General features: G+C 66.9%; 97 protein-coding genes (1 of these 97 only partly in view). 44 read left to right on the forward strand and 53 right to left on the reverse strand.

What is annotated here, in order from left to right:
* Window positions 1-452 (forward strand): hypothetical protein (locus tag N7640_RS00005; protein ID WP_279906166.1); only part of this gene is annotated, 452 nt, incomplete at its 5' end.
* A gap of 4 nt (window positions 453-456) precedes the next feature.
* On the opposite strand, the gene N7640_RS00010 is transcribed toward N7640_RS00005, so the two are convergent.
* Together N7640_RS00010 and N7640_RS00015 are read right to left on the reverse strand one after the other, a co-directional pair.
* Complete coding sequence (locus N7640_RS00010) at window positions 457-858, reverse strand: DUF559 domain-containing protein (RefSeq protein WP_279905648.1); 402 nt, start codon at window positions 856-858, stop codon at window positions 457-459.
* Between the two features lie 79 nt (window positions 859-937).
* Complete coding sequence (locus tag N7640_RS00015; protein ID WP_279905649.1) at window positions 938-1351, reverse strand: MerR family DNA-binding protein; 414 nt, start codon at window positions 1349-1351, stop codon at window positions 938-940.
* Window positions 1352-1412: 61 nt separating this feature from the next.
* On the opposite strand from N7640_RS00015, the gene N7640_RS00020 reads away from it, so the two are divergent.
* Together N7640_RS00020 and N7640_RS00025 are read left to right on the forward strand one after the other, a co-directional pair.
* The gene (locus N7640_RS00020) at window positions 1413-2045 is read left to right on the forward strand and encodes a cation transporter (RefSeq protein WP_279905650.1); all 633 of its coding nucleotides are present in this window, start codon (window positions 1413-1415) and stop codon (window positions 2043-2045) included.
* On the forward strand, window positions 2035-2370 hold the full coding sequence (locus N7640_RS00025) for a DUF3703 domain-containing protein (protein WP_279905651.1): 336 nt from the start codon (window positions 2035-2037) through the stop codon (window positions 2368-2370). The genes N7640_RS00020 and N7640_RS00025 overlap by 11 nt, the downstream gene beginning before the upstream one ends.
* 50 nt (window positions 2371-2420) lie before the next feature.
* Here the strand turns inward: N7640_RS00025 and N7640_RS00030 are convergent, their stop codons facing one another.
* The 4 genes from N7640_RS00030 to N7640_RS00045 all read right to left on the reverse strand — a co-directional run bounded on the left by N7640_RS00030 (window position 2421) and on the right by N7640_RS00045 (window position 6290).
* A complete protein-coding gene (locus tag N7640_RS00030) occupies window positions 2421-2543 on the reverse strand; it encodes a DUF2474 domain-containing protein (RefSeq protein WP_220814591.1) in 123 nt (40 codons plus the stop codon).
* The gene (gene cydB, locus N7640_RS00035) at window positions 2543-3547 is read right to left on the reverse strand and encodes a cytochrome d ubiquinol oxidase subunit II (RefSeq protein ID WP_279905652.1); all 1005 of its coding nucleotides are present in this window, start codon (window positions 3545-3547) and stop codon (window positions 2543-2545) included. The genes N7640_RS00030 and cydB overlap by 1 nt, the downstream gene beginning before the upstream one ends.
* Window positions 3544-4977 carry a cytochrome ubiquinol oxidase subunit I gene (locus N7640_RS00040; RefSeq protein ID WP_279905653.1) on the reverse strand — a complete coding sequence of 478 codons (1434 nt, stop codon included), beginning with the start codon at window positions 4975-4977 and terminating at the stop codon, window positions 3544-3546. The genes cydB and N7640_RS00040 overlap by 4 nt, the downstream gene beginning before the upstream one ends.
* Window positions 4978-5165: 188 nt before the next feature.
* Window positions 5166-6290, reverse strand: coding sequence for a class I SAM-dependent methyltransferase (locus N7640_RS00045; protein WP_279905654.1), 1125 nt, complete (start codon window positions 6288-6290; stop codon window positions 5166-5168).
* Between the two features lie 293 nt (window positions 6291-6583).
* On the opposite strand from N7640_RS00045, the gene N7640_RS00050 reads away from it, so the two are divergent.
* From N7640_RS00050 to N7640_RS00060, 3 genes are all read left to right on the forward strand, one after another.
* Window positions 6584-7567 (forward strand): DctP family TRAP transporter solute-binding subunit, encoded by a 984-nt coding sequence (locus N7640_RS00050; protein ID WP_279905655.1) that lies wholly within the window; start codon window positions 6584-6586, stop codon window positions 7565-7567.
* A 73-nt stretch (window positions 7568-7640) separates the two neighbouring features.
* Window positions 7641-8417: a ferredoxin--NADP reductase gene (locus N7640_RS00055; protein WP_279905656.1), complete on the forward strand. Its 777-nt coding sequence runs from the start codon at window positions 7641-7643 to the stop codon at window positions 8415-8417.
* 228 nt (window positions 8418-8645) lie between these two features.
* Window positions 8646-10202, forward strand: a complete 1557-nt coding sequence (locus N7640_RS00060) for a TerC family protein (protein WP_279905657.1) — start codon at window positions 8646-8648, stop codon at window positions 10200-10202.
* A gap of 32 nt (window positions 10203-10234) precedes the next feature.
* Here the strand turns inward: N7640_RS00060 and mscL are convergent, their stop codons facing one another.
* Together mscL and N7640_RS00070 are read right to left on the reverse strand one after the other, a co-directional pair.
* Window positions 10235-10645 (reverse strand): large-conductance mechanosensitive channel protein MscL, encoded by a 411-nt coding sequence (mscL, locus tag N7640_RS00065; protein WP_220814584.1) that lies wholly within the window; start codon window positions 10643-10645, stop codon window positions 10235-10237.
* A gap of 74 nt (window positions 10646-10719) precedes the next feature.
* On the reverse strand, window positions 10720-10968 hold the full coding sequence (locus N7640_RS00070) for a YdcH family protein (RefSeq protein WP_220814583.1): 249 nt from the start codon (window positions 10966-10968) through the stop codon (window positions 10720-10722).
* Window positions 10969-11105: 137 nt separating this feature from the next.
* Here N7640_RS00070 and N7640_RS00075 point away from each other — a divergent pair, with 137 nt between their 5' ends.
* Window positions 11106-11384: a DUF465 domain-containing protein gene (locus N7640_RS00075; RefSeq protein WP_279905658.1), complete on the forward strand. Its 279-nt coding sequence runs from the start codon at window positions 11106-11108 to the stop codon at window positions 11382-11384.
* Here the strand turns inward: N7640_RS00075 and N7640_RS00080 are convergent.
* Complete coding sequence (locus N7640_RS00080) at window positions 11381-11872, reverse strand: GNAT family N-acetyltransferase (protein ID WP_279905659.1); 492 nt, start codon at window positions 11870-11872, stop codon at window positions 11381-11383. The two genes, N7640_RS00075 and N7640_RS00080, sit on opposite strands and share 4 nt — an antisense overlap.
* 64 nt (window positions 11873-11936) lie before the next feature.
* Here N7640_RS00080 and radA point away from each other — a divergent pair, with 64 nt between their 5' ends.
* Window positions 11937-13304, forward strand: a complete 1368-nt coding sequence (gene radA, locus N7640_RS00085; protein WP_279905661.1) for a DNA repair protein RadA — start codon at window positions 11937-11939, stop codon at window positions 13302-13304.
* Between the two features lie 113 nt (window positions 13305-13417).
* Window positions 13418-13570 carry a hypothetical protein gene (locus tag N7640_RS00090; RefSeq protein ID WP_279905662.1) on the forward strand — a complete coding sequence of 51 codons (153 nt, stop codon included), beginning with the start codon at window positions 13418-13420 and terminating at the stop codon, window positions 13568-13570.
* Window positions 13571-13743: 173 nt separating this feature from the next.
* Here N7640_RS00090 and N7640_RS00095 read toward each other — a convergent pair whose 3' ends face one another.
* From N7640_RS00095 to N7640_RS00105, 3 genes are read right to left on the reverse strand one after another with little or no spacing between them, the layout of a single operon-like run.
* Window positions 13744-14115 carry a PilZ domain-containing protein gene (locus N7640_RS00095; protein ID WP_279905663.1) on the reverse strand — a complete coding sequence of 124 codons (372 nt, stop codon included), beginning with the start codon at window positions 14113-14115 and terminating at the stop codon, window positions 13744-13746.
* Window positions 14108-16294, reverse strand: a complete 2187-nt coding sequence (locus tag N7640_RS00100) for a hypothetical protein (protein ID WP_279905664.1) — start codon at window positions 16292-16294, stop codon at window positions 14108-14110. The genes N7640_RS00095 and N7640_RS00100 overlap by 8 nt, the downstream gene beginning before the upstream one ends.
* Complete coding sequence (locus N7640_RS00105; protein WP_279905665.1) at window positions 16281-17462, reverse strand: DUF3142 domain-containing protein; 1182 nt, start codon at window positions 17460-17462, stop codon at window positions 16281-16283. The genes N7640_RS00100 and N7640_RS00105 overlap by 14 nt, the downstream gene beginning before the upstream one ends.
* 219 nt (window positions 17463-17681) lie before the next feature.
* Here N7640_RS00105 and N7640_RS00110 point away from each other — a divergent pair, with 219 nt between their 5' ends.
* The 3 genes from N7640_RS00110 (at window position 17682) to yjiA (ending at window position 21049) form a co-directional block, all read left to right on the forward strand.
* Window positions 17682-19748 (forward strand): carbon starvation CstA family protein, encoded by a 2067-nt coding sequence (locus N7640_RS00110; RefSeq protein ID WP_279905666.1) that lies wholly within the window; start codon window positions 17682-17684, stop codon window positions 19746-19748.
* A gap of 10 nt (window positions 19749-19758) precedes the next feature.
* On the forward strand, window positions 19759-19962 hold the full coding sequence (locus N7640_RS00115) for a YbdD/YjiX family protein (protein ID WP_220814574.1): 204 nt from the start codon (window positions 19759-19761) through the stop codon (window positions 19960-19962).
* Window positions 19963-20068: 106 nt separating this feature from the next.
* Window positions 20069-21049, forward strand: a complete 981-nt coding sequence (gene yjiA, locus N7640_RS00120; RefSeq protein ID WP_279905667.1) for a GTPase — start codon at window positions 20069-20071, stop codon at window positions 21047-21049.
* Window positions 21050-21330: 281 nt separating this feature from the next.
* On the opposite strand, the gene glyA is transcribed toward yjiA, so the two are convergent.
* Both glyA and N7640_RS00130 read right to left on the reverse strand, forming a co-directional pair.
* Window positions 21331-22584, reverse strand: a complete 1254-nt coding sequence (glyA, locus tag N7640_RS00125) for a serine hydroxymethyltransferase (protein WP_279905668.1) — start codon at window positions 22582-22584, stop codon at window positions 21331-21333.
* A gap of 249 nt (window positions 22585-22833) precedes the next feature.
* Window positions 22834-26919, reverse strand: coding sequence for an EAL domain-containing protein (locus tag N7640_RS00130; protein ID WP_279903351.1), 4086 nt, complete (start codon window positions 26917-26919; stop codon window positions 22834-22836).
* 366 nt (window positions 26920-27285) lie between these two features.
* On the opposite strand from N7640_RS00130, the gene ettA reads away from it, so the two are divergent.
* Complete coding sequence (gene ettA / locus N7640_RS00135; RefSeq protein ID WP_279903343.1) at window positions 27286-28953, forward strand: energy-dependent translational throttle protein EttA; 1668 nt, start codon at window positions 27286-27288, stop codon at window positions 28951-28953.
* Between the two features lie 199 nt (window positions 28954-29152).
* Complete coding sequence (gene gdhA / locus N7640_RS00140) at window positions 29153-30490, forward strand: NADP-specific glutamate dehydrogenase (RefSeq protein ID WP_220814570.1); 1338 nt, start codon at window positions 29153-29155, stop codon at window positions 30488-30490.
* 193 nt (window positions 30491-30683) lie between these two features.
* Here gdhA and rtcA read toward each other — a convergent pair whose 3' ends face one another.
* The 4 genes from rtcA to N7640_RS00160 form a co-directional block, all read right to left on the reverse strand.
* Window positions 30684-31706, reverse strand: coding sequence for an RNA 3'-terminal phosphate cyclase (gene rtcA / locus N7640_RS00145; protein WP_279903341.1), 1023 nt, complete (start codon window positions 31704-31706; stop codon window positions 30684-30686).
* Window positions 31707-31839: 133 nt separating this feature from the next.
* Window positions 31840-33192: a PBS lyase gene (locus N7640_RS00150; protein WP_279903339.1), complete on the reverse strand. Its 1353-nt coding sequence runs from the start codon at window positions 33190-33192 to the stop codon at window positions 31840-31842.
* 4 nt (window positions 33193-33196) lie between these two features.
* Complete coding sequence (locus N7640_RS00155) at window positions 33197-34423, reverse strand: RtcB family protein (RefSeq protein WP_279903350.1); 1227 nt, start codon at window positions 34421-34423, stop codon at window positions 33197-33199.
* Window positions 34424-35103: 680 nt separating this feature from the next.
* Complete coding sequence (locus N7640_RS00160; protein ID WP_279903338.1) at window positions 35104-36654, reverse strand: TROVE domain-containing protein; 1551 nt, start codon at window positions 36652-36654, stop codon at window positions 35104-35106.
* A 238-nt stretch (window positions 36655-36892) separates the two neighbouring features.
* Here N7640_RS00160 and rtcR point away from each other — a divergent pair, with 238 nt between their 5' ends.
* From rtcR to N7640_RS00185, 5 genes are all read left to right on the forward strand, one after another.
* Complete coding sequence (gene rtcR / locus N7640_RS00165; protein ID WP_279903337.1) at window positions 36893-38506, forward strand: RNA repair transcriptional activator RtcR; 1614 nt, start codon at window positions 36893-36895, stop codon at window positions 38504-38506.
* 130 nt (window positions 38507-38636) lie between these two features.
* Entirely contained in the window at window positions 38637-41087 is a 2451-nt protein-coding gene (locus tag N7640_RS00170; protein ID WP_279903335.1) for an AAA family ATPase, read from the forward strand.
* 189 nt (window positions 41088-41276) lie between these two features.
* Window positions 41277-41618 (forward strand): hypothetical protein, encoded by a 342-nt coding sequence (locus N7640_RS00175; RefSeq protein ID WP_279903334.1) that lies wholly within the window; start codon window positions 41277-41279, stop codon window positions 41616-41618.
* A 180-nt stretch (window positions 41619-41798) separates the two neighbouring features.
* Window positions 41799-42290 carry a TIGR00645 family protein gene (locus tag N7640_RS00180; RefSeq protein WP_279903333.1) on the forward strand — a complete coding sequence of 164 codons (492 nt, stop codon included), beginning with the start codon at window positions 41799-41801 and terminating at the stop codon, window positions 42288-42290.
* A 112-nt stretch (window positions 42291-42402) separates the two neighbouring features.
* On the forward strand, window positions 42403-43032 hold the full coding sequence (locus N7640_RS00185; protein WP_220814565.1) for an FKBP-type peptidyl-prolyl cis-trans isomerase: 630 nt from the start codon (window positions 42403-42405) through the stop codon (window positions 43030-43032).
* A gap of 135 nt (window positions 43033-43167) precedes the next feature.
* Here N7640_RS00185 and N7640_RS00190 read toward each other — a convergent pair whose 3' ends face one another.
* Together N7640_RS00190 and N7640_RS00195 are read right to left on the reverse strand one after the other, a co-directional pair.
* Entirely contained in the window at window positions 43168-43410 is a 243-nt protein-coding gene (locus N7640_RS00190) for a hypothetical protein (RefSeq protein WP_220814564.1), read from the reverse strand.
* Window positions 43411-43662: 252 nt separating this feature from the next.
* Entirely contained in the window at window positions 43663-44631 is a 969-nt protein-coding gene (locus tag N7640_RS00195) for a polyprenyl synthetase family protein (protein WP_279903331.1), read from the reverse strand.
* A 304-nt stretch (window positions 44632-44935) separates the two neighbouring features.
* Here N7640_RS00195 and rplU point away from each other — a divergent pair, with 304 nt between their 5' ends.
* The 5 genes from rplU to N7640_RS00220 all read left to right on the forward strand — a co-directional run bounded on the left by rplU (window position 44936) and on the right by N7640_RS00220 (window position 48658).
* A complete protein-coding gene (rplU, locus tag N7640_RS00200) occupies window positions 44936-45247 on the forward strand; it encodes a 50S ribosomal protein L21 (protein WP_043308929.1) in 312 nt (103 codons plus the stop codon).
* A gap of 24 nt (window positions 45248-45271) precedes the next feature.
* Window positions 45272-45529 carry a 50S ribosomal protein L27 gene (rpmA, locus tag N7640_RS00205; RefSeq protein WP_043308927.1) on the forward strand — a complete coding sequence of 86 codons (258 nt, stop codon included), beginning with the start codon at window positions 45272-45274 and terminating at the stop codon, window positions 45527-45529.
* 107 nt (window positions 45530-45636) lie between these two features.
* The gene (gene cgtA / locus N7640_RS00210) at window positions 45637-46860 is read left to right on the forward strand and encodes an Obg family GTPase CgtA (protein ID WP_279903330.1); all 1224 of its coding nucleotides are present in this window, start codon (window positions 45637-45639) and stop codon (window positions 46858-46860) included.
* Between the two features lie 67 nt (window positions 46861-46927).
* Window positions 46928-48046 carry a glutamate 5-kinase gene (gene proB / locus N7640_RS00215; protein WP_279903326.1) on the forward strand — a complete coding sequence of 373 codons (1119 nt, stop codon included), beginning with the start codon at window positions 46928-46930 and terminating at the stop codon, window positions 48044-48046.
* Between the two features lie 150 nt (window positions 48047-48196).
* Window positions 48197-48658: a CreA family protein gene (locus N7640_RS00220; RefSeq protein ID WP_279903324.1), complete on the forward strand. Its 462-nt coding sequence runs from the start codon at window positions 48197-48199 to the stop codon at window positions 48656-48658.
* 102 nt (window positions 48659-48760) lie between these two features.
* Here the strand turns inward: N7640_RS00220 and rpsT are convergent, their stop codons facing one another.
* Window positions 48761-49033 (reverse strand): 30S ribosomal protein S20, encoded by a 273-nt coding sequence (gene rpsT, locus N7640_RS00225; protein WP_192318572.1) that lies wholly within the window; start codon window positions 49031-49033, stop codon window positions 48761-48763.
* A gap of 182 nt (window positions 49034-49215) precedes the next feature.
* Here rpsT and murJ point away from each other — a divergent pair, with 182 nt between their 5' ends.
* The 5 genes from murJ (at window position 49216) to fkpB (ending at window position 55562) form a co-directional block, all read left to right on the forward strand.
* Window positions 49216-50760: a murein biosynthesis integral membrane protein MurJ gene (gene murJ, locus N7640_RS00230; protein WP_279903323.1), complete on the forward strand. Its 1545-nt coding sequence runs from the start codon at window positions 49216-49218 to the stop codon at window positions 50758-50760.
* A gap of 82 nt (window positions 50761-50842) precedes the next feature.
* Window positions 50843-51781: a bifunctional riboflavin kinase/FAD synthetase gene (gene ribF, locus N7640_RS00235; RefSeq protein ID WP_279903322.1), complete on the forward strand. Its 939-nt coding sequence runs from the start codon at window positions 50843-50845 to the stop codon at window positions 51779-51781.
* A 14-nt stretch (window positions 51782-51795) separates the two neighbouring features.
* Window positions 51796-54630 carry an isoleucine--tRNA ligase gene (gene ileS, locus N7640_RS00240; protein ID WP_279903321.1) on the forward strand — a complete coding sequence of 945 codons (2835 nt, stop codon included), beginning with the start codon at window positions 51796-51798 and terminating at the stop codon, window positions 54628-54630.
* Entirely contained in the window at window positions 54623-55132 is a 510-nt protein-coding gene (lspA, locus tag N7640_RS00245) for a signal peptidase II (RefSeq protein WP_279903320.1), read from the forward strand. The genes ileS and lspA overlap by 8 nt, the downstream gene beginning before the upstream one ends.
* On the forward strand, window positions 55125-55562 hold the full coding sequence (fkpB, locus tag N7640_RS00250) for an FKBP-type peptidyl-prolyl cis-trans isomerase (protein WP_220814555.1): 438 nt from the start codon (window positions 55125-55127) through the stop codon (window positions 55560-55562). Before lspA ends, fkpB begins: the two co-directional genes overlap by 8 nt.
* Before the next feature lie 108 nt (window positions 55563-55670).
* Here the strand turns inward: fkpB and N7640_RS00255 are convergent, their stop codons facing one another.
* The 7 genes from N7640_RS00255 to N7640_RS00285 all read right to left on the reverse strand — a co-directional run bounded on the left by N7640_RS00255 (window position 55671) and on the right by N7640_RS00285 (window position 63094).
* Entirely contained in the window at window positions 55671-56102 is a 432-nt protein-coding gene (locus N7640_RS00255) for a type IV pilin protein (RefSeq protein ID WP_279903317.1), read from the reverse strand.
* Window positions 56099-59884: a PilC/PilY family type IV pilus protein gene (locus tag N7640_RS00260; RefSeq protein WP_279903315.1), complete on the reverse strand. Its 3786-nt coding sequence runs from the start codon at window positions 59882-59884 to the stop codon at window positions 56099-56101. Before N7640_RS00260 ends, N7640_RS00255 begins: the two co-directional genes overlap by 4 nt.
* A gap of 11 nt (window positions 59885-59895) precedes the next feature.
* Entirely contained in the window at window positions 59896-60558 is a 663-nt protein-coding gene (locus tag N7640_RS00265; protein WP_279903314.1) for a PilX N-terminal domain-containing pilus assembly protein, read from the reverse strand.
* The gene (locus N7640_RS00270) at window positions 60555-61391 is read right to left on the reverse strand and encodes a prepilin-type N-terminal cleavage/methylation domain-containing protein (protein ID WP_220814551.1); all 837 of its coding nucleotides are present in this window, start codon (window positions 61389-61391) and stop codon (window positions 60555-60557) included. Before N7640_RS00270 ends, N7640_RS00265 begins: the two co-directional genes overlap by 4 nt.
* A complete protein-coding gene (pilV, locus tag N7640_RS00275) occupies window positions 61388-61948 on the reverse strand; it encodes a type IV pilus modification protein PilV (RefSeq protein ID WP_279903313.1) in 561 nt (186 codons plus the stop codon). The genes N7640_RS00270 and pilV overlap by 4 nt, the downstream gene beginning before the upstream one ends.
* A gap of 9 nt (window positions 61949-61957) precedes the next feature.
* A complete protein-coding gene (locus tag N7640_RS00280) occupies window positions 61958-62476 on the reverse strand; it encodes a GspH/FimT family pseudopilin (protein ID WP_279903311.1) in 519 nt (172 codons plus the stop codon).
* Between the two features lie 114 nt (window positions 62477-62590).
* Complete coding sequence (locus N7640_RS00285) at window positions 62591-63094, reverse strand: GspH/FimT family pseudopilin (RefSeq protein WP_279903309.1); 504 nt, start codon at window positions 63092-63094, stop codon at window positions 62591-62593.
* 80 nt (window positions 63095-63174) lie between these two features.
* Between N7640_RS00285 and thiO the strand changes: the two genes are divergently transcribed.
* On the forward strand, window positions 63175-64287 hold the full coding sequence (gene thiO / locus N7640_RS00290) for a glycine oxidase ThiO (protein ID WP_279903307.1): 1113 nt from the start codon (window positions 63175-63177) through the stop codon (window positions 64285-64287).
* Window positions 64288-64302: 15 nt separating this feature from the next.
* On the opposite strand, the gene ispH is transcribed toward thiO, so the two are convergent.
* From ispH to N7640_RS00315, 5 genes are all read right to left on the reverse strand, one after another.
* On the reverse strand, window positions 64303-65250 hold the full coding sequence (ispH, locus tag N7640_RS00295) for a 4-hydroxy-3-methylbut-2-enyl diphosphate reductase (RefSeq protein ID WP_279903305.1): 948 nt from the start codon (window positions 65248-65250) through the stop codon (window positions 64303-64305).
* A gap of 118 nt (window positions 65251-65368) precedes the next feature.
* Window positions 65369-66709, reverse strand: coding sequence for a sigma-54 dependent transcriptional regulator (locus N7640_RS00300; protein ID WP_220815557.1), 1341 nt, complete (start codon window positions 66707-66709; stop codon window positions 65369-65371).
* 3 nt (window positions 66710-66712) lie between these two features.
* Complete coding sequence (locus tag N7640_RS00305; protein ID WP_279903302.1) at window positions 66713-68305, reverse strand: ATP-binding protein; 1593 nt, start codon at window positions 68303-68305, stop codon at window positions 66713-66715.
* Window positions 68302-68529, reverse strand: a complete 228-nt coding sequence (locus N7640_RS00310; RefSeq protein WP_220815555.1) for a PP0621 family protein — start codon at window positions 68527-68529, stop codon at window positions 68302-68304. Before N7640_RS00310 ends, N7640_RS00305 begins: the two co-directional genes overlap by 4 nt.
* A gap of 127 nt (window positions 68530-68656) precedes the next feature.
* Window positions 68657-69679: an outer membrane protein assembly factor BamD gene (locus N7640_RS00315; protein WP_279903300.1), complete on the reverse strand. Its 1023-nt coding sequence runs from the start codon at window positions 69677-69679 to the stop codon at window positions 68657-68659.
* A gap of 147 nt (window positions 69680-69826) precedes the next feature.
* Here N7640_RS00315 and rluD point away from each other — a divergent pair, with 147 nt between their 5' ends.
* The 3 genes from rluD (at window position 69827) to clpB (ending at window position 74345) form a co-directional block, all read left to right on the forward strand.
* On the forward strand, window positions 69827-70798 hold the full coding sequence (gene rluD, locus N7640_RS00320; protein WP_279903298.1) for a 23S rRNA pseudouridine(1911/1915/1917) synthase RluD: 972 nt from the start codon (window positions 69827-69829) through the stop codon (window positions 70796-70798).
* A complete protein-coding gene (gene pgeF, locus N7640_RS00325) occupies window positions 70782-71516 on the forward strand; it encodes a peptidoglycan editing factor PgeF (RefSeq protein WP_279903296.1) in 735 nt (244 codons plus the stop codon). The genes rluD and pgeF overlap by 17 nt, the downstream gene beginning before the upstream one ends.
* A 264-nt stretch (window positions 71517-71780) precedes the next feature.
* The gene (clpB, locus tag N7640_RS00330) at window positions 71781-74345 is read left to right on the forward strand and encodes an ATP-dependent chaperone ClpB (RefSeq protein WP_220815551.1); all 2565 of its coding nucleotides are present in this window, start codon (window positions 71781-71783) and stop codon (window positions 74343-74345) included.
* A 375-nt stretch (window positions 74346-74720) separates the two neighbouring features.
* Here the strand turns inward: clpB and N7640_RS00335 are convergent, their stop codons facing one another.
* The 3 genes from N7640_RS00335 to N7640_RS00345 all read right to left on the reverse strand — a co-directional run bounded on the left by N7640_RS00335 (window position 74721) and on the right by N7640_RS00345 (window position 78917).
* Window positions 74721-76394 carry an arylsulfatase gene (locus N7640_RS00335; protein ID WP_279903293.1) on the reverse strand — a complete coding sequence of 558 codons (1674 nt, stop codon included), beginning with the start codon at window positions 76392-76394 and terminating at the stop codon, window positions 74721-74723.
* Between the two features lie 109 nt (window positions 76395-76503).
* Window positions 76504-77352 carry an ABC transporter ATP-binding protein gene (locus N7640_RS00340; RefSeq protein ID WP_220815549.1) on the reverse strand — a complete coding sequence of 283 codons (849 nt, stop codon included), beginning with the start codon at window positions 77350-77352 and terminating at the stop codon, window positions 76504-76506.
* Complete coding sequence (locus N7640_RS00345; protein ID WP_279903291.1) at window positions 77349-78917, reverse strand: ABC transporter permease subunit; 1569 nt, start codon at window positions 78915-78917, stop codon at window positions 77349-77351. Before N7640_RS00345 ends, N7640_RS00340 begins: the two co-directional genes overlap by 4 nt.
* Window positions 78918-79228: 311 nt before the next feature.
* Here N7640_RS00345 and N7640_RS00350 point away from each other — a divergent pair, with 311 nt between their 5' ends.
* Window positions 79229-80281 carry an ABC transporter substrate-binding protein gene (locus tag N7640_RS00350; RefSeq protein WP_220815547.1) on the forward strand — a complete coding sequence of 351 codons (1053 nt, stop codon included), beginning with the start codon at window positions 79229-79231 and terminating at the stop codon, window positions 80279-80281.
* Here N7640_RS00350 and zapE read toward each other — a convergent pair.
* From zapE to N7640_RS00365, 3 genes are all read right to left on the reverse strand, one after another.
* On the reverse strand, window positions 80275-81375 hold the full coding sequence (gene zapE, locus N7640_RS00355; protein ID WP_279903288.1) for a cell division protein ZapE: 1101 nt from the start codon (window positions 81373-81375) through the stop codon (window positions 80275-80277). The two genes, N7640_RS00350 and zapE, sit on opposite strands and share 7 nt — an antisense overlap.
* Window positions 81376-82068: 693 nt before the next feature.
* Window positions 82069-84177 carry a TonB-dependent receptor gene (locus tag N7640_RS00360; protein WP_279903286.1) on the reverse strand — a complete coding sequence of 703 codons (2109 nt, stop codon included), beginning with the start codon at window positions 84175-84177 and terminating at the stop codon, window positions 82069-82071.
* Between the two features lie 124 nt (window positions 84178-84301).
* Complete coding sequence (locus N7640_RS00365) at window positions 84302-84568, reverse strand: type B 50S ribosomal protein L31 (RefSeq protein ID WP_279903284.1); 267 nt, start codon at window positions 84566-84568, stop codon at window positions 84302-84304.
* 350 nt (window positions 84569-84918) lie between these two features.
* Between N7640_RS00365 and N7640_RS00370 the strand changes: the two genes are divergently transcribed.
* From N7640_RS00370 to N7640_RS00385, 4 genes are read left to right on the forward strand one after another with little or no spacing between them, the layout of a single operon-like run.
* Window positions 84919-85314, forward strand: a complete 396-nt coding sequence (locus N7640_RS00370) for a DUF2946 domain-containing protein (RefSeq protein WP_279903282.1) — start codon at window positions 84919-84921, stop codon at window positions 85312-85314.
* Between the two features lie 55 nt (window positions 85315-85369).
* Window positions 85370-87517 (forward strand): TonB-dependent receptor, encoded by a 2148-nt coding sequence (locus N7640_RS00375; protein WP_279903281.1) that lies wholly within the window; start codon window positions 85370-85372, stop codon window positions 87515-87517.
* Window positions 87518-87526: 9 nt separating this feature from the next.
* Window positions 87527-89035, forward strand: coding sequence for a PepSY domain-containing protein (locus N7640_RS00380; RefSeq protein WP_279903280.1), 1509 nt, complete (start codon window positions 87527-87529; stop codon window positions 89033-89035).
* Complete coding sequence (locus tag N7640_RS00385; RefSeq protein ID WP_279903278.1) at window positions 89032-89514, forward strand: copper chaperone PCu(A)C; 483 nt, start codon at window positions 89032-89034, stop codon at window positions 89512-89514. The genes N7640_RS00380 and N7640_RS00385 overlap by 4 nt, the downstream gene beginning before the upstream one ends.
* Window positions 89515-89568: 54 nt before the next feature.
* On the opposite strand, the gene N7640_RS00390 is transcribed toward N7640_RS00385, so the two are convergent.
* The 10 genes from N7640_RS00390 to N7640_RS00435 form a co-directional block, all read right to left on the reverse strand.
* Window positions 89569-89856: a HigA family addiction module antitoxin gene (locus N7640_RS00390; protein WP_279903276.1), complete on the reverse strand. Its 288-nt coding sequence runs from the start codon at window positions 89854-89856 to the stop codon at window positions 89569-89571.
* Window positions 89857-89870: 14 nt separating this feature from the next.
* On the reverse strand, window positions 89871-90149 hold the full coding sequence (locus N7640_RS00395) for a type II toxin-antitoxin system RelE/ParE family toxin (protein ID WP_279903274.1): 279 nt from the start codon (window positions 90147-90149) through the stop codon (window positions 89871-89873).
* Window positions 90150-90225: 76 nt separating this feature from the next.
* The gene (locus N7640_RS00400) at window positions 90226-90651 is read right to left on the reverse strand and encodes an NUDIX hydrolase (protein WP_279903273.1); all 426 of its coding nucleotides are present in this window, start codon (window positions 90649-90651) and stop codon (window positions 90226-90228) included.
* Between the two features lie 24 nt (window positions 90652-90675).
* Complete coding sequence (locus tag N7640_RS00405) at window positions 90676-91212, reverse strand: hypothetical protein (protein ID WP_279903272.1); 537 nt, start codon at window positions 91210-91212, stop codon at window positions 90676-90678.
* 60 nt (window positions 91213-91272) lie between these two features.
* On the reverse strand, window positions 91273-92118 hold the full coding sequence (locus N7640_RS00410; RefSeq protein WP_279903271.1) for an amidohydrolase family protein: 846 nt from the start codon (window positions 92116-92118) through the stop codon (window positions 91273-91275).
* Window positions 92115-93245 (reverse strand): FMNH2-dependent alkanesulfonate monooxygenase, encoded by a 1131-nt coding sequence (gene ssuD / locus N7640_RS00415; protein ID WP_279903349.1) that lies wholly within the window; start codon window positions 93243-93245, stop codon window positions 92115-92117. The genes N7640_RS00410 and ssuD overlap by 4 nt, the downstream gene beginning before the upstream one ends.
* A gap of 194 nt (window positions 93246-93439) precedes the next feature.
* Complete coding sequence (locus tag N7640_RS00420; protein ID WP_279903269.1) at window positions 93440-94540, reverse strand: sigma-54 dependent transcriptional regulator; 1101 nt, start codon at window positions 94538-94540, stop codon at window positions 93440-93442.
* Window positions 94541-94549: 9 nt separating this feature from the next.
* Window positions 94550-95737, reverse strand: a complete 1188-nt coding sequence (locus N7640_RS00425) for an acyl-CoA dehydrogenase family protein (RefSeq protein WP_220815534.1) — start codon at window positions 95735-95737, stop codon at window positions 94550-94552.
* Between the two features lie 22 nt (window positions 95738-95759).
* Complete coding sequence (gene msuE / locus N7640_RS00430) at window positions 95760-96335, reverse strand: FMN reductase (RefSeq protein ID WP_220815533.1); 576 nt, start codon at window positions 96333-96335, stop codon at window positions 95760-95762.
* A 186-nt stretch (window positions 96336-96521) separates the two neighbouring features.
* On the reverse strand, window positions 96522-97445 hold the full coding sequence (locus N7640_RS00435) for a LysR family transcriptional regulator (protein WP_220815532.1): 924 nt from the start codon (window positions 97443-97445) through the stop codon (window positions 96522-96524).
* Between the two features lie 326 nt (window positions 97446-97771).
* Here N7640_RS00435 and N7640_RS00440 point away from each other — a divergent pair, with 326 nt between their 5' ends.
* The 3 genes from N7640_RS00440 (at window position 97772) to N7640_RS00450 (ending at window position 102223) form a co-directional block, all read left to right on the forward strand.
* Window positions 97772-100165, forward strand: a complete 2394-nt coding sequence (locus tag N7640_RS00440; protein WP_279903268.1) for a TonB-dependent receptor — start codon at window positions 97772-97774, stop codon at window positions 100163-100165.
* A 242-nt stretch (window positions 100166-100407) separates the two neighbouring features.
* Window positions 100408-101322 (forward strand): TauD/TfdA family dioxygenase, encoded by a 915-nt coding sequence (locus tag N7640_RS00445; RefSeq protein ID WP_279903267.1) that lies wholly within the window; start codon window positions 100408-100410, stop codon window positions 101320-101322.
* Window positions 101323-101332: 10 nt separating this feature from the next.
* Window positions 101333-102223 carry a TauD/TfdA family dioxygenase gene (locus tag N7640_RS00450; protein ID WP_279903266.1) on the forward strand — a complete coding sequence of 297 codons (891 nt, stop codon included), beginning with the start codon at window positions 101333-101335 and terminating at the stop codon, window positions 102221-102223.
* Window positions 102224-103018: 795 nt separating this feature from the next.
* On the opposite strand, the gene N7640_RS00455 is transcribed toward N7640_RS00450, so the two are convergent.
* Window positions 103019-104098 carry an ABC transporter substrate-binding protein gene (locus N7640_RS00455; RefSeq protein WP_279903265.1) on the reverse strand — a complete coding sequence of 360 codons (1080 nt, stop codon included), beginning with the start codon at window positions 104096-104098 and terminating at the stop codon, window positions 103019-103021.
* Window positions 104099-104147: 49 nt separating this feature from the next.
* The gene (locus tag N7640_RS00460; RefSeq protein WP_279903264.1) at window positions 104148-106400 is read right to left on the reverse strand and encodes a TonB-dependent receptor; all 2253 of its coding nucleotides are present in this window, start codon (window positions 106398-106400) and stop codon (window positions 104148-104150) included.
* 360 nt (window positions 106401-106760) lie between these two features.
* On the opposite strand from N7640_RS00460, the gene N7640_RS00465 reads away from it, so the two are divergent.
* Window positions 106761-107831, forward strand: a complete 1071-nt coding sequence (locus tag N7640_RS00465) for a sigma-54 dependent transcriptional regulator (RefSeq protein WP_220815526.1) — start codon at window positions 106761-106763, stop codon at window positions 107829-107831.
* Between the two features lie 110 nt (window positions 107832-107941).
* Window positions 107942-108685 carry a class I SAM-dependent methyltransferase gene (locus N7640_RS00470; protein ID WP_279903263.1) on the forward strand — a complete coding sequence of 248 codons (744 nt, stop codon included), beginning with the start codon at window positions 107942-107944 and terminating at the stop codon, window positions 108683-108685.
* Window positions 108686-108698: 13 nt separating this feature from the next.
* On the opposite strand, the gene N7640_RS00475 is transcribed toward N7640_RS00470, so the two are convergent.
* Window positions 108699-109877 (reverse strand): MFS transporter, encoded by a 1179-nt coding sequence (locus N7640_RS00475; protein WP_279903261.1) that lies wholly within the window; start codon window positions 109875-109877, stop codon window positions 108699-108701.
* A gap of 134 nt (window positions 109878-110011) precedes the next feature.
* Window positions 110012-111058, reverse strand: a complete 1047-nt coding sequence (locus N7640_RS00480; RefSeq protein ID WP_279903260.1) for a LacI family DNA-binding transcriptional regulator — start codon at window positions 111056-111058, stop codon at window positions 110012-110014.
* Window positions 111059-111389: 331 nt separating this feature from the next.
* Between N7640_RS00480 and N7640_RS00485 the strand changes: the two genes are divergently transcribed.
* A protein-coding gene (locus N7640_RS00485) for a TonB-dependent receptor (protein WP_279903259.1) crosses the window boundary here: on the forward strand, window positions 111390-113121 show its 5' portion. Its footprint extends 482 nt past the window's final position; 1732 of the gene's 2214 nt are visible here — the first part of the coding sequence; the start codon lies at window positions 111390-111392; its stop codon lies beyond the right edge, outside the window.

Consider the following 113121-nt stretch of genomic DNA (forward strand, 5'->3'; position numbering starts at 1 on the left):
TTGCATGTGCATGGCTCCTTGCACTTGCCCTTGCACTGCTGGCCGGCTGCGCCAGCGACGCGCGGCTGCCTTCGGCACACCACCAGCTCGGCATCCACCCGGCACGCACCGCCAGCGCCGATGGCCTGCAGGCGATGACCGACCGCCACAGCGGCGTGCGCCTGTGGGTGGCGCCGCAGCCCGCGCTGACCGAGGCGGACGTGCAGACGGCGGAGCTGGCCGTCACCCCCGATGGCCAGCCAGCGGTGGTGCTGACCCTGACCGACGACGGCCGCGCCGTGCTGGCCGAACTGACCCGCAGCTATCTCGGCCGGCCCCTGGCGATCCTGGTGGATGGCGAAGTGCGCCTGGCGCCCATCGTCGACGAGCCGGTATCGGACGGCCGCGTCGCCCTGACCGGTTTCGATACGCTGGAAGAAGCGGAAGCGCTGGTGCGCGACTGGAGCCGCTAGCTGTTCACCCCTCTCCCTCCGGGAGAGGGGCTGGGGGTGAGGGACATATGGCCTCCATGAAAATTCTTTCCAGCACCGCTGGCAGCTCCGACAACACTTCCCGATTGCTGAAGCGCAGCAGGCGTATGCCTTTGCCAATTAGGTGCTGGGCGCGCTGCCGATCATGCGCCTGTCCCGCATCGTGATAGTGCTGGCTGCCATCCAACTCGATCCCCAGCTTCAATGCCTCGCAGTAGAAGTCCAGAACGTAAGGCTCGATCGGGTGCTGTCGGCGAAACTTGCAGCCAGCCACCTGGCGGCTACGCAAATGGCGCCAGAGCAGGTGTTCTGCGTCGGTGGCGTCACGCCGCAGTTGGTGGGCGAATTCGAGTTGCATGGGGTTGAGCGGCGTCTTGTGATGAGGCATGGCAGGATTCCCTTCCTGAGGTCCTGCATAGCCTAGTAGACCCTCACCCCCAGCCCCTCTCCCGAAGGGAGAGGGGTGACTAATGGTTGCAGCAATCGCGCTCGTCCAGCGCCTCCAGCAGCCGGCAATGCTCGGCGTGGCCGCTGTGGCAGTCGGCCAGTTTGCTCAGTTCGGCGCGCATGTTCTGCAGGTCGCGGATGCGTGCCTCGATGGCGTCCAGATGCTCGCGCGCCATGCGGTCGGCGGCGTCGCAGGGGCTCTCGGGGTGGGCGGCCAGGTCCAGCAGGCTGCGGATTTCCTCCAGGCTGAAGCCCAGTTCGCGGCCGCGGCGGATGAAGCGCAGCCGCCTGACATCCACTTCCTGGTAGTGGCGATAGCCTGAGTCGCTGCGCTGGGGCGGCGGCAGCAGGCCGCTGCGCTCGTAGAAACGGATGGTCTCCAGGTTGACGCCGCTCTCGCGGGCCAGTACGCCGATGGTGATGGGCTTGCCCATGTTGACTCCGTAGTGGCTACAGGGTTTAGCTTAGTCTGCACCTCAATCAAGGAGATGCCAAATGGGTGCTCACTGCTGCAATCACGACTCGCCCGAGGCCGCGCTGCGCTCCAGGCGCTACCGGCGCATTCTGTGGGTGGCGCTGCTGGTCAACCTGGCCATGTTCGTGGTGGAGATCGGGGCGGGCGTCAAGGCCGGCTCGGTGTCGCTGCTGGCCGACTCGCTGGACTTCCTCGGCGACTCCGCCAACTACGGCATCAGCCTCTGGGTACTCGGCATGAGTCTGGCCATTCGCGCCCGCGCCGCCCAGTTCAAGGCGGTCACCATGCTGCTGCTCGGCCTCGGCGTGCTGGGCACGGCGCTCTGGCACTGGTGGCAGGGCGAGGTGCCGAGCGCGCCGACCATGGGCGTGGTGGGCACCCTGGCGCTGCTGGCCAACCTGGGTGTCGCGGTCCTGCTGTACGCCTACCGCGAGGGCGACAGCAACATGCGCAGCGTCTGGCTCTGCACCCGCAACGATGCCCTGGGCAACCTGGCGGTGCTGGGGGCGGCCCTCGGCGTGTTCGGCACGGGCAGCGCCTGGCCGGACCTGATCGTCGCCAGCATCATGGCGCTCTTGGCCATCACCGCTGCCGTGCAGGTGCTGCGCCAGGCCGATGGCGAGCTGAAGGACGGCCACGGCCATGCGCACTGAGTGGGAGGCGGCGCTGCGTCAGGCCTTCGCTGAGGCGGAAGCGGCTCTGGCGCGGAACGAGCCGGGCGCGGCCCTGGGCTGGCTGGAGCGGGCGCATATCCTCGGCCAGCGCCTGGCGTTGCCTCATGCCCGCTCCCACTGGCTGATGCTCAGGGCCGGCTGGCAGCTCGGCGACTGGCGCGAGGTGGCGGGGCAGGTGCCGCGCATCCTGGCCGCATTGCTGTTCTCGCGGCTGTGGGTGCCGCTGGGCAACACCGGGCGGGCGCGGGTCAGCGCGTTCCGCCCGATGCCGATCGATGAGGACCTGAGACGCCTGCTGGGATGAGCGCATGGCTTATGCGTCCGGTGCGCACGGCGCACCCTACGGATGAGCGCTCAGGTCAGGCCCATGCCCCACTTGATGGCGTAGGCGAGGATGCCCACCGCCACCACGCCGCCCAGCCAGAGCAGGACGAACCAGGCCAGGCGCTTGGCCAGCGGCTGCTTGGTGGCGTTCATCAGTGGTAGCCCTCGCCGACCTTCACCTTGCCGCGGAACACGTAGTAGCTGTAGCCGGTGTAGAGGAGGATGACCGGCACCATGATGGCAACCCCGACCAGGGTGAACGCCTGGCTGCTTTCCGGCGCCGATGCCGCCCAAATGCTGATGTCCGGCGGGATGATGTTCGGCCACAGGCTGATCGCCAGCCCGGCGTAAGCCAGGGCGATCAGGGCCAGGGTCAGGACGAACGGCTGCCAGTCGATCTTCAGGTTCACGGCGCGGACGATGCCCAGGGTGGTCACCGCGACCAGGGTCGGCACCGGCATGAAGTAGAACAGGTTGGGCAGGGTGAACCAGCGCTTGGCGATCTCCGGGTGCGCCAGCGGCGTCCACAGGCTGACCGCGGCGATGAACAGCAGCAGCACGCAGGTCAGCGGCAGCATCAGCTTGTACATCTTGTGGCGCAGCTTGCCCTCGGTCTTGAGCAGCAGCCAGGCGCAGCCGAGCATGGCGTAGCCGGCCACCAGCCCGGCGCCGCAGAACAGCGGGAAGGGCGCCAGCCAGTCGAACGGGCCGCCGGCGAAGCTGCGGCCTTCCACGCGGATGCCGTCGATGAACGCGCCCAGCACCACGCCCTGGGAGAAGGTGGCGAGCACCGAGCCCCAGATGAAGGCGGCGTCCCACAGGTGCCGGGTGCGCTTGGCCTTGAAGCGGAACTCGAAGGCCACGCCGCGGAAGATCAGCGCCACCAGCATCACCACCAGGGGGATGTACAGGGCCGTGAGCACCACCGAGTAGGCCAGCGGGAAGGCGGCGAACAGGCCGGCGCCGCCGAGCACCAGCCAGGTCTCGTTACCATCCCAGATCGGCGCCACGGTGTTCATCATGGCGTCGCGCTCGTCCTTGTCGCGGAAGAACGGGTAGAGGATGCCGATGCCGAGGTCGAAGCCGTCCATCACCACGTACATGAAGATGCCGAAGGCGATCACCCCGGCCCAGATCAGCGGCAGATCGATGCTCATTGGCGGTTCTCCTGGTCGGCTTCGTCCTCGACGCCGTCCGCAGCGGCGGACAGCGGCCGCGCCGGCGTGCGGCTGTGGCCGGGACCACCCTCTTCAGCGATCTGGGCGGTGAGCAGGCCCAGCACCGGCCCCTTGCGCATCATCCGCAGCAGGTAGGTGATGCCGACGCCGAAGACCATGAAATAGACCACCACGAAGATCGTCAGCGAGACGCCCATCTGGGTGGCGCTGTGGTTGGACACGGCGTCGCTGGTGCGCAGCAGGCCGTAGATCACCCAGGGCTGGCGGCCGACCTCGGTGGTCACCCAGCCGGCGAGCAGGGCGACGATCCCGCTCGGCCCCATCAGCAGCATCAGCCGGTGGAAGACGCGCGACTCGTAGACCTTGTCGCCGCGCCGCAGCCACAGCCCGACGACCCCGCAGAGGATCATCAGCAGGCCCAGCCCGACCATCACGCGGAAGCTCCAGAACACGATCAGCGAGTTGGGCCGGTCTTCCGGCGCCCATTCCTTGAGGCCCTTGATCTCCGCGTCGAGGTCGTGGGCGAGGATCAGGCTGGCCAGGCGCGGGATGCCCACGGCGTAGTGGGTGGTCTCGGCGGCCATGTCGGGGATGCCGAACAGCAGCAGCGGCACGCCGCGCTCGGTCTCCCAGTGCCCCTCGATGGCGGCGATCTTCGCCGGCTGGTGCTTGAGGGTGTTGAGGCCGTGGAAGTCACCGATCACCGCCTGGATCGGCGCGACGATCAGCGCCATCCACAAGGCCATGGAGAACATCATGCGGGTAGCCGGGTCGCGCTTGCCCTTGAGCAGGTGCCAGGCGGCGGTGCCGCCGACCACGAAGGCGGTGCTGATGAAGGCCGCCACGGCCATGTGCGCGAGGCGATAGGGGAAGGACGGGTTGAACACGATCTCCCACCAGGACGCGGGGGTGAAGATGCCGTCCACCAGGGTGAAGCCCTGCGGGGTGTGCATCCAGCTGTTCGAGGAGAGGATCCAGAAGGTCGAGATCAGGGTGCCGATGGCCACCATCAGGGTGGCGAAGAAGTGCAGGCCGCGACCGACCTTGTTCAGGCCGAACAGCATGATCCCGAGGAAGCCCGCCTCGAGGAAGAAGGCGGTGAGCACCTCGTAGGTCAGCAGCGGGCCCATGATGCTGCCCGCCGCCGCCGACAGCTCGCTCCAGTTGGTGCCGAACTGGTAGCTCATCACCACGCCGGAGACCACGCCCATGCCGAAGGTGACGGCGAAGATCTGCAGCCAGAAGCGGTAGAGGTCGTAGTAGACCTCCTTGTCGGTCTTCAGCCACAACCCTTCGAGCACCGCCAGGTAGCTGGCCAGGCCGATACTGATGGCGGGGAAGATGATGTGGAAGGAAACGGTGAAGGCGAACTGGATTCGGGCCAGTTCCAGTGCATCCAGGCCAAACATGAAAGGCCACTCCTGCAATTGATCTGGATCAATAATCCGTCAACCCGGACTTTGGTCGCAGTTGGCGGATTGTCGCATCGGGCAATTGGTCGCAGTGACTCGGAGCGCGGATGGTGCTGGGTGGTTCACCTTTTATCCGGGGGGCGGGCGGGACCGTCGGCGCCGCGTCCCCCGGCGTCTCCAGAAGCTTAGCGGGTCGCTTTCAGCACGACGAACTTGGGATTGGCCGCCACCTGCTCCACGCCCCGGAACAGGCGCTTGAGCTTGGCGTGGTAGCCCAGGTGGCGGTTGCCCACGATCCACAGCTCGCCGCCGGTGACCAGCGCCGCGCGGGCCTGCTGGAACATGCGCCAGGCGAGGAAGTCGCCGACCACCTGCTGCTGGTGGAAGGGCGGGTTGCACAGCACCAGGTCCAGCGACTCGCCGGGCTGGTCGGCCAGGCCGTCGGCGGCGCGGAAGGTGGCCGGGCGCTCGCCCAGGGCCGTGCGCCAGTTCTCCTCGGCGGACTGCACCGCCATGTAGGACTCGTCCACCAGGGTCAGCTCTGCCTCGGGGTTGGCCAGGGCATAGGCGATGCCCAGCACGCCGTTGCCGCAGCCGAGGTCGGCCACCCGCTGGGGTGTCAGGCGTTTCGGCAGGTGGGGAAGGAAAGCGCGGGTGCCGATGTCCAGGCCTTCGCGGCAGAACACGTTGGCGTGGTTGACCAGCTCCAGGGCCGGGGTGTCCAGGCGGTAGCGGGTCGGGTAGGGCGAGGTCGGCGCCGGCCTGGCCTCGGCCGTGGCCGTCAGCAGGCGGGCCTTCTTCACCGCCAGCGAGGCCTGCAGCGGGCCGATGTAGCGCTCCATCTGCTCGCCGGCGGCGCGCGGCAGGTGCTTGATCATGGCTCCGGCGATCACCCTGGCGCCGGGGGCCAGTCGGCCGTGCAGGCGGATCAGTTGTTCTTCGAGCAGGGCCAGGGTCTTGGGCACCCGCAGCAGGACCAGGTCGAACGGGCCTTCCGCCGTCGCGCTGGCCGGCACGAAGCGCACGCTGTCGGCGGCCAGGCCGTTGCGCTGCAGGTTCTTCTGCAGGGCGAGGAAGCCCAGGTGCGAGTCGCCGCTGCTGGTCACCCGGCAATAGGCCGCCAGCGAGCAGGCGAGGGCGCCGAAGCCGTCGTTGAGCAGCAGCACCCGGCTGTCTGGCGGCAGGCCGAGTTCGTACACGTGGGCGAGCAGGTACTCGTCGGCGGCATCGAAGGCCTGCAGCGGCTCGTTGGCCATTTCGGGCTGGCGGATCAGGTCGAGCTGGGCGAAGGGCGTGGCGAGAGTCGGCATGGGGCTGGGTCGGCGAAGGAAGCGGGCACATTGTCCCGGATGGACAAGGAAATGTCTCGAAGTGAGAAACAGACGGCTTGTGACCCGGTGGTGCGATCCGGAGAATACGCAGTCACTTGCCGCCGTCGAAATTCCGCACCGGGCGGCATGCCCCAACAACAAATCGGATGGCCGCGCGACCTGATGCGCAGGCACTGTCCGAACCCCGGGCCGACGGTCCGACTCCCCAGAAACCAGCCATTCGCCCCGCCACGTTTGCGGGGCGCAGCTATTGCATTGCCTCAAGGAAGTCCATGAAGTACCTGTTCACGCTTTGCCTGTCGTTCGTTCTGCTGCTGTCCGCTCCGGCCCATGCCGAACCCATCCTGATCAAGTTCTCCCACGTGGTCGCCGAAGATACGCCCAAGGGCCGTGGCGCCCTGCTGTTCCAGCGCCTGGTGGCCGAGCGCCTGGGCGGCGCGGTGAAGGTCGAGGTCTACCCCGATTCCAGCCTGTTCGGCGACGCCGACGAGATGGCCGCGCTGCAGCGCGGCGAGGTGCAGATGCTGGCGCCCTCGGTGTCCAAGTTCGAGGCCTACACCAAGCAGCTGCAGGTGTTCGACCTGCCGTTCCTGTTCGACGACCTGGAGGCGGTCAAGCGCTTCCAGCGCCGCGAGAAGAGCCGCCAGCTGCTGCGTTCCATGGCCGGGCAGAACATCTACGGTCTGGCCTTCTGGAACAACGGCATGAAGCAGCTCTCGGCCAACCGCGAGCTGCGCACACCGGCCGACGCCAAGGGCCTGGCGTTCCGCATCCAGCCGTCCAGCGTGCTGGAGAGCCAGTTCGCCGCGCTCGGCGCCGAGGCCAAGCGCATCCCATTCGGTGAGTCGCTCAAGGCGCTGCAGAGCGGTGTGGTGCAGGGCACCGAGAACGTCTGGTCGAACATGACCGCAACGGGCTTCGACCAGGCCCAGCCGTTCGTCACCGAGACCGGCCACGGCTCGCTCAACTACATGCTGATCAGCAGTTCCTCGTTCTGGCAGAGCATTCCCTACGCCACCCGCACCGAGCTGGAGTCGATCGTCGAGGAAGTCACCCTGCAGGTGAACAAGGACGCCGAGCAGCTCAACCGCAAGGGCCGCGAGCAACTGGCCGCCGCCGGCCGCACCCGCCTGGTCGCCCTGAGCCAGGAGGAGCGCAACGCCTGGCGCGCCGCCATGCAGCCGCTGTGGCAGCAGTACGAGGCCGAGATCGGCGCCGACGTGCTGCGCGCCGCGCAGGCGGTCAATCGGCGCTAATCCCTGTGAACTGGTGGTGTTTGTCCGGCCGCCTTTGCGCCAGACTGCGCGGGTACCAGTACAGGGGGAAGCCATGACCGCCAGCGAAGAGAAGTTCACCCGCCAGACCCTCACCGAGGTGCGGGTCTGGTCGCCCAGCCTGTTCAGCCTGCGTTGCACCCGCGACCCCGGCTTCCGCTTCCGCGCCGGCCAGTTCGTCCGCCTGGGCGTGCGCAAGCCCAGCGGCTGCATCGTCTGGCGCGCCTATTCGCTGGTCTCGGCGCCTCATGACGACTACCTGGAATTCTTCTCCATCGTGGTTCCGGGCGGCGAGTTCACCAGCGAACTGAACCGCCTGCAGGCGGGCGACGAGCTGCTGGTGGAAAAGCAGGTCACCGGCTTCCTCACCCTCGACCGCTTCCCCGACGGCCGCGACCTTTGGCTGATCGGCACGGGCACCGGGCTGGCGCCGTTCCTCTCGATCCTGCAGGACCTGGAAGTCTGGCAGCGCTTCGAGCGCATCGTGCTGGTGTACAGCGCCCGCGACCGCGGCGAGCTGGCCTACCAGGAGCTGATCGCCGAGCTGCCGCGGCGCGAATGGCTGGAAGGGGCGGGGCACAAGCTGCAGTACATCCCGGTGGTGACCCGCGAGCAGGTGCCGGGGGCGCTCGGCGCGCGGGTCACCACGCTGATCGAGAACGGCGAGCTGGAGCGCGCCGCCGGCCTGGCGCTGGAGCCCGAGCACTCGCGCATCATGCTCTGCGGCAACCCGCAGATGATCGAGGACACCCGCGCCGTGCTCAAGGCGCGCGGCCTGAACCTGGCGCTGACCCGCCGCCCCGGCCAGGTGGCGGTGGAGAACTACTGGTAAGGATTGGTTACGCTTTGCCGCTTAGGGATCGCCGCGTCCGCCGCTAGGATGGGCGTCCCTTTCCGTTGCAATGGACCCCATGGACAGCGATTGTTGCCAGCCACCCCCGTGTGGCCTTCCTTCCTCAGACGCCCTCGCGCGTCCCTTCTCTACCCTGTCTGATCGATACGCCCAGCGCCGCAGCTCTTGCGCCCGCGCCGCGTCGACGCCTGCCCGCGGGAGACTCGCATGATCTTCGAATGGATGGCCGACCCCACCGCGTGGCTCGGCCTGCTGACCCTGATCGTCCTGGAAATCGTCCTCGGCATCGACAACCTGGTGTTCATCGCCATCCTCGCCGACAAGCTGCCGCCGCACCTGCGCGACCGCGCGCGGATCATCGGCCTGAGCCTGGCGCTGCTGATGCGCCTGGGCTTGCTGGCGAGCATCTCCTGGCTGGTGACCCTGACCGAGCCGCTGATCGAGGTGTTCGGCAAGAGCTTCTCCGGGCGCGACCTTATCATGCTGTTCGGCGGTGTGTTCCTGCTGTTCAAGGCCACCATGGAACTGCACGAGCGTCTCGAGGGGCGTGCCCATCAGCCGACCGGCAACCGCGTGTACGCCGCCTTCTGGCCGGTGGTGGCGCAGATCGTGGTGCTCGACGCGGTGTTCTCCCTGGACGCGGTGATCACCGCCGTCGGCATGGTCGAGCACCTGGAAGTGATGATGATCGCCGTGATCGTCTCCATCGGCCTGATGATCGTCGCCAGCAAGCCGCTGACCGCCTTCGTCAACGCCCACCCGACGGTGATCATGCTGTGCCTGGGCTTCCTGATGATGATCGGCTTCAGCCTCACCGCCGAGGGCCTGGGCTTCCATATCCCGAAAGGCTACCTGTACGCGGCCATCGGCTTCTCCATCCTCATCGAGGTGGCCAACCAGCTGGTGCGCCATAAGCGCAAGCGGCAGATGCAGAACGGCCGCGGCATGCGCGAGCGCACCGCCCACGCCGTGCTGCGCCTGCTCGGCGGCAAGATCGAGGCCGACGAGGTGGGCGAGGAGATCGCCGACATGCTCGAGGGTGGCGCCGGCGAGGCCGCGCTGTTCGACCGCCGCGAGCGGGTGATGATCCGCGGCGTGCTGGGCCTGGCCGAGCAGTCCATCCGCAGCGTGATGACCGAGCGCACCCGGGTCGACCACATCGACCTGGGCCACGACCCCGAGCAGGTGCGCCAGGTGCTGCTGGAGTCGCCCTATTCGCGCCTGGCGGTGGTGCGCGGCGGGCAGATCGACGAGCCGCTGGGCTTCGTGCACAAGAAGGAACTGCTGCGCGAGTTGCTGCGCGGTGACCAGCCGGATATCGAGAGCCTGCTGCGTCAGCCGCTCAACCTGCCGGACAGCTGCACCGTGCTCGGTGCCCTGGAGCAGATGCGCCAGGCCTCGACCCACGTCGCCTTCGTGGTCAACGAGTTCGGCGGCTTCGAGGGCATGCTGACCCTGACCGACATCCTCGAGGCCATCGCCGGCGAACTGCCGGACGCCAGCGAGGTGGACGGGCCGGACATCGAGCGGCTGGACGAGGGCTTCCGCGTCAGCGGCGCGCTCAACCTGGCCCTGCTGCGCGAGCGCATCGGCCTGCAGGCCAGAGCCACCGAGGATTACCAGACCCTGGCCGGGCTGGTGATGAGCCTGCTCGACCGCCTGCCGGCGGTGGGCGACGAGGTGGAGTTCGCCGGCTGGCGCATGCGCGTGGAAGAGGTGCGCGAGCGACGGGTCAACCGCCTGCTGCTGACGCCTGCGGCGTAATGAAGAACGGCGCCCTCGGGCGCCGTTCTCTTTTATGGCTTCTGCTGAGTCTTCAGCAGGTCGCGGATTTCCGTCAGCAGCACTTCCTCGGGGCTCGGGGCCGGCGGCACCGAAGGCTCCTCGGCCTCTTCGCGCTTGAGCTTGTTGATCACCTTGATGCCCATGAAGATGGCGAAGGCGACGATGATGAAGTCGAGGATGGTCTGGATGAACTTGCCGTAGCTGAGCACCACGGCCGGCAGGTCGCCTTCGGCGGCCTTGAGGGTGACGGCCAGGTCGCTGAAGTCGACGCCACCGATCAGCAGGCCGATCGGTGGCATGATCACATCACCGACGAAGGAGCTGACGATCTTGCCGAAGGCCGCGCCGATGATGATACCGACGGCCATGTCGACCACGTTGCCCTTGACCGCGAAGGCCTTGAATTCTTGCAATAAGCTCATGTTTCACTCCCTGGGTTTCTGATTCTGGCTGCAGTTTAAACCAGCTCTCGGGCCGGGCGGGATGGTGGCTGGGCTCAGGCGCCGTTGGCCTTGCGCAGCCGCTCGGCGATCTGGTCCTTGAGCTGGACCCGCTCGCTCTTCAACGCCTGCAGCGCAAGGTCGTCCAGCGCCTCGCGGCCGTCCTCCACCTCGTAGATACGCTTGTCGAGGCTCTCGTAGTGCTGCGCCAACTGGGCGAAATGCGCGTCCTCCGCGTGCAGGGCCTGCAGTTGCTGGCGGTATTCGGGGAATTCGCGGGTCAGCGGATGATGTTCGAGTGGCATGGCGATGATGACTCCTCAGGGTGCGTTCGCGTTCAGCCTAGCTCAGGGGGGAGCGCCGGGGCGGCGGTTTGATCCCGGTCAATGGCCTCCCTCCCGGGGGCGGGTAGGGTTGGACATCTTTTTCCGGAGCTTACGCCATGCATGTCGAACATCATCCGCTGGTCCAGGATTTCCCCGAGCTGCGCGGCGAGCTGCAGCGCCTGCGCCAGGAGGATCAGCACTTCGCCCGCCAGGCCGAGGAATACGAGGCGCTGGACAAGCGCGTCTGCCGGGTCGAGGACGGCATCGAACTGCTGGACGAGACCGCCCTCGGTCGCCTCAAGCAGGAGCGTGTGGCCCTCAAGGACGACCTGGCACGCCAGCTCAAGCGCGCCTCCGGGCAGTGCTGTGGCTGCGGCAACGGCTGCGCCGGCTAGTGCAACGGCGGGTTGATCAGGTAGCTGACTAGCTCCGGGTCGTCGTCCGGCCAGACCTGCCGCGAGCCCAGCGGCAGCTCGGCCTGGATGCTGCGCCAGAACGCCATGGCTGGCTCGTCCTGGGGGTAGAGGCGCACCAGCCAGGTGCCGCCGCGGTTCAGCACCTGCTGGGTCAGCAGCCGGCCGATGCCCTGGCGCCGGTATTTCCTGAGGATGAACAGGTCGGCGAACTCCAGCGCGTCGATGCCGGCCAGTTCGCTGCGCTCGATCAGCAGGAAACCGGCGATGAAGCCGTCCGCCAGGATCAGCTCGGCGCTCCACTCCGGCTCCTGCCAGTAGCGCACCAGGTGCGGCTCGTGCAGGTAGAAACGACCGTCCGGCTCCACCTCTTCCTCCTCCCAGTCCGACGACTCGTAGGCGTAGTACTGGTAGAGGTTGGCGATCAGCGGCAGCTGCTCGACGGTGGTGCGGACAAGTTCGATCTGCATCGCGGGGCGACTCGTGGGTGGCGGGAACGTTATTATCGCCGCTTTTCCAGCGGTGGAGATTCCCATGGCCAAGGCCAAGCGCATGTACGGCTGCACCGAGTGCGGCGCCACCTTTCCCAAGTGGGCCGGGCAGTGCGGCGAGTGCGGGGCCTGGAACACCCTGACCGAGACGGTGATCGAGAGCGGCGGCGCGGCTGCGCCGTCCGGGCGTGGCGGCTGGGCCGGGCAGCAGGCGCAGATCAAGACCCTGGCCGAGGTCAGCGTCGAGGAGGTGCCGCGCTTCTCCACCGCCTCCGGCGAACTGGACCGGGTGCTCGGCGGCGGCCTGGTGGACGGCTCGGTGGTGCTGATCGGCGGCGACCCCGGCATCGGCAAGTCGACCATCCTGCTGCAGACCCTGTGCAACATCGCCCAGCGCCTGCCGGCCCTGTACGTCACCGGCGAGGAATCCCAGCAGCAGGTGGCCATGCGTGCCCGGCGCCTGGAGCTGCCGCAGGACCGGCTCAAGGTCATGACCGAGACCTGCATCGAGTCGATCATCGATGTGGCGCGCCGCGAGCAGCCCAAGGTGATGGTGATCGACTCGATCCAGACCATCTTCACCGAGCAGCTGCAGTCGGCTCCCGGCGGCGTCGCCCAGGTGCGCGAGAGCGCGGCGCTGCTGGTGCGCTACGCCAAGCAGAGCGGCACGGCGATCTTCCTGGTCGGCCACGTGACCAAGGAGGGCGCCCTGGCCGGTCCGCGCGTGCTGGAGCACATGGTGGACACGGTACTGTACTTCGAGGGCGAATCCGACGGCCGTCTGCGCCTGCTGCGGGCGGTGAAGAACCGCTTCGGCGCGGTCAACGAGCTGGGCGTGTTCGGCATGACCGACAAGGGCCTCAAGGAAGTGACCAACCCCTCGGCGATCTTCCTCACCCGCGCCCAGGAGTCGGTGTCGGGCAGCGTGGTGATGGCGACCTGGGAAGGCACCCGGCCGATGCTGGTGGAGGTTCAGGCGCTGGTCGACACCAGCCATATGGCCAATCCCAAGCGCGTCACCCTGGGCCTTGACCAGAACCGCCTGGCCATGCTGCTGGCCGTGCTACACCGCCACGGCGGCATCCCCACCTACGACCAGGACGTGTTCCTCAACGTGGTGGGCGGGGTGAAGGTGCTGGAGACGGCGTCCGACCTGGCGCTGATGGCGGCGGTGATCTCCAGCCTGCGCAACCGCCCGCTGCCCCACGACCTGCTGGTATTCGGCGAGATCGGCCTGTCCGGCGAGATACGCCCGGTGCCGAGCGGCCAGGAGCGCCTCAAGGAGGCGGCCAAGCATGGCTTCAAGCGCGCCATCGTGCCCAAGGGCAACGCGCCCAAGGAGGCGCCGGGCGGCCTGCAGGTGATCGCGGTGACGCGTTTAGAGCAGGCGCTGGACGCCCTGTTCGAGTGACCGCCTGCGGCGCTCTGCCGCTGGGCGTGCGCCGCGGCAGTTGTCGCAGATCAAGTTCTGCCCGCCGGCGGAGGAGGAGCATGGCGCCATGTCCATATAGAGGAGATGGGTCCATGTTCCTGTTCTTCGACTTCTTCGCCAGAACCCTCAACTACGAACCGGGCCGCCCCCGCGACAGCGCCGAGGAGCGCCGCGAGGCGAGCATCGGCACCCGCCGCGTGCAGGCGCGCCGCGAACGGCAGCAGGCCGGCAAGAAAGGCGTTTAACCCGACGACAGGTTCTGTGCGCACCGCTTGGCTTTCTGTAGGAGCGGCCTTGGCTGCGATACGGGCCGGAACGGAGACTTCGCGGCCAAGGCCGCTACTACAGGTCCGTAGCCCGGATGCGATTCGGGGAGAGGCAGTCGGCGTGTAGCCCGGATGCATCCGGGACGGCGGGCTCAGTCAGGCTCGCCCAGGGCCGCCAGTTCGCGTTCCAGCAGGCTCTCGTCGCCCAGGTTGAGTTCGACCAGCCGGCGCAGGTGGCTGATGGACTCCAGGTCGATGTGCCGGCACACGAAGCCGAGCAGGTCGTCGCGGGTGCGGGTCAGCACCACTTCCATCTGCAGCCGGGTGTTGGCGTCCAGGCTGAGGGTGGCGACGAAGGGCTGGTTGGGATCGCCGTTCCAGTCGCGCGGCCGTTCTACCAGCAGGCCCTTGAGCGACACGTCGTGCAGCTGGACCGGCCAGTGCCGCTCGCCCTGGGCGAGTTCGGTGGCGGCGTCGAAGGCGATGCGCTGGAAGCGCCGACGCTCGCTGGGCGTATCACTCATGACGGTTTTCCTCCGCAGTTTTGTCCACTATAGCCAAGGCGCGCCGCCGGCGCTGCCAGTAGATGGCCGTGGCGAGCAGGGCCAGCGTGCCCAGCGGCAGCCAGTACTTGTAGGGGCGCAGCGCCTGGACCGTCGCTTGCCGGCGCTCGTCCCACTGGCGCTGGCGGGCGCCGTCGAAGTCCGGTTCCTGGCAGTCGAAGCCGAAGTTGCCCGCCCACTCCACGTAGGGGCCGTGCTCGACGTAGCGCCGGTAGTAGACCCGGGCGCCTTCCAGGTCGCGGTAGTTGATCCAGCCGCTGGCCTTGCACAGCACGGCGGCGAAGGCCTGGCTGCTGGTGGGCAGCAGGTCGGCCGCGCTGTTGGCCAGGTCGGCGGCGACCCAGCGATAGTGGAAGCGCCGGTTCGGCTGGGCAGCGCTGGCGTTCTGCAGTTGCGCCTCGGCGGCGCTGATCAGGCCGCCGGCCTGCACCGGCTTGGCCGTCTCTCCGCCGAAGTTGCCGCCGGTCCAGGCCTCGTCGGGGCCCAGCTCGTAGCCGAGCAGTTCCATGCCCAGGACGCGGGCCAGCTTGGCGGCCTCGTAGTAGCCCTCGGCGCGGCCGATCGAGGTCCAGGCCTTTTCCGCCTGCACGCGGGCTTCGCCGTACTGGCGCGCGGCCTGTTGCAGTTCGGGGCTGGCGAAGTAGGGCACCGCCTCGGCGTAGCGGCCCTCGCGCAGCAGGCGGCGGCCGAGCAGTTCGCGCAGGGCCAGGGCCGGCGGCCGGTTCCAGTAGCCGTACTGCTTGCTGTCGGCCGGCGCGGTGGTGACCTTGGTGTCGACGTAGCCCTTGAGTTCGCTGCTGCTGAGCACCCGCTCGGCGACTTCGGCGGCGTCCTGCCAGTAGAGTTCGCCGCTGCGGTAGAGCTGGTCGAAGGCTTCCAGGTAGTCGCCGCGCTCCAGCGCCAGGATCGCCATCTCGCCCTCGATGCGGCAGCGTGGCTTGAGTGTCTCGTAGTCCCAGTTCTCGGTGCGCCGCCAGCCCCAGTCCTCCTCGGCGGGGAAGGCCGACGCGGCCTTGGCGTAGGCCTGGACGGCGGCGTCCTTGTCGCCGCTCTGCAGCGCCAGCTTGGCGCGCAGCCACCAGGCCAGGCCGCCGTCGCCCGCCTGTTCGGCGAAGCGGCGGGCCGAGTCGTAGTCACCCTGCTGGTAGCCGAGCGCGGCCAGGCGGTCGGCGATCTGCGGCTGAACCTGCACGGACTGCAGCAGCTGCAACAGGCGCTGGGTCGCCTTGCCATCGGTGTCGTAGGCGTCCAGGCGGCTGAACAGTTGGGCCGTCAGCAACTGCTGGACCTCTGCGACTTCCAGCAGCGGCCGCAGCTGCGCGTCGTCCAGGCGCGTCAACTGGCGGCTCAGTTCCCGCAGTGAGCTGTAGCCGGTCGAGGAGCCCTGCCGGGACTGGCTGGCGTAGAGGCGGATGGCGCTGCTCCAGTCGCCGTCGTCCAGGGCCAGGCGGGCTTCTTCGCCGAGGCTGGCGATGCCCAGCTCCAGCGGGTCGTCGGCGCCGGCCACGGTCATCGCGCGGGCCTGCTGGAAGGCGGCTCTGGCCTGCTGGCGCAGGTCGCGCTGGCGCTGCAGGGCGGCGGCCTCGTCGAGCGGCGTGTCCGGCGCGCTGACTGCGTGCTCGGCCAGGGCGCGGCCGAGGGAATAGGCGGCCCAGGTGCCGCGCAGCGGGCGCTCGGCCTCGGGCAGGGCCAGCACGCGGCGGAAGTAGTCAGCGGCCAGGGCCATGTCGTGGCGGGCGAAGGCCACCGCGCCGGCGCTGTACAGGCGCAGTTCGGCCGGCAGGGCGGCGCCTTCGGCCTCGGCCTGGTGGGCGTCGGTCAGGCCGCGCAGGCGGCTGACCAGGGCGAAGCGCTCGTCGCCGAGCTGCTCCTTTTCCACCACGGTGCGGGCGTCCACGTAGCGCTGGTTGTTCTCGTCCCAGTAGGGCTGCAGGGTGGCGTTGCCGGCCTGGCCGAGGCCCGGGATGGCCGGAGCGATGCGGCCGATCTCGAAGGCGAAGTTGCCTTCCGGCAGTTCGCCCAGGGCGCCGGCGCGGTCGGAGAGCAGGCGATAGGGGAATTCCGGCCCGCAGGCCTGGGCCGCGCCGAGCGGCACCAGGGCGCCGAGCGCCAGGGCCAGCAGGGTTCTAGAACTGTACATGCATGCCTCCTTGATCGATCTGTTCGCAGCGCGCCCAGCCCAGGGCACGGTGTTCGCCGGCATCCAGCCGGCCCTCGCGGCGACGGACGAAGGCCAGGCGGTCTTCGCTGCGCTCCACCCGGTAGTCGCCCACGGCGTCGGCCGCCGAGCAGGCCTGGACCGGCAGCTCGATGCGGCTGGGCAGGCGGCTGGCCAGGGTGCCGTTGTTGAACAATTGCAGATGGCTGAAACCCTGCTTCTGCTGGTGCTGCAGGGCCAGCGCGGGTTCCAGCGGCTGGCCGCGCACCACCGCCAGTAGCGTGGGCATCGGCCAGGCGCGGCGGTCGCCGGCCAGCGGCAGGCGGAACCAGATGATGCCGGCCAGGTGGTCGGGGCGTGTGCGGCGCAGCTTGGTCAGCAATTCTTCCACCTGGCGCGGGTCGGCGCGCAGCTCGTGGCGGGGGCCGCCCTGACGCAGCGGTGTCTCGCTTTCCACCTGGCCGTCGTCGGTGAGGGCCACGCCATAGGCCGGCAGGGCGAGGTGGAACGGCTTGTGGCTGCGCTCGCCATAGCGTTCGGCCCAGTCGAGGGCCTGTTTCGGGTCGAACAGGCCCTGCTGCGGCGCCACCACCGCGTGCACCTGGAGTACCGAGGCGTCCACCGCGGCGAGCACTTCGTCCAGCGCCGGGCTGGCGAGCCAGGCGGGCAGGGCGGTGATGCTCAGCGGCAGCTCGGTCGGCAGTTGCCGGCGCAGTTCGCGCAGCAGCGCGGCGTAGGCGGGCAGGCGCGCGGTGGCGCAGTCGTGGTCGATTTCCAGACCCCGCAGCGGCAGGCCGGCGTCGCGCCAGTCGCGCACCAGGCCGGCGATCTGCTGCTCGATCTCGGCCGGGTCCAGCTGCGGCAGCTGGCCGTCCAGGCGCACCACCGCGAGCAGCGGACGGCCGTCGCGCCTGAGCAGTTCGAGGTTGGGGCGGGCGCGGCTCCAGCCCGCCTGCGGGTGCGCCTGCAGGGCCAGCACGCGCAGGGTGGAGAAGTCGGTGCGGCTCTGCGCCAGCGCCTCGGCATGGGAGGTGCGCCACTGGCGCTGCCAGACATAGACCTGCTGGTCCAGCGGCGGGTGTTCCTCGGCGCAGCCGAGCATGCCGGCGAGCAGCAGGACTAGCAGGGAGCGATAGGGGAAGCGGAACATGCGGCGTGGCATCCTTGGCGTCGCCGGAAAGGGAGCTAGTGTAGCCGTGTGGCGGTGACAGGTGCAGGGCGGGCACGCAGCCTTTTTCGCTGCTGGCAAAGTGCTGCTCCGATGCCCATGGCGTCCCTGTCGTGGCTTAGACCAAGGTCGAGTAATGCATTCGCCATCCAGCGTCTAAGCTTGAGCGGCAGCCTGTCTGTCCATCAGTTAGGAGTAATCATGAACAATAACAATAGCCTGCTGCGCCACCTGCCCTGGGCAGTGCTGGCAGTGGTGGGCGCCTGTGCCTTGGGTGTCGTGGCGCTGCGCCGCGGCGAAGCCATCAACGCCTTGTGGATAGTGGTGGCGGCCGTCGCCCTCTATCTCGTCGCCTACCGCTACTACAGCCTGTTCATCGCCAACAAGGTGATGCAGCTGGACCCGACCCGCGCCACCCCGGCGCTGATCAACAACGATGGTCTGGACTATGTTCCGACCAACAAGCACATCCTCTTCGGCCACCATTTCGCCGCCATCGCCGGCGCCGGCCCGCTGGTCGGCCCGGTGCTCGCCGCGCAGATGGGCTACCTGCCCGGCACGCTGTGGCTGATCGCCGGCGTGGTGCTGGCCGGCGCGGTGCAGGACTTCATGGTCCTGTTCATCTCCACCCGCCGCAACGGCCGCTCCCTCGGCGAGCTGGTGCGCGAGGAGATGGGCCAGATACCGGGCACCATCGCCCTGTTCGGCGCCTTCCTGATCATGATCATCATCCTCGCGGTGCTCTCGCTGATCGTGGTCAAGGCCCTGGCCGAGAGCCCGTGGGGCATGTTCACGGTGATGGCGACCATCCCCATCGCGGTGTTCATGGGCGTGTACATGCGCTATATCCGCCCGGGACGCATCGGCGAGATATCGGTGATCGGCGTGGTCCTGCTGCTCGCCTCGATCTGGGCCGGCGGCCAGGTGGCGGCTGACCCGACCTGGGGCCCGGCCTTCACTTTCACCGGCGTGCAGATCACCTGGATGCTGATCGGCTACGGCTTCGTCGCCGCCGTGCTACCGGTGTGGCTGATCCTGGCGCCGCGCGACTACCTGTCGACCTTCCTCAAGATCGGCACCATCATCGCCCTGGCCATTGGCATTCTGGTGGTCATGCCCGAGCTGAAGATGCCGGCGCTGACCCAGTTCACCGACGGCACCGGCCCGGTGTGGAAGGGCACCCTGTTCCCGTTCCTGTTCATCACCATCGCCTGCGGCGCGGTGTCCGGCTTCCACGCGTTGATCAGCTCGGGCACCACGCCCAAGCTGCTGGCCAACGAGTCGCATGCCCGCTACATCGGCTACGGTGGCATGCTGATGGAGTCGTTCGTCGCCATCATGGCCATGGTCGCCGCCTCGGTGATCGAGCCGGGCGTGTACTTCGCCATGAACAGCCCGGCCGCGGTGGTCGGCTCCGACGCTGCCGCGGTGGCCGCCACCGTCAGCAGCTGGGGCTTCGCCATCACCCCGGATGCGCTGGAGGCGGTGGCACGCGATATCGGCGAGAACACCATCCTGGCCCGCGCCGGCGGCGCTCCGACCCTGGCCGTGGGTATCGCGCAGATCCTCCACAGCGTGCTGCCGGGCGAGAACACCATGGCGTTCTGGTACCACTTCGCCATTCTGTTCGAGGCGCTGTTCATCCTCACCGCGGTGGACGCAGGCACCCGTGCCGGACGCTTCATGCTGCAGGACCTGCTGGGCAACTTCGTGCCGGCCCTGAAGAAGACCGAGTCCTGGGGCGCCAACGTGATCGCCACCGCCGGCTGCGTGGCCATGTGGGGCTGGCTGCTGTACCAGGGCGTGATCGACCCGCTCGGCGGCATCAACACCCTGTGGCCGCTGTTCGGCATCTCCAACCAGATGCTCGCGGGCATCGCCCTGATGCTCGGCAGCGTGGTGCTGATCAAGATGAAGCGTCAGCGCTACGTCTGGGTCACCCTGGTGCCGGCCTGCTGGTTGCTGATCTGCACCACCACCGCCGGCCTGATCAAGCTGCTCGACCCGAACCCGGCGGTCGGCTTCCTGGCCCTGGCCAAGAAGTACAGCGATGCGCTGGACGCCGGCCAGGTGCTGGCCCCGGCCAAGGACATCGGCCAGATGCAGCACGTGATCTTCAACGCCTACACCAACTCGGTGCTGACCGTGCTGTTCCTGTTCGTCGTCCTCAGCGTGCTGTTCTACGCGATCAAGGTCGGCCGCGCCGCCTGGGTCAGGCCCGAGCGGACGGACAGGGAAAGCCCGTACCAGTCGATTGCGGACGCCTGAGGAGGTCGCCATGTTCAACGACCTCAGCCGCATGGGTAAGTACCTCGGCCAGGCCGCCAGGATGCTGGTGGGCATGCCCGACTACGACAACTACGTCGAGCACATGAGCCGCAAGCACCCGGACCTGCCGGTGATGAGCTACGAGGCGTTCTTCCGCGAACGCCAGGAGGCTCGCTACGGCGGTGGCAAGGGGCGGCCCATCCGCTGCTGCTGAACCTGTGGGAGCGGCCTTGGCCGCGAGCTTTTTTCTTTGGGCGCCTGCGGTGCTCTGGTAAAAACTTCGCGGCCAAGGCCGCTCCCACATGTTTTCAAGGAGTTCCATGATCTTTCAGCCCATTCCCGTCACCGTCCTCACCGGCTTCCTCGGCGCCGGCAAGACCACGCTGCTGCGCCACATGCTGGAGGCCGAGCATGGCCTCAAGCTGGCGGTGATCGAGAACGAATTCAGCGAGACGCCCATCGACGGCCAGCTGCTCGGCGACAGGCCGGTGGAGCTGCTGACCCTGGCCAACGGCTGCGTCTGCTGTTCCATCCATGTCGAGCTGGAGAAGGCCCTGTTCCTGCTGCTGGACAAGCTGGACGCCGGCGAACTGGCCTTCGACCGCCTGGTGATCGAGTGCACCGGCCTGGCCGACCCGGCACCGGTGGCGCAGACCTTCTTCGCCGACGAGGAACTGGCTCAGCGCTACATCCTCGACGGCATCGTCACCCTGGTCGACGCGGTGAACGCCGAGCGCCACCTGCGGGAAACCATCGCCCAGGCCCAGGTCGGTTTCGCCGACCGCATCCTGCTGAGCAAGACCGACCTGGCGTCGGCGGAGCAGGTCGAGGCGCTGCGCGAGCGCCTGGCGCGGATCAACCGCCGCGCGCCGGTGGGTGTGGTGGAGCACGGCCGCGTCGACCTGGCCGAGCTGCTCGACATCCGCGGCTTCAATCTCAACGCCGAGGTGGCGGTGACGCCGGCCCTGCGCCCGCTGGCTCCGGTGGGGCAGTCCCCGGACCGCATCCGCACCCTGGTGCTGCAGAGCGACAGCCCGCTGGACATGGAGCGTCTGAGCGCCTTCATGGACGACCTGCTGGAGCGCCATGGCAATGCGCTGCTGCGCTACAAGGGCGTGCTCGAAGTGGCCGGCGACGAGCGCCGCCTGGTGTTCCAGGGCGTGCTGCGCCTGTACGGCTTCGACTGGGACGAGCCCTGGGCCGAGGGCGAGCCGCGCCAGAGCGTGCTGGTGTTCATCGGCGACGACCTGCCGGAAGAGGAAATCCGCGGGGGTTTCGCCCAACTCCAGCAGGGCGGGTAAAACCCGCGCTGCCCCGACGCGGGTTGCACCCGCCCTGCAAACGGGTCGATCGCAGGCGGAGCGATCTTTCTCCCCGGGGTACGACGCCACCAGCCCGTCATACCGGCGCAGGCCGGTATCCAGTTTGCCCGCTCCGAGTCGTCTGTCGGCCTTCTGGACCCCGGCCTGCGCCGGGGTGACGGGGTTGGGAAGTACCGCTCCAGCTGAGAACGGATTCAAGAACGGGTGGCAGAAACGAAAAAGCCCGGCGAGTGCCGGGCTTTTTCATACAGCGCTGAGGCTCAGTTGCCGTAGACCGGGAACTTGGCGCACACGGCCTTGACCTTCTCGCGTACCGCGTCGACCACGGACTCGTCGCCCAGGTTCTGCAGGATGTCGCAGATCCAGCCGGCCAGTTCCTGGCACTCGGCTTCCTTGAAGCCACGGGTGGTGACGGCCGGGGTGCCGATGCGCAGGCCGGAGGTGACGAAGGGCGAGCGTGGGTCGTTCGGCACGCTGTTCTTGTTCACGGTGATGAAGGCGCGACCCAGGGCGGCGTCCGCGTCCTTGCCGGTGATGTCCTGCTTGATCAGGGACAGCAGGAACAGGTGGTTCTGGGTGCCGCCGGAAACCACATCGAAGCCGCGCTCGATGAACACGCCGGCCATGGCCTGGGCGTTCTTCACCACCTGCTGCTGGTAGGCCTTGAACTCGGGCTGCAGGGCTTCCTTGAAGCAGATGGCCTTGGCCGCGATCACGTGCTCCAGCGGGCCGCCCTGGGCGCCCGGGAAGACGGCGGAGTTGAGCTTCTTCTCGATCTCCTCGTTCTTCTTCGCCAGGATCAGGCCGCCGCGCGGGCCGCGCAGGGTCTTGTGGGTGGTGGTGGTGACCACGTCGGCGAACGGCACCGGGTTCGGGTACACGCCGGCGGCGACCAGACCGGCCACGTGGGCCATGTCGACGAACAGGTAGGCGCCTACCTTGTCGGCGATGGCGCGGAAGCGGGCGAAGTCCAGCACCTGGGAGTAGGCGGAGAAGCCGGCGACGATCATCTTCGGCTTGTGCTCGAGGGCCAGGCGCTCGACTTCGTCGTAGTCGATCAGGCCGGCGTCGGTGATGCCGTACTGCACGGCGTTGTACAGCTTGCCGGAGGAGGACACGGAGGCGCCGTGGGTCAGGTGGCCGCCGTGGGCCAGGCTCATGCCGAGGATGGTGTCGCCGGCGCTCAGCAGGGCCAGGTAGACGGCGGCGTTGGCCTGGGAACCGGCGTGCGGCTGGACGTTGGCGTAGTCGGCGCCGAACAGCTCCTTGGCACGGTCGATGGCCAGTTGCTCGACCACGTCGACGTACTCGCAGCCGCCGTAGTAGCGCTTGCCCGGGTAGCCTTCGGCGTACTTGTTGGTCAGCACGCTGCCCTGGGCTTCCATCACCGCCGGGCTGGTGTAGTTCTCGGAGGCGATCAGCTCGATGTGCTCTTCCTGGCGCTGGGCTTCCTGCTCCATGGCGGCGAAGAGTTCTGCATCGTAGCGGGCAATGGTCAAGTCACGGCTGAACATGGCGGTCCTCTTAGGGATCGGGGTGCTGGGGGAAAAGCGCGCATTCTACCCGATGTGCCACAGCCTGGCACATGAAAGGCGGTCAAGTGGCGGACGAGCGGGACTCACGCACCGCCGAACCTGTTCATGCTCTCGCGAAAGCAGGCGATGGGCGGAGTTGTGGGAGCGGCCTTGGCCGCGAACCGGGCCGGAGCGGTAAGGACTTCGCTGCCAAGGCCGCTCCCACGGCGCCTAGCGCGAGGCCGCCGCTCAGGTGAGCATGAACAGGGCGCTGCCGCCGAACTGCGCCTCGAACTGGTCGGCCGCCATCGGCTTGCCGAACAGATAGCCCTGCACCTCGTCGCAGCCGTGCTCGCGGAGGAAGTCCAGCTGGCCCTGGGTCTCCACGCCCTCGGCGATCACCGCCAGGTTCAGGCTGTGGGCCATGGCGATGATGGCGCGGGCGATCTGCGCGTCCTGCTCGCCGCCGGGCACGCCGTCGACGAAGCTGCGGTCGATCTTCAGCACGTCGATGGGGAACTGCTTGAGGTAGTTGAGCGACGAGTAGCCGGTGCCGAAGTCGTCCACCGCGATGGACAGGCTCAGGCGCTTGAGGCTGGCCAGCACCTGCAGGGTCTCGCCGACGTCGCGCATCAGGATCGATTCGGTCAGTTCCAGCTCCAGGCAGGCCGGCGGCAGGCCGCTCTCGCCGAGGACGCGGGAGATGCGCATGCCCAGCTGGCCGTCGGCGAACTGGCGGGCGGACAGGTTGACCGAGACCTTGGGCACCCTGACCTCGGCGTCGTGCCAGGCCTTGAGCTGGCGGCAGGCCTCGGCGATCACCCAGTCGCCGACCTGGACGATCAGGCCCAGCTCCTCTAGCACCGGAATGAACTCGTAGGGCGCCACCAGGCCACGGCGCGGGTGGTTCCAGCGCAGCAGGGCCTCGACGCCGGTCAGGCGCTTGCCGTCGCTGGACAGCTGCGGCTGGTAATAGAGGAGGAACTGGCCCTGCTCCAGGGCGTGGCGCAGGTCGCTCTCCAGCTCCAGGCGCTGCAGGGCGGTGGCGTTCATCTCCGCCTGGTAGAACTGGAAGTTGTTCTTGCCGCGCTCCTTGGCGTGGTACATGGCGGTGTCGGCGTTCTTCATCAGCTGGCTCAGCTCGTCGCCGTCCTGCGGGCTGAGGGCGATGCCGATGGAGGCGGTGACGAAGAACTCGCGGCCCTGCAGGACGAACGGCTGGGCCAGGCTGGCGAGAATCCGCTCGGCCACGTGGATGGCCCGGTTGAGGGCGCCCGCCCGGGTGTTGCGCGGCTGCAGCAGCAGGGTGAATTCGTCGCCGCCCATGCGCGCCACGGTGTCGTCCTCGTCGACGCAGGCAGCCAGGCGCACGGCCACGTCCTTGAGCATGCGATCGCCAGCGGCGTGACCGAGGGAGTCGTTGATCGGCTTGAAGCGGTCGAGGTCGAGGAACATCAGTACCACCCACTCGTCGTGCCGCTCGGCGTGCAGCAGGGCGGTGTGCAGGCGGTCCTGGAACAGGGTGCGGTTGGGCAGCAGGGTCAGGGCGTCGTAGTAGGCCAGGCGGTGGATGCGCTGCTCGCTGGCCTTGCGCTCGCTGATGTCGTTGAAGAAGCACACGTAGCTGACCAGGTCGCCGTCGTCGTCCTGCACCGCGGTGATGCCGACCCAGGCGGGGAACTGCTCGCCGTTGCGACGCTTGAGCCAGACTTCGCCTTCCCAGCTGCCGTGCTTGTTGAGCTGGGCGAGGATGTAGGCGAACTGGGCGGCCTGCTGACGGTCGGCGGTGAGCATGCCGGGCATCTGGTCGAGCACCTCGGCGCCGGCGAAGCCGGTGATGCGCTGGAAGGTCTCGTTGATGCGCACGATGTAGCCGGCCGGGTCGGTGACCAGGATGGCGGCGGTGGAGTGGTCGAATACCGTGGCCGCCATGCGCAGGTCGCGCTCGGCGCGGCGCTGCTGGGTGATGTCGCGGCCGATGCCGAGCACGCCCTCGAAGCGCTCCTGTTCGTCCCACATCAGGGTCAGGCGCATCTCCACGGTGATCTTGCGGCCGTCGGCGCGCACGCCGTCGAAGACGAAGGTGCGCCCGCCCAGGCCCGTCTGCAGTTCGGCCAGCCGCTGTGCATCGCCGAGGGCGCCGCGCACCTGCTCCAGCAGTTGCAGGAGGTCGGCCAGCTGGCGCGGGCTGGTGGCGATGTCGAGCAGGCCGTTCTCCAGCACCCATTCGGGGCTGTAGCCGAAGAAGCCTTCGGCCGACGGACTGACGTAGTTGAGCTTCATCGTGCTGTCGGTGGAGAGGATCACGTCACTGATGCTCTCCGCCAGCAGTCGGTAGCGCCGCTCGCTGTCGAGCAGGCTGGCCTGGGCGTTGATCTCGCCGGTGATGTCTTTGGCCACGCCGATCAGGCGGCTGACCCTGCCGCTGCGGTCGCGGCTGAGCGCGTGCTCGCGGATGTCGAACCAGTGCCAGCTGCCGTCGCGGTGGCGCCAGCGCAGTTGGCAGTGCAGCAGCTGGCCGTCGCCGACTACCTTCTGCAGGTTGCGCACGCGCTGGTACAGCTCGACGTCGTCGGGGTGGAGGATCTTCTCCCACAGCTTGTCGCCGAAGCGACGCATCTCTTCCTTGCTGTAGCCCAGGTCGGGGCCTAGGCGGTTGTTGCTGAACATCACCCGCATGGTGCCCATGTCGTGCACGTACAGGGTGTCCGGCACCGAGCGCAGCACGTCGGACCAGAAGCGCTCGCGCTCGACCAGCGACAGCTCGACGCGCTTGCGGCTGGTGATGTCGTGCACGCTCAGGGTTACTGCGTGCAGTTCCTCGCGGCTCTCCGGGAACTGCAGGTTGAGCCACAGGTAACGCTCGTGGCCCTGCGGCGTGAACATGCGGTTCTCCACCATCATGTCCCGGTCGCCGTCGAGCAGGGCGCTGACCAGGGTGTGGCGCGGACCGCCCGGGCGCAGGGGCGCGGCGGCGATCAGGTGTTCCCAGACCTGCTGCGGGCTGTCGACGCCGAGCAGCTGCAGGGCCACTTTGTTCACCTCGCTGACGCGGATACGCCGCAGCAGCTCCTCGTGGCGCGCCTCGTCTTCGTCCAGCCAGGGCTGCAGCTCGGCGCTGCTGTGCAGGCCCTGGGCCTCGAGGTAGGTGCTCAGCTCGTACAGGTCGAGCACGCAGAGGGCCACGCCGCTGCCCTCGAAGATGTCCTGGTAGCGCCGGCGGGTGTCCTGCAGCACGCGCAGGGCCTGCTGTTCCTCGGTCACGTCGCGCAGCACCCAAGCGCGCCCCGGCTCCGGGTTGTCGGTGTAGAGGGCGTGGCAGGTGACGTCGTACAGGCGGCGCTCGCCGTCCTGCAGCACCTCGATCGGCGCGCTCTGCTCGTAGAAGGCGTTCTCCAGCCAAGGCGCCAGTGCCGGTAGCAGCTCCAGCAGGTGCATCTGGCTGGCGGTGGCCAGGTCCAGGCCGAACATCTGTTCGGCGCGCGGGTTGAGGTAGCTGATATGGCCGTCGGGCTGGGTCACCAGCACCCGTTCGTCGATCGCACCGAGGGCGCCGATGGCGTCCTCCATGGAGCGGCGCGACAGCGCGTGGTAGGCGCGCAGGCGGCTCTGTTCGCGCAGCAGACCGAACAGGGCGAGCAGCGTCAGCGTCCCGCAGAGGATGAACAGCAGCAGCTTGCTGGCCTGGCGCGGCAGCACCTTGGCGCGCAGGGCGGGGGCGTCGAACAGGGCGACCACCTGCCAGTCGCTGCCGGCCAGCGGGGTGCGCTGGATGCTCAGTGCCCGCTCCGCGTCGGTCAGGCGCTCGGCCCGGTCGCCGGCGGGGTGGCGCAGCAGGACCAGGCCGCGAGCCTCTTCATGCAGCAGCCAGGGCAGGTCGGCCGGCTGTTCCGGCAGCCAGTGGCGCAGGGCCTCGGCCGCGAAGCGCAGGCGCCAGCCGCCCGCGTCATCCGGCGACTGCAGGTCGACCTGGATCAGGCCGGGATCGAGGCGGGACAGCGCGAAGTGGTAGGGCTGGTTCCGGTCGAACGGCGCGCCGTCATCGGCGGCCGGGCGGCTATCGCCCAGCACCCGGCCATCGGCGTCGACCCAGGCGAGGCTGTCCAGCGTGGGGTAGTAGCGATGCAGGCGCTCCAGCAGCGCGTCGAGCGGCTCTCCGCTCAGGGGCTGGCGGGCCTGGCTGGCGAGGAAGATACGGCCGGACTCCGCCTTGAGCCGCATGGTCAGGGCCAGATGGCTGGCGAGCTGGCTGGCGTGGTCCAGGTGGCGCTGGCGCTCGCTCTGCTCCAGGTGGCTCGCCTCCTGCTGCAACTGCCACAGCAGCAGGCCCAGCATCAGGGCCACCAGCAGTGCCAGGGCGCCCTTCAGGGAGCCGCGGCTGGGCCGGGCGAGGGGGTCGCCCGAGGAGCGGGAAGAACGGAGGCGGGATAGTGACACGCGTTATGAACCCTGCACGTACGGTTGCCAAGTCGGGGCCTTCCTGGCAATCGGGACCGCGTAGCATGCCCGTAAAAACGGCACAGTGCCATCACAGCCCATCGCCTGGTTTGCCCCGCGCGGTGCATTCCGGTAGCTTTGCCGCACGCGCGGGCGCACGGTTTCCTGATACTGCCCCTCGCTCCCGGAATTACTGCCTCCGGCCGGTGGGCTGGGGGCGCGGTTTCCTTTTCATTTCCAGTTTACGCAGAACCAAGGTCAGCCATGGCTCAGTACGTCTATACCATGCATCGGGTCAGCAAGGTCGTGCCCCCGAAGCGCGAAATCCTCAAGGACATCTCCCTGTCGTTCTTCCCCGGCGCCAAGATCGGCGTGCTCGGCCTGAACGGCGCCGGCAAGTCCACCCTGCTGCGCATCATGGCCGGGGTCGACACCGAGATCGACGGCGAGGCCCGCCCGATGCCGGGCATCAAGGTCGGCTACCTGCCGCAGGAGCCGCAGCTCGACCCGGCCAAGACCGTGCGCGAGATCGTCGAGGAGGCCGTGGGCGAGATCAAGCAGGCCCAGGCCCGTCTGGATGAAGTGTATGCCGCCTACGCCGAACCGGATGCCGACTTCGACGCACTGGCCGCCGAGCAGGCCAAGCTGGAGGCTATCCTCCAGGCCAGCGACGGCCACAACCTGGAGCGCCAGCTGGAAGTCGCCGCCGACGCCCTGCGCCTGCCGCCGTGGGAGGCGAAGATCGAGCACCTGTCCGGTGGCGAGAAGCGCCGCGTGGCGCTGTGCCGCCTGCTGCTGTCGGCCCCCGACATGCTGCTGCTGGACGAACCGACCAACCACCTGGACGCCGACTCCGTCGCTTGGCTGGAACGCTTCCTCCACGACTTCCCGGGCACCGTGGTGGCGATCACCCACGACCGCTACTTCCTCGACAACGTCGCTGGCTGGATTCTCGAACTGGACCGTGGCCACGGCATCCCCTACGAGGGCAATTACTCCGGCTGGCTGGAGTCGAAGTCCAACCGCCTGGCCCAGGAGGCCAAGCAGGAGGCGTCCCACGCCAAGGCGATGAAGGCCGAGCTGGAGTGGGTGCGCCAGGGCGCCAAGGCCCGCCAGTCCAAGTCCAAGGCCCGCCTGCAGCGCTTCGAGGAAATGCAGTCCCAGGAATTCCAGAAGCGCAGCGAGACCAACGAGATCTACATCCCGGCTGGTCCGCGCCTGGGTGACAAGGTCATCGAGCTGAACAACGTCAGCAAGGGCTACGGTGATCGCGTGCTGATCGACAACCTGTCGCTCAGCATCCCCAGGGGCGCCATCGTCGGCGTGATCGGCGGCAACGGCGCGGGCAAGTCGACCCTGTTCCGCATGATCACCGGCAAGGAGCAGCCGGACTCCGGCACCATCGAGATCGGCGACACCGTGCAGATCGCCAGCGTCGACCAGAGCCGCGACAGCCTGGACGGCGGCAAGACCGTGTGGGAGCAGGTCTCCGACGGCCTCGACATGATCAAGGTCGGCAACTACGAGGTGCCGTCGCGTGGCTACGTCGGGCGCTTCAACTTCAAGGGCGCCGACCAGCAGAAGTTCGTCAAGGACCTCTCCGGCGGTGAACGCGGCCGCCTGCACCTGGCGCTGACCCTGAAGCAGGGCGGCAACGTGCTGCTGCTCGACGAACCGTCCAACGACCTCGACGTGGAAACCCTGCGCGCCCTGGAAGAGGCGCTGCTGGACTTCCCCGGCGCCACCATCGTGATCAGCCACGACCGCTGGTTCCTGGACCGTATCGCCACCCACATCCTCTCCTACGAGGACGATGGCCAGGTGTACTTCTTCGAGGGCAACTACACCGAGTTCGAGGCCGACCGCAAGAAACGCCTCGGCGAGGCCGCTGCCCAGCCGCACCGGGTCCGCCACAAGAAGCTGGCGCAGTGATGTGCCCGTCTGGTGCGTATCCGCACCAATGACGTGCATGAAGACGGGGCCGGATGGCCCCGTTTTTTCATGGTTTTTCCAGTTTCTTTTACAGAAATGCACCAAATAGATTCATAAAAGCGCCATTTTGTTCTTTATTGGTGCTCTCGCGATTGCTAGAGTCTCGCCCCCTGAAATATCGAATCAGTGCGGGTGCCTCATGATCCAGTCCGTCGACAGCTTTCTCGCGCGCCTCAAGCAGCGCGATCCCGACCAGCCCGAGTTCCACCAGGCGGTGGAAGAGGTGCTGCGCTCCCTCTGGCCCTTCCTCGAAGCCAACCCTCACTACGTGGAAGCCGGCATCGTCGAGCGCATCGTCGAGCCCGAGCGGGCCATCCTGTTCCGCGTGCCGTGGGTCGACGACAAGGGGCGGGTCCATGTCAACCGCGGCTTCCGCGTGCAGATGAGCAGCGCCATCGGCCCGTACAAGGGCGGCCTGCGCTTCCACCCGTCGGTCAACCTGGGCGTGCTCAAGTTCCTCGCCTTCGAGCAGGTGTTCAAGAACTCGCTGACCTCCCTGCCCATGGGCGGCGGCAAGGGCGGCTCGGACTTCGATCCGAAGGGCCGCAGCGACGGCGAAGTGATGCGCTTCTGCCAGTCCTTCATGAGCGAGCTGTACCGCCACGTCGGTGCTGACCTCGACGTGCCGGCCGGAGACATCGGCGTCGGCGCGCGCGAGATCGGCTACCTGTTCGGCCAGTACAAGCGCCTGGCCAACGAATTCACCTCGGTGCTGACCGGCAAGGGCCTGACCTACGGCGGCAGCCTGATCCGCCCGGAAGCCACCGGCTACGGCTGCGTGTACTTCGCCGAGGAAATGCTCAAGCGGAAGGGCGAGGGTTTCGACGGCAAGCGCGTGACTGTCTCCGGCTCGGGCAACGTCGCCCAGTACGCGGCGCAGAAGGTCATGGAGCTGGGCGGCAAGGTCATCTCCCTGTCCGACTCCGAGGGCACCCTGTTCGCCGAGGAAGGCCTCACCGAAGAACAGTGGCAGTACCTGATGGACCTGAAGAACGTGCGCCGCGGCCGCATCAGCGAGATGGCCGAGCACTTCGGCCTGCGCTTCCTCGCCGGCCAGCGCCCGTGGGGCCTGGCGTGCGACATCGCGCTGCCCTGCGCCACCCAGAACGAGCTGGACGCCGAGGACGCCCGCACGCTGCTGAGCAACGGCTGCATCTGCGTCGCCGAAGGCGCCAACATGCCGTCGACCCTGGAAGCCGTCGACCTGTTCATCGAGGCCGGCATCCTCTACGCCCCGGGCAAGGCCTCCAACGCCGGCGGCGTGGCCACCAGCGGCCTGGAAATGAGCCAGAACGCCATGCGCCTGCACTGGAGCGCCGGCGAAGTGGACCAGCGTCTGCACGGCATCATGCAGAACATCCACCACGCCTGCGTGCACCACGGCGAGGAAAACGGCCGGATCAACTACGTCAAGGGCGCCAACATCGCCGGCTTCGTGAAAGTCGCCGACGCCATGCTGGCCCAGGGCGTGGTCTGATCTCCCCCGCGATGCCCGAAGGCCGCCGTCTGGCGGCCTTTTTCATGGCTTAGTTACGTGCTGGTGGCGCAATCCCGCTTTGTGGGAGCGGCTGGCGGCATCCCGATTGGCCGCGAAATCGCGGATAAATCCGTTCCCACAAGGTGTGCAACAACTAACGTGGACAGAGCCTTTTTCAGGGGCGACGGAAGGTTTAGGCGCTCAGCTCGATGAGCAATGCCCCGCAACGGGGCTCGCTGCAACGGACGACCACGGGCAGGAAGCGCTGCAGTACCTCGAGATTGCTCGCCAGATGCTCCGTCATCCGCGGCGTAGTGAAGCTGCCGCCACCGGCCAGCGCCATGGGCAGCAGCAACTGGTCGGCCAGGTGTTCCGCCACCGCGGTGCCGCTCTGCAGCCACTCGCGTGCCTGGTCGATGGCGCTGTCGGCTACCCGCTCGGCGCGTATGCCGTTCTGGCCGAAGGCGCTGAAGATTTCCGTCACCTGCTCGCAGACGATCTCCAGCAATAGCGCGTTGCCTGGTCCTTCCTCCTGTTCCAGCCAGACGAATCGCAGGTCCCCATCCGGCCACTTGAGGCGTTTCATGACCCGGGCAAGCTCGCGTTCGCCGACATGCCCCGGAATACCGGCGAGCAGGGCGCTGGCCTCCTGCCGCAGTACCGCTCCCGGCTCGAGCAGGTGCAGGGGCGAGAGGAAGGACGGTTCGACTTGGGACGAGATCACCCCGCCTCCGGCCGGTGCGAAACCATGACGGAGCAACTGCATATCGACCTTGGCACCCATACGCCGCAGGAGCGGCAACCAGGCGCGCAGCAGGAAGTCCGCCGGTGGCGCCAGCGGATTGTGAGTGCCGCCGCTGATGTGCAGTGTGCTCGGCGCATCGGCTCGCAACAGGGCGGGCAGCAGTGTCTGCAGCACCAGGGTGCAGCTGCCGGCGCTGCCGATGGCGAACCGATAGTTGCCGCCGCGAATGGCGCCGGGGCTGAAGCTCAGCCGCTGCGATCCCAGTTCCGCGCCCTCGACCTCGGCCGAGCAGACCTGCGCCGCCGCCTGTACGGCGGTCAGGTGCTGACGCAGCAGGCCGGGGCGGCTGCGCCTGGCGCGAATATTGTGGATGGAGAACGGCCTGCCGCTGAGCATCGACAGGCTCAGCGCGCTGCGCAGTACCTGGCCTCCGCCGATGGCGCCGTCCAGTTCGAGGATGTCCTTGTTCATTTCTGTTCCCTGTCTCGGCGGTGAGCCGAGTTTCTTTCGTGCGTATTGCTTGACTATCTGGAGCGGGTAGCCGTCGAGCAGCCTGTTATCCACCTTGGTGCGTGGCAGCGTCAGCCGGGCCTTTCTTCCATGCTCATGACAGGCGGGCCGCGCAACCGTCAGGCAGGGCGCCACTGTTCTCGAGATCGCGAACCCGAACTATCAGCCGTTCTCTGTCGGCTTTCGCGGTGGTCGGGTCGATCACCACGTATTGCCATTGGCACCAGGCGGCTATCAGCTTCAGCCAGCTATCCTGTTCCTCCGGGTTGGCATCCAGTCGGAGCAGCAGGTAGGCCAGTTGTTGCCAGCGGGGACGCAGGTTCATCAGGGCAGCTCGGCGCGCTGCTGGCAGGCTGTGCCAGTCACGATCCAGGCGGTCGTCGAGTTCGGTCTGCAGTACTGTCCAGAGCTGCTTGCCCAGGTGCTCTACGGCTTTCGCGAAGACCTTGTCGGCGGGGTCATCCAGCGCGGCCAGCTGTTCCCTGAGCTGTGTGTCGGCTAGCCCTGCGACGGCGGCCAGCCGCACACTGCTCATCGGCGAGAGCAGGGCGCTGGAACACCAGGGTTCGTCCAGCTCGACAGCCAGCTCGCAGGCCAGGCCAAGTACACCCAGCCATTCGCGCTTTCGCTTTGGCATGGGCTGGCGCAAGCGAGTCTCAAGCACTTCGCGCGGTTCGATCTGCCAGCGCGGGGCCGCCCAGCGGGCCAGGTTGCGCACCGAAGGAGAGGCAGCCAGCAGCGCGTCGCGCAAGACCTCTCGTGGGTCGTCGAGCCGTGTCAGCAGGCTACGAAGCACGCTGACCTGAACACTGGCCCCGGGGTTCTTGAGCGCATCCAGCAGCAACGAGTGAGCTTGTTCGGTCGGCAGGGCCTGGCAGGCTGGCACAGCCATCTGGCGCACGGTCATCTCGCGATGAGCCAGGGCGGTTCTCAGCAGGTTGGCCGGTTCGTCACTCACTTCCAGCAGCAAGTCGAAGAGAAACCTCGCTGCCTGACCATGCCGGGCAACGAACGAGGCCTCTACCCCCTTGCGAACCTCGGGCGCCTGCAGCGCGGCACGTGCCGCCGCCAGCGTAGGGCCGTGGTCGGCGCGCTGGCGCTCGGCCAGGGCCATCAACTGCGGCAGGGCATGCAGCAAGGCGGGAGCCTGCTCGGGGATCAGATAGCGCTGCACGGCCGTGACGGCCAGCTCGCGCACCTGCGGTACCCAGTCGTTGACCCGTTCCAGCAGCGCTGCCAGCGCGGCTGGCGACGACTGTTCACTCAGCTTGCGCACGGCGATCTCGCGAACGAAGCCGTTGCCGTGGGTGCTGAGCGTGAGCCAGTCATTTGTGTCGCCGCAGGCGGCCAGGGCCTCACATGCCTCGTGACGGCGATGGTTTTCCCAGTAGTTACCGGAGGCCGGGCGGCTTTTCAGCCGTTCCAGCCAGTCTTTCAGGTATTTCATCTTTCTATCCTTTCACGCATACCACCTGTCGCAGGGTATGCACGACTTCCACCAGCTCGCGCTGGGCTTCCATGACATGGTCGATGTCCTTGTAGGCCATCGGGATTTCGTCGATCACGTCGGCGTCCTTTCGGCATTCGACATGGGCCGTGGCGCGAATCTGGTCGTCCACGGTGAACAGCTTCTTGGCCTTGGTCCGGCTCATGGTCCGACCGGCACCGTGGCTGCAGGAGCAGAACGCCTCCTCGTTGCCCAGGCCGCGGACGATGAAGCTCTTGGCGCCCATCGAGCCGGGGATGATCCCCAGTTCGCCTTTCTTCGCCGATACCGCGCCTTTTCGGGTCACCAGTACCTCTTCGCCGAAATGCCGTTCCTTCTGCACGTAGTTGTGGTGGCAGTTCACCGCCTCCAGGGCCACGTCGAACGGCTTGGCGATCACCCCGCGTGCGGCGGCGATCACCGCGTGCATCATCAGTGCGCGGTTCTGCTTGGCGAAGTCCTGGGCCCAGCCCACCGCTTCCACGTAGTCGGCGAAGTGCCGGCTGCCTTCCTCGAAGTACGCCAGGTCGCGATCCGGCAGGTTGGCGATGTGCTGGCGCATATCGGCCTGGGCAAGCTCGATGAACAGATTGCCGATGGCGTTACCCACGCCGCGCGAGCCGCTGTGCAGCATGAACCAGACGCGGTTGACCTCGTCCAGGCAGACTTCTATGAAATGGTTGCCGGTGCCCAGGGTTCCCAGGTGCTTGCGGTTGTTGGTGTTGGCGAGCCTCGGGTATTTGTCGGTGATCGCCTTGAAGCGCTCGCTCAGGGCAGACCAGGCCTGGTCGGTCATTTCCGGCACGTTTTCCCAGGCGCCTTTGTCGCGAGCGCCACGACCGGAGGTTCGTCCGTGCGGCACGGCCTTCTCGATGGCGGCGCGCAGCCCTGCCAGGTTATCCGGCAGGTCGTGGGCCATCAGCGAGGTGCGCGCGGCGATCATCCCGCAGCCGATATCCACTCCGACCGCGGCCGGGATGATGGCGCCGACCGTGGGGATCACGCTGCCGATGGTCGAGCCCTTGCCCAGGTGCACGTCCGGCATCACGGCCAGGTGCTTGAAGATGAAGGGCATCTTCGCGGTGTTCATCAGTTGCTGCTTGGCGTCTTCTTCGACCGGAACGCCATGGGTCCACAGCTTGATCGGCTTGCCGTTGGCGACTTCCAGCAGGTTGTAGGTCTTGGTTTGCATCGTCATTCACTCGTATCCGTGCTGGCCGCGCCAGCCTGTTCTCATTGCGGCGACAATTCGTGGCGAAACATGCGCAGTGCTCTATCCGCTGAGCTACAGCCTTGCGGCTGACGGGAGTCGAACCCGCGACCTTTGCGTTCTGTAGTTCCGCCGGCATTCGCCGGGTCGATCAAAAAGGGTGGAGGTGTGGCCTCCGTGCAGCGACGAGGTGACAGGCACATCTGCTCTACCAACTGAGCTACCCGTTGCCGGGGCGGGATTCGAACCCGCGACACAATGTAGTGCCTGTGGCATTCGCTGCCGGCCCGCCGTGGCGGGCCTGAAAAAGATGCGACGACAAGGGTGGTGAAACGTATTTTCGTGTTCTGCCATTGAACTACGGCCCCCCAGTGATGGAACCGACGGGATTCGAACCCGCATCTCGACCGTGGAAGGGTGTAGTTCCACCGGCATTCGTCGCAAAACCGTGAATCAGGTGGCACGACAAAATGAGTGGCTGTTCCGTGTTGCCACGGGCGGGAATCGAACCCACTTAACCGATGTACAGCCACTGGCATTCGTGCCTTCGCTCGTGTTCGACAGGGGAGTGATGAGACGTCTTGGATGTAGTCCCATCGGCATTCGAACACGCTCGAAATCGTTGATCTTTTGCCCCTGACCCCAATTGGTCGGGGGCTTTCTCATATCTCCATCTTCTCGATGGCGTCGACCCAGTGGCCGGCGCCGAAGTTACCCGCGGCGAACTGTGCCGCCACGTCGAACACCGCGTCGCTGAAGCCGCCAACATTCAGGATGTCCGCGCGGTCCGCGGCCTGCGTGGTGCCATGTGGCTGCAGGTCGATGCAGATCAGCCGCGCCTGCGGGTTGATCCGCTTGATCCGCGCCCACTGGCGCAGGGTTTCCGTGGCGCCATGGCGGCGGGCATCGATCCAGGATTCGTTGTCGGAAACCAGGATCAGCGTGTCCACCTTGGCCTTGGCGTCCGCCAGTTGCTTCAGCGGGGCGGAACAGCTGGTCCCGCCGCCGCCGATTGCTGCCAGCTTCTGCGCGTTGCTCATCACGCTGTCACGCGGGTTGAGCGCCACCTTCACCACACTGTTCTCGAACGGCAGTATGCGGGCCTGCGGCTGCTTGCGCAGGATCGCCGCCGCCACCAGCGCAGCCACATCGATGCAGCGCACCGCCGTGGTCGCGCCCTGGCGATAACCCGTGACCGGGCTGTGCATCGAGCCGGACACGTCCGGGCATACCACCACGTTGCCGGTCAGCGCCGGCACGTTGGCCAGCGACAGCTCCAGGGCATCCTGCAGCGCCTCTCGCACCGCCGGCGGTATGCCTTCACCGGTCATCCGGTAGGCGGCCAGCAACTGGTACGGGTAAACCCGCGCCTTGGCCACCGCTTCGGCATCGGCCAGGCGTGCCGCTACCACCTCGGTGCAACCCTCGACCGCGAACGCTCCGTGGCGCGCCAGGGTGTTGAGGTTCATGCGCAGCGCCTGCCAGCCCATCCGGCCTGCCAGCTCGGCCCATTGCACCGGGCTCAGTGTCTCGTTGCCGAGCAGCTGGAACGGCACGTCCGGCAGCTCGCTGCTCGCACCGCTGCGAAACGCCAACAGGGCGCGGGTCAGCGGCGGCAGGGCGGCGGCATCCACCGGCTTGCCGATAAGCCAGGCGAAGAAGGCTTCGCGCCAGGCCTCGGCCGGTTTGGGATGAACCATCTTCACCACGTCCGCCAGGGACGGCTGGTTGCCGATCGCGGCCTGCAGCAGCTGGCGTTCGCTGGCCGTGTTCAGCCACGTCTGCACCAGGCGCTTGGGCTGCGAGCCGAGGGACTTACGCCCGGTCACGCCGCTGCGCAGGATCTGCACGAAGGTGCGCAGCATCTTGCCGTTGTCCACCACCTGACCGAACAGAGCCGGCACCAGGCTCGAACGCTGCGCTGCCAGGGCGGCCAGCAACAGGGCCGGCATGTCTTTCATGTGGCCTTTCTTGCGAGCGTACAGTGCGGCCTTGGTCACGTAGCGGGCGTCCAGCTCGGCGACCAGTTTCAGCACTTCGGCCAGCTGGGTTTCGGCGTCGGCATAGAAGGTCTGGTTCAGGCAGCCGGTTACCGCCATCTGCGCCAGCTTGTGCCTGGGTTTGTAGGCGTAGGCCGGAGCCTGCTGGCTGTTCAGCGCATCGCAGGCAGGCAGCTGGGCGTCTCGGGTGTTGAACAATGTGAAGTTGGCCATCTTGGCATCTCGCTCTGTTGTCCTTGCTTGCCAGGACTATTGCAGTGGCTGTGCCAGGTTTGGCTTTGTGAGTCTTAAAATGTTTCAACTAATTGAATTTAAAAGAATAAATTTATAGATACGGTGGGATTAACGCCTGTGGTTGGAGACAGGTGTCTGGTTTTTTATAGATTTATGGATATTAATTTATCCTTATAGATAAGATTGGTTGCGCCCATTAACGGAAACCGAGAGGCGGATGAACATTTCACGCAAGCGTACCGTCGCCATCGGCTTCCTCGGCTCCACTCTCGATCGCGTGGGCAAGGGTGCCAACCGCTGGGGAAAGTGGCGACCAAGCATCGGCCTGTGCCAGCAGGCGGACCTGCTGATCGACAGGCTGGAGCTGATCCATGGCGTGGATGCCCGCGACGTCAGCCTGGCCGAGCGTATCCGCGCCGATATCGAGCAGGTCTCGCCGGAAACCGAGGTGCGCCTGCAGCCGATGCGGTTGCGCGATCCCTGGGATTTCGAAGAGGTCTATGGCGCGCTGCATGACTTCACCAGCGCCTACGCCTTCGATACTGAGCGTGAGGACTATCTGGTGCACATCACGACCGGCACCCACGTGGCGCAGATCTGTTGGTTCCTGCTCACCGAGGCGCGCTACCTGCCGGCGCGACTGGTGCAGACATCGCCGGCGCGTCGACGCGATGAAGAGGCCCAGGTCACCGGCACTCACGCGCTGATCGACCTCGACCTGTCGCGTTACGACCGCATCGCGACCCGTTTCCAGCACGAGCGCCTGGAAGGGCTGGCCTTCCTCAAGTCCGGCATCGCCACGCGCAATGCGGCCTTCAACCGCTCCATCGAGCAGATCGAGCGGGTGGCGGTGCGCTCGACGGCGCCGATGTTGCTGATCGGCCCGACCGGCGCCGGCAAGTCCTTCCTCGCTCGCCGCGTGTACGAGCTAAAGCGCAGCCGACACCAGCTCGATGGCCGTTTCGTCGAGGTCAACTGCGCGACCTTGCGCGGCGATGGCGCCATGTCGGCGCTGTTCGGCCATATCAAGGGCGCCTTCACCGGTGCGCAGAACGCCCGTGACGGCCTGCTGCGGGCGGCCGATGGCGGCATGCTGTTTCTCGACGAGATAGGCGAGCTGGGGCTCGACGAGCAGGCCATGCTGCTCAAGGCCATCGAGGAGAAGCGCTTCTTCCCGCTTGGTTCGGACAAGGAGGTGGCCAGCGATTTCCTGCTGATCGCCGGCACCCACCGCGACCTGCGGGCGCGCGTCGCCGAGGGGGCGTTCCGCGAGGACCTCTACGCGCGGATTAACCTGTGGACATTCGACCTGCCCGGGCTTGCCGGGCGCCGCGAGGACATCGAGCCGAACATCGACTTCGAACTGGAGCGTCATGCGCGCGAGCAGGGGCGACTGGTCCGCTTCAACCTGGAGGCGCGTCGCCGCTACCTGGCCTTCGCCACCTCCGGCGAGGCGGCGTGGCAGGGCAACTTCCGCGAGCTGTCCGCCTCGATCACCCGCATGGCGACCCTGGCGGACAGCGGGCGGATCGACGAGACCCAGGTCGAGGAAGAGATCGCCCGGCTGCGCCACGCCTGGGGGCTGGAGGTGCGGCCGGATGACTTGCAGGCGTTGCTGGGCGAGCAGATTGCCGACATCGATCTGTTCGACCGTCTGCAGTTGCAGGCGGTGATCGCGGTCTGCCGCGAAAGCGCCAGCCTGTCCGAGGCGGGGCGGCGCCTGTTCGGGGTGTCTCGCCAGGCGAAGGCCAAGGCCAACGATGCCGATCGTCTGCGCAAATACCTGGCGCGCTTCGGCCTGGATTGGGTGCGGGTGCGCGGCAGCGCTTGAGTGGCGGTGGTGCGGCGGAATCGTGTTCGTGGCTGCCGGGATGCGTCCCGACTACTGCCTTGCCAGCGGCGCCGGGGCGGCGCCAGAATGGTCCCATCTTGCGGCTAGCCCGCTTCGACAAGGACTTCCGATGCCCGAATCCTTCGCTGCCAGCCTGCGCCTGGCGCCCGATGCCCTGACCCGTCCCTGCGCCCCCGACCAGTTCAACTTCACCACCACCGATGATCTCGAACCCTTCCGTGGCGTGCTCGGCCAGGAGCGCGCCGTCGAGGCCCTGCAGTTCGGCGTGGCGATGCCGCGCCCCGGCTACAACGTGTACGTGATGGGCGAGCCGGGCACCGGCCGCTTCTCCTTCGTGCAGCGCTACCTCAAGGCCGAGGCCAAGCGCCAGGCCACGCCGGACGACCGGGTCTACGTCAACAACTTCGATGAGCCGCGCGAGCCGCGCGCGCTGGAGCTGCCGCCCGGCACCGCCGCGGAGTTCACCGCCGATGTGGGCCATCTGATCGACAACCTGCTGGCGACCTTCCCCGCAGTGTTCGAGACGCCCACCTACCAGCAGAAGAAGGGTGCCATCGACCGCATCTTCAACCAGCGCTACGACAAGGCGCTGGACCTGATCGAGAAGCTGGCGCTGGAGAAGGATGTCGCCCTTTACCGCGACAGCTCGAACATCGCCTTCACGCCGATGAAGGACGGCAAGGCGCTGGACGAAGCGGAATTCGCCCAGTTGCCGGAAGCCGAGCGCGAGCGCTTCCACGAGGACATCGCCGTGCTGGAAGAGCGCCTCAACGAGGAGCTGGCCAGCCTGCCTCAGTGGAAGCGCGAGAGCAGCAACCAGCTGCGCCAGCTCAATGAGGAAACCATCACCCTGGCCCTGCAGCCGCTGCTCGCGCCGCTCTCGGAGAAGTACGCGGAGAACACCGGCGTCTGCGCCTACCTGCAGGCGGTGCAGGTCAACCTGCTGCGCACGGTGGTCGACCAGTTGCTGGACGACAAGCCCGACGTCCAGCGCCGCGAGATGCTGGAGGAGCAGTACTGCCCCAGTCTGGTAGTCGATCATCACGCCGACGGCGGCGCCCCGGTGGTGTTCGAATCGCACCCGACCTACGACAACCTGTTCGGCCGCATCGAGTACAGCACCGACCAGGGCGCGCTCTACACCAGCTACCGCCAGCTGCGCCCGGGTGCCCTGCACCGCGCCAATGGCGGCTACCTGATCGTGGAGGCGGAAAAGCTGCTCGGCGAGCCCTTCGTCTGGGACGCGCTCAAGCGCGCGCTGCATTCGCGCCAGCTGAAGATGGAGTCGCCGCTCGGCGACATGGGGCGCATCGCCACCGTGACCTTGACGCCCCAGGTCATTCCGCTGCAGCTCAAGGTCATCATCATCGGCTCGCGCCAGCTCTACTACGCGCTGCAGGACCTGGATTCCGACTTCCAGGAGATGTTCCGCGTGCTGGTGGACTTCGACGAGGAGATCCCGGTCGCCGACGACAGCCTCGAACAGTTCGCCCAGCTGCTCAAGACCCGCACCTCGGAAGAGGGCATGGCGCCGCTGAGCGCCGCCGCCGTGGCGCGCCTGGCCACCTACAGCGCGCGCCTGGCCGAGCACCAGGGGCGGTTGTCGGCGCGCATCGGCGACCTGTTCCAGCTGGTCAGCGAGGCCGACTTCGTGCGCCAGCTGGCCGGCGATGCGGTGACCGACGTCGGCCATATCGAGCGGGCGCTGAAGGCCAAGTCCGACCGCACCGGGCGCGTGTCGGCACGGATCATCGACGACATGCTGGCCGGCATCATCCTGATCGATACCGCCGGCGAGGCCATCGGCAAGTGCAACGGGCTGACCGTGCTGGAAGTCGGCGACTCCGCCTTCGGCGTGCCGGCGCGAATTTCCGCCACCGTCTACCCGGGCGGCTCGGGCATCGTCGACATCGAGCGCGAGGTCAGCCTGGGGCAGCCGATCCACTCCAAGGGCGTGATGATCGTCACCGGATTCCTCGGCAGCCGCTACGCCCAGGAATTCCCTCTGGAGATTTCCGCCAGCATCGCGCTGGAGCAGTCCTACGGCTATGTCGACGGCGACAGTGCTTCCCTCGGCGAGGTCTGCACCCTGATCTCGGCCCTGTCGCGCACGCCGCTCAAGCAGTGCTTCGCGATCACCGGCTCGATCAACCAGTTCGGCGAGGTGCAGGCGGTCGGTGGCGTCAACGAGAAGATCGAGGGTTTCTTCCGCCTGTGCGAGGCGCGCGGTCTGACCGGCGAACAGGGGGTGATCATTCCCCATTCCAACGTCAGCAACCTGATGCTCGACGAGCGCGTGCTGCAGGCGGTGCGCAACGGCCAGTTCAACGTCTATGCCGTGCGCCATGTCGACGAGGCCCTGGCCCTGCTGCTGGGTGAGCCGGCGGGCGCGCCGGACGAGAAGGGGCGCTTCCCCAAGGGCAGCGTCAACGCGCGGGTGGTGGAGCGCCTGCGCAGCATCGCCGAGATGGGGATGGAAGAGGACGAGAAGGACAAGGAGCCGAAGATCAAGGAAGTGAAGACCCGGGCCAAGCCGGCGGCGAAAGCGCCCAAGGAATGACGCTCGTGGTCACGCGACAACTGGTCAGTCTCTGCCCATTCCGGCGGCGCCCTCGGCGGGCGTCGCTGCGACGGCTTTTCCCAGGCACCGTCCACAGAGTTATCCACAGTCTGCGGGGATAACTTTCACCTTTCCGAAGCGGTGTGGCGGGGTGTAGGCTGAATGCCAGACCTCGCGAGGATCGCCGCCATGCCGCGCAGCCTCTGCCTCACCCGTCAGTGCCTGGGCCTGACCACCCGTATCGAGTGCGAGATCCGTCCGCTAGCCAGCGGGCGTGGCTTGTGGACGCTTCTGTGCGCGGCCGGCATGTCGGGGGCGCAGCCCTCGGCGATCAAGGCGCAAGGCCCATTCCACGGGCCTTTCGTCGCAGAGAGGGTGCTCGATTCGATTGCCGATTGCTTGGCCGTTCAAGGCTATGAGCCTTGTACGGATGAGCCCATCTGGCGCCTGCATCTGCTGGCGGAGCTGCGCAGGTTGAATGGCGCATGCCCAGGCCCGGCCGGCATCTGTCAGTTTCACCCGGAGAGCTGAGCGCTTTTTGTCCAATCCGTACGGGGCTCCCGCTGCGCCGGGGATGCGGCGATCCTTCCTGCCTCTGCCCACAAGGTTATCCACAGCGGACGGGGATAACCTCTCTACGACGTTGGTGCCTTGCCCGCCGTGCATGGCTGGGTATACTCGCCGCCTGTTTTTCCCACTCGGCGAGTCAACATGGAACGCTTTATCGAAAACGCGATGTACGCCTCGCGCTGGCTGCTGGCGCCTATCTACTTCGGCCTGTCGCTGGGACTGCTGGCGCTGGCGCTGAAGTTCTTCCAAGAAGTCTTCCATATTCTGCCCAGCGTCTTCGCGATGGCCGAGGCCGAACTGATCCTGGTGCTGCTGTCGCTGATCGACATGGCCCTGGTCGGTGGCCTGCTGGTGATGGTGATGATCTCCGGCTACGAGAACTTCGTGTCCCAGCTGGATATCGACGAGTCCAAGGAGAAGCTCAACTGGCTGGGCAAGATGGACTCCAGCTCGCTGAAGATGAAGGTGGCGGCGTCCATCGTGGCGATCTCCTCGATCCACCTGCTGCGGGTGTTCATGGACGCGCGCAATTACGAGATTGATCACCTGAAGTGGTACGTGATCATCCACATGACCTTCGTCGCCTCGGCCTTCGCTATGGGCTACCTGGACAAGCTGACCAAGCACGATTGATCCCGCCTCGTGTTGCAACCGCCCGGCCGTCGCGAGATGCCCGGGCGGTTTCGTTTGCGGGTGGCTGTGCTAGTCTGGCCGACCTTTTTCGACCCCCTAGCGGAGCCCGGCCATGTCCGACCTGAACCTTTCCAGCGAGCTTTCCACCGATGAAGGCCGCGTCAGCTACGGCATCGGCCGCCAACTGGGCGACCAGCTGCGCGACAACCCGCCGCCCGGTGCCAGTCTGGAGGCCATCGTCGCCGGCCTGCGCGACGCCTTCAACGGCCAGCCCAGCCAGGTCTCGCCCGAGGCGCTGAACGCCAGCTTCCGGGTGATCCGCGAAGTCATGCAGGCCGAAGCCGCCGCCAAGGCCGAGGCTGCTGCCGGCGCCGGGCGCGAGTACCTGGTCGAGAACGCCAAGCGTGAGGGCGTGACCGTGCTGGAGTCCGGCCTGCAGTACGAAGTGCTGGTGGCGGGCGAGGGTGCCAAACCGTCGCGCGAGGATCATGTGCGTACCCATTACCACGGCACCCTGATCGACGGCACCGTGTTCGACAGTTCCTATGATCGGGGCCAGCCGGCCGAATTTCCGGTCGGCGGCGTGATCGCCGGCTGGGTCGAGGCCCTGCAACTGATGAACGCCGGCAGCAAGTGGCGCCTGCACGTGCCGAGCGAGCTGGCCTACGGTGGCCAGGCTGTCGGCAGCATCCCGCCGCACAGTGTGCTGGTGTTCGACGTCGAGCTGCTCGACATCCTGTAAAAGGCGATGCCCGGACGGCCTTCCTGACCGATCCGGGCACCTGCGCGGGGCAATCGCTCCGCGCTATCCCGGCACGCTCCCTGTGCCGGGTTGCCGACGAGACTGGCGGGTCTGGCCGCGTCTCGTCAGCGTTGCTCAGTGCGGCTCGCTGTGGGGCCTGAGCGCCCGTGCGTAGCAGAACAGGAACAGGCCGCGCACCAGCTCCTTGAGCACGCCCGGTTCGCACGAGCTGAGGCCGGCGAGATCGAGGTCGCCCTGATCACGCAGCTCGCCTATGGCTTCCTCTTCCAGCACGGCACACACCTCGCCGGTCTCCCTGTTGAGGATGCGCAGATAGGGGTGGGGGCGATCCAGCCAGGCATCGATCAGATAGGTCATGGCTCATCTCCTTTGTCGTCCATTCAATGGATATGAGAATAATTCCTATTATCAAAATAGCAAGCGTCAATCGCGTCTTTTGTCGGACACTCGACCGAACGGTCGCCGTGCGCGCCGAGATCGGCTCACAAAAAATCGCCCGCAGCGATTCCTGACGTCTCTGCGGGTGGTGGCCGAAGAGGGTGGCCGCGAGGATGGCTGGGCACAAAAAAGCCCGTCACAGGGACGGGCTCTTCATCGTGCGGCGCCGTGTCAGTGGGTGCGGGCGACTGCGAAGTGGCTCAGCTCGATCAGGGCGTCGCGGTAGGCGTTGTCCGGAAGGGCCTCCAGGCAGGCGATCGCCTTCTCGGCATGCTCGCGTGCCAGGCGGGCGGTGTAGTCCAGGGAGCCGGAGGCCTGCACGGCGGCGCGGATACTCTCCAGATCCTCGATGCCGCCCTTCTGGATGGCGCTGCGCACCAGGGCGGCCTGTTCGGAGCTGCCCTCGCGCATGGTGTAGATCAGCGGCAGGGTCGGCTTGCCCTCGGCCAGGTCGTCGCCGACGTTCTTGCCCAGGGTAGTGGCGTCGCCCTGGTAGTCGAGCAGATCGTCGACCAGCTGGAAGGCGATGCCGAGGTGATCGCCGAAGTGGCGCAGGGCCTCGCTCTGCGCCTCGTTCGCGCTGGCTAGGGCGGCGGCGCTGTGGGTCGAGGCCTCGAACAGCATGGCGGTCTTGCCGCGGATGACGTCCATGTAGGTCTCTTCGGTGGTGCTGGCGTCGCGCACCTTGGACAGCTGCAGCACCTCGCCTTCGGCGATCACCCGGGTGGCGCGGGAGAGGATGCGCATCACCGGCATGGAGCCGAGCTCGACCATCATCTCGAACGAGCGGGAATAGAGGAAGTCGCCGACCAGCACGCTGGGCGCATTGCCCCACTGGGCGTTGGCGGTGGCGCGGCCGCGGCGCATGCCGGACATGTCGACCACGTCGTCGTGCAACAGGGTGGCGGTATGCAGGAACTCGATGGTGGCGGCCAGCAGGCGCAGGTCGTCGGCCTGGTAGCCGAGCGCCTTGCCGCTGAGCAGCACCAGCAGCGGGCGCAGGCGCTTGCCGCCGGCGGAGATGATGTAGTCGCCGATCTTTTCCACCAGGGGCACATGGGACTTCAGCTGCTGGCGGATGATGCCGTCGACGGCGGTGAAATCGTCCGCGACCACGCTTTGGAAGGCCTGGGGTTGCATCGGTGACGGGAGCTCCTGGAACGGGGCCGGCTGCCTCGCGTGGCGGAGGGCGGCAAAATGGCGGGTCTGCCTGGGCAGACCGGGCTGCGCGGCATGCTAGGGGGCGGGGTAGGGGCTGTCAAGGCAAGGCCTGGCAGGGCTTGCCTCGCCTCCGGGGTTTCCGTACAATCGCGGCCCCAAACTTCTATGGGCACTCCCTGCCTTACGCAATTGCACGGGCGTCAGTTCCGGCCCCATGCAGCCATGCCGGCCAATAACTCTTCCTATAAAGAGTCGGGTGAGCAGGTTCAACGGAGAAAAATCCATGTACGCAGTAATTGTTACCGGTGGCAAGCAGTACAAAGTCGCCGAAGGCGAATTCCTCAAGGTCGAGAAACTGGAAGTCGCCACTGGCGAATCCGTGACTTTCGACCGCGTTCTGCTGGTTGGCAACGGTGACGACGTGAAAATCGGCGCTCCGGTGGTCGATGGTGCCAAGGTTGTCGCCGAGGTGGTCTCCCAAGGCCGTCACGACAAAGTGACCATCATCAAGTTCCGCCGTCGCAAGCACCACATGAAGCGTCAGGGCCACCGTCAGTGGTTCACCGAAATCAAGATCACCGGCATCCAGGCCTGATCCCCTTTTAGGAGGCTATGACTCATGGCACACAAAAAAGCTGGCGGTAGTACTCGTAACGGCCGCGATTCAGAAAGCAAACGCCTTGGCGTGAAGATGTACGGTGGCCAGGTCATCAAGGCCGGCAACATCATCGTGCGTCAGCGCGGCACCCAGTTCCACGCTGGCTACGGCGTTGGCATGGGCAAGGATCACACCCTGTTTGCGAAAGTCGACGGCGTGATCAAGTTCGACGTGAAGGGCGAGTTCAACCGCCGTTACGTGAGCATCGTGACCGCCTGAGGTCGCGCTTGCTGAAAAAGCCCTGTCTCGCGACGGGGCTTTTTTGTTTCTGTGTATCCTGTATTCCTGAGTTCACTGGCCCGCCGCTGCGGTGGGAGGCAACCCTAATGAAATTCGTCGACGAAGTTTCGATATTTGTAAAAGCCGGCGACGGCGGCAACGGCATGATGAGCTTCCGTCGCGAGAAGTTCGTCGAGAAGGGTGGCCCCAACGGCGGCGACGGCGGTGACGGCGGCTCCGTGTTCATGGAGGCTGATCCGAACCTGAATACCCTGGTCGACTACCGCTATACCCGTCGCTTCAATGCGCGTAATGGCGAGAAGGGCGGCAGTACCGAGTGCACGGGCGCCAAGGGTGAGGATCTGGTCCTCCCGGTGCCGGTCGGTACCACGGTGATCGACGCGGCGACCCAGGAGATCATCGGTGACCTGACCAAGCCGGGCCAGCGCCTGATGGTAGCGCAGGGTGGCTGGCATGGCCTGGGCAACACCCGCTTCAAGTCCAGCACCAACCGTGCGCCGCGCCAGACCACGCCGGGCAAGCCGGGCGAGCAGCGCGACCTCAAGCTGGAGCTGAAGGTGCTGGCCGATGTCGGCCTGCTCGGCCTGCCGAATGCGGGCAAGAGCACCTTCATTCGTTCCGTGTCCGCGGCCAAGCCGAAGGTGGCCGACTATCCCTTCACCACCCTGGTGCCGAACCTGGGCGTGGTCAGTGTCGGTCGCTACAAGAGCTTCGTGATCGCCGATATCCCGGGGTTGATCGAGGGGGCCTCCGAAGGCGCCGGCCTGGGTATCCGTTTCCTCAAGCACCTGGCGCGTACCCATCTGTTGCTGCACCTGGTGGACATGGCGCCGTTGGATCAGAGTGATCCCGCTGAGGCCGCCGAAGTCATCATCAGCGAGCTGGAGAAATTCAGCCCGGCGCTGGCCGAGCGCGAGCGCTGGCTGGTGCTGAACAAGTGCGACCAGTTGCTCGATGATGAGCGCGAGGAGCGCATGCGGGCGGTGGTCGAGCGTCTCGACTGGAAAGGGCCGGTGTTCGTCATCTCCGCCCTGGAGAGCGAGGGTACCGAGGCGCTGAGCCAGGCGATCATGCGCTACATGGACGAGCGTGCCGTGCGCATCGCCGAAGAGCCGGCGTTTGCCGAGGAGCTGGCGGAGCTGGATCGCCGCATCGAGGACGAGGCGCGCGCCCGTCTGCAGGCGCTGGACGACAAGCGCGCGCTGCGTAAGGCGGGGCTGAAGAGCATCGACGATGTGGGCGACGACGATGACTGGGATGACTTCGAGGATGACGAAGACGGTCCCGAGATCATTTACGTTCGGGACTGACAATGGGTATCGTGCAGCGCCGCTTTATAGCGGCGTTGTGCCGATTGGCTTGAATGCAGAGGGCATCATGCGGGACAAGGTGACCGGCGCGCAGCGCTGGGTGGTGAAGATAGGAAGTGCGCTGCTGACCGCCGACGGGCGTGGCCTGGATCGCTCTGCCATGGCGGTGTGGGTCGAGCAGATGGTGGCCCTGCGCGAGGCGGGAGTGGAGCTGGTGCTGGTGTCGTCCGGCGCGGTGGCGGCGGGCATGAGCCGCCTCGGCTGGACTGCCCGGCCGAGCGCGATGCATGAGCTGCAGGCGGCGGCAGCCATCGGCCAGATGGTGCTGGTGCAGGCCTGGGAGTCGAGCTTCGCCGAGCATGGCAAGCACACCGCCCAGGTGCTGCTGACCCACGACGACCTGTCCGACCGCAAGCGCTACCTGAATGCCCGCAGCACCCTGCGCACGCTGGTCGACTTGAGCGTGGTTCCGGTGATCAACGAGAACGACACCGTGGTCACCGACGAGATCCGCTTCGGCGACAACGACACCCTGGCGGCGCTGGTGGCCAATCTGGTAGAGGCCGACCTGCTGGTGATCCTCACCGACCGCGACGGCATGTTCGATGCCGACCCGCGGCACAATCCCGATGCCCAGCTGATTTTCGAGGCGCGCGCCGACGATCCGTCGCTGGATGCGGTGGCGGGCGGTACCGGCGGCGCTCTGGGGCGCGGTGGCATGCAGACCAAGCTGCGCGCGGCGCGTCTGGCGGCGCGCTCCGGGGCGCACACGGTGATCGTCGGCGGGCGCATAGAGCGCGTGCTGGATCGCCTCAAGGCGGGCGAGCGCCTGGGGACCCTGCTGGCACCCGAGCGTGGCCTGCTGGCGGCGCGCAAGCAATGGCTGGCGGGTCATTTGCAGACTCGCGGCACCCTGGTGCTGGATGCGGGAGCGGTGAAGGCGCTGACGGCCGACCGCAAGAGCCTGCTGCCGGTCGGGGTGCGTGAGGTGCAGGGCAGTTTCCGTCGTGGCGAGATGGTGGTCTGTGTCGGTCCCGATGGGCGCGAGGTCGCCCGCGGCCTGGCCAACTACAGTGCCCTGGAGGCGCAGAAGATCATCGGTCAGCCTTCCGATGCCATCGAGAGGCTGCTGGGCTATGTCGACGAGCCGGAGCTGGTGCACCGGGACAATCTGATTCTGGTCTGAAAATCGGCTCACAGGCTGCTGCGCGTCGGCCCTGCCGCGTTAAAAGCAGGCTCGGAAAGCTCATTTACGGCTTGTAAACTCCGCTTCCTCGCCTGCTTTTGCCTTGCATGGCTCTAGCTCGCGAGCCTGTGAGCCGATTTTGGAGGTGTTATGCGTATTGCGAAAGGATTGCTGGCGGTATGCCTGGCGTTGCCGCTGATGGCGCAGGCGGAGGAGATCGGTGAGGTCTCCACGGTGTTCAAGTGGGTGGGTCCGAACGACAGGATCGTGGTCGAGGCCTTCGACGATCCCAAGGTGGAGGGCGTGACCTGTTACCTGTCGCGCGCCAAGACGGGTGGGGTCAAGGGTGGTCTGGGATTGGCCGAGGATCGTGCCGAGGCGTCGATTGCCTGTCGTCAGGTCGGCCCCGTCCGCTTCGTTGGCAAGCTGAAGGATGGCGAGGAGGTATTCAAGGAGCGTACCTCGCTGGTGTTCAAGACCATGCAGGTGGTGCGTTTCTTCGACCAGAAGCGCAATACCCTGGTCTATCTGGTGTACAGCGACAGGGTGATCGAGGGCAGTCCGCAGAATGCGGTGACGGCCATCCCGATCCTGCCCTGGGCGGCGCAGTAATCAAGAAGGCCGGAGGATGCTCCGGCTTTTTCTTTTGTTTGAGAAAAATCGCGGGCAATAAAAAACCGGCCCTGAGGCCGGTCTTTTCAAGAACAGAACCAATCAGGCGGCGGTAGCCAGAACCTTGATGTGGCCGTTCAGGCGGCTCTTGTGGCGAGCGGCCTTGTTCTTGTGGATGATGCCCTTGTCGGCCATGCGGTCGATGACCGGAACGGCCAGGGTGTAGGCGGTCTGAGCCTTTTCCAGGTCCTTGGCGTCGATGGCCTTGACCACGTTCTTGATGTAGGTACGGACCATGGAGCGCAGGCTGGCGTTATGGCTACGACGCTTCTCAGCCTGTTTGGCGCGTTTTTTGGCAGAAGGTGTATTGGCCACCGTCAAGCTCCTCGAAAACTAGGGGGATAGCAACAAATAAGGCCGCGAATCATGCCGATGCGCAGCGTGCCTGTCAAGTGGGGAAGTGTCTTCATTGGCTGGTCTGACCAGCGGCGGCTGGTTACACTCCTCGCCTTCATCTGCCGGCCAGCCGCGCCGGCCCTCCGGATCGTCGAGACTCCATGAATCTGCTCAAGTCCCTGGCCGCCGTCAGCTCCCTGACCATGCTCTCCCGCGTGCTGGGCTTCGTCCGCGACACGATCATCGCGCGCACCTTCGGCGCTGGTGTGGCGTCGGACGCCTTCGTCGTCGCCTTCAAGCTGCCCAACCTGCTGCGCCGGATCTTCGCCGAGGGTGCCTTCTCCCAGGCCTTCGTGCCGATCCTGGCCGAGTACAAGACCCAGCAGGGCGAGGAGGCGACCCGCACCTTCCTGGCCTACGTCGCCGGCCTGCTGACCCTGGTGCTGGCGCTGGTGACCTTGCTCGGCATCCTCGCCGCGCCGTGGATCGTCTGGATCACCGCGCCGGGCTTCGCCGACGAGGCCGAGCGGTTCGCGCTGACCACCGATCTGCTGCGGGTGACCTTCCCCTACATATTGCTGATCTCGCTGTCGTCGCTGGTCGGGGCGGTGCTCAACACCTGGAACCGCTTCTCGGTGCCGGCGTTCGTACCGACCCTGCTGAACGTCAGCATGATCGTGTTCTCGGTCTGGTTCGCGCCGTATTTCGATCCGCCGATCATGGCGCTGGGCTGGGCCGTGCTGGTCGGAGGCCTGGCGCAGTTCCTCTGGCAACTGCCGGCGCTGAAGAAGACCGGCATGCTGGTGCTGCCGCGCCTGAGCCTGCGCGACACGGGCGTGTGGCGGGTGCTCAAGCAGATGGGGCCGGCGATCTTCGGCGTGTCGGTGAGCCAGATTTCGCTGATCATCAACACCATCTTCGCCTCCTTCCTGGTGGCCGGTTCCGTGTCTTGGATGTATTACGCGGATCGTCTGATGGAGCTGCCCTCCGGTGTGCTCGGTGTGGCGCTGGGGACCATCCTGTTGCCGGCGCTGGCCAAGACCTACGCCAGCGCCGACCGCGAGGAGTATTCGCGGCTGCTCGACTGGGGCCTGCGCCTCTGCTTCCTGTTGGTGCTGCCCTGCACCCTTGCGCTGGCGATCATCGCCGAGCCGCTGGTCGTCTCGCTGTTCCAGTACGGCAAGTTCACTGCCCATGACTCGGCCATGACCCAGCAGGCCCTGGTTGCCTACGCAGTCGGCCTGCTGGCGCTGATCCTGATCAAGATCCTGGCGCCGGGCTTCTATGCCCAGCAGAACATCAAGACCCCGGTGCGCATCGCCATCGTCAGCCTGCTGGCGACCCAGGCGATGAACGCGCTGTTCGTCTTCGGCCTGGACCTTCGGCACGCCGGGCTGGCACTGGCCATCAGCCTGGCGGCGTGCCTCAACGCGGGGCTGCTCTACTGGCAACTGCGCAGCCGGCGCATGTACCAGCCGCAGCCGGGCTGGACGCCGTTCCTGCTCAAGCTGGTGCTGGCGGTGGTGGTCATGGCGGCGGTGCTGCTGGCGCTGATGCATGTCATGCCGGCTTGGGAGCAGGGCGACATGCTGATGCGGCTGCTGCGCCTGGGTGCGCTGGTGGCAACCGGGGCGGTGACCTATTTCGGCATGCTGCTGCTGCTCGGTTTTCGCCCGAGGGATTTCGCCCGCCGCACCATTCATTGACTTGCCCGGCGGCTGACACACTGCCTGTCGCCGATAGTCGCCTGTGCGTATAATCGGCCACTTTGTAAGCAAGAAGCACGCTATGCAGCTGGTCCGCGGCCTCCACAATCTGCTACCCCTGACCCAGGGATGCGTTGCCACCATCGGCAATTTCGATGGCGTGCACCGTGGTCACCAGGCCATCCTGGCTCGTCTGCGCGAGCGCGCCATCGAGCTGGGCGTGCCGAGTTGCGTGGTGATCTTCGAGCCGCAGCCGCGTGAATTCTTCGCGCCCGATACCGCACCTGCGCGTCTCACCCGACTGCGCGAGAAGCTCGAACTGCTGGCTACCCAGGGCGTCGACCGGGTGTTGTGCCTGGCCTTCAATCGCCGCCTGCGCGAGTTGTCCGCCGACGAGTTCGTGCGCCAGGTGCTGGTGGATGGGCTTCACGTGAAGCATCTGGAGGTTGGTGATGACTTCCGCTTCGGTGCCGGCCGCTCCGGTGACTTCGCCTTCCTGGTCCAGGCCGGCGAGCAGCAGGGCTTCAGCGTCGAGGCGGCGCTGACCGTCGAGCTGGATGGCGAGCGGGTCAGCAGCACCCGGGTGCGCCAGGCTCTGCAGGCCGGCGAGCTGGAGCTGGCCGAACGCCTGCTGGGCCGCCCCTATGCCTTGACCGGCCGTGTGCTGCACGGCCAGAAGCTGGCTCGCCAGCTCGGCACGCCAACCGCCAACGTGCAGCTGAAGCGGCGCAAACCGCCGCTGCGTGGAGTGTTTCTGGTCACCGCGGCGCACGAGGGGCATCGTTTCCCTGGCGTCGCCAATATCGGCCAGCGGCCGACCGTGGCGGGCGATGGCAGCCCGCATCTGGAAGTGCATTTGCTGGAATACGCTGGCGATCTCTATGGCCAGCGTCTGACGGTGGAATTCCACCACAAGCTGCGCGATGAGCAGCGTTTCGCCTCCCTGGAGGCGCTGAAGACGGCGATCGACGCGGATGTCGCCGCCGCCCGGGCCTACTGGCTTGGCCAACCGCTTGATTGATCGAAGAGCCTGAGATGACCGACTACAAAGCCACGCTGAACCTCCCGGATACTGCCTTCCCGATGAAAGCCGGCCTGCCGCAGCGCGAGCCGGAGACCCTGGCACGCTGGGACAGCATTGGCCTGTACCAGAAGCTGCGCCAGCTCGGCGAGACCCGGCCGAAGTTCGTCCTGCACGACGGCCCGCCCTATGCCAACGGCAGCATTCACATCGGTCACGCGCTGAACAAGATTCTCAAGGACATTATCACCCGCTCCAAGACCATGGCCGGCTTCGATGCGCCCTACGTGCCGGGCTGGGACTGCCATGGCCTGCCGATCGAGCACAAGGTGGAAACCACCTTCGGCAAGAACCAGCCCGCCGACCTGACCCGCGAGCGCTGCCGTGCCTACGCCGCAGAGCAGGTGGCAGAGCAGAAGGCCGGCTTCATTCGCCTGGGCGTGCTGGGCGAGTGGGACAACCCCTACCTGACCATGAACTTCGCCAACGAAGCCGGCGAAATCCGCGCGCTGGCGGAAATCGTCAAGAACGGTTTCGTGTTCAAGGGCCTGAAACCGGTCAACTTCTGCTTCGATTGCGGTTCGGCCCTGGCCGAGGCCGAGGTCGAGTATCAGGACAAGAAGTCCGACGCCATCGACGTCGCCTTCCCGATCGAGGATGCCGACAAGCTGGCCGCCGCCTTCGGCCTGGCCAGCCTGGACAAGCCGACCGCCATCGTCATCTGGACCACCACCCCCTGGACCATTCCGGCCAACCAGGCGCTGAACGTGCACCCGGAGTTCACCTACGCGCTGGTGGATGTGGGTGATCGCCTGCTGCTGTTGGCCGAGGAAATGGTCGAGAGCAGCCTGCAGCGCTATGGCCTGCAGGGCGAAGTCATTGCCACTGCCCCGGGCGCTGCGCTGGAACTGATCAATTTCCGCCATCCGTTCTACGATCGCCTGTCGCCGCTGTACCTGGCCGACTACGTCGAACTGGGTGCTGGTACTGGTATCGTCCACTCCGCGCCGGCCTATGGCGAGGACGACTTCTACAGCTGCAAGCGCTACGGGATGAGCAACGACGACATCCTCAACCCGGTGCAGAGCAACGGTGTGTATGTCGACTCGCTGCCATTCTTCGGCGGCCAGTTCATCTGGAAGGCCAACCCGAACATCGTTGCCAAGCTCGAGGAAGTAGGTGCGCTGCTCAAGCATGAGTCGATCAGCCACAGCTACATGCACTGCTGGCGCCACAAGACCCCGCTGATCTACCGCGCTACCGCGCAGTGGTTTGTCGGTATGGACAGCAAGCCAAACGAGGGCGCTACCCTGCGTGAGCGTTCGCTGGCCGCCATCGAACAGACCAAGTTCGTTCCGGCCTGGGGCCAGGCGCGCTTGCACAGCATGATCGCCGGTCGCCCTGACTGGTGCATCTCGCGTCAGCGCAACTGGGGAGTGCCGATCCCGTTCTTCACCCACAAGGAAAGCGGCGAACTGCATCCGCGCACCGTGGAGCTGATGGAGGAAGTCGCCCAGCGTGTCGAGAAGGAGGGCATCGAAGCCTGGTTCAAGCTCGACGCTGCCGAACTGCTCGGTGAAGAAGCCGGCCAGTACGACAAGAGCCGCGACACCCTCGACGTGTGGTTCGACTCGGGCACCACCCACTGGCACGTATTGCGCGGCTCCCATGCCGAACTGGCGCATGTCACCGGCCCGGCGGCCGACCTGTACCTGGAAGGCTCCGACCAGCACCGCGGCTGGTTCCACTCCTCGTTGCTGACGGGCTGCGCCATCGACGGCCACGCACCGTACAAGGAGCTGCTGACCCACGGCTTTACCGTCGACGAGCAGGGTCGCAAGCAGTCCAAGTCCCTCGGTAACGTGGTCGCGCCGCAGAAAGTGATCGACAGCCTGGGCGCCGACATCCTGCGCCTGTGGGTGGCGTCGACCGACTACTCCGGCGAGATGGCGGTTTCCGACCAGATCCTGCAGCGCAGTGCTGACGCCTACCGCCGCATCCGCAACACCATGCGTTTCCTGCTGGCCAACCTGGGCGACTTCGACCCGGCCAAGGACCTGCTGCCGGCCGCGCAGATGCTCGATCTGGATCGCTGGGCCGTGGACGCCACCGCGCGTCTGCAGGCCGAGATCATCGAGGCCTACGGCGAATACCGCTTCTGGAACGTCTACTCCAAGGTGCACAACTTCTGCGTGCAGGAGCTGGGCGGCTTCTATCTGGACGTGATCAAGGACCGCCAGTACACCACCGCCGCCGACAGCGTGGCGCGTCGCTCCTGCCAGAGCGCCCAGTACCACATCGCCGAGGCGCTGGTGCGCTGGATCGCGCCGATCCTGGCCTTCACCGCCGACGAGATCTGGTCGTTCCTGCCGGGCGAGCGCAACGAGTCGGTGATGCTGAACACCTGGTACGAAGGGCTCGATCGCCTGCCGCAAGGCTTCGAACTGGATCGCGCCTACTGGGAGCAGCTCACCGCTGTTCGCACGGCCGTGAACAAGGAGCTGGAGAGCCTGCGCAACAGCAAGGCCATCGGCGGCAACCTGCAGGCCGAGGTCACCCTGTACGGCGACGAATCCCTGCAGCAGTCCCTGGCCAAGCTCGACAACGAGCTGCGCTTCGCCCTGATCACTTCCGCCGCCACCGTCGCGCCGCTGGCCGATGCGCCGGCCGATGCGGTGGACACCGAAGTGCCTGGCCTCAAGCTGAAGATCGTCAAGTCGGCCCATGCCAAGTGCGGTCGCTGCTGGCACTTCCGTGCCGACGTCGGCAGCAATGCCGCCCACCCGGAGCTGTGCGAGCGTTGCGTGAGCAACATCGAGGGCGATGGCGAGGTGCGCAAGCATGTCTGATGCCTCGCGTTTCGGTCGCCTGGCCTGGCTATGGCTGACCCTGGCGGTGTTCCTGCTCGACCAGGGCAGCAAGCAGATCGTGCTGCAGGTGCTGGAGTATGGCCAGCGGGTCACGGTGATCGACGGCTACTTCGACTGGGTCCACGTCTACAACCGCGGTGCAGCCTTCAGCTTCCTGGCCGGCGAGTCCGGCTGGCAACGCTGGTTCTTCGCGGCCATCGCGCTCGGCGTCAGCGCTGTGCTGGTGGTGTGGATGAAACGCCTGAAGCGCGACGAAACCTGGCTGGCCATCGCCCTGGCGCTGGTGCTGGGGGGCGCGCTGGGCAACCTCTACGACCGGGTGGTGCTCGGTCATGTGGTCGACTTCATCCTGGTCCACTGGCAGAACCAGTACCGCTTTCCGGCCTTCAACCTGGCTGACAGCGGCATCACCGTCGGCGCCGTGATGCTGGCGCTAGACATGTTCAAGAGCAAGAAGTCCGGAGAACCCGCCCATGACTGAACAGCGTATCGGCCCGGACAAAGAGGTGACTCTGCACTTCGCCCTCAAGCTGGCCAACGGCGATGTGGTCGACAGCACCTTCGACAAGCAGCCAGCGACCTTCAAGGTCGGCGACGGCAACCTGCTACCGGGCTTCGAAGCTGCGCTCTACGGCTTCAAGGCCGGTGACAAGCGTAGCCTGCAGATCGAGCCGGAAAACGCCTTCGGCCAGCCCAACCCGCAGAATGTACAGGTAATGCCGCGATCCCAGTTCGCCGAGATGGAGCTGTCCGAAGGGCTGCTGATCATCTTCAACGATGCCGCCAATACCGAGCTGCCGGGGGTCGTCAAGGCGTTCGACGAGCAGCAGGTGACTATCGACTTCAATCATCCGTTGGCTGGGAAGACGCTGAGTTTCGATGTGGAGATCATCGAGGTTCGTTCGGTCTGACTGCTGCTTCCAAACGGTAGTCTGGGTGGAGTTCGACGCAGCCCAATAATTGCCTTGGTAAAAACAAAAGGCCCAATCATGGATTGGGCCTTTTGCTTGAGCGCAAGTCTATCGCCAACATTCTTCTCGAGTCTTTTCTGAGCCTGTCCGGTCCCGCTCGCCTAGCGCGTTGAGGGTCAGGGCGCCGCAGGCGCTGTCGTCGAAGGTCGGGGTAGCTGTCAGAGTGTAGCCACCATCATTTGCTGTGGTGCCCACTGACAGCGTGTACCTGCCGGTCCGCGAGGTAGGGGTGGGCGTATTGAACAGCTTACTGAGATTCGCCGCAGTCGTGATGTAAACGAAGTTCTGTGCGTAATAGCGCTCCTGAGCGGCGGCTGCATCGCTGAGAAGAGCCTGCCCTTCGCTGCGATTTCCGCGACTGACGTATTCGCTGTAACTCGGATAGGCGATAGCTGCAATGATCGAGATGACGGTCACGGCGATCATCAGCTCGATCAGAGTAAAGCCCTGTTGAGCTTGGGTTTTAGACTTCATCATCATTCCTCGATTTCATCGACCAAGCGCCAGCTTTGCCGGCCAATGCTGGCCGGATCCGGCCTGATGTCATTGCAGGTGGTTCCGGTGCAGACCTCGAAGTTGCCATCGGGTTTCTGCGAAATGGTCAAGCCGCCTTCGCCTGACTGTTGTTGGCCGGAGGGGAATACGCCACTCTCCAAGGTAGGGGCTGTCAGAATGAGGGCATTATGCCGCAGGCGGCCACCGCTATGAGGGTTGATGGCGTAGGTCCAGTTGCTGGCTCCGTCGGCGCAGGGGTCGTCATTGGGTACCAAGGTCTGCAGGAACAGGCTACGCCCAAGTGTGGCCATGTCGTCTACCAACATTTCTCCATCCAGCGCTTCCGCTCCCTGCTTGAAATCCAGGAGCCAGCCCAGCTTATCCACGCCGCCCTCATTGTTGTACCAGGCGATGTGATTATCGCTCATAGTACGAGCGTCCATACTTTTTCCTGCCCGGTTGGTAGCCGTGGTTGCGGTGTCGATGGTTTGCGTAACCAAGCGGCTGCGATTGATGGTGATCGCACTATTGCTGGCGCTGATGTCTTCGTTGATCAGGCGGGTGTAGCGATCCCAGATGCCATAGAGCGTCTGGGCCATGGACTTGTCACCGTCCTTGTCACCGTCTTCGAAGTACTTGCCTGTGCCGAAAACCACCAGATAACCGTTGCCGCTGGGATGGCGTACCAGAGAGGGAGCGGCAGTGATAGGCTGACGCTTGCTGCTATAGGCGCTATCCGCCACGGCGCTGAACATCGGCTTGCCTCCATAGGCTACGGAGAAGCTGTTGGCGCTGTTGGAATGCAGGTTGAAACGCCACAAGTTACCCTGCAGGTCGCCAGCGTAGGCGAACTCAGTGATGCCGTCGGCGTTGTAGTCCGAAAGTTTCGGCGTGGATAGGCCGTTTGCCAGCCCCTCTGTTCCCTCAACCTCCAGACTTTTCAGCAGGGTACCGTTGACGGCGTCCAGCACGAACAACGCGGCTTTGCCATTGGTGTGGTTTTGTGCCTCGTAGCCATTGCCGAACACCACGGCCCACCTGCCGGTATTGAGTCGTGCAACGGTCGGTTTTGAGAAGCTGTAGCCCATTTTCACAGCATTCGTGCCGGTGATCCTACGGTCGTCGAATTCCCAGAGCAGCCTTATGTTATCTGGGTCGGTGACGTCGAGGGCGAAGATGCTCTTGCCGCCGGCGCGCAGTGTACCGACCAAGATGGTTTTCCAGGTGCCGTTGTCATAAACGTCGGCTGCCACCGGCGAGCCGTCGACATAGAAGTGATGGCTGTAGTTATTGCCGGTCAGCTTGTTCAGGTTGGGGAATACTGCACTCGGGATGAAGGCGAACTCTTCGCGGCCTGTCTGAGAGTTGAAACCATGCAGCATGCCATCATTGCCGCCAACGTAGACCATACCCTTGCGGTTCAAAACTGACTGTGCGAAAGAGGCATAAGCGGTGTTGCCCTCGGTGCGGTTGGCTATATTTACTAGGTAACGAGCTTTGGACACACCAACCGGTGTTGAAGAGTACAGATCGCCTAATATCGAGGAGCGAGTCCGATAGGTGGTGCCTTCGCCAGTGCGTACGCCGCGCAGATAGTTCAGCCGCTCCTCACCCTTCGTTGCGTTATCGAGGCTGCCATTTTCTGGGTTGCGGCGCAGATGGTGGGCCAGGGTGCCTTCGGTGTTGGGATTGCCTGCATTGTTCCAAGTGAATGCTTGCAGCCCATTGGAGTTGCTTGTGGGGATGTAGATTCTTCGCGAGCTTGGGGCGGGCATCTGTTCGCTGGCTCGCCATGCGGTACGCAGGGTGTCCTGGGGAAGTCCCGTCACAGAGTTGAAGCTACGTTCCTTCTCGGTGCGGATCAGGTCTCCGGACCAGTTCTCGATGCTGGCATAGGTGGTGTGGTAGGACACCGTCTTGATGATGCCATTGTTGTTCTCATCCTCCGTCACTTGGCCGGAGTTCATTGCCGGGCGAGAGGCAGTGGATTTGTCGGCAGAGATGCGCGACATGATGTCGGCAAAAGCCTGTATGACACTCTCGGGTGAGTCTGCGCTAAAGAAGTCGCCACGAGAGTTAATCGCTGCATGCCATAAGTCGTAAACGTTGTTGACGCTGTCTGAGGATGCAGCGGGCCATTGCCTTGCTCCTGAGACAAGATTGTTATAGGCCGTGCCGCCAAGAGCGCCGCGTTCGCTGTCCCACTCTAGCCCTGCTTGGTTGAGCGAGCCACTAAGGCCGAGACCGACTGTGAAGTTGACCATGTGTTGCCATGTGGCTGGGTTGTTTCTCGCGTCCCAGTAGTCGGTCGTGCTATTGCCGCTCTTATACAAAATATAGGGTTTCAGATCATTGGCTCCGCCGGCAGATGTATTGGCGCGCAGATCGGTTGCCCAATAATGCATGGCCAAGTCGGCCAGAGTATTTTGGGTGCCATCAACATAAGGTCTCCGATTGGCATAACTTGTACCGTCCGGCAGTGTGAAGTTGCTATGGTCGGCGCGGAGAGTGTTTGTCGGGTTGCCATTGCTGCTATTCCATATGCCGTCAGTCATCAAAATATGGTAGCTGGGGCGGCATGCATATGTGTTGGCGTCTGTATTGCCGCTCTCGTTGGGGTATTTATGCCAGGCGGTGTCGGTCTGGAGGAATTTCCCTGCCCTGTCCAATGCGGCACGCAATGGAGTGTTCCCAGGAAATGTCATGTTCTGCATCCAGCCGAACAGTCTGCCACGCTGTGCAGTCGTATATTCGCGGAAGCGGTTGTTGTTGCAGTTATTGCTATTAAGGGTGGTGCAGTCCGTCAGTCCTTGCCATGTCAGACGGGGGCTGGAAGAGAGGTCGGCAAAGGCCATGCTGGCTGCGCTGACGGTAGCCAAGTTGCGAGAGCGATAAAATGAATACCAAATGGCAAAGTTCTGGCGTTCGTCAGTTCCAGCGATTGGATCTTCGCTTCTCGTCCTTCCAGATGTACTGCTGACATCGATCTTGCGGTAGCAGTTGTCATCGGTCTTGGCCTGTGTGCAGTCTGTCAATGTGTTGTCGTATACATAGTAGTAGGCCGGTACTCCGGTAGTGCGACGGTCAGGAATGCTAAGTTGATAGGTCGTCGACGTCGAACTGGAGCGAGTGCAACTGATTGCGGGGTAATTTTGTGGAGAGACGACCGTGACACTACAACCAGAGCCACTGGAGGCTCGGGTCAGCCTGTAGTCCACACCGTTTCTCGTATAAATTCCCGATGTAGCGCCAGCGGTGAGGTTGACGCCCGATTGGTTGAAGCTCAGATAGAAGTCGGGAGCGGGATTATTACCTTCCGAGCCGTTGGAGCTAGAAGTAACGGTGTAGGTATAGGTCGAACGATAGGAAGTGCTTAGGTTTACCGTTCCGCGAGAGGAGTTGAATCCATTGCGTCGTGCCGCAGTGAACGAAGTTGTAAATGCGGTTGCCTGTGTTCCATCGCTATTGAAAGATGGTGGAATACGGTAGGTCACTGCCGGGTTGTAGTACATCGGATTGTAATCGGCTGAGTTGTAGCGCCGGGTACTTCCTCCCCCTGGAATGCTGTCGGGAACATAGGCCCGATCCATACTGCTGGAGTCATCCAGTGTCAGAATCAGATTTGGCGGTACCCCAATGGTCAGACTCAGAGGGCTTTGCGATACAGCGGCCTGCACATCCAAGGCGGCTAGAAGAATGCCGCTGCTGATGGCCAGACTGCTCAGAAACTTGCCGCTGATTTGAAAACTCTTGCGGGTCATGTGCATCACCCTGTGCATTAGTTGTTGATGCCGACGTAGATGTTGGCCATGGTCGTCTGCAGTGCGAACTGGTCAGCTGCCTGAGCGGTCACCAGATAGAAATATGTGCCCTTGCCCTGCAAGGCGTCACCATACTCGGCGTTGATATCGTCGTTGGGTAGCAGTACGGTGTTCCAGTAGGCCTTGTGCTCAAGAGTGCTGGTGTTTCCAGGGGTAGTGCCACGATAGGGCATCCAAGGCACGAAGGTGTTATTGTCCGCAGTGTCGGTTTCTAGGCCGGTCCAGTTATTGAGGTAGCCACTATCTTTTATGTACTGCAATGGGTTGCGCTGAAAGTCCAAGTGCGCTTCCAAATCTATTACCGACGTGTCAGTGAGTTTGATCAGGCAGGGCTTGTTGTGTGAGAGTCGCTTATATATGTTGCTTTTCTTACAGTTGTCGGGCCTTTCTGTAAGCTTATCTTCGATGTTGGTTGGGCCGTAATAGCGTTTTTCCGCTTCACGTAGTGCCGATTCGCTGGCCAGTCGCAGTTGCTGTACCTCGATGCGGTTGGCGGTCATCCGCCCTTCGAGAGTAACTTCGCGCATGTTGCTGACGGTGAGAACGGTCACCACGGCCAGCAGGACCAGCGCCACCAACAATGTGGCGCCGGTTTGCCGGTTTCTATCGAGACTTTTCATGGCATCACGTTCCTTAGCGCTACGTTACTGCTGGCAATCTGAAATATCTGGCCTTTATCACGGCTCGTGAGCCAGGCTTTTTCCGCAGTAGTGGCGTCCCTGGTCCAAGTGGTCAGGGCAAGGGAGTCGCTGCCATCCGGGCGCTGGTTGTCGCTACTGGCCATCAGGGCGTTGAAGCGAACCTGCATGATGTAGCCGGTGCCGTTGTAGTCCGTCGATTTGACGACGCGGTCGATCTTGCGATCCAGGCCTTCGCCTACACCGAAGGCCATGCGGAAGTCTGCGATGCCGGTAACCAGTTCGGCAGTGGTGTTGCCTGCCTTGCACTCCAGCTTGCCGTTGAGGCCACCATTGTCATCCGGCTTGAAGCGCAGCACCATGACGACGGGATCGCCCTTAAGACTATATGCCTTGTCGCTACCCTCGAAGTTCGGTGTGGCCTTGCCGGTGCAGTCCAATTCACCCTGAACGAGAGGGAAGTAGCGCAGGCATACGCCAACCGTACCGTTATCGGGCTGGGCGCGGGTGATGGAGGACTCTGGCTTGAAGGCCTCGCAGTCGGTGGTGGCATCTAGGCGGCGGAAAGCATACTCGGGCAATTGTGCCGGGGTTCTGCGAAAGCCGACCTTGTTCAGGTAGCTTTCCATCAGGGTGACGAGGAAGCGTTGATTTTCCTGGTTCCCGGCTTGCTGTTGCTGGAAGTTGTAGTTGCGGCGGTTGTCGATGTATATCTGGGTGATACCAAGAATCAGGAAGCAACCAATGGCGAGGGCGACCATCAATTCGACGAGGGAGAGACCTCGCTGGCCGCGGCGTATTCTGAGGCTATTCATAGCTCAATCCGAGTGCGGTAGATGCAGGTAGTGGCATTGGGGGTGCGAATATCCGGACAGGCGTCCTTCTTCACCTGCCAGGCCAGCTGGATTTCGATGGTGGAACCTTGGTTGTTGCAGTCGCCCGCCGTAGAACTGCGGCAGATGTAAGACTGTGACGTCAACAGGGTCGCGCTATCGGGCAGTCTGGCCTTGACCTGCTCGACCCAGCAGTCACGTTGTAGTTGTGCTCCCTCCGGGTCTACACAGGCACTGGCGGAGGGCACTGTGGGGGCTGGAGAGAAGTTACTGCCTTTGTTCTTGAAGAACAGCGAGCTGCTTTTGAGTCCGTCGTTGGCCGGATAGTCCGGGGGGATATCGGTGAACAGCTCGGCGGGATTGGTACGCATCATGTCGATGAGTTGGTTGGACAACTCTACCGCAGAGTTGCGTTGGATCGAGTCCTGAGTGTACTGAATGCTGCGGCTTTGCAAGGCGACCATGCCGAGAATCCCCAGCGTGACCAGCAGCAGAGTGACCAGTACCTCGATGAGGCTGAAGCCTTTACTGTTGTTCAAGGGAAGCTCCTATTCGCAAGAGGCCAGGGTTATAGGGTTGTTGGATGCGTCTACATCCTTCCCGCGCGGGTGCAGTCGCACGCTTCCATTGGGCTGGACGGTAATAAGAAAGCCATTCACGGCGTCTTCGTCGTAGCACACGGTAAAGCGTGCCGCGCCGCTGGCAGTGCCGGAGGGCAGATAGGTGAGTTCGGTGATGGCGGTGCCGCTGGCGTCGGTGGCAACTGCCTTCATCGGGACCTGAGGGAGTTCGATCTTGCGGAGTAGCTGGTCGTTCTTGCTTGGGCGTTTGGCTTGCCAAGTGTCGCTAGCGGCAAGATCGAGATCGATGGTGGTGCGCCAGTTGACCGCCTCAGTACGGGCCATCACCAAGAAGGTTTTCAGCTCCTCGGCTTTGGCCTGCACTTGGTTATTGCGGACTAGTTGGGTGAAGTTGGGCACGGCGATGAAAGCCATGATGGCCAGCAGGCTTATGACAACCATCAGTTCCACCAGGGTGAAGCCCCGATTGTTACGTGCACGGGACATGTGCTGCTCCGGTTGGTTTCGTGATGCGAATAGTCGGCCATGGCCTTTCTCATGTCCTGCATCGCTGGATAACCGGTGAAATGTCCCGGATGACTGGCTTCAACCACGCCAGGGCTACAGGCAGCGGTGGCTCTGCTCTTGGTTTTCCTGGATGCCTGCGCGGCGTATCCTCCCCTGCCGATTGATGACCAATTGCCGTGTGATGGCCTGTTCATCGCAGATGTAGAAACGGCCGTTGCTGGTCGGGCTGGTGCCGTTGCCGTGAAAGCGGATCGCATCGCGGAAGCCCGACCATTGAAGAGGGCGGCTGCCGGAGTAGGGCGTCGAGTGGTAGAGCTTCTTGCCTTGCTCGGTGCTGAGCAGCCAGGGCTGGGACCAGTCCGTGCTGCAGTCGATGCCGTTCAGGCTGGGGCACAGACGCAGCGTTCGTTTGTGCTCGACGGCCCGGCTGCGCGCATGGTGGAGCAGGGTGTTCAGCTCTTCCATGGCGGCCTGGTCTCGCGAGGTTTGCAGCAATTTGGCCAGGGCTGGAGCGGCGAGGGTGGTGAGTATCGCGATTACGGCAAGTGTGATGACCAGCTCCACGAGGGTGAAGCCTGTCGGTCTTGACGGGGTCATGGTGTCTTCCTTGGGGCGTATGTATGTCGTGCGAATTCCTTTCGCATTTTTCGGTATAGATCAGTTCTCGAGAGGTGCAAGTGAGCCGGGTGATTGTGGTGGGCGCGGGAGCCATCGGGCTGTTGAGCGCGCGGATGCTGGCCGAGGCGGGATGGAATGTGTTGCTGCTGGAGCAGGGGCGTGCGGGGGGCGAGGCGTCTTGGGCGGGGGGCGGGATCGTTTCACCACTGTATCCATGGAACTACAGCCCGGCGGTCTCGGCGCTGGCGCACTGGTCGCAGGATTTCTACCCGGCCCTGGCGTCGCAGTTGCTGAATGACTCGGGTATCGACCCCGAGCTGCATGTCACCGGGCTTTACTGGCTCGATCTGCCCGGCGAATCGAAGGCGCTGGACTGGGCCATCAAGCATGGGCGCAGGCTCTGGCAGGTCTCGGCGGCGCAGGTCCGTGAGGCCGTACCCGCATTGGGCGAGGGCTTCGAGCACGCATTGCATATGCCGGGGGTGGCCAATGTGCGCAATCCCCGCCTTCTGCAGGCGCTTCGCGCGGACCTGGCGCGGCGCGCCAATGTCGAGCTGCGCGAACAGTGTCCGGTGCATGGCTTCGTCATCCAGCAAGGACGGGTAGTCGGCGTGGAGACGGCGCAAGGGGCGTTGCGGGCCGATCAGGTTGTCGTGGCTGCAGGTGCCTGGAGCGGTGACCTGCTGCGTGAGGTGGGGCTGGACCTGCCGGTGCAGCCGGTCAAGGGGCAGATGATTCTTTACCGCTGCGACCGTGACTTCCTGCCGTCCATGGTGCTGGCCAAGGGGCGATATGCCATTCCGCGCCGCGATGGGCATGTGCTGGTTGGCAGCACGCTGGAGTATCAGGGCTACGACAAGACGCCGACGGACGAGGCCCTGCAGAGCCTGGAGGCTTCCGCCCGGGCGTTGCTGCCGGCGCTGGCGGAGGCCGAGCGGGTAGGGCACTGGGCCGGGCTGCGGCCGGGCTCTCCATCGGGTGTGCCTTTTATCGGCGAGGTGCCGGAGCTGCCCGGGCTGTGGCTCAACTGCGGGCATTTCCGCAATGGCCTGGTGCTGGCGCCCGCGTCCTGCCGGCTGTTGTGCGACCTCATGCTCGGGCTGGCGCCGATCGTCGAGCCAGAACCCTACCGGCCGGTCGGGCTGGTGAGCTCAGGCTCGCCCCGGCTGTAGCCGGGGCTGGACGAGTCAGCCGATCTCCTTGACCCGCAGTTCCTTCGGCATCGAGAAGGTGATGTTCTCGGGGCGCCCTTCCAGCTCTTCCGCCACGTTGGCGCCCCATTCCTTGAGCTTTTCCACCACGCCTTTCACCAGCACTTCGGGTGCGGATGCGCCCGCGGTGATGCCGACGTTCCAGGCATTGTCGAACCAGGTGCGCTCCAGGTCTTCGGCCCCGTCTATCAGATGGGCCGGAGTGCCCAGCCTTTCCGCCAGTTCGCGCAGGCGGTTCGAGTTGGAGCTGTTCGGGCTGCCGACCACCAGCACCACGTCGCAGGCGATGGCCAGTTGTTTCACGGCGTCCTGGCGGTTCTGGGTGGCGTAGCAGATATCGTCCTTGCGCGGGCCGCCGATGCTGGGGAAGCGGGCGCGCAGGGCGTCGATGACCCGGCTGGTGTCGTCCATGGAGAGCGTGGTCTGGGTGACGAACGCCAGCGACTCCGGGTCGCGGACGTGCAGGCGGGCCACGTCTTCCTCGTCTTCCACCAGATAGATGGCGCCGCCGTTGGTGGTGTCGTACTGCCCCATGGTGCCCTCGACCTCGGGGTGCCCCTCGTGGCCGATCAGGATGCATTCGCGGCCATCCCGGCTGTAGCGCAGGACTTCCATGTGGACCTTGGTCACCAGCGGGCAGGTGGCGTCGAATACCTTGAGGCCGCGGCGTGCGGCTTCGTCGCGCACCGCCTTGGAGACGCCGTGGGCGCTGAAGATGACGATGGTGTCATCCGGCACCTGGTCGAGTTCTTCGACGAACACCGCACCACGGGCCCGGAGGTCTTCGACGACGAACTTGTTGTGCACGACTTCGTGGCGGACGTAGATGGGCGGCTCGAAAACCTCGAGGGCTCGGTTGACGATCTCGATGGCTCGATCGACGCCGGCGCAGAAGCCGCGAGGGTTTGCGAGTTTGATTTGCATGCTGGATCTCGGCGCAGGCTGGTTCAGGCTGCGTAGTTTAGCGGTAAGGCCCGGCGCTGCGGACAGAAAACGTCGTGCCGCCGATGGATAGCGCTTGCCGCCGGTCGACAGCCGGGCATCAATCGATGCCCAGCTTCTTCAGGCGGTAGCGCATGGAGCGGAAGGTCAGGCCCAGGCGCTGGGCCGCCGCGGTGCGGTTCCAGCGGTTTTCCTCGAGGGCCTGCATGATCAGCTTGCGCTCGATTTCCTCCAGGTAGTCTTCCAGGTTGTCGATCTGCGCCAGCGAGGCCGTGTCGCCGTCGGCGACCGGGGCGGCGTCCGCGAGGCGCAGGTCGGCGGCCTGGATCTGGTCGTTCTCGCACAGGGTGTAGGCGCGCTCGAGCATGTTCTCCAGCTCGCGCACGTTGCCGGGGAAGCGGTAGCACTTGAGCTTGTCCAGCGCCTCCGCGCTCAGCCGCGCGGCGGGCAGGCCGCTGCCGTCGGTCAGGCGCTGCAGCATGGTCTCGGCCAGCAGGGGAATGTCCTCGCGGCGCTCGCGCAGCGGCGGAACACGCAGTTCGATGACGTTGAGGCGGTAGAACAGGTCCTGGCGGAAGCGGCCGGCCGCCACTTCGGCGGCCAGGTCCTTGTGCGTCGCGCAGAGGATGCGGACGTCGACCACCAGTTCCTGCTGGCCGCCCACAGCCCGGACGGCCTTTTCCTGGATGGCGCGGAGCAGCTTGACCTGCATGGTCAGCGGCAGGTCGGCGACCTCGTCGAGGAACAGGGTGCCGCCGTTGGCGGCCTGGAACAGGCCCTGCTTGTCTTCGATGGCGCCGGTGAAGCTGCCTTTCTTGTGGCCGAAGAATTCGCTTTCCATCAGCTCGGAGGGGATGGCGCCGCAGTTGACCGGCACGAACGGCTTCTCTGCCCGCGGGCCCTGTTCGTGGATCAGGCGGGCCACCAGTTCCTTGCCGCTGCCCGATTCGCCGCTGATGTAGACCGGGGCCTGGCTGCGGGCGAGCTTCTGGATCTGGTTGCGCAGGGCCTTCATCGGCGGCGACTCGCCGAGCAGGCGGGTGTCCACCGAGCCTTCCTCGCTGTCGCCCGCGCGCAGGCGCAGCGCCGTGCCCACCAGCTCGCGCAGACGACCGAGGTCCACCGGCTTGGTCAGGAAGTCGAACGCACCGGCCTTGAGGGCGTTGATGGCGGTGTCCAGGCTGCCGTAGGCGGTGATCATCGCCACCGGCACCTGGGCGTGGCGCTGCTGGATGTGCTGGACCAGGTCGAGGCCGGTGCCGTCGGGCAGGCGCATGTCGGTCAGGCACAGGTCGAAGGGCTCGCGCGCCAGCCACTCGCGCGCTTCCTTGACGTTGCGCGCGCTGCGCGTATCGAGCTTCATGCGCCCGAGGGTGATTTCCAGGAGTTCGCGGATGTCGGGTTCGTCGTCGACGATCAGGGCTCTCTGCCGGGTGCTCATGGTTCAGCTCAACTTGCGTGGATGGGCGAAGGTGATGCGGAAGCAGCTGCCTCCGCCCTCGCGGGGTTTGTAGTCGAGCCGTGCCTGGTTGCTTTCGCACAGCTCGCGGGAAATATACAGGCCCAGGCCGGTGCCCTTGTTGTCGGTGGTGTAGAAGGGCTCGAAGATGTGCTGCATCTGCTCGGGGGCGACGCCGGGGCCGTCGTCGAGGATCTCCAGGGTCGGCAGGTCGCTTTCCTCGTCGCGGTACAGCTTCAGCCAGACCTGGCCCAACTGGTGGGCCTGGGCGCTGTAGCGCAGGCCGTTCTGCACCAGGTTGTTGAGCACCTGGGTCAGCTGGTGCGGGTCCATGCGGGTCTGCAGCCCGCTACCGTGGGTCTCCAGGTGCAGCGTCTGGTCCAGGCGCGCCGAGCTGCGGAATTCGCTGGCGAAGCGGTGCATCCAGTACTTCAGGTCGAGTAGCTGGGGCTCGGCCTGGCGCCGGCGCGACAGCTGCAGGACGTTCTCGATCACCATGTTCATCCGCCGCGAGTGGTCCTGGATGATCTGCGCCAGGCGTCTATCGGGCTCCTCCAGGTCTTCCGACTCCTGCAGCAGCTGCGCCGCGTGGCTGATGGCGCCGAGCGGGTTGCGGATCTCGTGGGCGATGCCGGCGGTGAGCCGCCCGAGGGAGGCCAGTTTCAGCTGCTGGGCCTGCTGGGTGATCTGCGAGATGTCGTCGAGGAAGACCAGGGTGTGCTGATCCTCGCCGCGTTGCAGCGGGATGAAGCTGGGCTGCAGCACCGGGCCATCGGGCATGGCCTGCAGGCTCTGCGGGCGCAGCGTGGGGTTGTGCAGCCATTGCTGGAGCCGCTTGACCAGCTCGGGGCAGTGCGGGTCGAGCACCTTGCCTTCCAGGCTGCCGCGTCCGAGCATGCCCAGCGCGCCCTGGTTGGCCAGTAGCACCCTGTGCTGTTTGTCCAGCACCAGGATGCCGGTGCGCATGCGCTGCAGGATCAGCGAGTTGAGCGCCTCCAGGCTGGCCACGTCGACGGCACGCTGCTCGGCCAGGCTTTCGCTCATTTGCAGGCGCTGGGTCAGGCCCTGGAGCAGGATCGCCGCGGCGAAGCAGAGCCCACCGAGCGCGCCGGCCTGGACGAACTGGGCGCTGACCGCGGGGCGGGTCAGGCTCAGGTAGAAGGTCAGCGAGAGCATGCCGATGGCGGCGGTGGCGGCGATCAGCAGGCCGATCCGCCCGCGCAGCAGGATGTTGGCGATGGCCACCGCCACGATCAGCAGGTTGCCGATGCCGCTGGGCGTGCCGCCCGCCGAGTAGAACAGCGCGCAGAGCATCAGCACGTCGAGCAGGGCCAGGCCGAACACCTGGAGCAGGTGCCGCGGTCGGTGCATCAGCACCGCCACCAGCACGTTGACGATCAGGTACGCCCAGCTGCCGTAGCGGAACAGCTGCACGTGGGCCAGTTCCAGCAGTTCGCTGTCCAGCTTGGTGGAGATCAGCAGGATCAGGGCGAGGCCGACGGCGACGCGGTACAGGTGGTAGAGGCGCAGTACCCGCCGCCCGGGAATACCGTTCAGGGCCAGCTGGTCGGCGATCATTGGCCGGACTGTTCCTGCGGCAGGTGGGCCTGGCTGCAGTACCAGTTCTCGCCCTGGGGCAGGGCCTTCTCGCGCGGCACGTGCACGCCGCAGCGGGCGCAGCGGACCATCGGCGAGGCCTGCTCTTCCCGCGGCCGGTCGGCCGGTCGGGCGGGGCGTTTGAAGCGGCGCCACAGCCACACGGCGGCGGCGATCAAGGCGATCCAGAACAGCAGACGGAACATGTTGTGCCCTTCTTGTTGGCAGAGGCGCAGTGTAGCCAAGGAGGCCGTGCCGGCGCAGCAGGAAATGGTCGTCGCGCGGGCATGAAAAAGGGAGGCATGGCCTCCCTTGTTCGTGTCGTGGCGTGGATCAGTCGAACAGACCGAAGGTCATGTAGCTGAACCAGGAGCGGTCGCTGCCGCCGGCTTCCGCCTCGCTGTCCAAGTCTTCCCGGGCTTCTTCCCGGTTCTCCGGCAGCAGTTCGTCCGGAATCTGCTCCTGGGCGTCTTCGTACTGGCGGATCACGTCCTGGTTGGCGCGGGTCTCGCCGGGCGGCAGCGGCGCGTCGGACTCGATCAGGCCCAGGGTGGCCTTGGCCAGCCAGGAGCGGTTGTCCGCTTCCTCTTCCTGGGGCACGAACTGGCCGTCGACCAGGGACGGGTGGTCGGGGTAGTTCAGCTTCAGGGTTTCCAGGCTGCTGGCGGCCAGATCGTCCAGTTCCAGGCGCTGGTAGGCCTCGACCATCAGGGCCAGACCGTCGCCGACGGCCGGGGTCTCCTGGAAGTTTTCCACCACGTAGCGGCCGCGGTTGGCGGCGGCGACGTAGGCCTGGCGAGTCAGATAGTAGTGGCCGGCGTGGATCTCATAGGCGGCCAGCAGGTTGCGCAGGTAGATCATGCGCGCCTTGGCGTCCGGCGCGTAGCGGCTGTTGGGGTAGCGGCTGGTGAGCTGGGCGAACTCGTTGAACGAGTCGCGCGCCGCGCCCGGGTCGCGCTTGGTCAGGTCCAGCGGCAGGAAGCGGGCCACCAGGCCGCGGTCCTGGTCGAACGAGGCCAGGCCCTTGACGTAGTAGGCGTAGTCGACGTTGGCGTGCTGCGGGTGCAGGCGGATGAAGCGTTCGGCGGCGGACCTGGCCGCTTCCGGCTCGACGTTCTTGTAGTAGGCGTAGATCAGCTCGAGCTGGGCCTGCTCCGCATAGCGGCCGAACGGATAGCGCGACTCCAGGGCCTTCAGCTTGCTGACGGCGCTGTTGTAGCTCTTGTTGTTGAGGTCTTCCTGGGCCTGCTGGTAGAGCTCGGTCTCGCTCAGGTTCTCATCCACTTCCGGCTTGTTGGAAGAGCATGCGGCGACGACGACGAGGGTGGCGATCAGCAGCAGGTGTTTCACTTGCATGGTGGCTTGCGTCCCTGTGACGGCGGCTGTCTAGGCCTCTACCGTCCTGTTATGATGGGCGCCCCGGAAAAGGCCGGGACAAAGACGCCGTATTTAACCACAGCGTGCAGCCGAAACCAAAAGCCGCACCGCTCTCCGCAGCAGCCCATGTCCGAAGATTCCGATCAGCTCATCCAACTCTCCGCCGAAGTACCGTCCGACCTCGGTGGCCAGCGCCTCGACCAGGTCGCCGCTCAGCTGTTCGACGAGTATTCGCGCTCGCGCCTGTCCGGCTGGATCAAGGACGGCCGCCTGACCGTCGACGGCGCCGTGCTGCGCCCGCGCGACATCGTCCACGGCGGCGCCGTGCTCAGCCTGCAGGCCGAGCAGGAGGCTCAGGGCGAGTGGGTGGCCCAGGACATCGCGCTGAACATCGTCTATGAGGACGAGCACCTGCTGGTGATCGACAAACCGGCCGGCCTGGTGGTCCACCCGGCCGCCGGGCACGCCGATGGCACCCTGCTCAACGCCTTGCTGCACCACGTACCGGACATCGTCAACGTGCCGCGCGCGGGCATCGTCCACCGCCTGGACAAGGACACCACCGGCCTGATGGTGGTGGCCAAGACCCTGCAGGCGCAGACCAGACTGGTCGACCAGCTGCAGAAGCGCAGCGTAAGCCGCATCTACGAATGCATCTGCATCGGCGTGATCACCTCCGGCGCCACCATTGACGCGCCGATCGGCCGCAGCTCGGCCAACCGTCAGCGCATGGCGGTGATAGACGGTGGCAAGCCGGCCATCACCCACTACCGGGTGCTGGAGCGCTTCCGCTCGCACACCCATGTGCGGGTCAAGCTGGAGACCGGCCGCACCCACCAGATCCGCGTGCACATGACCCATGCGGGCTACCCGCTGGTGGGCGACCCGCTCTACGCCGGGCGCTTCCGCATCCCGCCGGCCGCCAGCCCGACCCTGGTGCAGACCCTGCGCGAATTCCCCCGCCAGGCCCTGCACGCGCGCTTCCTGGAGCTGGAGCATCCGGCCACCGGTCAGCGCATGCGCTGGGAGTCGCCGCTGCCGGAAGACCTGGTCTGGCTGCTGTCGCTGCTGCGACAGGACAATGAATCCTTCGTCTGACTGGCTGCTGCCGGACTGGCCGGCCCCGGCCAACGTCCGCGCCTGCGTCACCACCCGGGCCGGCGGCGTCAGCCTGCCGCCCTTCGACAGCCTGAACCTGGGCGATCACGTCGAGGACGAGCCCGCCGCCGTCGCCGAGAACCGCCGGCGCCTGAGCGAGCGCCTCGGCTGCCGGCCGGCCTGGCTGCAGCAGGTGCACAGTCCCGACGCGGTCGAGGCCGACCCGGCGAGGGTGGCGGTCGCCGACGCCAGCTGGACGACCGCCGCGGGCACCGCCTGCGCGGTGCTGACCGCCGACTGCCTGCCCGCCCTGTTCTGCGACCACGCCGGCACCCGTGTGGCCGCCGCCCATGCCGGCTGGCGCGGGCTGGCCGGCGGGGTGCTGGAGAACACGGTGGCCGCCCTCGGCGTAGAGCCAGGCGAGCTGCTGGTGTGGCTGGGGCCGGCCATCGGTCCTGGCTCCTTCGAGGTCGGTCCCGAGGTGCGTAAGGCGTTCCTGGCGCAGCATGCCCAGGCCGAAAAGGCCTTCGGCGCCAGCCGCAACGCCGGCAAGTTCATGGCCGATATCTATGCCCTGGCGCGCATCCGCCTGGCCGCCGTCGGCGTCACCGCCGTGCATGGCGGCGGGCTGGATACCTTCGCCGACCCACGCTTCTTCTCCTACCGTCGCGCGGCCTGCACCGGTCGCTTCGCCTCGCTGGTGTGGCTCGAACCCTGACGGTGATACCACTGTGTCCCTGTAGGAGCGGCCTTGGCCGCGAACCCTTGGCTTTCGGTTCCTGCGTGGCCCCGGGCAAGAGCTCGCGGCCAAGGCCGCTCCTACAGGGCGCTCAGTCCCGGCCGCAGCGGACCGGGACTGATCCGCGTCAACGGACCGGCGCTTGAATCGGTGAAAACTGTCCTTATCTAAAGAGCTATTCCGGGCTTCACTATCGGGAGCAGTTCAGCGCTCCGGCCCGCTATCTGAAGGAAGGACATATTCATGCGAATCGACCGTCTCACCAGCAAGCTGCAACTCGCCCTGTCCGACGCCCAGTCCGTGGCTGTCGGCCTCGACCATTCCGCCATCGAGCCGCTGCACCTGATGCAGGCCCTGCTGGAGCAGCAGGGCGGCTCGATCAAGCCGTTGCTGATGCAGGTCGGCTTCGACGTAACGGCCCTGCGCCAGGCCCTGGCCAAGGAGCTGGACACGCTGCCCAAGCTGCAGAACCCCACCGGCGATGTGAACCTGTCGCAGGACCTGGCGCGCCTGCTCAACCAGGCCGACCGCCTGGCCCAGCAGAAGGGCGACCAGTTCATCTCCAGCGAGCTGGTGCTGCTCGCCGCCATGGACGAGAACACCCGGCTCGGCAAGCTGCTGCTGTCCCAGGGCGTGTCGAAGAAGGCCCTGGAGAACGCCATCGCCAACCTGCGCGGCGGCCAGGCGGTCAACGACCCGAATGCCGAGGAATCGCGCCAGGCGCTGGACAAGTACTGCGTCGACCTGACCAAGCGCGCCGAGGATGGCAAGCTCGACCCGGTGATCGGCCGCGACGACGAAATCCGCCGCACCATCCAGGTCCTGCAGCGGCGCACCAAGAACAACCCGGTGCTGATCGGCGAGCCCGGCGTCGGCAAGACCGCCATCGCCGAGGGCCTGGCCCAGCGCATCATCAACGGCGAAGTGCCGGACGGCCTCAAGGACAAACGCCTGCTGGCCCTGGACATGGGCTCGCTGATCGCCGGCGCCAAGTTCCGCGGCGAGTTCGAGGAGCGCCTCAAGGCGGTGCTCAACGAGCTGTCCAAGCAGGAAGGCCGCATCATCCTGTTCATCGACGAGCTGCACACCATGGTCGGTGCCGGCAAGGCCGAGGGCGCCATGGACGCCGGCAACATGCTCAAGCCGGCGCTGGCCCGCGGCGAGCTGCACTGCGTGGGCGCCACCACCCTGGACGAGTACCGCCAGTACATCGAGAAGGACGCCGCGCTGGAGCGCCGCTTCCAGAAGGTGCTGGTGGACGAGCCGAGCGAGGAAGACACCATCGCCATCCTGCGTGGCCTCAAGGAGCGCTACGAGGTGCACCACGGCGTGACCATCACCGATGGCGCGATCATCGCCGCCGCCAAGCTGAGTCATCGCTACATCACTGACCGCCAGCTGCCGGACAAGGCCATCGACCTGATCGACGAGGCCGCCAGCCGCATCCGCATGGAGATCGACTCCAAGCCGGAGGCCCTCGACCGCCTGGATCGCCGTCTGATCCAGCTGAAGATCGAGCGCGAGGCGCTGAAGAAGGAAGACGACGAGGCCACCCGCAAGCGCCTGACCAAGCTGGAGGAGGACATCGCCAAGCTGGAGAAGGAATACGCCGACCTGGAGGAAATCTGGAAGTCGGAGAAGGCCGAGGTGCAGGGCTCGGCGCAGATCCAGCAGAGGATCGAGCAGGCCAGGACCGAGCTGGAGGCCGCCCGCCGCAAGGGCGACCTCAACCGCATGGCCGAGCTGCAGTACGGGGTGATCCCGGACCTGGAGCGCAGCCTGCAGATGGTCGACCAGCACGGCAAGAGCGAGAACCAGCTGCTGCGCAACAAGGTGACCGACGAGGAGATCGCCGAGGTGGTCTCCAAGTGGACTGGCATCCCGGTGAGCAAGATGCTCGAGGGCGAGCGCGAGAAGCTGCTGAAGATGGAAGGGCTGCTGCACCAGCGGGTGATCGGCCAGGACGAGGCTGTGGTCGCCGTGGCCAACGCCGTGCGCCGTTCCCGCGCGGGTCTGGCCGACCCGAACCGGCCGAGCGGCTCGTTCCTCTTCCTCGGCCCGACCGGGGTGGGCAAGACCGAGCTGTGCAAGGCACTGGCCGAATTCCTCTTCGACACCGAGGAGGCGCTGGTGCGCATCGATATGTCCGAGTTCATGGAGAAGCACAGCGTAGCTCGCCTGATCGGCGCGCCGCCCGGCTACGTGGGCTATGAGGAGGGCGGCTACCTGACCGAGGCGGTGCGTCGCAAGCCCTATTCGGTGGTACTGATGGATGAGGTGGAGAAGGCCCACCCGGACGTGTTCAACGTGCTGCTGCAGGTGCTGGAGGACGGCCGCCTGACCGACAGCCACGGGCGCACGGTGGACTTCAAGAACACGGTGATCGTGATGACCTCCAACCTGGGCTCGGCGCAGATCCAGGAGCTGGCCGGCGACCGCGAGGCGCAGCGCGCGGCGGTGCTGGACGCGGTGAGCAGCCACTTCCGGCCGGAGTTCATCAACCGTATCGACGAGGTGGTGGTGTTCGAGCCGCTGGGCCGCGAGCAGATCGCCGGCATCGCCGAGATCCAGCTGCAGCGCCTGCGCAGCCGCCTGGCCGAGCGCGAGCTGCGCCTGGAGCTGACGCCGGAGGCGCTCGACAAGCTGATCGCCGTCGGCTACGACCCGGTGTACGGCGCGCGGCCGCTCAAGCGCGCAATCCAGCGCTGGATCGAGAACCCGCTGGCCCAGCAGATCCTCGCCGGCCGCTTCACGCCGGGGGCGCTGGTGCAGGCCGGGGTCGAGGGCGAGGAGATCGTGTTCGCCTGAGGCGCCCGTTCTTCCCGGATTGCATCCGGGCCACAAAGCCGCGACTTCCGCGAGGAGGCGCGGCTTCTTTATGCGCGTGTGCTCCGTAGGGTGCGCCATGCGCACCGGTCGTAGCCCGGATGAAATCCGGGGAGCGGGATTGCCGAGTGTTCCGGGACTGCCTTCGTGGCGAGTCACTTGACTAGCTACGCTCGCCCTTCGGGCCAGCCTGCGGCCGTTACTTCGCCTCGCTTCGTTGCTTTTGTCTGCGGATCGCCGCCCGGACCATAGAGAACGTAGCCAAAGCGAAGGTCTCCCCCGCCTGCGGCGGGGTTCCCCCTCTCCGGGAGCGCCATCCCTGGCACGTTATGTGGAGCCTCGTGCAGGCAATGGAACTCAGAGGGTGCGTGGCTGGCGGGTGAACAGCCGCAGCAGGCCGCGTGCCACTTCCCGCAGCAGGCGCCCGGCGAAGCTGAAGTCGAGCACGCCGGTCTCGTCGACGTAGCGCTGCCAGTGCTCCACCAGCCGGCGCAGGCGCTCGGGTTCGGCCTCGGCCAGGTCGTGGATCTCGCCGGGGTCGCGCTTGAGGTCATACAGCTGCCAGCGCCCCGGGCCGTCTGGTTTGGGAATGTACAGCGCCTTCCACTGGCCCTGGCGGATGGCGCGGGCGCGGAACAGCTCCCAGCCGGTGGTCTCGTCCTGGCTGTGGGGCTGCTCTTCCTCGCCCTGCAGGTAGGGCAGCAGCGAGCGCCCGCGCAGCGGCAGCACCTCGCGGCCCTGGTAGGTGGTGCCAGGATGCTGGGTGCCGGCCAGTTCCAGCAGGGTCGGCACGATGTCCATCACGGTGGCGAATTCGTGGCCGATGGCGCCCTGTCGACGCAGGCCCGGCCAGGTGACGAAGGCCGGCACGCGGATGCCGCCCTGGCTGGTGAACAGCTTGAACTGGCGCGACGGCGCGGTGGCCGCCTGGGCCCAGCGCGGGCCGTACCAGAGGTAGGAGTTGGCGCGGCCGAGGTTGTCCAGGCTGTTGTCGTAGTGCTTCTCGATGAAGCGCTGGGCGCGCTTGCCGACGATGGGCAGGGCCTCCAGCGCCGCGCCCTCGGCGCCATTGTCGGAGAGGAACAGGATCAGGGTGTCGTCCAGCTCGCCCGAGGCGCGCAGGTGCTCGATCACCCGGCCGACGTTCCAGTCCAGCCGCTCGACCATCGCCGCGTAGACTTCCATGGCCCGGGCGGAACGGCGCCGGCCCTGTTCGTCCAGCTCGTCCCAATTGGGCGTGTCCGCCACCACCGGGTGGGCCTCGACGTCCGCCGCCACCAGGCCCAGCGCCTTGAGTCGCTCCAGGCGCTGCTGGCGCAGGGCGTCCGGGCCGGCGTCGTAGCGCCCTTTGTACTTGGCGATCAGCTCGGCCGGGGCCTGCAGCGGGAAGTGCGGCGCGGAGAACGGCAGGTAGGCGAAGAACGGCCGCTGGTCATCCTGCGGGCGCTCGCCCAGGTACTCCAGCAGGCGGTCGGTGAAGGCGTCCGAGGAGTAGAAGCCCTCGGGCAGCTCGGTCACCGGCTCCAGGCCGTCGCGGTAGGTGCCTTCGACCGCGTGCAGCAGGCGCGGCATCTTGTGCGGCGGAACGTTCGGCGACCAGTCGTAGTGGTTGTGCGCGGCGCCTTCGAGGATGAACGAGCGCTCGAAGCCGCGCGCCGCCGCCGAGGTTTCGGCGGTGCGGCCCAGGTGCCACTTGCCGGATATCAGGGTGTGGTAACCAGCGTCGCGCAGCAGTTCGGCGAGGCTGACCACGCGCTGGTTGAGGTGGCCCTCGTAGCCCGGGTTGCGACGGATGGTCTCGTCGCTGAACTCGGCCATGGCGCCGATGCCGGCCAGGTGGTGGTCGGTGCCGGTGAGCAGCATGGCGCGGGTCGGCGAGCAGGCCGAGGCGGCGTGGAAGTCGGTCAGGCGTAGGCCCTGCTCGGCCAGGGCGTCGAGGTGAGGCGTGGCGATCTCGCCACCGAAGGCGCCGAGGTCGGAGAAGCCGAGGTCGTCGGCGACGATCAGCAGGAAGTTGGGACGGCGAGACATGGAGGCTCCGGTGAGAGTTGGTGCCTGCACGGGGACGACGGAAACCCACAGGCCCGTCATCCCCACCCAGGCGTCATCCCCGCGCAGGCGGGGACCCAATAAAAAACGGTCAGTAGGCCAGGGACGCCAGCGGCAGGTCTTCCAGGCGCGGCGGCGGGGCGCGGTAGTCGCCGTCGCCGGTCAGCTCGAACAGCAGCTCGCCGCGCAGCTGGTGGAAGTCGTAGCCGGCGCGGTCGCGCGGGTGCGGCAGGTCGATCTCGACGATGCGCTTGATCCGCCCCGGGCGCGGCGCCAGCACTACCACGCGGTCGGCGAGGAAGATCGCCTCCTCCACGTCGTGGGTGACCAGCAGGCTGGTGATGCCGGCGCGGGCGCGGATGGCCAGCAGCTCTTCCTGCATCTGCTGGCGGGTCAGGGCGTCGAGGGCGCCGAAGGGTTCGTCGAGCAGCAGGATGCGCGGGCTGGCCACCAGGCCGCGGGCGATCGCCACGCGCTGGGCCATGCCGCCGGAGAGCTGGTGCGGGTAGGCGCGCTGGAAGCCGTCGAGGCCGACCAGATGGATGAATTCTTCGACCCGGCGGAAGCGCTCGGCCTGGGTCAGGTCCTCGTTGACCAGGCCGAGGCCGACGTTCTGCTGCACCGTCAGCCAGGGGAACAGGCGGTGCTCCTGGAACACGATGCCACGCTCGCCGCCGATGCCCGCCACCGGCTGGCCGGCCACTTCGATGCGGCCGTCGAACTCGCGGTCCAGGCCGACCAGCAGGCGCAGCAGGGTGGATTTGCCGCAGCCGCTGGAGCCGAGGATGGCGATGGATTCGCCCTCGCGGATGTCGAGGTTGAAGTCGCTGACGGCCTGCAGCTCGCCGAAGCGCTTGCCGACGCCGATGAAGCTCACCAGCGGCGGGGACGGCGGCAGGCCCTGGAAGGTGCGCGAGTCGGGCAGGGTCAGGCTGTTCATGCGGTTCTCCAGCGCGTCGCGCGCGCTTCGATCGATTGGCCGAGGGTGTTGAGCAGGGCGCCGGTGAGGCCGATCAGCAGCATGCCGGCCATCACCTGGTCCATGCGGAACAGCTGCTGGGCGCCGATCATCAGGCTGGCCAGGCCGCCGTTCGACGGCATGAAGTATTCGGCGCCGATGGTGCCCAGCCAGGCGAAGATCAGCGCCAGGCGCAGGCCGGCGAAGATGGCCGGGGCGGCGCCCGGCAGCACCAGGCGCAGCAGGCGCTGGCGGCGGTTCAGGCGCAGCGCGCGGGCGGCTTCGTCCAGCTGTGGCGAGAGGGCGGCGATGCCGCGCTGGCTGGCGATCAGCAGGGGGAAGAAGGTGGCCATGCCGACGAACACCAGCTTGGCCGTCTCGCCGAGGCCGAACCAGGCGGTGAGCAGCGGCACCCAGGCGAAGATGGCGACCTGGCGCAGCGCCGACAGGGTCGGCCCGAGCACGCGTTCCGCCGGGCGCCACAGGCCGAGCAGCACGCCCAGCGCGAGACCCAGGCCGCCGCCCAGCAGCAGGCCGCCGAGGGCGCGGCGCAGGCTGAGCAACAGGCCCTCGACCAGGCTGCCGTCGGCCAGGCCCTGCCAGGTGGCCTGGGCGACCTGGGTCGGGCTGGCGAGGATGTTGGCGTCGACCCAGCCGGCGCTGCAGATCAGTTGCCACAGGGCGAGCAGCGCCAGCGGCAGCCACCCGGTCTGCAGGCGCTGCCAGCCGCGCCCGGCCGGCGCCCGGCGGAACTCGGCGGCCGGCGGGTGCGGCCAGTGCAGCAGGCGGCCGTCGAGCCACTGGATGCCGCGGTCCAGCACCACGCCGAACAGGCCGATGACGAGGATGCAGACGAACACGATGTCGAGCATGAACAGCTGGCGGCCCCAGACCATCAGGTAGCCGATGCCCTCGCTGGAGGCCAGCAGCTCCACCGCCAGCAGCGAGGCCCAGCCGGTGGCCAGGGCCAGGCGCAGGCCGGCCATGAACGAGGGCAGGGCGGCCGGGATGGTCAGCCGCCACAGGCGCAGCAGCGGCGGCAGGCGCAGCACCTCGGCCGCCTCGCGCAGGCGTGGCTGGGCGTCGCGCACACCGACCAGGGTGTGGATGGTGACGGGCACGACGATGGCCTTGACCAGCACCACCAGCTTGAGCGCCTCGCCGATGCCGAACAGCAGCATGAACAGCGGAATCCAGGCCAGGGTCGGAATCTGCGCCAGGGCGGCGAAGGTGGGGAAGACCAGCCGTTCGGCGCGGGCGCTGGAGCCGAGCAGGGCACCCAGGGCGATGCCCGCGGCGACGCCGCCGAGCAGGCCCCAGGCCAGGCGCTTGAGGCTGATCGCCAGGTGCTGCCACAGCTCGCCGCGGCTCAGCTCCAGCAGGGTCTGCCAGACCTGTTCGGGCGCCGGCAGCACCTGCCCGCTCATCCAGCCCCAGTGGCTGGCGGCCTGCCAGAGCAGCAGCAGGCCGACCGGCAGCAGCCAGGGCAGCAGGTGTTCGCCGGTGGGGCGGGAGCGACCGAGGGGCAGGGTGGCGGCCAGGCTCATCGCGGGGCGCCCCCGCGCTGGCCGATATAAGCGATTTTCAACAAAAGCATATAAAAGCTCATATCAATTCGATTGAGTGATAAGAGCGGTCATTTAAAGAAGGCGGGCAGGCCCCGGCCAATGCCTTTGGCTCATATTTTTTATGCCTGCCGGGCATTCGGCCGGGAAGCCGCAGCGGTGCTGGTTTAGGTCTTTAAGTGATAAAAAAATAATCTTTTAGTATTTAAATTCGCTAAGGCGGCCATGCCTAAGTGCCGGCCAAGGGAGCGCCGACCGCGCGCTCCGGGCCAGACATTCCAGGAGCCACCGCCATGAAAAGCCTCTTCACTACCTTCGCCGCGCTGTTCGCCGCGCCGGCGCTGATCGGCCTGCTGGCCTACCTGCCGCCCGTCCAAGCGGCGGACCGGGTCGAGGAAATCCGCATCGCGGTGCCCGATGTCAGCGCCGGCAGCCAGCCGAGTGGCGGCGGCGTGGTCGATGTGCTGCGCGCCCAGGAAATCTTCGAGCAGGAGTTCGCCGCCGACGGCATCAAGGTGCAGTGGAGCTTCTTCAAGGGCGCCGGCCCGGTGATCAACGAGGCGCTCGCCAACGGCCAGGTGGACTTCGCCTACCTGGGCGACCTGGCCGCCATCATCGGCAAGGCCAACGGCCTGGACACCCGCCTGCTCAGCGCCACCGCGCGCGACATCAAGCACTACCTGGGCGTGGTGCCCGGCTCGGGCATCCACACCCTGGCCGACCTCAAGGGCAAGCGCGTCGGCATCTTCCGTGGCACCGCCTCGCAGCTGTCGCTCGACGCCGCGCTGGCCAGCCAGGGGCTCTCAGAACGCGACCTGCAGGTGATCAACCTGGACTTCAACGCCGCCACCGCGGCGCTGGCGGCCAAGCAGATCGACGCCACCTGGGGCCTATCCAACCTGATCGCGCTCAAGGCCCGCGGGGTGGCCGAGCTGCCGCTGTCCACCGACGACCTCGGTGGCGTCGGCAGCATCCAGGGCGTGCTGGTGGCCGACGGCCGCTTCGTCGACCGCCATCCGGAAATCACCGCGCGCCTGGTCAAGGCCCAGCAGAAGGCCGTGACCTGGCTGCGCGACGAGCACAACAAGCAGGCCTACATCGACCTGGTGTCGGGCCTGGCCAACTACCCGACGCTGATCCTGCAGAACGACCTGCACAACGCCAGCTTCAGCAAGATCTTCGACCCGCAGCTGGACGCCGGCTTCCTCGGCCGCCTGCAGCAGAGCGTCGACCTGGCCGCCGAGCAGCGCCTGGTGCGCAAGGGCTTCGTGGTGGCCGACTGGGCCGAGCCGAAGTTCCTCGACGCCGCGCTGGGCGAGCGCAAGGCCGTGGCGGCCGCTCAGTAGCGCGCCTGCTGCATCTCGCGCAGGCGGCTGAGGGTGCGGCGGAAGGGGAATTCCAGGTAGCCGCGGGTGTACAGCGCGTCCAGCGGCACCGCCGCTTCCAGGTACAGCGGGCGGCGGTGGTCGTAGCACTCGTCGACCAGGGCGATGAAGCGGCGCACGCCGTCGTCGTGGGGCGCCAGGCGTGGCAGCTCGCGGTCGCCGGCGACCACCCGCTCGGCGGCGTCCTCGGTGCCCCGGGCGATGCGCCCCTCGCACGGCTCGCCGGACAGGCACGGCACGCCGCCGAGGAGGATCGCCGGGAAGCGCTCGCACAGCTGCATGAAGTCCAGGGTCGAGTACGGCCCCTCGCACAGGGTGGTGAAGTCCAGCCACACGGCGCCCGGCGCCTGGCGGATCACCGGCAGCCGGCGTGGCCCCAGTTCCAGCGACGCGTCCGATACCGGGCCGGCGCCGGCCAGGCGGGCGAAGGCTTCGGCCAGCGCGGCGGGGTCGTCGACCCAGTAGCGCTGCACCGCGGCGCCGGGGTGCAGGCGGTGGTCCTGGCCGCCGTCCACTTCCACCACGTCCAGCTTCTCCTGCAGGGCGGCGATGGCCGGCAGCAGGCGCTCGCGGTTGAAGCCACCGGCGTACAGCTGCTCCGGCGGCTGGTTGGAGGTGGCGACCAGCACCAGCCCTTCGTCGAGCAGCGCGCGCAGCAATCCGCCGATCAGCATGGCGTCGCCGATGTCGCTGACGAACAGCTCGTCGAAGCACAGCACCCGCACCTCGCCGGCCAGCTCGCGGGCCAGGGCGCGCAACGGGTCGGCGGTGCCGCTGAGCTGGAACTGGCGCTGGTGGACCCAGCGCATGAACTGATGGAAGTGCTGGCGCCGCGACGGCACCGTCAGGCTCTCGTGGAAGCGGTCGAGCAGCCAGGTCTTGCCCCGGCCCACCGGTCCCCAGAGGTATACGCCGCGGCACGGACGCCCGTCCCGCAGTGCCTCGCGGCAGCTCTCCAGGCATTCGGCGGCGCGTTGCTGGGCGGCGTCCGGGTACAGCTCGCCGCGCGCCAGGGCCTGGCGGTAGGCGTCGAGGGGGGAGGGCGGTGTCGGCATGGGGCGCCACTGTAGCGGGATGCGGCGGCCTTGCCCATGGCTCGGGAGCGTCTGGGATACGGGGGCATGTGTGGGAGCGGACTTATCCGCGAGCTTTTACCGGGGCAGAAAAGCTCGGGGCCAAGGCCCCTCCCACAAGAGCGGCGGGCTTGCCCGGGCCTAGCTCCTGCGACTGGGATGCGGGGGGATGTGTGGGAGCGGACTTGTCCGCGAGCTTTTGCCAGGTACAGAAAAGCTCGGGGCCAAGGCCCCTCCCACAAGAGCAGCGGGAGTGCCCGGATCTAGCTCCTACGACTGGGATGCGGGGGGATGTGTGGGAGCGGACTTGTCCGCGAGCTTTTGCCGGGAGCAGAAAAGCTCGGGGCCAAGGCCCCTCCCACAAGAGCGTCGGGCTTGCCCGGGCCTAGCTCCTGCGACTGGGATACGGGGGATGTGTGGGAGCGGACTTGTTCGCGAGCTTTTACCGGGATCAGAAAGCTCGGAGCCAAGGCCCCTCCCACAAGAGCGGTGGGCTTGCCCGGGCCTAGCTCCTGCGACTGGGATGCGGGGGATGTGTGGGAGCGGACTTGTCCGCGAGCTTTTGCCTGGGGCAGAAAAGCTCGGGGCCAAGGCCCCTCCCACAAGAGCGGTGGGAGTGCCCTGTGTCCTGCACGGCCATCCACCCCGGCGCGCCGGGGTGGACGTCGCGCCGGCTTAGAAGCTCAGGCGCATGCCCACGGTGAGGTTGCGGCCCGGCAGCAGCACGTCGTCCTTGATGAAGGAGCTGTGGTTGCGGGCGCGCTCGTCGAGCAGGTTGTTGCCCTTGAGGAACAACTGGTACCTGGTCTCGTTCAGCGCGCCGCGGTAGCTCAGGCCGGCGCCGAGCATGTTGTAGCCCGAGGTCTCGGTTTCGTAGTCGGCGAGGTCGTCCTGGCGCTGCACCCGGTAGAACTCCAGCTCGCCGCTGACGGCCGGGGTGAACGCCTGGTTGACGCGCACGCCGAGGCGGTCCGCCGGGATGCGTGGCAGGTCGCCGTCGCCCTTGAGCTTGCCGCGTACGTGGTCGCCGAACAGGGTGATGTCGGTGGCGTCGGTGAGCGCGTAGGTGACCGAGCCCTCGGCGCCGGTCAGCACCGCATCCTGCTGGCGGTACTCGATCTCGCGGTAGCCGCCGCCCACGTCGTGGCCGGTGTCCGCCGCATAGATGAAGTCGCTGACCTGGTTGCGGAACAGGCTGAAGCTGAAGGTGGTGCGCCCGGCGAACTTGCGCAGGGTCAGCTCGGCGTTGTGCGAGGTCTCCTCGTCGAGGTCGACGTTGCCCAGCTCGACGGTGCGGGTGGCCGCGTGCGGGCCGTTGGCGTACAGCTCCTCGGCGGTGGGCAGGCGCTGCGAGCGCGACAGGGAGAAGCCCAGCGAGTATTCCGGGGCGAAGGTCCAGACCGCGCCGGCGGACACCGAGGTGCCGCTGTGGTTGGTGTCGGGCTCGCCCTCGGCGTCGATGTCCTGCCATTCGTGGCGCAGGCCCAGTTCGTAGCGCCAGTCGCCGACGCTGTATTCCTCGAGCAGGAACAGCGCGTGGTTGCGGGTCAGGGTCGGCGGCACGTAGGCCTCCTCGCCCAGGGCCTGGAAGTCGCGGCGCTGGGTCTGCCCGCCGAGCACGCCGCGCCAGCCGAACAGCGGTTCGTGGGTCAGTTCGAGGCGCGCGTCGGTGGCGTCGTTGCTGAAGCGCGTGGCCGCCTCGCCGCCCTCGATCTCGTCGTGGCTGTAGTTGCTGTGGCCGACCCGCAGCCGGGCCAGCTCGAAGCCCGGCAGCGGGTCGTTCAGTTCGCCGCGCAGGTCCCAGCGCTTCTGCTTCATCTTGATGTAGGGCACGCCGGCGTGGTCGTGATCATGGCCGTGGTCATGCTCATCTTCGTGATCGTGATCGTGATCGTGATCGTGATCGTCGTGGTCGTGTTCATCCTCGTCGTGGCCGTGTCCGCCGTGGCCGTCCTCCTCACCGACGCAGTGCCAGTCGCGGGCGGCGTGGGTGTGGCAGTCGGCATGCTCGTGGGCGAGCAGCCCGTAGCTCAGGTTCTGCTCGCCGTAGGCCAGGCCCAGGTAGCCGCGCTCGCCGATGAAGCTGGCGCCCAGGCTGTAGCTGTCGGTGTCGTTGAAGGAGCCGGCCTGCTTGCCCGGCGAGCCGGGAATCTCGTATTCGTTGTCCTGGCGCTTGGTGCCCTCGGCGCGCACCGCGAAGTTGCCCGTGCCCGCGGTGATGCCGAACACTCCCGCGCCCTGGTTGGCGACGGTGTTGGCGCGCAGCTCCAGTTCGCCCTCGTAGCCCTTCTCCGGCACCCGGGTGGGAATCCGCTTGTCCAGCACGTTGACCACCCCGCCGATGGCGCCGCCACCGTAGAGCAGGGTGGCCGGGCCCTTGAGCACTTCGATGCGCTCGGCCAGCAGCGGCTCGCTGGTCACCGCGTGGTCGGGGCTGATGGTCGAGGCGTCGAGCACATCCACACCGTCGCTCAGCACCTTCACCCGCGCGCCGTCCAGGCCGCGGATCACCGGCCGGCTGGCGCCCGCGCCGAAGCTGCTGGAATGCACGCCCGGCAGGCCGTTGAGGGTCTCGCCCAGGGTGGACTCGCGGCGCTGCACCAGTTCCTCGCCCTCCAGCACCTCGGCGGGGCTGGCCATCTCGGCGAGGGTGCTGTTCAGGGCGCTGGCGCTGATCACCGAGGAGCCGAGCTGCAGCGGTTCCCGGGTTTCGGCGGCCAGCAGGGGAGCGTTGGGCGCCAGCGCGAGGGCGATGGCCCAGGCCAGGGGGTGACGACGGTTCATGTTGACCTCATGTCTAGGGTTTCAGGGGCAGATGGAGCGGCGAGCGGAGCTCGCCGATCTTTTTTTAATGACGTTATAGTGTTGCGTTATTGGCGCGGACCTATGAGGCCCGCATCACCGCGGATCAGCTCTTGCCGGCGGACGACACGAACCCGGCGAAGCGCTTCTGGAAGCCCGCGACCCGGCCTTCGCTCTTGGTCTGGCGCTGCTGGCCGGTGTAGACCGGGTGGGAGGCGCTGGACACGTCCAGGGCGACGTAGGGGTAGGTGTTGCCGTCCTCGTGGACGTGGGTCCGGTCGGTCTCCACGGTGGAGCCGATCAGGAAGAACACGTTGGCGGAGGTGTCGTGGAACAGGACGGGGCGGTAGGTGGGGTGGATGCCGGATTTCATGGGGTAGTCTCCATAATGTTATATAATAACAATACACTTGGATGAGAAATTCTTTCAATAGGTTCTTGGCATTCCGTGGGGCTTGGGCTGGGTGACGGTGGTTACAGGCGCAGGCTGTTTGCCGGGAGTGCTTGCCCTTCGGGGCCGCTGCGCCAGAGTCGCGCCGAGGGCAGTGGAGGGCGCGTGGGCTGGTCGTTCTTGGGGCGCGGACTCTGTCCGCGAACCAGAACGCAAAGGGCTTCGCGGGCAAGCCCGCTCCCTCGGAAGCGGAAGCGAGCCGCCGGACGGGTGTGCGACAAATCGCCAGCCCGGCTTTCGGCATCCCGGGGCCGGTGCTAGATTTCCGCTCCATGAAGCTCATTTCCCGCCACCGCGCGCTGACCACCTGGACGCTGTACTGCAGCCTCCTGTTGGGCCTGTTCGCCTGCGGCCTGCACCACGGCCAGGCTTCCGGCCTCGCCCTCAGCGGGCTCGGCGGCGGGTTCTGCTCGCTGGTCGGTGACAACGGCCCGAGCATCGACCTGGGCGACGCCTCCCACGGCGGCTCCGCCGTCCAGGCGATGGATTGCCCGCTGTGTTCCTCGTTCGGCGCCTCGGTGGCGGTCAATACCGCCGGCTGGGGCATCGACCTGCTGCCCGCCGCCGGCGGGCCCGCGCCCATCGCCACCCTGTGGGCGCAACCGCCGCCGCGCTTCCTGCGCCACAGCCTCAACCCCCGCGCCTCGCCCGCCGCCTTCCACGCATGACGCCCGGGGTCCGCCCACGCGGACCCGCACAGTTTCTTCTGCCTGGAAGCCAGATATGTCGCTGAAGTACACCTCGCTGGTGCTCCTGATGAGCACCAGCGCCATCGCATGGGCGGACCACGCCCCGTTGAAACTCGACGCCCTGACCATCGAGGGCGAGCAGGACAGACCCTCCGGCCTGACCCTCGACCAGCCGATCCGCACCGGCTCGCGACTGGGCCTCACGGCGCGGGAAACGCCGGCCTCGGTCAGCGTCTCCGACCGCGCCGTGATCGAGGAACGCGGCGCCAAGGACACCCAGGACGTGATCAACGCCATGACCGGCGTGAACGCCTCGGCCAACCCCGGCTACGGCGGCTTCGTCTCCTACCGCGGCTTCACCCAGAACCAGATCACCCAGCTGTTCAACGGCATCAACCTCGGCTACAGCAGCGCCACACGGCCGGTGGACGCCTGGATGATCGACCGCGTCGAGTTGATCGGCGGGCCGTCCACCTTCCTCTACGGTGCGGGCGCCGTGGGCGGCTCGATCAACTACATCTCGCGCCTGGCCAGCCGCGACGAGAGCCTGTTCGAGGGCCGCCTGCGCTACGGCAGCTTCGACGACTCCGAGGTCTCGCTGGGCTTCAACCGCGCCCTGGGCGGCGCCGATGCCCGGCACTTCCTGCGCCTGGACGTGAGCCGAGGCGACGGTAACGGCTACATCGACCGCAACCGGCGCGAGACCAACAGCTTCGCCGTCTCCCTGCTCAGCGACTTCACCCCGGACCTGAGCCACACCCTGGCACTGGAATACCTGGAGGACCAGGAAGACAGCCCCTACTGGGGCTCGCCGGTCCTGCGCGGCAGAGACACCCTGAAGATCGACCGCAGCCGCCGCTTCGAGAACTACAACGTCGGCGACGGCCGCTACGAGCAGCGCGTGCGCTGGCTGCGCTCGATCACCGACTACCACCTGGGCGAGGCCAGCAGCCTGCAGAACACCCTCTACCACTACGCCGCCCAGCGCGACTACCGCAACCTGGAGACATACGCCTACAACGCGGCCGGCGACGTGGTACGCTCCGGCGCCTACCTGCAGCGGCACGACCAGAACGTGCTCGGCAACCGCCTCGAACTGCGCCACGACGCCGCCCTGTTCGGCCTCGCCAGCCAGTGGTCGTTGGGCCTGGACTACTCGCGCATGCGCCAGACCCTGCACCCTACCGGCAGCGCCTGGAGCGACACGGTCGACCCCGACCGCTTCGACCCCGGCAGCTTCGATGACATCCCCGGGGTCAACGCCGGCCTGCGCAAGCAGCGCCGCCACGAGATCACCACCGCCGCCGTGTTCCTGGAAAACCGACTGATGCTGAGCGAGCGCCTGGCGCTGCTCACCGGTCTGCGCTACGACCACCTGGACATGGAGGTGACCAACTACGGCCCGGTGTCGCCCATCAGCCCGGCCTACTTCGAGCGCACCTGGGAGCCGCTCAGCGGGCGTGTCGGCCTGCTCTACGACCTCACGCCCACGGCCAACCTCTACCTGCAATACAGCACCTCCGCCGACCTGCCGGCTGGCGCCCTGGCCTCGGCCACCTACTCCAACGTCGGCCTGTTCGACCTCTCCGAGGGCGAGCAGTGGGAGGCCGGGAGCAAGTTCGATTTCCTCGACGGGCGCGGCTCGGCCACCGTGGCGCTGTACCAGATCGTGCGCCGCGACTTCGCCGTGCGCGATTCGAGCAACCCCAACCTCACCGTCCAGGCTGGCCAGCAGACCTCGCGTGGCATCGAACTGGCCGGCAAGCTGCAGATCACTCCCAAGCTGCTGGCCGAGGCCAACTACGCCTACGTCGAGGCCGAGTACGACCGCTTCAACGAGGCGGTCGGCGGCGTCTCCGTGTCGCGCAAGGGCAACACTCCGGTCAACGTGCCGGACAACGTCGCCAACCTCTGGCTGACCTACGACATCGCGCCGTCCTGGGCCGCCGGGGTGGATGTGCGTTACGTCGATGCGGTGTTCGCCGACAACGCTAACACCCTGGAGGCGCCGTCCTACACCCTGTTCGGCGCGTTCGCCCGCTACCGGGTCGACGAGCACACCGCCATCACCGCCCGCGTGCGCAACCTCACCGACGAGATTTACGCCAAGCAGGCCTACGGCAGCCAGTACTACATGGGGGCGCCGCGCAGCTTCGAGGTGGCGGTCGATACCCGGTTCTAGGAGGCGGCGATGAAGCGCTACCTGTACCTCTGGCACCGCTGGTTGGGCATCGTCCTGTGCCTGTTCATGGCGCTGTGGTTCGTGTCCGGCGTGGTCATGCTGTACGTCGGCTACCCCAAGCTGACCCCGGCGGAACACCTGGCCCACCTGCCCGAACTGCCGGCGCAGGATTGCTGCGTCGACCCGGCCCGGGCCCTGGCGGCCAGCGGCCGCGGCGACGCCCCGCAGGCGCTGCGCCTGAGCAGCGTGGCGGGCGGCCCGCGCTACCTGCTCGACTACGCCGACGGCACCCGCCTGGCGGTGGATGGCCGTAGCGGCCGGCGGATCGAGCAGGTCGACGCGGCCGCCGCGCTGGCCAGCGCGCGGCAGTTCGCCGGCGCCGCGCCGGTGCGCTACCTCGACCGCATCCAGGAAGACGCCTGGACCCGCTCGCGGGCCCTCGACCGCGACCGGCCGCTGCACCGGGTGCAGGTGGACGACGCGGTCGGCAGCCTGCTCTACGTCTCCGGCCGCACCGGCGCCGTGGTGCGCGACGCCAGCCGCACCGAACGGGCCTGGAACTGGCTGGGCGCCTGGCTGCACTGGCTGTACCCGCTGCGCGACAGCGCCTGGTGGACGCCCATCGTCATCTACCTGTCGCTGGCCGCCACTCTCATGGCCGTGCTCGGCCAGGCTGTCGGCCTGCTGCGCTGGCGCTTCGGCAAGCCCTACCGCAGCGGCTCGCGCTCGCCCTACACGGGCGGTTTCGCCCGCTGGCACCATATCGGCGGCCTGCTGTTCGGCCTGGTGCTGATCGCCTGGATCTTCAGCGGCCTGATGTCGATGAATCCCTGGCGCCTGTTCGCCAGCGCATCGACGCTACCGGCCGCCGCCTATCGCGGCGCCGAGCTGGGCGTCGGCAGCGATCCGCAGCCGGTGGCCGAGACCCTGGCGCGTTTCCGCCAGGCCGGGCTGGCCGTGCGCGAGTTGCACTGGCAGGTGGTCGGTGGCCGGGTCTACCGGGTGGCCTACGACGGCGCGGGCGACAGCCGCATCCTGCCGGTCGCCGAGGGCGCTGTCGTGCTGCGGCGGCTGCCCGCCGCCACCCTGGAAAGCGCCGCCCGCGTCATGCGGCCCTCCGGCGCCGTGCGCTTTGAATGGCTGGAGGACTACGACGCCTACTACTACCGGCGCGCCGAGCAGAGCATGTACGGCCACCAGAGCCGGCGCCTGCCCGTGCTGCGTGTGCGCTTCGACGACCCGGCCGCCACCTGGCTGCACCTCGACCCGTACAGCGGCGCGCTGCTGGAACAGCTAGACGCCCGCCAGCGCACCTCGCGCTGGCTGTTCAACCTGCTGCACAGCTGGGACTGGCAACCGCTGCTGGAGCGCCCGCGGCTGCGCGAGGCACTGATGATCGCCTTCAGCCTCGGCGGCCTGGCCATCAGCGTCACCGGCATCGTCCTCGGCTGGCGCCGCCTGCGCGGCCGCCGCCGGCGTATCCTGCGAACACTCATCCCCCAAGGAGACACCCCATGAAGCTGACCGGATTCCTCCTCCTCGCCACCCTGGCGGGCCTGCCCGCCCTGGTCGCCGCCCACGGGCACGACGATGGCGGCGCGCTGCACATCGACGCGCCCTGGTCGCGGGAAATGCCGCCCACGGCGCCCACCGCCGCGGTGTACTTCACCGTGCGCAACGAGGGCGGCGCCGACCGCCTGCTGGGCGCCGCGACCCCGGCCGCCGGCAAGGCGGAACTGCACGAGCACCTGCACCAGAACGGCATGATGAAGATGCAGCAGGTCACCGCCGTGGACATCCCCGAGAACGGCTCGGTGGCTTTCGCCCCCATGGGCTACCACGTGATGCTGTTCGACCTGCCGAAGCAGCACGCCGACGGCGACCGCTTCCCGCTGACCCTGCGCTTCGAGCACGCCGGCGAGGTACAGGTCGAGGTGCCGGTGCTGCGCGATCCGCCGGCGAGCCAGGGCCAGGGGATGCAGCACCACGGGCATTGAACCGGGAGCCCGGAGGGGCGTGAGAACGGGGTGGGTTGCACTCGCCCCGGCGCGTCAGGCCGCGTGATCGAGCCTGGCGATGGCCGGCAGCGGACGCTGGCGGGCCTGCCACAGATCGTAGTCGGCCTGGATGCCGAGCCAGAGGCGGGCGCTGCTGATGCCCGCCATTTCCAGGCGCAGGGCCAGGTCGGGCGAGATCGCGGTATGGCCGTGGAGCACCCGCGACAGGGCCTCGCGGGAATAGCCCAGGTGCCTGGCGAACGCGGTGACGCTCAGGCCCAGGGCGGGCAGTACATCTTCGCGCAGGGTCTCGCCGGGATGAGGAGGATTGTAGAGAGGCATGTCGGTTCTCCTGCTCAGTGGTAATCCAGATAGTCGACCAGCTCCACGTCCGAGCCGATGAAGCGGAAGATCAGCCGCCAGTTGCCGGATACCGTGATGGACCAGAAGCCGGCCAGGTCGCCCCGCAGCGGGTGGAGGCGCCAGCCCGGCACATTCAGGTCGCCGGGTACGGTGGCACGGTCGAGTATCTGTAACTGGCGTTTCAGGCGGGCGCCATGGGCGGCCTGGATGCCCCGGGTGTTGCCGGTCTCGTGGAAGAGGTGCAACCCCTTGTGCCTGAAACTGACGATCATCGTCTTGCCGCTCCCGATCCTTGGAAGGTCGAGGGATTGTGACTCTGCGGGTCACAGTTCGCAAGCGATCCGAGGTCTAGCGCAGCAACGCCGCCAGGCCATCGGGATACAGCGGCAGCTCGGCGGAGAACGAGTCGAGGGTGCGCCACCGGGCCTGGAAGGGTTCGCCGTTGCTTTCCTCGCCGGGCAGGAACGGCCGGTCGTACAGCGAGGCATCGGCGAACTCGCCGTCGTAGATCACCACCAGTTCGTGGCCGGGCTCGCCGTTGTAGATGAACAGGTTCTCCAGGGTGCCGAGCTTGCGCAGGTTGACGACTTCGGCGCCCAGCTCCTCGCGGATTTCCCGCACCAGGGCCTCGGCCGAGGTCTCGCCGAACTCGATGCTGCCGCCCAGCGGGCGGCAGTAGTCCTGACGCTTGATGGCGTCGTAGGCCTGGTTGACCAGGATGCGGTTGCCCTGGCGGAACAGGCAGAGCACCTTGGCGCGTATCTGGCGGGGCATGGGAATGGTCCTTGAATGGTGATGTCAGCGCCGGAGCAGGTCGGGCAGGGCGGCGATCAGGTTGCCGAGGTCCAGCGCGTCCTTGTCTTCCAGCGCCTGGCGGTTGGCCTTGTAGAGGAAGGTGATCAGCGGGTTGAGCAGGGCGATGCCGTCCACGCCGGTGATGGCGTGGCTGCGCTGCGGCCAGCGGATGCGCGGATCGCGGCGATAGTAGACCTCGTCGCCCTCGTCGTCGAACACCAGGATCTGCAGGACCCAGTGTTCCCGCGCGGGATCGCTGATCCAGATGTCGTGCACTCGCGCCGGCACCTCGCCACCGTCCCAGGCGCGGTGCTGGCCCGGCGGGTCGCAGAGGAACACCCGTTCGCGGCCGATGGCGTTCAGGCAGGCCGTCAGCCGGGAGCGGAACACGCCGATGTCGATGTCGCCGTGGGCGCGGGTCCGGCGGCCGAGGAGGGCGTCCACGGAGTGGCCGCCGCAGAGCACCCAGTCGCGGAAGTCTGCCAGGTGGGTCTGCAGCTGCGGGATGCTCGGGGATTGCCAGCGGGTGGGGATGTGCATGGGTGTCTCGTCCTCCGGGAGCGCGCGGCCGGGCGGCCGCGCATCACCCTAGCGGAGGTTTCACAGGCCGAACAGGCGCTCGGCGTTGCCGTGGAAGAACTTCTCCAGCACCTCGTCCTTCAGCCCCAGGCGCTGGGCGTCCTCGATGCTCTGGCGGATCGGGCGGAAGGTGTAGGACGAGCCGAACAGCAGCTGGTCGGCGAGGAAGCCGTTGGCCGCCTGCACGTAGCCTTCGCTGCCGGGCAGGAACAGGTACATGTCCGGCACCAGGGAGATGTTCTCGTAGCGGAAGGCCACGCCGATGGCCTGCTGCACGTTGGGCCAGTAGCCGTGGTAGGCGACGATGCGCAGCTCCGGGAAGGCGCGGGCCACGGCCGCCAGGCGGCCGGGGTCGTTGTAGGCCGGGTCCGGGGTGGTCGGCCCGCTCATCAGGAACAGCGGGATGCCGCGTTGCTGCAGATGCTCGTAGATCGGCCAGTACAGCGGATCATCCGGGTGCCGCGCCGGCTCGGCGAAGCCCGGCTCCAGGTCGATGCCGGCCAGGCCGAGCACGTCGATGGCGCGGTCGATCTCCGCCAGCGCGCCTTCCACGCCCTGCAGCGCCGGCTCCACTGAGCCGACGCCGAGCAGTTCGGTGTGGCCGTGGACGATGCCATGGATGCGATCGTTGGACAGGTGCTGGCCCGGCGTGTGGCGGCCGACCACCACCACCTTGTGCAGGCCGGCCTCGCGCACTTCGGCGAGGAAGCCCTCCTGGGTCAGCGAGCGCTCGAAGTGGTCGTCCGCGCCCCGGGTGCCCACGCGCCGGTTGAGCCAGCGCGCGGTGGCGTGCTCGGGCGAACCCGGCACGCCGCCGAAGAAGGGATGCAGGAAGGCCGGCCGGCAGCGCAGGTCGATGACCTTCATGCCACCTTCTCCTTGCCGGCGCGCACGTCGAAGGCACCTCCGGTGAAGGCGCCGTCCACGGTGACCTTGCCCTTGCCGGGCAGCAGCGGGAACACCAGTTCGGCGAAGCGGTAGGCCTCTTCCAGATGCGGGTAGCCGGACAGCACGAAGCTGTCGACGCCCAGTTCGGCGTATTCCAGCAGGCGCGCGGCCACGGTCTCGGGGGCGCCGACCAGCGCGGTGCCGGCGCCGCCGCGCACCAGGCCGACGCCGGCCCACAGGTTGGGTGCCACTTCCAGCTTGTTGCGGTCGCCGCCGTGCAGCGCGGCCATGCGCCGCTGGCCCTCGGAGTCCATTTTGGCGTAGTTGGCCTGGGCGGCGGCGATGGTGGCGTCGTCGAGGTGGCTGATCAGTTCGTCGGCGGCGGCCCAGGCGGCCTCGTTGGTCTCGCGCACGATCACGTGCAGGCGCACGCCGAAGCGCACGGTGCGGCCGTGCTTGGCGGCGCGCTCGCGCACGTCGGCGATCTTCTCGGCCACCGCGGCCGGCGGCTCACCCCAGGTCAGGTAGGCGTCCACGTGTTTGGCCGCCAGTTCGTGGGCGGCGGGGGAGGAGCCGCCGAAGTACAGCGGCGGATAGGGCTGCTGCACGGGCGGGAAGAAGTTCTGCGCGCCCTCGACCCGGAGGTGCTTGCCGGCGAAGTCGACGGTCTCGCCTTCGAGCAGGCGGCGCCAGATGGTGAGGAATTCGTCGGAGGCTTCGTAGCGCTCGTCGTGCTGGAGGAACACGCCGTCGGCGGCCAGTTCGGTGGCGTCGCCGCCGGGCACCACGTTGAGCAGCAGGCGTCCGCCGCTGGCCTGGTCCAGGCTGGCCGCCTGGCGCGCCGAGGCGGTGGGGTTGCCCAGCGAGGTGCGCAGGGCCACCAGCAGCTTGATGCGCTGGGTCACCGGCACCAGGCTGGCGGCGGTCACCCAGGGGTCGAGGCAGCTCGCTCCGGTGGGGATCAGCAGGCCGTCGTAGCCAAGCTGGTCGGCGGCCACGGCGATCTGCCGCATGTAGGCGTTGGTGGCCGGCCGGCCGCTGGCCGAGTGGCCCAGGTAGCGGGTGTCGCCGGAAGTAGGCAGGAACCAGAAGATATCCAGACTCATGATGTTGTCCTCGTTGCCATCGTCGATAGGGTGGGGGTGCACGCGTGGCATTGGTTTTTTCCTGGCCGTGTTTCCGTCATGTATCGCTTGCCTGCCTGTAGGAGCGAGCTCTGCTCGCGAAGCTTTTCATGTGGCCCTTCGCGAGCAGAGCTCGCTCCTACGGAAGGTGACGGGGCACGGCCTTTTCTGGGTGCTCAGATCGAAAGGTTGATGACCCGGCTGGCGGAGGGGCTCTCCACCGGCCGGCGCTTGTTGACCACCAGTTCGCCGATGCGGATCAGGTGGCTGCGGGTGATGTTGCGCGACAGCCCCAGCAGGTTGGCGGTGTGCACCTGGTTGTGGTGGCAGAAGCGGTAGGCGGCGCGCAGCAGGGCGTCCTCGACCTTCTCGTGCAGCGCTCCGCCCTGTTCCTCGAACAGCCGGTGGAAGGCCCGCAGCAGCTGCTCGTCGGCGCTCTCCGCGCGCGGCCGGTTGTCTTCCTCGCGCTCGATGCGCAGGTTGGACAGGTGCAGGTCCTCGGCGCGGATCAACTGGTCGCGGCAGATCAGCAGGGTGTGGTGGATAACGTTTTCCAGCTCGCGGATGTTGCCCGGCCAGTCATAGCCGGCCAGGCGCTGGCGGGCGTCCTCGCCCAGGCTGACTTCGGCGTAGCCCAGGCGCCGGCTGTACTCGGCGATGAAGTGGCGGGCCAGCGGCAGGATGTCGCCGGGCCGCTCGCGCAGCGGGTGCAGTTGCAGGCTGACCACGTTGAGGCGGTAGTACAGGTCCTCGCGGAAGTGGCCGGCGTTGATCGCCTTTTCCAGGTGCACGTTGGTCGCCGCCAGCACCCGCACGTTGATCTGGATGCTCTTGCGCGAGCCCAGGCGCACCACCTCGCGCTCCTGCAGCACGCGCAGCAGCTTGACCTGGATCGGCATCGGCAGGTCGCCGATCTCGTCGAGGAACAGGGTGCCGCCGTTGGCTTCCTCGAACCAGCCGGCCTTGGCCGCCAGGGCGCCGGTGAAGGCGCCCTTCTCGTGGCCGAACAGTTCGGCCTCCACCAGCGACTCGGAGAAGGCGCCGCAGTTGACCGCCACGAACGGGCCGTTGCGCCGGCCGCTGAGGTTGTGGATGTGGCGCGCGACCAGCTCCTTGCCCGTACCGGTTTCGCCGATGATCAGGACGCTGGCCTCGCTGGGGGCGACCTGTTGCAGATGGGCGAGCAGCGCCTGCGATCTGGGGTCTTCGAAGACCTGTGCGGTCGCCCTGATCGAGGTGGCCAGTGTCGGTGACGGAGGGAGGGTCAGCAGTTGCATGGGCGTGCCTTACGAGTAGAAGGACGGGGTAGGGCGCGTGCCGTTCAGTGCCCAGTCGCCCAGCTCGTGGATGCGGTAGTCCACGGGGTCGTGCAGGGTCTGGGTGCGCAGGTTGCGCCAGAAGCGGTCCAGGCGCAGCGAGGCGTGGGTGGCGCGCGCGCCGGTGACTTCGAACAGCCGGTTGCACAGGTCGAGCCCGTGGCGGGTGGCGGCCACCTTGGCGGTGCCGATGGCCAGCGCCAGCTGGGCGCGCTCCTCGGTGCTCAGCGCGTGCTCCTTGCTCCAGGCCTCGTCGAGCTGGGCGGCGGCGCGCTCGATCAGCAGGCGCACGCTCTCCAGGCCGACCCAGAACTCGCCGTAGTGGCGCAGGATGTACGGGTCCTCGCTGCTGTGGCGGGCGCTGGAGCGGAACCAGGGGCGGCTCTCCTTGAGGCTGTACTGGCGCGCCTCCTCGAAGGCGCCTTCGGCGATGCCGAGGAACAGGTTGGCGAAGTGCAGCTGGGCGATCAGCGGGCGCAGGCAGGCGAACGGCGTGCTCAGCGGGCCGGGGTCGAGCAGCAGCTCGCCGTGCTCGACCCGCACCCGCTCGAAGGTGGCGCTGCCGCTGTCGGTCTGGCGCTGGCCGATGTTGTCCCAGTCGTCGTGCAGGCTGATGCCGGTGCGGCCGCTGGGGATGGCGGCGATCAGCAGCTTGCCACCGGCGCCCTCGTCCACGGCAGAGGCGATCAGCATCTCCGAGTCGCTGGCGCCGGAGCAGAAGCTCTTCTTGCCGGAGAACTCGTACCAGCCGTCGAACTTCTTCACCACGGTGCGGGTGTCCAGCGGGTTGAGGGCGTTGCCCCAGAACCAGTTCTTGCGCGCGGTCTGCTCGAACCAGGGTTGCCACTGCTCGGGGCGGGCGAACAGGCGCACGGTGGCCAGCATCAGGTGCTGGAAGCCGAAGACGTGGGCGATGGAGCTGTCGACCCGGGCGAACTCGCGGTTCACCTCGAAGATTTCGCTCCAGCTGGCGCCGATGCCGCCGAACTGGGTGGGGATCGCCAGCGCCAGCAGGCCGCTGGCGCGCAGCGCGTCGCGCTCGGCCTTCGGCGTGCCGCCACGGGCGTCGCGCTCCACCGCGGTCTCGGCGAACTGGGCGGCGAGGCGGCGCGCGGTCTGCAGCGGTTTGAGGAGGGTGGGTTGCTGATTCAGGCTCATGGTCGTCTTCCCGCTCGGCTCGTCAGGCGATCTTGCGCAGCGCGGCGGCGCGCGGCTCGGTCGCGCCGCGCAGCACCTGGGCGGCCCGTTCGGCGGCCAGCTCGACGCGCGCCTGCAGCGCCGCGCTGGCGATGCGGTAGTCGTGGAAGTCGGCCTCGGCGGCATATACGCCGATGGGCAGGGTCAGCGCCTGGAAGAAGCTGAACAGCGGGCGCAGCTGGTGATCGATGACCAGTGCATGGCGCTCGCTGCCGCCGGTGGCGGCCAGCAGCACCGGAGTGTCGATCAGCGCGTGCTGGTCGATCAGGTCGAACAGGTGCTTGAACTGGCCCGGGTAGGAGCCGCGGTAGACCGGCGCGGCGACGATCAGCAGGTCGGCGCGCTCGATGGCGGCGAGCTGCGCTTCCACGTCGGCGGGCAGTTCGCCGCGCGACAGGGCGCCTCCGACCGGCCGGGCGATGTCGCCCAGCTCGATCAGTCGGCTGTCGAAGTCCAGGTGCCGGCCGAGGGCCTCGACCAGGGCCACGGTCAGGACCTGGGTGCGCGACGGGCGATAGGCTCCACCCGAGACAGCGACGACGTTGAAGGAGGTGCTCATGGTTGGTGTTCCTTTGGCAGGGGGCGGGGCCTGTTCCAGAGCAAGTCCCGTTCCATGCCGTTAAATCCTTGCCAATCAAAGGGTTGGCGTTTTTTCGCGCCGGGCGCGGCTGTTGTCTGGCGGGCGAACTGTTGATTCGCTGTTGCCCGGCGGACAGTTGCCCGGCTGTTGCTCCGGCAACACTCGTCAGGCCGCCGCCGTCTGGCTCTGCTGGCCGTCCAGCTCGATCAGCAGCTCGATCATCGCCTTGGCCGCCGGCGACAGGCGGAAGCCGGTGCGGGTGACGATGCCGCAGCGCGCCTGCAGGCTGTCCAGGTTGGTCGGCAGGTTGCGCAGGTGCAGTTGCACCAGCTCGCCGCTGCGCAGGTGCTGCCCCAGCGACTCGAAGGTGGCGATGCCGATGGCGTCGCTGCGCCGCACCAGTTCCTCCAGCAGGGGGAAGTGCTCGCATTCCAGCTGCGGCTCGAAGCTGGCCTTGCCGCTGAGGTTGGCCAGCGCCTTGCGCGCGCCCATGGGGATGCGCGTGGCGGCCAGCGGGTAGTCGAACAGGTCGTTGGTCGACAGGCTCTCCTTGATCAGCAGCGGGTGCCCGGGGCGGCAGAAGAACAGGCCGGGGCGCGGCCGCAGCGCCTGGGTCTGCACGCTGGGGTCGGACTCGAAATGGCGGATGTCGGCGATGAAGAACTCGATCTCGTCGCGCCCCAGGCTGCGGCTCAGGCTCTCCCAGTTGTTCACCTCGAAGCGCGCGCGGATGCGCGGGTAGCGCTGCATGAACTGCAGCAGGGCGTCCGGCACCAGGCGCGCGGCCAGCGCCGGGCCGCAGCCGAAGCGCAGCTCGCCGGCGTCGAGCTTGGTCATCTGGTTGATCTCGTGGGTCAGGTTGCTGGCGCCGCGCACCAGCGCCAGGGCGTGCTGCAGCACCACCTGGCCCTCGGGCGTCGGCCGCAGGTCCTTGCTGGCGCGGTCCACCAGCACGCAGCCCAGCTCGTGCTCCAGGCCCTGGATGCTGCGGCTGAAGGCTGGCTGGGTGATGCCCATGGCATCGGCCGCGCGGACGAAGCTGCGGTGTTCGTGCAGGGCGAGGAAATAGCGGAGCTGGCGCAGATCCATGATGCGTTACCGGCATTGAAAATATAGGACGAAGGCATTTGTGCCTTCCGTGGTGCAGGTTTTAAATGCAGGCTCTTATTCCGTCAATCTAAGTAAATTAATAAAACTAGATCAAAAAAGAATATGAATATGGCCGAGCAATCCGAGGGCACCGTCATGCGGGCATCCGTTTCCCCGTGGTCCGCGCCGCGCTGTCGCTGATCCGTTGCCGGGCCTTCCCGGCCCGACCACCACTACCCCCGACCGTTTCCGCCATCGCCCCGCATGCGCGATGCGGCCCGCTGCCGCCCGCATCCGGCGGCGGGCGATCAGCCAAGGAACACACCATGAGTCATCTCCGAACGCCGCAGACCCTCGCCAGCCCCCTCTCGCTGCCACGCTCCCGGCTGCTCTCGCCGCGGCGCCTGGTGGCACCCGAATATGCCCTGACCCTGCTGCTGGCCCTGGCCGCGCCGGGCCATGTGCTGGCCGAGGAGGCCGCTGCCGCGCCGGGCGTCGCCACGCCGGGCGCCGAGGAGGACGTGGCGCTGGGCAAGGTCACCGTCACCGCGCGCCGCCGCGAGGAGAACGTGCAGGACGTGCCGACCCCCATCACCACCCTCAGCGGCGCCACCCTGGAGCAGCAGAAGGTGTACAAGGTGCAGGACCTGCAGCAGGTGCTGCCCAGCGTCAACGTCGCCTACATCCACGCGCGCCAGTCCAGCGTCGCGGTGCGCGGCATCGGCAACAACCCGGCCAGCGACGGCCTGGAAGGCAGCGCCGGCATCTACCTGGACAACATCTACCTGGGCCGCCCGGGCATGGCCGTGTTCGACCTGCTCGACGTCGAGCAGCTGGAACTGCTGCGCGGTCCCCAGGGCACCCTGTTCGGCAAGAACACCACGGCCGGGGTGATCAACATCAGCACCCGCAAGCCGACCTTCACCCCCGAGCGCAGCGTCGAGATCACCGGCGGCGAGCGCGGCCTGTTCCAGGGCAAGGGCACCGTCTCCGGGCCGCTGACCGAGACCCTGGCCGGGCGCCTGTCGCTCTACCGCACCCGCGACGACGGCTACATCGACAACCGCCACGACGACCGCACCTTCGTCGGCGGCGAGCGCGAGGGCGCGCGCGGCCAGCTGCTGTTCGAGCCGAACGACGACTTCAGCCTGCGCTGGATCACCGACTACAACCAGGAAAACTCCACCAATGGCGTGTGGGCCCTGTACGGCGTCACCGACCGCTTCCGCGAGCGCGCCGCGCTGATCGGTGGCAACCCGCAGTACGACCCGAAGAAGCGCGAGGTCAATATCAACGGCGCACAGTCGGTCAACGTCTACCAGGGCGGCTCCTCGCTGGAGGCCAACTGGAACCTGGACGGCGGCTACACCTTCACCTCCATCAGCGGCTACCGCTACTGGCACTTCATCCCGCGCAACGACGTCGACTTCACCGAAGTCGACGCCTTCATCCACAGCGGCGTGGAGGTGCACGACCGGCAGTTCTCCCAGGAATTCCGCCTGGCCTCGCCCACCGGCGGCAGCTTCGACTACGTGGTCGGCGCCTACCTGTTCAACCAGAACCTGGGCAACAAGACCGAGCAGGACTTCGGCCCCTACGCCGACCCGTTCCTGACCGGCGCCAACCTCGGCATCTTCAACAACACCCGCACCCAGACCAACGGCAAGATCGAGACCGACAGCTTCGCCCTGTTCGGCCAGGCCAACTGGCACCTCAGCGACCGCCTCGACCTGACCGTCGGCGTGCGCGGCACCTACGAGGAAAAGACCGCGCGCCTGCACCGCTTCGCCCCGGACGGCGGCGCGGCCCTGCCGCCGGCGCTGGACGCCATCCGCCAACGGCAGATGGGCGCCCTCGACACCGGCGACTTCGGCCTGCACAACGCCGCGCCGTCCGGCCTGGTCAGCCTCAGCTACCGCTTCAGCGACGATCTGCTCGGCTACGCCAGCCTGGCCCACGGCGAGAAATCCGGCGGGGTCAACCTGGTGGCGCCGGTGGCCGGCTTCGGCGCCGACTCGCTGGTGGTCGGCCCGGAGCGCGCCAACGACGCCGAGCTGGGCTTCAAGAGCACCCTCGATGATGGTCGCCTGCTGTTCAACGCCAACCTGTTCTGGACCGGCATCCACGGCTACCAGGCCACCACCCTGACCACCCCGGCCGGCTCGCTGACCCCGGTGTCGGTGCTGGCCAACGCCGGCAGCGTGCGCTCGCGCGGCGTGGAATTCGAGGCCAGCTACCGGCCGTTGCGCGGCCTGACCCTGAACTTCAACGGCTCCTACAACGACGTCACCTACCTCAGCTTCGAGAACGCGCCGTGCCCGGGCGAGGTGAACACTGTCAACCCCAACGCCGTGTGCGACCTCACCGGCGAGCGGGTGGTGGGCGCCTCCAAATGGATCGGCAACGCCAACGGCGAATACACCTGGCAGCTCGACGGCGGCCTGCGCCCCTACGTCAACGCCGGCTACTCCTACCGCTCCGAGGCCGAGGGCACGCTGGACAACTCCGACCTCTCCAAGATCGACGGCTACGGCCTGCTCAACCTGGCCGCCGGCGTGCGCGCCGACCTGGGCGACGGCGAGCTGGACGCCTCGCTCTGGGTACGCAACGCCACCGACGAGGACTACTACCTGACCGCCTTCGCCATGGCCAACGGCGCCTACACCGCATCCGTGGGCCAGCCGCGCACCGCCGGCCTGACCCTGCGTTACGACTTCTGATCCTTAGCCCTGCTTACGATCTTTCGAGCAGCACGGTTCTTTTACTGAAACCTTGGTTTGCAATCCGTCACCCCGGCGCAGGCCGGGGTCCGGGAAACCGACAGGCGACTCGGCGCAGGCCACTGGATACCGGCCTGCGCCGGTATGACGGGCTTCGTAGCCTAGCGTTTTAGAGAAGGACCGAGCGGCTGGCAGGTTCGGAAAGATCGCAAACAGATTCTTCGCCCCCAAGGAGCACTACCATGAGCAACGCCGCAATCGCCGTACCTGCTTCCACAAAAGCCGCCGTACAACTCGACATCCACCCGGTCGCCGGCCGCATCGGCGCCGAAATCCGCGACATCCGCCTCTCCGCCGAGCTGGACGCGGCCACCGTGGAGGCCCTCCAAGCCGCCCTGGTCGAACACAAGGTGCTGTTCTTCCGCGACCAGACCCAGCTCGACGACCAGGCCCAGGAAGCCTTCGCCAAGCTGCTCGGCGAGCCGGTCGCCCACCCGACCGTGCCGGTGCGCGACGGCACCCGCTACCTGCTGGAGCTGGACGGCGCCCAGGGCCAGCGGGCCAACTCCTGGCACACCGACGTGACCTTCGTCGACGCCTACCCCAAGGCCTCGATCCTGCGCTCGGTGGTGGCCGCCCGGGCCGGCGGCGACACCGTCTGGGCCAACACCGAGACCGCCTACGACGACCTGCCGGCGGAACTGCGCGAACTGGCCGACAAGCTCTGGGCGGTACACAGCAACGAATACGACTACGCCGGCGTGCGCCCCAACGTCGAACTGGCCAGGCTGGAGGAATACCGCAAGGTGTTCGCCTCCACCGTCTACGAGACCGAGCACCCGGTGGTGCGCGTGCACCCGGTCAGCGGCCGCCGCAGCCTGTTGCTCGGCCACTTCGTCAAGCGCATCAAGGGCCTGTCGCGGGACGACTCGCAGCGCCTGTTCGACATCCTCCAGGGCCACGTCACCCGCCTGGAGAACACCGTGCGCTGGCGCTGGCGTGAAGGCGACGTGGCCATCTGGGACAACCGCGCCACCCAGCACTACGCGGTGGACGACTACGGCACCCAGGACCGCGTGGTGCGCCGTGTGACCCTGGCCGGCGACGTGCCAGTGGGCGTCAACGGCCGCCGCAGCCAGACCACCCGCAAGGGTTGAGGAGAACGCCATGAGCCACAACGTCACCGCCCTGCGCCAGCCCGCCGACGGCCTGCGCATCCAGCCGCTCACCGCGCCCCTGGGAGCCGAGATCCTCAATCTGGATGCGCGCGTCGACCCGACGCCCGAACAGGTCCTGGCCCTCAAGCAGGCCCTGCGCGACCACCACATCCTGATCTTCAAGCGGCAGCAGCTGGACGACGCCCAGTTCCTGCGTTTCACCTCCTGGTTCGGCTCGGTGTTCCAGCCGCACCCGGACTTCCCGGTGCTGTCCTCCGGGGCCGACGGCAAGGCGCCGGACATCGTCAAGGTGGCCAACACCGAGGACGGCGAACTGGGCAACTTCGCCCTGCCGGCGCACAGCGACCACCAGTGGACGCCGACGCCCTCGGCCGGCTCGCTGCTCTACGCCCTGGAAGTGCCGGAAGAGGGCGGCGAGACCCGCTGGACCAACCTGGCCCTGGCCTACAGCGCGCTGGACGAGGACACCCGGCGCGAGATCGACGGCCTCAAGCTGATCAACTACAACCCCTTCGTGCGCATCAAGAGCGGCGGCTACAACGGCGGCTTCGTCACCTACCGCACGCCGGACATCGAGCCGATCCAGGGCACCGAGCACCCTCTGGTGCGCACCCATCCGGAGAGCGGCAAGAAGCTGCTGTTCCTCAGCGTGCATACCGAAGTGGAGATTCCCGGCTACGACCCGGAAAAAGGCGCCGCACTGATCGCGCGCCTGCGCGAGCACCTGGGCGATCCGCGCTTTTCCTACACCCACACGTGGGAGGTGGGCGACATCGTGTACTGGGACAACCAGGCCACCCTGCACGCCCGCAACGCCTTCCCGGCCACCCAGCGGCGGCGCCTGAAACGCGTCAGCCTGGCGGGGAGCCGGCCCTTCTGAGAGGGGCTTCGGAGGCTTGATCCTCGGCGGCGTGCTCCCTGGTGGGGTACGCCGTTTTTGTTCGGGATGGGGGTTGCGGTCCGTAGGGTGCGCCGTGCGCACCGGCTTTTTGAGGCTGGGGCTTGGCCGATTACCGAGTAGCCCGGATGAAATCCGGGGGCGGTGTTGATCTGGTGCTTGGGTTTCCAGCCGATCGCTGTGTGCTTCGACACCCTTGGTTTCGCCATCCCCGGCGAGTTCTTTTTGGCAGTCGCCCGGATGGCCGGCCCCGCCGTACGGCCCTATGCCCAGCTCCGGGTGACTCGCTACGCTCGCCCTTCGGACCAGCCAGCGGCGGTTACTTCGCTGCGCTACGCTTCGTTCGCTCCATCGTCGCTCCGAGGGCCGGCTTGCAAGGGGCATCCATGGCCCTTCAAGCGGGGAGACCTAGTTCTCTCGCCGCATCCCTGCGGCTCGCCCCTCTCCGCAACGATTCTGCTCACCCTCCTGAAGGGGCGTTTGGTGTTGCCTGGCAGTCCGGGTAAAGCAGCTGTCTCGGGTGCTCGGGTGCTCGGGTGCTCGGGTGGTTGTAGGGTGCGCCATGCGCACCGCCCTCCGAGTCATCGGTGCGCACAGCGCACCCTACGCAGGCCGCTTGGCTTTTGTGGGAGCGAGCAAGCTGGCTCCTACAAGAAACAGGCTGTAGTCGGGTGAAAGCGCTGCTTTCATTCGAACGGAACGTCGGAATTGTCGGCACCACTGGTGCGCACGGCGCACCCTACAGAGGGGTCTCGGCCCATCACAAAGCCACTCCACTCAGGGCTGCCGAGCCACCGTCTCCGGGGCGTCCTGCCAGTAGTGTTCCAGCTGCAAGTCCTTCAACCCCTGCTCGACGAACCTGGGCTCGATCAGCGCGTTCACGTCGACATCGCTGCGGATCAGCTTGGCCTTGCGGCTGTAGGCGATGGCGTCGGCGTAGTGCTGTTTCAGCGCCTGGTCGTACAGCGGGGTGAAGTGCTGCGGCCAGGACTCGCCCTCCACCTCGCGCTGCAGCACGCTGAGCGGCTGGCCGGACTTCGACAGGTAGCCCTGGTAGGTGTCCTTGTTCTCTTCCTGGGAGGTCCAGTGGGCCGCCTTCAGGTAGGCATTGACCACCAGCTGGGTCAGTTCCGGCTGTGCGGCGACGAAGTCGCTGGCGCCCCACAGCTCGGCGCGCATCTTCCAGTCGCGCGGGGCCTGCTTGCTCGACCAGATGATCTTGCCGACCTTCTTGTCCTCCAGCAGGAAGGCGTCGCTGAGGGTGAAGAAGCCGTCCACCCGGCCCGCGCTGAGCGCCGCGCCGCCGGCCTGGGGGTTGAGGTTGAAGATGCGGAAGTCGCCGAAGTCGAGCTGGTTGGCCTCCAGCAGCTTGGCGAACGACAGCTCCCACGGCCGGCCCCGGTGCAGGGCGACGCGCTTGCCCTTGAGGTCGGCGATGGAGGTCGCGGTGGAGCCCGGCGGCACCACCAGGTAGACGTTGTTGCCGCTGCCGCCCGGGGCGATCAGCCGGGTCGGGATGCCCGAGGCGTTGGCGATGATCGAGGGCAGGTCGCCGTAGAAGGCGAAGTCGATGCGCCGGTTGGCGAACTCCTCGTTGACGAAGGTGCCGACCGAGGCGGTGGCCGCCGGCACCCATTCGAGCTTGACGCCGCGACTGGCCAGCTCCTGCTCCAGCCACTTGTCGCGGTCCATCACGTAGGCCGGGCCGTTGAAGGTGATCTGGCCGGCGTTGGCGTAGGCCACGGTGGCGATGCGCACGCTCTGCGGCGCGTCGGCGGCGCCCGCCTGGGCGGCGAGCAGCGCGGCCGGCAGCAGCGCCAGGCGGCGCAGCAGGCGGGTGAGGGGGGATGCTTGCATGGCGAGGTCCTCGCGAGGGCCCGCGCCCCGGGGGACGCGGGCGGGCGGATCAGAAGTCGGTGGTGAGGGAGACGCCCACGGTGCGCGGGTCGCCGAACATCACCGCGGCGGTCTGGAAGCCGCCCGGCAGGGTGTGGTTGCGGTATTCCTTGTCGGTCAGGTTGTTGACGTAGGCGGTGACGCGGGTGGTCTCGTCCGGCAGCTCGTAGGTGACGCTGGCGTTGCCCAGGGTGTAGCCGCCGCTGCGCATGTTCTGGCCCTGGTCGTTGGAGAAGAAGTATTGGCGGCTGCGGGTGTTCCAGTCGGTGGCGAGGATGATCGCGCCGCCGACGTTCAGCGGGATGCGGTAGTCGGCGCCGATCACCGCCGAGACGCTAGGCGCGCGGACGAACTTGTTGCCGGAGAAGTCGTCGTTGCCCGAGGTGTAGTCGGTGAACTCGGTGTGCAGCAGGCCGAGGGCGAAGTTCAGGTGCAGGTTGTCCAGCGGGATCGCCTCCAGCTCGAACTCGGCGCCGTAGGCTTCGCCCTGGGCGCCGTTGGCCAGGCGCGAGACGGTCTGGTTGTTGACCGCGGTGACGATGTTGAGCTGGATGTCCTCGTAGTCGTAGTAGAACAGCGCGGCGTTGGCGTTGAGGCGGCCGTCGAACCATTCCGACTTGAGGCCCAGCTCGTAGCTGGTCAGGTATTCCGGGTCCACGGTGGCGACGGTGGCCTGGTTGACCGCGCTGGTGTTGTAGCCGCCGGAGCGGAAGCCGTAGGCGTAGCGGAAGTAGACCCGCGCGTTGTCGGAGAGGCGGTACTCGGGCGTCAGGTCGTAGGTCCAGTCGCTCCAGGTGTTGCTCTCGTCCTGCACGGCGTTGACCAGCAGCGGGGTGGTGACGTTGCCGACCTGCCACCAGTCGCCGCCGGCGAAGCCGGCCTGGCCCTGGTTCTGCAGGCGGCGCAGGTCGATGTCCTTGGTCTCGCGGGTCCAGCGCAGGCCGGCGGTGAGGCTGAAGTCGTCGGTGAAGCGATAGGTGGTGCTGCCGAACAGGGCGTAGCTCTCGGTGCCCTGGTTGTATTTGCTGTTGTTGTAGGCGCGCGGGATGTAGGGGTTGTTCAGCGCGGCGGCGGCGCTTTCCGAGTTGAGGTCCTCGTCGAAGTAGTGGAAGCCGATCACCCAGTTCAGGCGGTCCTCGCGCGGCGAGGCCAGGCGCAGTTCCTGCGACCACTGCTTGCTGTCCACGTCGCTGTAGCTGCGTTGCAGGTCCAGCGGGGTGTTGTCGCTGTCGGTCACGCCCTCGCGCTGGAAGTGTTCGAAGGCGGTGATCGAGGTCAGCGACAGGTCGCCGAGCTGCCAGGTGAGGTTGAGGTTGGCGCCGGCCTGGTCGATGTCGGCGTCGTACTTGGCGTTGTAGTTGACCTTGCCCTTCTTCGGGTCGATGGCGTAGCCGAACTGGTTGGTGCCGTCCGGGCGCAGGCCGTAGCTGACGGTGCTGTAGCCGCCGGTGTCGTGGTAGTGGCGGGCGTGGAGGTTGAGGTTGGCCTCCAGGTCGTCGTTGATCCGCGCGAGGAACTGCAGGCGCACGGCGTCGTCTTCCAGGGCGCCCTGGTCGTCGTTGTCGTTGAGGTTCTCGTTGTAGCCGTCGCGGCCTTGGTGGCGCAGCGACAGGCGCGCGGCCAGGCGGTCGTCGACCAGCGCGTCGCTGATCGCGCCTTCCACCACGCGGTCGGCGTAGTCGCCGAGGCCGACCTTGAAGTAGCCGGAGCGGTCGAAGGTCGGCTTGCGCGAGATGAAGTTGATCGCGCCGGCGGTGGTGTTCTTGCCCCACAGGGTGCCCTGCGGGCCGCGCAGCACTTCCACCCGCTCCTGGTCGAACAGGGGGAAGCCGCTGGCGCTGATGTTGGCGATGTAGACGTCGTCGACGTAGATGCCCACCGGGCTCACGGTGTTGGCGTTCTGGTCGCCGCTGCCGAGGCCGCGGATCCACCAGCGCGGCCGGCCGTGGCCCTCGGTGGTGCCGGCCGAGGCGTTGGGGATGAAGCGGGTGATCTCGTTGGCCGATTGCAGCGAGGCGTCGCGCACCTTGTCGCCGCCGAGCACGGAGATCGAGCTGGGGACTTCCTGCACGGTCTCCTCGCGCTTCTGCGCGGTCACCGTCACCTTGGCCAGGGTCGGCGTGCTGGTCGTCGCCTCGACGGCGGCGTCGGCGTCCGTGCCGGCGGGCTGCGTCTCGGCGGCCTGCGCCGTCGCCAGGTAGGGGCCGGCGAGGCCCCCCAGGGCCAAGGCGATGGCGGTGGATAGAGCGGTACTTCTGAACATGGAGCCCCCAGTCTTGCTTTTGGTCCCGTCGCCGAAGGGCGGCGACGCGATGCGATGTCGTGTTGGGCGGCCGCCGTGAGTGGGGCCGCCCTGGCTCTATCGCAACAACCGTACCGGGCTGCTGATCCAGTGTTGATATTTTTCAAGTCATTGAATTTGAAGATAAATTTTTTGTATCGAAGGACGCGACCGGCTTCGGTCGGTTACTGCCAGGCCAGCAATGGCTGCTGGTGGATTGCTGCTGGGGAAGCAGCTTTTCATTTATCTCTAATAGGAATAACTAAATGAATATTGATGATTTTTTATATATAAGAGATTCATGCACTATCGGCGCACCTGGCTTCCAACGGACTCGCCGACATGTCACTGCTTACCCATCCCCAGGCCCGTGAACTGACCAAGTCGGTGCGTGCCACCGTCCTGGTGTTCAAGGACCCTCGCTCGCAGGAACTGCTGAGCCGCATCGAGCGGCTGGCGCCGAGCGAAGCCAACGCGCTGATCATCGGCGAGACCGGCACCGGCAAGGAGTTGGTGGCGCGGCATATCCACCACCTCAGCCGGCGCGGCAAGTCGCCGTTCGTGGCGGTGAACTGCGGCGCCTTCCCGGAGAGCCTGGTGGAGAGCGAGCTGTTCGGCCACGAGAAGGGCGCCTTTACCGGCGCGGCCACCAGCAAGGCCGGCTGGTTCGAGGCGGCCAACGGCGGCACCCTGTTCCTCGACGAGATCGGCGACCTGCCGCTGAACATGCAGGTCAAGCTGCTGCGCGTGCTGCAGGAGCGCGAGGTGGTGCGCCTGGGCTCGCGCACCCCGGTGCCGATCGACGTGCGCCTGGTGGCCGCGACCAACGTTAACCTGGCCGACGCAGTGGTGGCCGGCCACTTCCGCGAGGACCTGTTCTACCGCCTGCACGTGGCGACCATCCGCCTGCCGCCGCTGCGCGAGCGGCCGGGGGACATCCTGCCGCTGGCCGAATTCTTCCTCAAGGAGCATTGCCAGCGGCTCGGCTACCAGTCCGCCACGCTGAGCCAGGAGGCCGAGCGCAAGCTGCTCGGGCACAACTGGCCGGGCAACATCCGCGAACTGGAGAACGCCATCCACCACGCCCTGCTGGTGTGCCGCAACCAACTGGTGCAGCCCGGCGACCTGCAGCTGGTCGACGTCCGCTCCAGCCTCGGCCGCGCGGAACTGCCCGGGCCGGTGGCGGCCGCGGCGGACATCACCCTGGAAGCGGCGCTGGAGGCCCTCTACGAGCGCAACCTGCCGGAACTCTACGAGCACATCGAGGAGACCCTGTTCCGCACCGCCTACCGCTTCTGCCACGGCAACCAGCTGCAGACCTCGCGCCTGCTGGGCATCAGCCGCAACATCGTGCGCGCGCGGCTGGAGAAGATCGGCCTGCTGGAGAGCCTGCCGCGCAGCGTGAACAGCTGACGCGGGCGGCGTCGCCCGGGGGCAAGGCGGGGGCGGCTCGTCCGTTGGCGGCGGGAAGCGGGCGGGACTGAGGTACCATGCCGCGCCGAAACCTCCGCCGCTGGCCGCCTATGTCCACCAACGCGCTGTACACCGACCTGTCCGCCTACTACGACCTGATGTGCGCCGACATCGACTACCAGGCGCAGAGCCACAGCGTGCGCCGGCTGCACCAGCTGTTCGGCAACCAGGGGCTCGAGCACCTGGACCTCGCCTGCGGCACCGGCCCGCATGTGCGCCACTTCCTCGACTTCGGCTACCGCTGCGCCGGCCTGGACATCAACCCGCCGATGCTGGACCTCGCCCGGCAGCGCTGCCCCGAGGCGCGGTTCAGCGCGCAGGACATGGCCGATTTCACCGTGGACGCGCCGCTGGACCTGATCACCTGCTTCCTCTACTCCATCCACTACAACGCCGGGCTGGCGCAGCTGCGGCAATGCCTGGCCAGCGTGCATGCCGCGCTCGCCGAAGGCGGGGTGTTCTGCTTCAACGCGGTGGACAAGCGGCAGATCGACAACCGCTCGTTCGTGCGCCACAGCGTGGAGCACGAGGGCAGCCGGTTCGCCTTCGGCTCCGGCTGGTACTACGGCGGAGAGGGTGACCGCCAGGCGCTGCGCCTGAGCATCGAGAAGACCACGGCCGGCGTGACCCAGGCCTGGCAGGACGAGCACGCCATGGTCGCGCTGGACTTCGCCGAGCTGCAACGGCTGTTGCGGCCGCATTTCGAGGTGCATGTGTTCGCCCACGACTATGAGCGGATCACGCCTTGGGACGGCGCTGCCGGGAATGCGCTGTTCGTCTGCGTGAAGCGCTGACCGGCCGCCTGATTCAGTGCGGCGTGAGCCGCTCGCGGGTGGCGAGCAGGCGCGGTAGCGGCAACGCCACCAGCGCCGCCACGGCCAACAGCGCGGCGCCGAACAGCGGCAGCTCGGCCAGGCCGTAGTGGGCGCTGAGCCAGACGCCGCCTAGGAAGGCGCCGCTGGCGTTGCCCAGGTTGAAGGCGGCGTGGCTGAGGGTGGCGGCCAGGCTGGCCGACTCGCCGGCCTGTTCCACCAGCAGCAGCTGCAGCGGCGAGGACACCGCGAAGCTGGCCACTCCCCAGGCGAACAGCAGCGCCAGGGTCAGCACCTGCGAGGCGCCGAAGGCGTAGTACACCAGCATGCACAGCAGGCCGCTGCCCAGGGCCAGCGGGATGGCGTGGCGCACGCCGCGGTCGGCCAGGCGGCCGCCGAGCAGGTTGCCCAGGGTCAGGCCGACGCCGAACAGCAGCAGCGCGCCGTTGCTCTGCGACGGGCTGAAGCCGCTGATGTCGCGCAGCAGCGGGGCGATGTAGGTGAACACGCTGAACAGCGCCACTGACGACAGGCTGCACACCAGCAGCGCGTGCAGCACCGGCCGGCGCAGGATGCCGGCCCAGGCGCCGTGGGTGCCGTGCATGGGCGGCGCCACCCTGGGCAGCCACAGGGCCTGGGCGAGCAGCGCGAGCAGGCCGATGCCGGCGACCACGGCGAAGGTCACCCGCCAGCTGGTGGCCTGGCCCAGCCAGGCGCCCAGCGGTACGCCGAGCACGTTGGCGATGGTCAGCCCGCTCAGCACCAGGGCCATGGCCGAGGCGCGGCGGTGCAGCGGCGCCAGCTCGGCGGCGAGCAGGGTGGCGCAGCCGAAGAAGCCGGCATGGCTGAAGGCGGTGAGCATGCGCATCGCCAGCAGCCAGTGGTAGTCCGGCGCCAGGGCGCAGCCGAGGTTGCCCAGGGCATAGGTGCCCATCAGCCAGAACAGCGCCTGCCGGCGCGGCAGGCGGCCCAGCAGCGGGCCGAGCAGCGGCGCGCCGATCACCACGCCCATGGCGTAGGCGCTGACCAGCAGGCCGGCGTCGGCCAGGCTCACGCCCAGGTCGGCGGCCACCTCGGGCAGCAGGCCCATGATGATGAATTCGCTGCTGCCGACGACGAAACCGCCGAGGGCGAGGGCCAGCAGGGGCAGGGAGAGCAGGGTACTGGGGTGCATGGATCATCCGGAAAACGACGCCGCCGCGCCGATGATCGAGATCGAGGGCGCGGGGGCAGGGCAGGCAGGAAGGCGGCGATTATGCCCTATTCGGCCCGGGCCGAGTCACCGTCCATCCCGTCGTAAGGCTGGTACTAGGCGCTTTCCCGCACGATCAGCGCGCACTGCAGCAGGTTCAGCCGCTCGGGCTCGCCGTCAGTTTCCAACACGCCGAGGCTCTGCAGCACCCGCAGCGCGGCGATCTCGCCGATCTCCCGGGCCGGCGGGCGCACGGTGGTCAGGCTGGGCAGCAGCATCTCGGCGAAGGGATAGTCGCCGAAGCCGATCACCGCGCAGTCCCCGGGAATCCTCAGGCCGGCGCGCTGGCCGGCGAGCAGGCCGCCGGCGGCCAGGTTGTCGTTGGCGAAGACGATGGCATCCGGCCGCGGGCTGCGCTTCATCAGGGCGTCCATCGCCTGCTTGCCGGCCTCGAACGGCGCGGCGTCGGCCGAGGGTACGAACACCCAGGGCTCGATGCCGGCGGCGCTCAGGGTGTCGACGTAGCCGTCGCGGCGCTCCAGGGCGCTGAGGTCGCCGGCCGCGCTGTTCTGCACGAAAGCGATGCGGGTGTAGCCCCGCTGCAGCAGGTGGCGGGTGGCGGTCACGCCGACCTCGTAGTGGAGGAAACCGACCTGCAGCGGCGCGCGCTCGGGGCGGTAGTCCCAGATCTCCACCACTGGTACGTCGGCCTCGGCCAGCAGCTTCTCGGTGCCGGGGCTGTGGAAGTGGCTGGTGACCACCAGCGCCGCCGGCGACCAGCCGAGGAAGGCGCGCACGGCGCTCTCCTCCTGCTCCTCGGAGAAGTAGCTGGAGGCCAGCAGCAACTGGTAGCCGTGCTTCGCCAGGGTGTCGCTGAAGCCCTGGATGGTGGCGGCGAAGATCGGCCCGGAGATGTTCGGGATGACCATGCCGACGATCCGCCCGCGCGCCGAGGCCAGGCCGCCGGCCACCAGGTTGGGCACGTAGCCGAGGTCGGTCACCGCTGCCTGGATGCGTTCGCGCAGCTCGCCCGAGACCTGCTCCGGCTGGTTGAAGAAGCGCGACACGCTGATCGCCGAGACGCCGGCCCGCTCGGCCACCTGGCTGAGGGTGACACGCCCGGCGCCACGGCGCTTGCGCGGGGAATCCTTGCTGCTGCTCACGGTGAGGTCCCGGAACCGAAAAGGGCTCCACCATACTGCATCTGTTAGCGCTAACAAAGGCTTGTGGAAAGACGAGTAGGGTGCGCCGTGCGCACCGTGAAGTTGGCGTCGATGCCCTCGGTGCGCACGGCGCACCCTACCGGATGATCATCAGAAAACTGGAATATAAAAGTAATTTTTAATTATTTGACGCTCTATCAGAGGCTCTCCGATACTGGCGATGTTAGCGCTAACAAGCCATGGGTTGCGCGCACCACGCTGCCACTCGCACGAGCGAGACCAGACACCGACAACCCTGAACCAACACCGTCTGGTCATCTCGGGGCAGCACATGCACAGCAATCGATCCACTCGCCAATTCACCCGCAGCCCGCTGGCCGCGGCCGTTCTCCTCACCACCCTGGGCCAGGCCGCCTGGGCCGAGCAGGTCGCCCGCGACGGCGCCGAACAGGCCACCGCCCTCGGCACCGTGACCGTCACCGCCACCCGCCGCGAAGCCTCGCTGCAGGAAGTGCCGGTGGCCGTCTCGGTGGTCGACGGCGAGCAGCTCGAACGCGGCAACCGCAACAACGTCGCCGCCATCGTCCAGGAAGTACCGACCCTCAACTACCGGGCCGGCGCCTCGAACAAGGACACCTCGCTGTTCATCCGCGGCGTGGGCACCATATCCACCTCGCCGGGCGTCGAGCCGACTGTGGCCACCGTGGTCGATGGGGTGGTGTTCGGCCGCCCCGGCCAGTCCACCCTGGACCTGCTCGACCTGCAGCGCATCGAAGTGCTGCGCGGCCCGCAGGGCACCCTGTTCGGCAAGAACGCCTCGGCCGGCGTGCTCAACGTGGTCAGCAAGGACGCGCCGGAAGAAACCGGCGGCTACATCGACTACTCGCACTTCGGCGGCGGCAACGAAAACCGCCTGCGCTTCGGCCTCGGCGGGCGCCTGAACGACAGCCTCAAGGGCTCGCTGAGCACCCTGTGGGGCAGCTACGACGGCAACGTGGAGAACGTTCACAACGGTCACGACGTCAATGGCTACGAGCGCAAGGGCGTGCGTGGCAAGCTGCAGTTCGAGCCGAGCGAGGACTTCAGCTTCACCCTGATCGGCGACTACATGGACGGCGAGGACAGCCTGCCCAGCGGCGTGATCACCTCGGCCAACGCGGCCTTCGCCGGCGTGCTGCGCCCGGTGTCGGTGAGCGGGCACAACCGCGAGATCAACGCCGACTTCAAGACCCGTGTCGAGGACAGCAACACCGGCCTGTCCGGCCAGGCCGACTGGCAGCTGGGCGACTTCACCCTGACCTCGATCACCGCCTGGCGCGGCTGGGACAACACCCAGTACCAGGACGGCGACCGCAGCGCCCAGCTGCCGCTGACCGCCTCCCACGACAAGGGCGAGGTGGACTTCGACCAGTATTCCCAGGAGTTCCGCCTGACCTCGCCGAAGGGCGGCTTCAACGAATACGTGCTCGGCGCCTACTACTTCCACGGCCGCTCCGACGAGGCCTACCAGCGCTGGTCGACCAACGGCGGTGTGCTCAACCACGGCCGCGCCGACTACCGCGTAACCAACGAGAGCGTGGCACTGTTCGGCGAGAACACATTCAACTTCACCGACGACTTCCGTGCCCTGCTCGGCCTGCGCTGGACCCACGACGACTTGGAATACGACCACCGCCGGGTGTCCACCTCGGCCACGCCGGTCACCGGCATCCAGCCCTCGACCCGCAGCGAAGGCTCGGTGGACGAGGACGGCTTCAGCGGCCGCACCGGCCTGCAGTACGACTTCACCGACAACCTCACCGGCTACGTCACCTACTCGCGCGGCTACAAGGGCCCGGCCTACAACACCTTCTTCAACATGCAGCCGCGCGACACCGGCGCGCTCAAGCCGGAGACCTCCGACTCCTACGAGCTGGGCCTCAAGAGCACGGCCTGGAACAACCGCCTGACCGCCAACCTGGCCGTGTTCCACACCGACTACGACGACTACCAGGCCAACTTCTTCGACACCGTGGCCAACCAGGTGGTGACCCGCCTGATCAACGCCGGCAGCGTCAAGACCC

The organism is Pseudomonas sp. GD04015 (genome assembly GCF_029837675.1).
Taxonomy (GTDB): Bacteria; Pseudomonadota; Gammaproteobacteria; order Pseudomonadales; family Pseudomonadaceae; genus Aquipseudomonas; species Aquipseudomonas paralcaligenes.

Excerpts from the sequence above, each read along its gene's own strand:
- N7640_RS00010 (WP_279905648.1), bottom strand. The coding sequence starts at position 858 with ATGCCTCATCACAAGACGCCGCTCAACCCCATGCAACTCGAATTCGCC.
- N7640_RS00015 (WP_279905649.1), bottom strand. The coding sequence starts at position 1,351 with ATGGGCAAGCCCATCACCATCGGCGTACTGGCCCGCGAGAGCGGCGTC.
- N7640_RS00020 (WP_279905650.1), top strand. The coding sequence starts at position 1,413 with ATGGGTGCTCACTGCTGCAATCACGACTCGCCCGAGGCCGCGCTGCGC.
- N7640_RS00025 (WP_279905651.1), top strand. The coding sequence starts at position 2,035 with ATGCGCACTGAGTGGGAGGCGGCGCTGCGTCAGGCCTTCGCTGAGGCG.
- N7640_RS00030 (WP_220814591.1), bottom strand. The coding sequence starts at position 2,543 with ATGAACGCCACCAAGCAGCCGCTGGCCAAGCGCCTGGCCTGGTTCGTC.
- cydB (WP_279905652.1), bottom strand. The coding sequence starts at position 3,547 with ATGAGCATCGATCTGCCGCTGATCTGGGCCGGGGTGATCGCCTTCGGC.
- N7640_RS00040 (WP_279905653.1), bottom strand. The coding sequence starts at position 4,977 with ATGTTTGGCCTGGATGCACTGGAACTGGCCCGAATCCAGTTCGCCTTC.
- N7640_RS00045 (WP_279905654.1), bottom strand. The coding sequence starts at position 6,290 with ATGCCGACTCTCGCCACGCCCTTCGCCCAGCTCGACCTGATCCGCCAG.
- N7640_RS00050 (WP_279905655.1), top strand. The coding sequence starts at position 6,584 with ATGAAGTACCTGTTCACGCTTTGCCTGTCGTTCGTTCTGCTGCTGTCC.
- N7640_RS00055 (WP_279905656.1), top strand. The coding sequence starts at position 7,641 with ATGACCGCCAGCGAAGAGAAGTTCACCCGCCAGACCCTCACCGAGGTG.
- N7640_RS00060 (WP_279905657.1), top strand. The coding sequence starts at position 8,646 with ATGATCTTCGAATGGATGGCCGACCCCACCGCGTGGCTCGGCCTGCTG.
- mscL (WP_220814584.1), bottom strand. The coding sequence starts at position 10,645 with ATGAGCTTATTGCAAGAATTCAAGGCCTTCGCGGTCAAGGGCAACGTG.
- N7640_RS00070 (WP_220814583.1), bottom strand. The coding sequence starts at position 10,968 with ATGCCACTCGAACATCATCCGCTGACCCGCGAATTCCCCGAATACCGC.
- N7640_RS00075 (WP_279905658.1), top strand. The coding sequence starts at position 11,106 with ATGCATGTCGAACATCATCCGCTGGTCCAGGATTTCCCCGAGCTGCGC.
- N7640_RS00080 (WP_279905659.1), bottom strand. The coding sequence starts at position 11,872 with ATGCAGATCGAACTTGTCCGCACCACCGTCGAGCAGCTGCCGCTGATC.
- radA (WP_279905661.1), top strand. The coding sequence starts at position 11,937 with ATGGCCAAGGCCAAGCGCATGTACGGCTGCACCGAGTGCGGCGCCACC.
- N7640_RS00090 (WP_279905662.1), top strand. The coding sequence starts at position 13,418 with ATGTTCCTGTTCTTCGACTTCTTCGCCAGAACCCTCAACTACGAACCG.
- N7640_RS00095 (WP_279905663.1), bottom strand. The coding sequence starts at position 14,115 with ATGAGTGATACGCCCAGCGAGCGTCGGCGCTTCCAGCGCATCGCCTTC.
- N7640_RS00100 (WP_279905664.1), bottom strand. The coding sequence starts at position 16,294 with ATGTACAGTTCTAGAACCCTGCTGGCCCTGGCGCTCGGCGCCCTGGTG.
- N7640_RS00105 (WP_279905665.1), bottom strand. The coding sequence starts at position 17,462 with ATGTTCCGCTTCCCCTATCGCTCCCTGCTAGTCCTGCTGCTCGCCGGC.
- N7640_RS00110 (WP_279905666.1), top strand. The coding sequence starts at position 17,682 with ATGAACAATAACAATAGCCTGCTGCGCCACCTGCCCTGGGCAGTGCTG.
- N7640_RS00115 (WP_220814574.1), top strand. The coding sequence starts at position 19,759 with ATGTTCAACGACCTCAGCCGCATGGGTAAGTACCTCGGCCAGGCCGCC.
- yjiA (WP_279905667.1), top strand. The coding sequence starts at position 20,069 with ATGATCTTTCAGCCCATTCCCGTCACCGTCCTCACCGGCTTCCTCGGC.
- glyA (WP_279905668.1), bottom strand. The coding sequence starts at position 22,584 with ATGTTCAGCCGTGACTTGACCATTGCCCGCTACGATGCAGAACTCTTC.
- N7640_RS00130 (WP_279903351.1), bottom strand. The coding sequence starts at position 26,919 with ATGCTGGGCCTGCTGCTGTGGCAGTTGCAGCAGGAGGCGAGCCACCTG.
- ettA (WP_279903343.1), top strand. The coding sequence starts at position 27,286 with ATGGCTCAGTACGTCTATACCATGCATCGGGTCAGCAAGGTCGTGCCC.
- gdhA (WP_220814570.1), top strand. The coding sequence starts at position 29,153 with ATGATCCAGTCCGTCGACAGCTTTCTCGCGCGCCTCAAGCAGCGCGAT.
- rtcA (WP_279903341.1), bottom strand. The coding sequence starts at position 31,706 with ATGAACAAGGACATCCTCGAACTGGACGGCGCCATCGGCGGAGGCCAG.
- N7640_RS00150 (WP_279903339.1), bottom strand. The coding sequence starts at position 33,192 with ATGAAATACCTGAAAGACTGGCTGGAACGGCTGAAAAGCCGCCCGGCC.
- N7640_RS00155 (WP_279903350.1), bottom strand. The coding sequence starts at position 34,423 with ATGCAAACCAAGACCTACAACCTGCTGGAAGTCGCCAACGGCAAGCCG.
- N7640_RS00160 (WP_279903338.1), bottom strand. The coding sequence starts at position 36,654 with ATGGCCAACTTCACATTGTTCAACACCCGAGACGCCCAGCTGCCTGCC.
- rtcR (WP_279903337.1), top strand. The coding sequence starts at position 36,893 with ATGAACATTTCACGCAAGCGTACCGTCGCCATCGGCTTCCTCGGCTCC.
- N7640_RS00170 (WP_279903335.1), top strand. The coding sequence starts at position 38,637 with ATGCCCGAATCCTTCGCTGCCAGCCTGCGCCTGGCGCCCGATGCCCTG.
- N7640_RS00175 (WP_279903334.1), top strand. The coding sequence starts at position 41,277 with ATGCCGCGCAGCCTCTGCCTCACCCGTCAGTGCCTGGGCCTGACCACC.
- N7640_RS00180 (WP_279903333.1), top strand. The coding sequence starts at position 41,799 with ATGGAACGCTTTATCGAAAACGCGATGTACGCCTCGCGCTGGCTGCTG.
- N7640_RS00185 (WP_220814565.1), top strand. The coding sequence starts at position 42,403 with ATGTCCGACCTGAACCTTTCCAGCGAGCTTTCCACCGATGAAGGCCGC.
- N7640_RS00190 (WP_220814564.1), bottom strand. The coding sequence starts at position 43,410 with ATGACCTATCTGATCGATGCCTGGCTGGATCGCCCCCACCCCTATCTG.
- N7640_RS00195 (WP_279903331.1), bottom strand. The coding sequence starts at position 44,631 with ATGCAACCCCAGGCCTTCCAAAGCGTGGTCGCGGACGATTTCACCGCC.
- rplU (WP_043308929.1), top strand. The coding sequence starts at position 44,936 with ATGTACGCAGTAATTGTTACCGGTGGCAAGCAGTACAAAGTCGCCGAA.
- rpmA (WP_043308927.1), top strand. The coding sequence starts at position 45,272 with ATGGCACACAAAAAAGCTGGCGGTAGTACTCGTAACGGCCGCGATTCA.
- cgtA (WP_279903330.1), top strand. The coding sequence starts at position 45,637 with ATGAAATTCGTCGACGAAGTTTCGATATTTGTAAAAGCCGGCGACGGC.
- proB (WP_279903326.1), top strand. The coding sequence starts at position 46,928 with ATGCGGGACAAGGTGACCGGCGCGCAGCGCTGGGTGGTGAAGATAGGA.
- N7640_RS00220 (WP_279903324.1), top strand. The coding sequence starts at position 48,197 with ATGCGTATTGCGAAAGGATTGCTGGCGGTATGCCTGGCGTTGCCGCTG.
- murJ (WP_279903323.1), top strand. The coding sequence starts at position 49,216 with ATGAATCTGCTCAAGTCCCTGGCCGCCGTCAGCTCCCTGACCATGCTC.
- ribF (WP_279903322.1), top strand. The coding sequence starts at position 50,843 with ATGCAGCTGGTCCGCGGCCTCCACAATCTGCTACCCCTGACCCAGGGA.
- ileS (WP_279903321.1), top strand. The coding sequence starts at position 51,796 with ATGACCGACTACAAAGCCACGCTGAACCTCCCGGATACTGCCTTCCCG.
- lspA (WP_279903320.1), top strand. The coding sequence starts at position 54,623 with ATGTCTGATGCCTCGCGTTTCGGTCGCCTGGCCTGGCTATGGCTGACC.
- fkpB (WP_220814555.1), top strand. The coding sequence starts at position 55,125 with ATGACTGAACAGCGTATCGGCCCGGACAAAGAGGTGACTCTGCACTTC.
- N7640_RS00255 (WP_279903317.1), bottom strand. The coding sequence starts at position 56,102 with ATGATGATGAAGTCTAAAACCCAAGCTCAACAGGGCTTTACTCTGATC.
- N7640_RS00260 (WP_279903315.1), bottom strand. The coding sequence starts at position 59,884 with ATGCACATGACCCGCAAGAGTTTTCAAATCAGCGGCAAGTTTCTGAGC.
- N7640_RS00265 (WP_279903314.1), bottom strand. The coding sequence starts at position 60,558 with ATGAAAAGTCTCGATAGAAACCGGCAAACCGGCGCCACATTGTTGGTG.
- N7640_RS00270 (WP_220814551.1), bottom strand. The coding sequence starts at position 61,391 with ATGAATAGCCTCAGAATACGCCGCGGCCAGCGAGGTCTCTCCCTCGTC.
- N7640_RS00280 (WP_279903311.1), bottom strand. The coding sequence starts at position 62,476 with ATGTCCCGTGCACGTAACAATCGGGGCTTCACCCTGGTGGAACTGATG.
- N7640_RS00285 (WP_279903309.1), bottom strand. The coding sequence starts at position 63,094 with ATGACCCCGTCAAGACCGACAGGCTTCACCCTCGTGGAGCTGGTCATC.
- ispH (WP_279903305.1), bottom strand. The coding sequence starts at position 65,250 with ATGCAAATCAAACTCGCAAACCCTCGCGGCTTCTGCGCCGGCGTCGAT.
- N7640_RS00300 (WP_220815557.1), bottom strand. The coding sequence starts at position 66,709 with ATGAGCACCCGGCAGAGAGCCCTGATCGTCGACGACGAACCCGACATC.
- N7640_RS00305 (WP_279903302.1), bottom strand. The coding sequence starts at position 68,305 with ATGATCGCCGACCAGCTGGCCCTGAACGGTATTCCCGGGCGGCGGGTA.
- N7640_RS00310 (WP_220815555.1), bottom strand. The coding sequence starts at position 68,529 with ATGTTCCGTCTGCTGTTCTGGATCGCCTTGATCGCCGCCGCCGTGTGG.
- N7640_RS00315 (WP_279903300.1), bottom strand. The coding sequence starts at position 69,679 with ATGCAAGTGAAACACCTGCTGCTGATCGCCACCCTCGTCGTCGTCGCC.
- rluD (WP_279903298.1), top strand. The coding sequence starts at position 69,827 with ATGTCCGAAGATTCCGATCAGCTCATCCAACTCTCCGCCGAAGTACCG.
- pgeF (WP_279903296.1), top strand. The coding sequence starts at position 70,782 with ATGAATCCTTCGTCTGACTGGCTGCTGCCGGACTGGCCGGCCCCGGCC.
- clpB (WP_220815551.1), top strand. The coding sequence starts at position 71,781 with ATGCGAATCGACCGTCTCACCAGCAAGCTGCAACTCGCCCTGTCCGAC.
- N7640_RS00335 (WP_279903293.1), bottom strand. The coding sequence starts at position 76,394 with ATGTCTCGCCGTCCCAACTTCCTGCTGATCGTCGCCGACGACCTCGGC.
- N7640_RS00340 (WP_220815549.1), bottom strand. The coding sequence starts at position 77,352 with ATGAACAGCCTGACCCTGCCCGACTCGCGCACCTTCCAGGGCCTGCCG.
- N7640_RS00345 (WP_279903291.1), bottom strand. The coding sequence starts at position 78,917 with ATGAGCCTGGCCGCCACCCTGCCCCTCGGTCGCTCCCGCCCCACCGGC.
- N7640_RS00350 (WP_220815547.1), top strand. The coding sequence starts at position 79,229 with ATGAAAAGCCTCTTCACTACCTTCGCCGCGCTGTTCGCCGCGCCGGCG.
- zapE (WP_279903288.1), bottom strand. The coding sequence starts at position 81,375 with ATGCCGACACCGCCCTCCCCCCTCGACGCCTACCGCCAGGCCCTGGCG.
- N7640_RS00360 (WP_279903286.1), bottom strand. The coding sequence starts at position 84,177 with ATGAACCGTCGTCACCCCCTGGCCTGGGCCATCGCCCTCGCGCTGGCG.
- N7640_RS00365 (WP_279903284.1), bottom strand. The coding sequence starts at position 84,568 with ATGAAATCCGGCATCCACCCCACCTACCGCCCCGTCCTGTTCCACGAC.
- N7640_RS00370 (WP_279903282.1), top strand. The coding sequence starts at position 84,919 with ATGAAGCTCATTTCCCGCCACCGCGCGCTGACCACCTGGACGCTGTAC.
- N7640_RS00375 (WP_279903281.1), top strand. The coding sequence starts at position 85,370 with ATGTCGCTGAAGTACACCTCGCTGGTGCTCCTGATGAGCACCAGCGCC.
- N7640_RS00380 (WP_279903280.1), top strand. The coding sequence starts at position 87,527 with ATGAAGCGCTACCTGTACCTCTGGCACCGCTGGTTGGGCATCGTCCTG.
- N7640_RS00385 (WP_279903278.1), top strand. The coding sequence starts at position 89,032 with ATGAAGCTGACCGGATTCCTCCTCCTCGCCACCCTGGCGGGCCTGCCC.
- N7640_RS00390 (WP_279903276.1), bottom strand. The coding sequence starts at position 89,856 with ATGCCTCTCTACAATCCTCCTCATCCCGGCGAGACCCTGCGCGAAGAT.
- N7640_RS00395 (WP_279903274.1), bottom strand. The coding sequence starts at position 90,149 with ATGATCGTCAGTTTCAGGCACAAGGGGTTGCACCTCTTCCACGAGACC.
- N7640_RS00400 (WP_279903273.1), bottom strand. The coding sequence starts at position 90,651 with ATGCCCCGCCAGATACGCGCCAAGGTGCTCTGCCTGTTCCGCCAGGGC.
- N7640_RS00405 (WP_279903272.1), bottom strand. The coding sequence starts at position 91,212 with ATGCACATCCCCACCCGCTGGCAATCCCCGAGCATCCCGCAGCTGCAG.
- N7640_RS00410 (WP_279903271.1), bottom strand. The coding sequence starts at position 92,118 with ATGAAGGTCATCGACCTGCGCTGCCGGCCGGCCTTCCTGCATCCCTTC.
- ssuD (WP_279903349.1), bottom strand. The coding sequence starts at position 93,245 with ATGAGTCTGGATATCTTCTGGTTCCTGCCTACTTCCGGCGACACCCGC.
- N7640_RS00420 (WP_279903269.1), bottom strand. The coding sequence starts at position 94,540 with ATGCAACTGCTGACCCTCCCTCCGTCACCGACACTGGCCACCTCGATC.
- N7640_RS00425 (WP_220815534.1), bottom strand. The coding sequence starts at position 95,737 with ATGAGCCTGAATCAGCAACCCACCCTCCTCAAACCGCTGCAGACCGCG.
- msuE (WP_220815533.1), bottom strand. The coding sequence starts at position 96,335 with ATGAGCACCTCCTTCAACGTCGTCGCTGTCTCGGGTGGAGCCTATCGC.
- N7640_RS00435 (WP_220815532.1), bottom strand. The coding sequence starts at position 97,445 with ATGGATCTGCGCCAGCTCCGCTATTTCCTCGCCCTGCACGAACACCGC.
- N7640_RS00440 (WP_279903268.1), top strand. The coding sequence starts at position 97,772 with ATGAGTCATCTCCGAACGCCGCAGACCCTCGCCAGCCCCCTCTCGCTG.
- N7640_RS00445 (WP_279903267.1), top strand. The coding sequence starts at position 100,408 with ATGAGCAACGCCGCAATCGCCGTACCTGCTTCCACAAAAGCCGCCGTA.
- N7640_RS00450 (WP_279903266.1), top strand. The coding sequence starts at position 101,333 with ATGAGCCACAACGTCACCGCCCTGCGCCAGCCCGCCGACGGCCTGCGC.
- N7640_RS00455 (WP_279903265.1), bottom strand. The coding sequence starts at position 104,098 with ATGCAAGCATCCCCCCTCACCCGCCTGCTGCGCCGCCTGGCGCTGCTG.
- N7640_RS00460 (WP_279903264.1), bottom strand. The coding sequence starts at position 106,400 with ATGTTCAGAAGTACCGCTCTATCCACCGCCATCGCCTTGGCCCTGGGG.
- N7640_RS00465 (WP_220815526.1), top strand. The coding sequence starts at position 106,761 with ATGTCACTGCTTACCCATCCCCAGGCCCGTGAACTGACCAAGTCGGTG.
- N7640_RS00470 (WP_279903263.1), top strand. The coding sequence starts at position 107,942 with ATGTCCACCAACGCGCTGTACACCGACCTGTCCGCCTACTACGACCTG.
- N7640_RS00475 (WP_279903261.1), bottom strand. The coding sequence starts at position 109,877 with ATGCACCCCAGTACCCTGCTCTCCCTGCCCCTGCTGGCCCTCGCCCTC.